Source organism: Streptomyces sp. NPDC054887 (genome assembly GCF_053610585.1).
Genome location: NZ_JBSGYQ010000003.1, coordinates 115,344 through 196,445, shown reverse-complemented (window position 1 = coordinate 196,445; position 81,102 = coordinate 115,344). Strand labels below are relative to the sequence as shown.

The 81,102-nt window shown below is 71.6% G+C and carries 69 protein-coding genes, 5 tRNA genes and 1 pseudogene; 23 read left to right on the top strand and 52 right to left on the bottom strand.

Features of this window, described 5'->3' with window-relative positions:
* Positions 1 to 81 precede the first annotated feature (81 nt).
* From ffh to nsdA, 5 genes are all read right to left on the bottom strand, one after another.
* A complete protein-coding gene (gene ffh, locus ACWGH0_RS03280) occupies positions 82 to 1,632 on the bottom strand; it encodes a signal recognition particle protein (protein WP_453402392.1) in 1,551 nt (516 codons plus the stop codon).
* An 89-nt stretch (positions 1,633 to 1,721) separates the two neighbouring features.
* Positions 1,722 to 4,202 (bottom strand): [protein-PII] uridylyltransferase, encoded by a 2,481-nt coding sequence (locus ACWGH0_RS03275; RefSeq protein ID WP_453402391.1) that lies wholly within the window; start codon positions 4,200 to 4,202, stop codon positions 1,722 to 1,724.
* A gap of 32 nt (positions 4,203 to 4,234) precedes the next feature.
* Positions 4,235 to 4,573 carry a P-II family nitrogen regulator gene (locus tag ACWGH0_RS03270; protein WP_453402390.1) on the bottom strand — a complete coding sequence of 113 codons (339 nt, stop codon included), beginning with the start codon at positions 4,571 to 4,573 and terminating at the stop codon, positions 4,235 to 4,237.
* Positions 4,570 to 5,934, bottom strand: coding sequence for an ammonium transporter (locus ACWGH0_RS03265; protein ID WP_453402389.1), 1,365 nt, complete (start codon positions 5,932 to 5,934; stop codon positions 4,570 to 4,572). The genes ACWGH0_RS03270 and ACWGH0_RS03265 overlap by 4 nt, the downstream gene beginning before the upstream one ends.
* A 341-nt stretch (positions 5,935 to 6,275) precedes the next feature.
* The gene (gene nsdA, locus ACWGH0_RS03260) at positions 6,276 to 7,751 is read right to left on the bottom strand and encodes a transcriptional repressor NsdA (RefSeq protein ID WP_453402388.1); all 1,476 of its coding nucleotides are present in this window, start codon (positions 7,749 to 7,751) and stop codon (positions 6,276 to 6,278) included.
* A gap of 426 nt (positions 7,752 to 8,177) precedes the next feature.
* On the opposite strand from nsdA, the gene ACWGH0_RS03255 reads away from it, so the two are divergent.
* The gene (locus ACWGH0_RS03255; protein WP_453402387.1) at positions 8,178 to 8,849 is read left to right on the top strand and encodes a bifunctional DNA primase/polymerase; all 672 of its coding nucleotides are present in this window, start codon (positions 8,178 to 8,180) and stop codon (positions 8,847 to 8,849) included.
* Between the two features lie 76 nt (positions 8,850 to 8,925).
* Here the strand turns inward: ACWGH0_RS03255 and ftsY are convergent, their stop codons facing one another.
* Positions 8,926 to 10,149 carry a signal recognition particle-docking protein FtsY gene (ftsY, locus tag ACWGH0_RS03250; protein WP_453402386.1) on the bottom strand — a complete coding sequence of 408 codons (1,224 nt, stop codon included), beginning with the start codon at positions 10,147 to 10,149 and terminating at the stop codon, positions 8,926 to 8,928.
* A gap of 154 nt (positions 10,150 to 10,303) precedes the next feature.
* Here ftsY and ACWGH0_RS03245 point away from each other — a divergent pair, with 154 nt between their 5' ends.
* Complete coding sequence (locus ACWGH0_RS03245) at positions 10,304 to 11,764, top strand: cytosine permease (protein WP_453402385.1); 1,461 nt, start codon at positions 10,304 to 10,306, stop codon at positions 11,762 to 11,764.
* A gap of 69 nt (positions 11,765 to 11,833) precedes the next feature.
* The gene (locus ACWGH0_RS03240; RefSeq protein WP_453402384.1) at positions 11,834 to 12,814 is read left to right on the top strand and encodes an LLM class flavin-dependent oxidoreductase; all 981 of its coding nucleotides are present in this window, start codon (positions 11,834 to 11,836) and stop codon (positions 12,812 to 12,814) included.
* 40 nt (positions 12,815 to 12,854) lie between these two features.
* Here ACWGH0_RS03240 and ACWGH0_RS03235 read toward each other — a convergent pair whose 3' ends face one another.
* The 4 genes from ACWGH0_RS03235 to ACWGH0_RS03220 all read right to left on the bottom strand — a co-directional run bounded on the left by ACWGH0_RS03235 (position 12,855) and on the right by ACWGH0_RS03220 (position 19,351).
* Complete coding sequence (locus tag ACWGH0_RS03235) at positions 12,855 to 14,273, bottom strand: sugar porter family MFS transporter (RefSeq protein WP_453402383.1); 1,419 nt, start codon at positions 14,271 to 14,273, stop codon at positions 12,855 to 12,857.
* A 205-nt stretch (positions 14,274 to 14,478) separates the two neighbouring features.
* Positions 14,479 to 18,279, bottom strand: a complete 3,801-nt coding sequence (locus tag ACWGH0_RS03230) for an AAA family ATPase (RefSeq protein WP_453402382.1) — start codon at positions 18,277 to 18,279, stop codon at positions 14,479 to 14,481.
* 202 nt (positions 18,280 to 18,481) lie between these two features.
* Positions 18,482 to 18,697, bottom strand: coding sequence for a hypothetical protein (locus ACWGH0_RS03225; RefSeq protein ID WP_028814575.1), 216 nt, complete (start codon positions 18,695 to 18,697; stop codon positions 18,482 to 18,484).
* Between the two features lie 372 nt (positions 18,698 to 19,069).
* Positions 19,070 to 19,351 carry an acylphosphatase gene (locus ACWGH0_RS03220; RefSeq protein WP_453402381.1) on the bottom strand — a complete coding sequence of 94 codons (282 nt, stop codon included), beginning with the start codon at positions 19,349 to 19,351 and terminating at the stop codon, positions 19,070 to 19,072.
* Positions 19,352 to 19,495: 144 nt separating this feature from the next.
* Here ACWGH0_RS03220 and ACWGH0_RS03215 point away from each other — a divergent pair, with 144 nt between their 5' ends.
* Positions 19,496 to 20,428 carry a CAP domain-containing protein gene (locus tag ACWGH0_RS03215; RefSeq protein WP_453402380.1) on the top strand — a complete coding sequence of 311 codons (933 nt, stop codon included), beginning with the start codon at positions 19,496 to 19,498 and terminating at the stop codon, positions 20,426 to 20,428.
* A gap of 111 nt (positions 20,429 to 20,539) precedes the next feature.
* On the opposite strand, the gene ACWGH0_RS03210 is transcribed toward ACWGH0_RS03215, so the two are convergent.
* Positions 20,540 to 20,809, bottom strand: a complete 270-nt coding sequence (locus tag ACWGH0_RS03210) for a hypothetical protein (RefSeq protein WP_453402379.1) — start codon at positions 20,807 to 20,809, stop codon at positions 20,540 to 20,542.
* Between the two features lie 132 nt (positions 20,810 to 20,941).
* Between ACWGH0_RS03210 and ACWGH0_RS03205 the strand changes: the two genes are divergently transcribed.
* The gene (locus ACWGH0_RS03205) at positions 20,942 to 21,343 is read left to right on the top strand and encodes a winged helix-turn-helix transcriptional regulator (RefSeq protein ID WP_453402378.1); all 402 of its coding nucleotides are present in this window, start codon (positions 20,942 to 20,944) and stop codon (positions 21,341 to 21,343) included.
* Here ACWGH0_RS03205 and mutM read toward each other — a convergent pair.
* The 9 genes from mutM to ACWGH0_RS03160 form a co-directional block, all read right to left on the bottom strand.
* Positions 21,316 to 22,200 (bottom strand): bifunctional DNA-formamidopyrimidine glycosylase/DNA-(apurinic or apyrimidinic site) lyase, encoded by an 885-nt coding sequence (gene mutM / locus ACWGH0_RS03200; RefSeq protein WP_453402377.1) that lies wholly within the window; start codon positions 22,198 to 22,200, stop codon positions 21,316 to 21,318. The two genes, ACWGH0_RS03205 and mutM, sit on opposite strands and share 28 nt — an antisense overlap.
* A gap of 69 nt (positions 22,201 to 22,269) precedes the next feature.
* On the bottom strand, positions 22,270 to 23,094 hold the full coding sequence (gene rnc / locus ACWGH0_RS03195) for a ribonuclease III (RefSeq protein ID WP_453402376.1): 825 nt from the start codon (positions 23,092 to 23,094) through the stop codon (positions 22,270 to 22,272).
* Between the two features lie 19 nt (positions 23,095 to 23,113).
* Positions 23,114 to 23,287: a 50S ribosomal protein L32 gene (gene rpmF / locus ACWGH0_RS03190; RefSeq protein ID WP_003965982.1), complete on the bottom strand. Its 174-nt coding sequence runs from the start codon at positions 23,285 to 23,287 to the stop codon at positions 23,114 to 23,116.
* A gap of 2 nt (positions 23,288 to 23,289) precedes the next feature.
* The gene (locus ACWGH0_RS03185; RefSeq protein WP_453402400.1) at positions 23,290 to 23,931 is read right to left on the bottom strand and encodes a YceD family protein; all 642 of its coding nucleotides are present in this window, start codon (positions 23,929 to 23,931) and stop codon (positions 23,290 to 23,292) included.
* Positions 23,932 to 24,069: 138 nt separating this feature from the next.
* The gene (locus ACWGH0_RS03180; protein WP_453402375.1) at positions 24,070 to 25,137 is read right to left on the bottom strand and encodes an ATP synthase F0 subunit B; all 1,068 of its coding nucleotides are present in this window, start codon (positions 25,135 to 25,137) and stop codon (positions 24,070 to 24,072) included.
* A 97-nt stretch (positions 25,138 to 25,234) separates the two neighbouring features.
* The gene (gene coaD / locus ACWGH0_RS03175) at positions 25,235 to 25,714 is read right to left on the bottom strand and encodes a pantetheine-phosphate adenylyltransferase (protein WP_453402374.1); all 480 of its coding nucleotides are present in this window, start codon (positions 25,712 to 25,714) and stop codon (positions 25,235 to 25,237) included.
* Positions 25,715 to 25,740: 26 nt separating this feature from the next.
* Positions 25,741 to 26,325, bottom strand: a complete 585-nt coding sequence (gene rsmD / locus ACWGH0_RS03170) for a 16S rRNA (guanine(966)-N(2))-methyltransferase RsmD (protein ID WP_453402373.1) — start codon at positions 26,323 to 26,325, stop codon at positions 25,741 to 25,743.
* Positions 26,326 to 26,387: 62 nt separating this feature from the next.
* Entirely contained in the window at positions 26,388 to 28,592 is a 2,205-nt protein-coding gene (recG, locus tag ACWGH0_RS03165) for an ATP-dependent DNA helicase RecG (RefSeq protein ID WP_453402372.1), read from the bottom strand.
* A gap of 90 nt (positions 28,593 to 28,682) precedes the next feature.
* Entirely contained in the window at positions 28,683 to 30,323 is a 1,641-nt protein-coding gene (locus ACWGH0_RS03160) for a DAK2 domain-containing protein (RefSeq protein WP_453402371.1), read from the bottom strand.
* Positions 30,324 to 30,579: 256 nt separating this feature from the next.
* Between ACWGH0_RS03160 and rpmB the strand changes: the two genes are divergently transcribed.
* Complete coding sequence (gene rpmB / locus ACWGH0_RS03155) at positions 30,580 to 30,765, top strand: 50S ribosomal protein L28 (protein WP_003957616.1); 186 nt, start codon at positions 30,580 to 30,582, stop codon at positions 30,763 to 30,765.
* A gap of 159 nt (positions 30,766 to 30,924) precedes the next feature.
* Here the strand turns inward: rpmB and thiD are convergent, their stop codons facing one another.
* The gene (gene thiD / locus ACWGH0_RS03150; protein ID WP_453402370.1) at positions 30,925 to 31,728 is read right to left on the bottom strand and encodes a bifunctional hydroxymethylpyrimidine kinase/phosphomethylpyrimidine kinase; all 804 of its coding nucleotides are present in this window, start codon (positions 31,726 to 31,728) and stop codon (positions 30,925 to 30,927) included.
* Positions 31,729 to 31,765: 37 nt separating this feature from the next.
* The gene (locus ACWGH0_RS03145) at positions 31,766 to 32,737 is read right to left on the bottom strand and encodes a thiamine-phosphate kinase (protein ID WP_138893995.1); all 972 of its coding nucleotides are present in this window, start codon (positions 32,735 to 32,737) and stop codon (positions 31,766 to 31,768) included.
* A gap of 205 nt (positions 32,738 to 32,942) precedes the next feature.
* Between ACWGH0_RS03145 and ACWGH0_RS03140 the strand changes: the two genes are divergently transcribed.
* Entirely contained in the window at positions 32,943 to 33,176 is a 234-nt protein-coding gene (locus ACWGH0_RS03140; RefSeq protein WP_069926747.1) for an Lrp/AsnC family transcriptional regulator, read from the top strand.
* Between the two features lie 20 nt (positions 33,177 to 33,196).
* Positions 33,197 to 33,688, top strand: coding sequence for a DUF3515 domain-containing protein (locus tag ACWGH0_RS03135; protein ID WP_453402369.1), 492 nt, complete (start codon positions 33,197 to 33,199; stop codon positions 33,686 to 33,688).
* Positions 33,689 to 33,728: 40 nt separating this feature from the next.
* On the opposite strand, the gene ACWGH0_RS03130 is transcribed toward ACWGH0_RS03135, so the two are convergent.
* The 3 genes from ACWGH0_RS03130 to ACWGH0_RS03120 form a co-directional block, all read right to left on the bottom strand.
* Positions 33,729 to 34,886, bottom strand: a complete 1,158-nt coding sequence (locus ACWGH0_RS03130) for a D-alanine--D-alanine ligase family protein (protein ID WP_453402368.1) — start codon at positions 34,884 to 34,886, stop codon at positions 33,729 to 33,731.
* Between the two features lie 127 nt (positions 34,887 to 35,013).
* Positions 35,014 to 36,027, bottom strand: coding sequence for an NAD(P)H-dependent glycerol-3-phosphate dehydrogenase (locus ACWGH0_RS03125; RefSeq protein ID WP_453402367.1), 1,014 nt, complete (start codon positions 36,025 to 36,027; stop codon positions 35,014 to 35,016).
* On the bottom strand, positions 36,024 to 36,776 hold the full coding sequence (locus tag ACWGH0_RS03120) for a lysophospholipid acyltransferase family protein (RefSeq protein ID WP_453402366.1): 753 nt from the start codon (positions 36,774 to 36,776) through the stop codon (positions 36,024 to 36,026). The genes ACWGH0_RS03125 and ACWGH0_RS03120 overlap by 4 nt, the downstream gene beginning before the upstream one ends.
* Positions 36,777 to 36,923: 147 nt before the next feature.
* On the opposite strand from ACWGH0_RS03120, the pseudogene cofC reads away from it, so the two are divergent.
* Positions 36,924 to 37,601 (top strand): annotated as a pseudogene (gene cofC / locus ACWGH0_RS03115) (2-phospho-L-lactate guanylyltransferase); the annotation flags it as partial.
* A gap of 548 nt (positions 37,602 to 38,149) precedes the next feature.
* Here cofC and ACWGH0_RS03110 read toward each other — a convergent pair.
* The 4 genes from ACWGH0_RS03110 to leuC form a co-directional block, all read right to left on the bottom strand.
* A complete protein-coding gene (locus ACWGH0_RS03110; protein ID WP_453402365.1) occupies positions 38,150 to 38,842 on the bottom strand; it encodes an HU family DNA-binding protein in 693 nt (230 codons plus the stop codon).
* 143 nt (positions 38,843 to 38,985) lie between these two features.
* On the bottom strand, positions 38,986 to 39,213 hold the full coding sequence (locus ACWGH0_RS03105; protein WP_453402364.1) for an SCO5555 family protein: 228 nt from the start codon (positions 39,211 to 39,213) through the stop codon (positions 38,986 to 38,988).
* A 192-nt stretch (positions 39,214 to 39,405) separates the two neighbouring features.
* Entirely contained in the window at positions 39,406 to 39,999 is a 594-nt protein-coding gene (leuD, locus tag ACWGH0_RS03100) for a 3-isopropylmalate dehydratase small subunit (protein WP_453402399.1), read from the bottom strand.
* 11 nt (positions 40,000 to 40,010) lie between these two features.
* Complete coding sequence (gene leuC, locus ACWGH0_RS03095; protein WP_453402363.1) at positions 40,011 to 41,435, bottom strand: 3-isopropylmalate dehydratase large subunit; 1,425 nt, start codon at positions 41,433 to 41,435, stop codon at positions 40,011 to 40,013.
* A 174-nt stretch (positions 41,436 to 41,609) separates the two neighbouring features.
* Here leuC and ndgR point away from each other — a divergent pair, with 174 nt between their 5' ends.
* Positions 41,610 to 42,329: an IclR family transcriptional regulator NdgR gene (gene ndgR / locus ACWGH0_RS03090; RefSeq protein WP_028813744.1), complete on the top strand. Its 720-nt coding sequence runs from the start codon at positions 41,610 to 41,612 to the stop codon at positions 42,327 to 42,329.
* Between the two features lie 197 nt (positions 42,330 to 42,526).
* Here the strand turns inward: ndgR and ACWGH0_RS03085 are convergent.
* The 9 genes from ACWGH0_RS03085 to ACWGH0_RS03045 form a co-directional block, all read right to left on the bottom strand.
* Positions 42,527 to 42,599, bottom strand: a tRNA-Glu gene (locus ACWGH0_RS03085).
* Between the two features lie 21 nt (positions 42,600 to 42,620).
* A tRNA-Gln gene (locus tag ACWGH0_RS03080) sits at positions 42,621 to 42,692 on the bottom strand.
* A 31-nt stretch (positions 42,693 to 42,723) separates the two neighbouring features.
* Positions 42,724 to 42,796, bottom strand: a tRNA-Glu gene (locus tag ACWGH0_RS03075).
* 63 nt (positions 42,797 to 42,859) lie between these two features.
* A tRNA-Glu gene (locus ACWGH0_RS03070) sits at positions 42,860 to 42,932 on the bottom strand.
* Between the two features lie 38 nt (positions 42,933 to 42,970).
* Positions 42,971 to 43,042, bottom strand: a tRNA-Gln gene (locus tag ACWGH0_RS03065).
* A gap of 87 nt (positions 43,043 to 43,129) precedes the next feature.
* A complete protein-coding gene (locus ACWGH0_RS03060; protein ID WP_453402362.1) occupies positions 43,130 to 43,852 on the bottom strand; it encodes an HAD family hydrolase in 723 nt (240 codons plus the stop codon).
* Between the two features lie 65 nt (positions 43,853 to 43,917).
* Entirely contained in the window at positions 43,918 to 45,393 is a 1,476-nt protein-coding gene (gene gltX / locus ACWGH0_RS03055) for a glutamate--tRNA ligase (protein ID WP_453402361.1), read from the bottom strand.
* A complete protein-coding gene (locus ACWGH0_RS03050; protein ID WP_453402360.1) occupies positions 45,386 to 46,174 on the bottom strand; it encodes a fumarylacetoacetate hydrolase family protein in 789 nt (262 codons plus the stop codon). Before ACWGH0_RS03050 ends, gltX begins: the two co-directional genes overlap by 8 nt.
* A gap of 97 nt (positions 46,175 to 46,271) precedes the next feature.
* Positions 46,272 to 46,451 carry a hypothetical protein gene (locus ACWGH0_RS03045; protein WP_453402359.1) on the bottom strand — a complete coding sequence of 60 codons (180 nt, stop codon included), beginning with the start codon at positions 46,449 to 46,451 and terminating at the stop codon, positions 46,272 to 46,274.
* Positions 46,452 to 47,024: 573 nt separating this feature from the next.
* Here ACWGH0_RS03045 and ACWGH0_RS03040 point away from each other — a divergent pair.
* The 8 genes from ACWGH0_RS03040 (at position 47,025) to ACWGH0_RS03005 (ending at position 57,484) form a co-directional block, all read left to right on the top strand.
* The gene (locus ACWGH0_RS03040) at positions 47,025 to 50,813 is read left to right on the top strand and encodes a nitrate- and nitrite sensing domain-containing protein (protein WP_453402358.1); all 3,789 of its coding nucleotides are present in this window, start codon (positions 47,025 to 47,027) and stop codon (positions 50,811 to 50,813) included.
* Between the two features lie 9 nt (positions 50,814 to 50,822).
* Positions 50,823 to 51,236, top strand: coding sequence for a roadblock/LC7 domain-containing protein (locus ACWGH0_RS03035; protein ID WP_037649408.1), 414 nt, complete (start codon positions 50,823 to 50,825; stop codon positions 51,234 to 51,236).
* Positions 51,237 to 51,349: 113 nt separating this feature from the next.
* The gene (locus ACWGH0_RS03030; protein WP_453402357.1) at positions 51,350 to 51,757 is read left to right on the top strand and encodes a DUF742 domain-containing protein; all 408 of its coding nucleotides are present in this window, start codon (positions 51,350 to 51,352) and stop codon (positions 51,755 to 51,757) included.
* Positions 51,738 to 52,319 (top strand): GTP-binding protein, encoded by a 582-nt coding sequence (locus tag ACWGH0_RS03025; protein ID WP_453402356.1) that lies wholly within the window; start codon positions 51,738 to 51,740, stop codon positions 52,317 to 52,319. The genes ACWGH0_RS03030 and ACWGH0_RS03025 overlap by 20 nt, the downstream gene beginning before the upstream one ends.
* A gap of 339 nt (positions 52,320 to 52,658) precedes the next feature.
* Positions 52,659 to 55,847, top strand: a complete 3,189-nt coding sequence (locus tag ACWGH0_RS03020) for a nitrate- and nitrite sensing domain-containing protein (protein ID WP_453402355.1) — start codon at positions 52,659 to 52,661, stop codon at positions 55,845 to 55,847.
* Between the two features lie 10 nt (positions 55,848 to 55,857).
* Positions 55,858 to 56,271: a roadblock/LC7 domain-containing protein gene (locus ACWGH0_RS03015; RefSeq protein ID WP_037649449.1), complete on the top strand. Its 414-nt coding sequence runs from the start codon at positions 55,858 to 55,860 to the stop codon at positions 56,269 to 56,271.
* 96 nt (positions 56,272 to 56,367) lie between these two features.
* Positions 56,368 to 56,922: a DUF742 domain-containing protein gene (locus ACWGH0_RS03010; RefSeq protein ID WP_453402354.1), complete on the top strand. Its 555-nt coding sequence runs from the start codon at positions 56,368 to 56,370 to the stop codon at positions 56,920 to 56,922.
* A complete protein-coding gene (locus ACWGH0_RS03005; RefSeq protein WP_028813754.1) occupies positions 56,903 to 57,484 on the top strand; it encodes a GTP-binding protein in 582 nt (193 codons plus the stop codon). Before ACWGH0_RS03010 ends, ACWGH0_RS03005 begins: the two co-directional genes overlap by 20 nt.
* Before the next feature lie 170 nt (positions 57,485 to 57,654).
* On the opposite strand, the gene ACWGH0_RS03000 is transcribed toward ACWGH0_RS03005, so the two are convergent.
* From ACWGH0_RS03000 to ACWGH0_RS02990, 3 genes are all read right to left on the bottom strand, one after another.
* Positions 57,655 to 57,849, bottom strand: coding sequence for an acyl-CoA carboxylase subunit epsilon (locus ACWGH0_RS03000; protein ID WP_453402353.1), 195 nt, complete (start codon positions 57,847 to 57,849; stop codon positions 57,655 to 57,657).
* A 24-nt stretch (positions 57,850 to 57,873) separates the two neighbouring features.
* Positions 57,874 to 59,457, bottom strand: coding sequence for an acyl-CoA carboxylase subunit beta (locus ACWGH0_RS02995; RefSeq protein ID WP_453402352.1), 1,584 nt, complete (start codon positions 59,455 to 59,457; stop codon positions 57,874 to 57,876).
* 164 nt (positions 59,458 to 59,621) lie between these two features.
* Entirely contained in the window at positions 59,622 to 61,985 is a 2,364-nt protein-coding gene (locus ACWGH0_RS02990) for a polysaccharide lyase 8 family protein (protein WP_453402351.1), read from the bottom strand.
* 235 nt (positions 61,986 to 62,220) lie between these two features.
* On the opposite strand from ACWGH0_RS02990, the gene ACWGH0_RS02985 reads away from it, so the two are divergent.
* On the top strand, positions 62,221 to 62,832 hold the full coding sequence (locus ACWGH0_RS02985; protein ID WP_453402350.1) for a YceI family protein: 612 nt from the start codon (positions 62,221 to 62,223) through the stop codon (positions 62,830 to 62,832).
* Positions 62,833 to 63,115: 283 nt separating this feature from the next.
* Here ACWGH0_RS02985 and ACWGH0_RS02980 read toward each other — a convergent pair whose 3' ends face one another.
* The 6 genes from ACWGH0_RS02980 to ureA all read right to left on the bottom strand — a co-directional run bounded on the left by ACWGH0_RS02980 (position 63,116) and on the right by ureA (position 70,568).
* Positions 63,116 to 64,441 (bottom strand): hypothetical protein, encoded by a 1,326-nt coding sequence (locus ACWGH0_RS02980; protein WP_453402349.1) that lies wholly within the window; start codon positions 64,439 to 64,441, stop codon positions 63,116 to 63,118.
* A gap of 114 nt (positions 64,442 to 64,555) precedes the next feature.
* On the bottom strand, positions 64,556 to 66,157 hold the full coding sequence (gene cimA / locus ACWGH0_RS02975) for a citramalate synthase (RefSeq protein WP_453402348.1): 1,602 nt from the start codon (positions 66,155 to 66,157) through the stop codon (positions 64,556 to 64,558).
* Positions 66,158 to 66,465: 308 nt separating this feature from the next.
* Entirely contained in the window at positions 66,466 to 67,098 is a 633-nt protein-coding gene (locus ACWGH0_RS02970; protein WP_453402347.1) for a TetR/AcrR family transcriptional regulator, read from the bottom strand.
* 34 nt (positions 67,099 to 67,132) lie between these two features.
* Positions 67,133 to 68,164: an agmatine deiminase family protein gene (locus ACWGH0_RS02965; RefSeq protein ID WP_453402346.1), complete on the bottom strand. Its 1,032-nt coding sequence runs from the start codon at positions 68,162 to 68,164 to the stop codon at positions 67,133 to 67,135.
* Between the two features lie 17 nt (positions 68,165 to 68,181).
* Positions 68,182 to 69,870: an urease subunit alpha gene (locus ACWGH0_RS02960; RefSeq protein ID WP_453402345.1), complete on the bottom strand. Its 1,689-nt coding sequence runs from the start codon at positions 69,868 to 69,870 to the stop codon at positions 68,182 to 68,184.
* Positions 69,867 to 70,568 carry an urease subunit gamma gene (ureA, locus tag ACWGH0_RS02955; RefSeq protein WP_453402344.1) on the bottom strand — a complete coding sequence of 234 codons (702 nt, stop codon included), beginning with the start codon at positions 70,566 to 70,568 and terminating at the stop codon, positions 69,867 to 69,869. Before ureA ends, ACWGH0_RS02960 begins: the two co-directional genes overlap by 4 nt.
* A gap of 140 nt (positions 70,569 to 70,708) precedes the next feature.
* Here ureA and ACWGH0_RS02950 point away from each other — a divergent pair, with 140 nt between their 5' ends.
* Together ACWGH0_RS02950 and ACWGH0_RS02945 are read left to right on the top strand one after the other, a co-directional pair.
* Positions 70,709 to 72,157: a cytosine permease gene (locus tag ACWGH0_RS02950; RefSeq protein ID WP_453402343.1), complete on the top strand. Its 1,449-nt coding sequence runs from the start codon at positions 70,709 to 70,711 to the stop codon at positions 72,155 to 72,157.
* Positions 72,158 to 72,242: 85 nt separating this feature from the next.
* Positions 72,243 to 73,496, top strand: coding sequence for an amidase (locus ACWGH0_RS02945; RefSeq protein ID WP_453402342.1), 1,254 nt, complete (start codon positions 72,243 to 72,245; stop codon positions 73,494 to 73,496).
* A gap of 109 nt (positions 73,497 to 73,605) precedes the next feature.
* Here the strand turns inward: ACWGH0_RS02945 and ACWGH0_RS02940 are convergent, their stop codons facing one another.
* Both ACWGH0_RS02940 and ACWGH0_RS02935 read right to left on the bottom strand, forming a co-directional pair.
* Complete coding sequence (locus tag ACWGH0_RS02940) at positions 73,606 to 74,694, bottom strand: branched-chain amino acid aminotransferase (protein WP_453402341.1); 1,089 nt, start codon at positions 74,692 to 74,694, stop codon at positions 73,606 to 73,608.
* Between the two features lie 223 nt (positions 74,695 to 74,917).
* A complete protein-coding gene (locus tag ACWGH0_RS02935) occupies positions 74,918 to 75,961 on the bottom strand; it encodes a 3-isopropylmalate dehydrogenase (RefSeq protein WP_453402340.1) in 1,044 nt (347 codons plus the stop codon).
* Between the two features lie 127 nt (positions 75,962 to 76,088).
* Here ACWGH0_RS02935 and ACWGH0_RS02930 point away from each other — a divergent pair, with 127 nt between their 5' ends.
* Entirely contained in the window at positions 76,089 to 77,669 is a 1,581-nt protein-coding gene (locus tag ACWGH0_RS02930; protein WP_453402339.1) for a purple acid phosphatase family protein, read from the top strand.
* Between the two features lie 27 nt (positions 77,670 to 77,696).
* Here ACWGH0_RS02930 and ACWGH0_RS02925 read toward each other — a convergent pair whose 3' ends face one another.
* From ACWGH0_RS02925 to ACWGH0_RS02915, 3 genes are all read right to left on the bottom strand, one after another.
* The gene (locus tag ACWGH0_RS02925; protein ID WP_453402338.1) at positions 77,697 to 77,822 is read right to left on the bottom strand and encodes a hypothetical protein; all 126 of its coding nucleotides are present in this window, start codon (positions 77,820 to 77,822) and stop codon (positions 77,697 to 77,699) included.
* Positions 77,823 to 78,062: 240 nt separating this feature from the next.
* Complete coding sequence (locus ACWGH0_RS02920; RefSeq protein WP_453402337.1) at positions 78,063 to 79,256, bottom strand: GDSL-type esterase/lipase family protein; 1,194 nt, start codon at positions 79,254 to 79,256, stop codon at positions 78,063 to 78,065.
* 250 nt (positions 79,257 to 79,506) lie between these two features.
* Positions 79,507 to 80,040, bottom strand: a complete 534-nt coding sequence (locus ACWGH0_RS02915) for a GNAT family N-acetyltransferase (protein WP_453402336.1) — start codon at positions 80,038 to 80,040, stop codon at positions 79,507 to 79,509.
* Positions 80,041 to 80,201: 161 nt separating this feature from the next.
* On the opposite strand from ACWGH0_RS02915, the gene ACWGH0_RS02910 reads away from it, so the two are divergent.
* Complete coding sequence (locus ACWGH0_RS02910) at positions 80,202 to 81,041, top strand: DUF1206 domain-containing protein (RefSeq protein ID WP_453402335.1); 840 nt, start codon at positions 80,202 to 80,204, stop codon at positions 81,039 to 81,041.
* The last annotated feature ends 61 nt before the right edge of the window (positions 81,042 to 81,102 follow it).

The window sequence follows — 81,102 nt, the reverse complement described above, 5'->3', positions numbered from 1 at the left end:
CTCCGGCAAGGAGGGGCGCCCGCGGCGCTGTGTGCGTACGACCGGGTGTGCCGGTCCGCCGAGTCCTGGAGACGGCGGGTGTCAGCCCATGAACTTCTTGAACTCGTCGGGCAGTTCGAAGTCCTTGGCGCCCTGACCGGCCGGCAGTCCCAGCGCGCCGCCGGCCTGCGCGGCCTGCTCGCGGCGCTCGGCCGCTGCCTGCTCCTCGAGCTTGCGCTTCATCGGGTTGCCGCTCTTGCGCTTGCCCTTGGCCTGCTTCTGCTGCTTCTTCTGGCGGCCGGGGCCGCCGCCCATGCCCGGGATCCCCGGCATGCCGGGCATGCCGCCGCCCTGCGCCATCTTCGACATCATCTTGCGGGCCTCGAAGAACCGCTCCACGAGGTTCTTCACCGCGCTGACCTCGACGCCCGAGCCCTTGGCCACGCGCGCGCGGCGCGAGCCGTTGATGATCGTCGGGTCCTGGCGCTCGGCGGGGGTCATCGACTTGATGATCGCGGCCGTGCGGTCCACGTCGCGCTCGTCGATGTTGGCGATCTGCTCCTTGATCTGCCCCATGCCGGGCATCATGCCGAGCAGCTTGGAGATGGAGCCCATCTTGCGGACCTGTTCCATCTGGGCCAGGAAGTCGTCGAGCGTGAACTCCTTGGGGCCCTTCGCCAGCTTGGCCGCCATCGCTTCGGCCTCTTGCTGGCTGAAGGTCTGCTCGGCCTTCTCGATCAGCGACAGCATGTCGCCCATGCCGAGGATGCGCGACGCCATGCGGTCCGGGTGGAACGCGTCGAAGTCGTCCAGCTTCTCGCCGTTGGAGGCGAACATGATCTGGCGGCCGGTGACCTGCGCGATCGACAGGGCGGCGCCACCGCGGGCGTCGCCGTCGAGCTTGGAGAGCACCACGCCGTCGAACCCGACGCCGTCGCGGAACGCCTCGGCGGTGTTGACCGCGTCCTGACCGATCATCGCGTCGACGACGAACAGGACCTCGTCGGGGCTGACGGCGTCGCGGATGTCCGCGGCCTGCCGCATCAGCTCCTGGTCGATGCCGAGGCGGCCGGCGGTGTCGACGATGACGATGTCGTGCAGCTTGTTCTTCGCGTACTCGACCGAGTCCTTGGCGACCTTGACCGGGTCGCCGACGCCGTTGCCCGGCTCGGGCGCGTACACCGCGACACCCGCGCGCTCGGCGACGACGCTGAGCTGGTTGACGGCGTTGGGGCGCTGGAGGTCGCAGGCGACGAGGATCGGGGAGTGGCCCTGGCCCTTGAGCCACAGGCCGAGCTTTCCGGCGAGGGTCGTCTTACCGGCGCCCTGGAGGCCGGCGAGCATGATGACGGTGGGCGGGTTCTTGGCGAACCGCAGCCGGCGGGTCTCGCCGCCGAGGATGCCGATGAGCTCCTCGTTGACGATCTTGATGACCTGCTGGGCGGGGTTCAGCGCCTGCGAGACCTCGGCCCCGGCGGCGCGTTCCTTGATCTGCTTGATGAACGCCCGGACGACGGGCAGCGCGACATCCGCTTCGAGCAGCGCGATACGGATCTCACGTGCCGTGGCGTCGATGTCTGCCTCGGAAAGGCGGCCCTTGCCCCGGAGGTTCTTGAATGTCGCTGCGAGGCGGTCGGAAAGAGTATCGAACACGGCGGTCGCGAATCCTCGGGTCAGGGGGCGGGTGGACACAGATGCCCCCAGGGTATCTGCCCGTCCGCGGTGGGGGCCGCCCCCTTCCCCTACCGCAGCGCGGCCTCAAGCGCCGTCGCCACCTCGGCCGCCTCGGTGTCCGGCAGCGGGGCGCCGTCGGTCCCTGTGACGTAGAACGCGTCGACCGCGTTCGCCCCCAGGGTCGAGACGTGCGCGCTGCGCACCCGTACCTTCGCCGCCTCCAGCGCGTGACCGATGCGGTGCAGCAGCCCGGGGGCGTCCTGGGCGCGCACCTCGATCACCGTCGCGAGGCGGGAGCCGGCGGGGGCGACCGTGACGCGGGGCGGCGGGGCCTGGGCGCCCCGGCGGCGCGGGTTGCGCTCGTACGCCCGCTCCCGCTCCGCAAGGCGGGCGGGGATGTCCAGCGAGCCGTCCAGGGCGCGTACGAGGTCCGCCCGCAGCCGGGCGGCCTGCGGAAGCGCCCCGTACTCGGCCGCCACCCGCCAGTCGAGCAGCAGGACGCCGCCGACCTCCGCCGGGCCGTCGCCGGCCACCTGGCCGGGCAGTTCGGCGGCCCGCAGTTCGGCCGTGCGTACGGTCAGCCGGTGCATGGCCAGTACGCCGGCCACGGCGGGCAGGACACCGGACTGGTCCGGTACGGCGATCAGCAGTTCGACGCCCAGGGGCTCCGGCTCCTCCCCCGCCTCCTCCCCGTGCGCCTCCGGCTGGGCGCGCAGCGACAGGACCGGCCCGCCGGTGCGGTACGCCTCGATGGCCAGGCGTTCCTGCTCGGCGCTGGGGGCGGCGGGTTCCGGGGCGGCCGGTTCGGCGCCCGCGAGGACGGCGGCGACGCGCCCGACGAGGTCGGTGACGAGCGAGGCGCGCCAGGTGGACCAGGCGGCGGGCCCGGTGGCCAGGGCGTCCGCCTCGGTGAGGGCGTGCAGGAGTTCCAGGGTGCCGGTCGATCCGACGGCGTCGGCGACCGCGCTGACGGTCGCCGGGTCGTCGAGGTCGCGCCGGGTCGCGGTCTCGACGAGCAGGAGGTGGTGGCGTACGAGCGTGGCGATCACGGCCACGTCCGCGCGGTCGAAGCCGATGCGGGTGGCGACGTCGCGGGCGATGATCTCGCCGGCCACCGAGTGGTCGCCGGGCCAGCCCTTGCCGAAGTCGTGCAGCAGGGCGGCGGTCAGCAGCAGATCGGGGCGGTGCACGCGGCGGGTGAGCGCGGAGGCCCGGACGGCCGTCTCGACCAGGTGCCGGTCGACGGTCCAGGTGTGGACGGGGTTGCGCTGGGGGCGGCAGCGGACCCGCTCCCAGTCGGGCAGCAGCCGCGTGATGAGTCCCTCCGCCTCCAGCGCCTCCCACACGGCGACGGTCGCCTCGCCCGCGCCGAGCAGGGTGACGAGTTCCTCGCGCGCCTCGGCGGGCCACGGCACCGGCAGCGGGCGCGCCACGGCGGCCAGGCGGCGTACGGCGTGCAGCGAGACCGGCAGCCCCGACTGGGCCGCCGCGGCGGCGGCGCGCAGCGGGAGCACCGCGTCGCGCTCGGGCCGCGCGGTGCGGGCGAGGACCACCTCGCCGTCCTGTTCGACGACGCCCTCCGCGAGCGGGGTGCGTTCGGGCGCGGTCTTGCCGCCGAGCATGGCGCGCAGCCTGGGCCGCACGGACCGGGCGCGCAGGACGCGGTTGACCTCGCGCCAGGTGACGTCACCGGCGTACGTGATGGTGCGCGCCGCCTCGTACACCTCACGCAGCAGCGTGTCGGCGTCGAGCAGCCCGAGCGCCTCGGCCACCTGGTCCTGCTCCTGGAGGGCGAGGCGGTCGGTGGCGCGCCCGGTGGTCAGGTGCAGTGCGTCGCGTACGTCGAGGAGCCGGCGCCGCGCCGCGTCGAGACCCTCGCGCGGGGCGTCGGCCAGCCAGGAGGCGGCGACGGCGCGCAGCACGGTGGCGTCGCGCAGGCCGCCGCGCGCCTCCTTCAGGTCGGGTTCGAGGAGGTACTGGAGTTCGCCCTGCCGCGCTGCCCGGTCCTGGCACAACTCGTGGAGTTCGGGCAGCCGCTTGGGCGCGAGGTTGCGCCAGTCGGCCAGTACGGCGGTCCGCAGCCCGGCGGTGACTCCGAGGTCGCCCGCGATGTGCCGGGCGTCGAGGAGGCCGAGGTGGACCTTGAGGTCCTCGCCGGCGGTCTTGCGCGCCTCGGCGGGGGTGCGCACGGAATGGTCGAGCGCCAGGCCCAGGTCCCACACCGGGTACCAGACCCGGTCGGCCAGGGCGGCGATCGCGCCGCTGTCGGCGCGGCCGTCGTGCAGGAGCAGCAGGTCGAGGTCGCTGCGCGGCGACAGTTCGCCGCGGCCGTAGCCGCCGACGGCGACGAGCGCCGCGCCGCGCACCCCCGCTTCGCGGGCCGCGGTGCTGAACAGCGCCTCCAGCCAGTCGTCGGTCAGCCGCGCGAGGCCGGCGCGGCGCGACGGCCCGGACCGCGACTCCTCCTGGAGGAGTCGCAGCCGGGCCGCCGCGTAGCCGCTGGGTCCCGAGTCGTCGGACGGTTCGGTGGTCACTCTTGCGCTCGTCACCCAGCAGCTCCCGTTTTCGCCGTGCGGTCAGGTCAGAGGGCGTCCGGGCCGCGTTCGCCGGTCCGGACCCGGACCGCCGTCTCGACCGGCACGCTCCACACCTTGCCGTCGCCGATCTTGCCGGTGCGGGCGGCCTTCACCACCACCTCGATGAGCTGTTCGGCGTCACTGTCCTCGACCAGCACCTCGATCCGGATCTTCGGTACGAGATCGACCGTGTACTCGGCGCCCCGGTAGACCTCGGTGTGGCCGCGCTGGCGGCCGTATCCGCTGGCCTCGGTGACGGTGAGTCCCTGGACTCCGAAGCCCTGGAGGGCCTCCTTGATCTCGTCGAGCCGGTGCGGCTTGACGACCGCGGTGATGAGCTTCATGCGTCCACCTTCTTGTTCTGCGTCGCGGCGCCGGCCCTGTCGGTGGGGCCGGGGGCGGGTGCGGCCGTGCGGGAGGCCGAACCGCCGCCCGCTCCGCTGAAGTCGTACGCGGTCTCGGCGTGCTCGACCTGGTCGATGCCGGAGACCTCGTCGTCCTCGGGGACCCGCATGCCCATCACCTTGTCGATGACGAAGGCGAGGAGTGCGGAGACCACCAGAGAGTAGGCCAGTACCGCGAAGACGCCCACGGCCTGCTTGCCGAGCTGGTCGAACCCGCCGCCGTAGAGGAGGCCCTTGGCGTCGGACTGCACGCCGCCGGTGGCGAAGAGACCGACGAGGAGGGAGCCGACGACACCGCCGACGAGGTGGACACCGATGACGTCCAGCGAGTCGTCGTAACCCAGCTTGTACTTCAGGCCGACGGCCATGGCGCACAGCAGACCGGCGATCGCGCCGACGGCGATCGCGCCGAGCGGGCTGACCGCGCCGCCCGCCGGGGTGATGGCCACGAGTCCCGCGACGGCGCCGGACGCGGCGCCCAGGGTGGTGAACGAGCCGTGCCGGATCTTCTCGTACGCCAGCCAGGCGAGCATGGCGGCGGCGGTGGCCACCTGGGTGTTGAGGAACATCACGGCGCCGACGCCGTCGTCGTTGCCCAGCCAGGAGCCGGCGTTGAACCCGAACCAGCCGAACCACAGGAGCCCGGCGCCCAGCATCACCAGGGGCAGGCTGTGCGGGCGCATCGGGTCCTTCTTGAAGCCGACGCGCTTGCCGATGACCAGGATGACGCCCAGCGCGGCGGCGCCGGCGTTGATGTGGACGGCGGTGCCGCCCGCGAAGTCGATGACGCCCATCTCGAAGAGCCAGCCGCCGGAGCCCCACACCCAGTGCGCGACCGGGAAGTAGACGACGGTGACCCAGAGGGTGACGAACAGCGTCCAGGCGGTGAACTTCACGCGGTCGGCCAGGGCGCCGCTGATCAGGGCGGGGGTCAGGATGGCGAACATCAGCTGGAAGACGGCGAACACGTACACCGGGATGGTGTAGCCGTCCCAGAGTTCGGTGACTCCGATGTCGCCCAGTCCGACGTACTCGGACGACCAGCCGATGACCGAGCCGACGTCGGAGCCGAAGGCGAGGCTGAAGCCGTACAGCACCCAGAGGATGGTGACGATCCCGAGGCTGATGAAGCTCATCATCAGCATGTTGAGGGTGGACTTGACGCGGACCATGCCTCCGTAGAAGAAGGCCAGGCCCGGCGTCATCAGCATCACCAGGGCGGAACAGATGAGCATGAAGCCGGTATTGGCGGCAGACAGTTCGATCTTGTCTGCGGCAAGCGTCGTGATGCCTGGAGGCATCGGCGTCTCCTCGTCGTCGGTGCGGCCCGTGCGGGGGCGGAGCCTGTTGGCCTGTTCGGCAGCAAAGGGGTGCGCCGCTATAGGCCACGAGGTTGACGCAGCACGGTTTCGGCCAGTGCCGCTCGATGTTTCGCACCCATGACGAAGAGGTCGTGCGTGTTACGTGCGGGTGAACCGCGGGACTGGGCGCCGGACGGCCGTTATCGTGTCGCAATCATCGGTCGCGACGGGCACAAGACCGGCCGCGACGGCCACCCGGTTGACCTGGCGCGGGGGAGCCGAGTCGGGCTTCACGGGGTGGCTGTCGCGGCCGGCGTCTGTGGTGGCCGCCCGAAGGGCCCTCAGACCGCTTCCGCGGCTTCGGGCAGCTGGGCGGCGAGCTGGTCGGTGAGGTCGACGACCTGGGCGACGTCGCCGAAGTCCCTGGCGGCGGTGTCGACCGTCTTGCGCAGCCGCGTGTTGACGCGCTCCGAGCGGACCCGCCGGGCGACGCCCAGGGCCTTCTCGGCCAGTACGACGGACTGCTCGGGCTCGCGCTTGAGCAGGTGCACGGTGGCCATGCCGATGAGGTTCAGTGCGTACGAACGCTGGTGCTCCTCGTCCTTGCCGAAGAGCTCGACGGCGCGCTCCATGACGGGCTCGGAGAGCGAGGCGTACGTGGGGCTGCGGCCGGCCACGTAGGCCAGGTCGCGGTACGAGTGGGCGTTCTCGCCGTTGAGCTCGGCCTCGGAGAAGAAGCGGATCCAGTCGGGCTCGGGCTCGCCGTCGAGACCGGCGTCGGAGAAGGTGTCCTCGGCCATCCGCACGGCCCGCTTGCACTTGCTGGGCTGCCCGATGTTGGCGTAGGCCCGGGCCTCCATCGCATACAGCATCGCCTGGGTGCGGGGCGTGGCGCAGTCGCGGCTGCCGTACTGGGCGAGGTGGATGAGCTCCAGCGCGTCGTCGGGACGGCCGAGGTGGATCATCTGGCGGCTCATGCTGGACAGGACGTACGAGCCGAAGGGCTTGTCGCCCGCCTCCTTCGCGGCGTGCAGCGCGAGGACGAAGTACTTCTGCGCGGTGGGCTGGAGGCCCACGTCGTAACTCATCCAGCCGGCCAGCTCGGCCAGCTCGGCGGCGCACTTGAAGAGCCGCTTGGAGGTGGCCTCGGGCTGCGGTTCCTGGAGCAGGTCCGTCACTTCGTGCAGCTGTCCGACGACCGCCTTGCGCCGCAGCCCGCCGCCGCACTGGGCGTCCCACTGGCGGAACATCACGGTCGTCGACTCCAGCAGGTCGAGCTCGGGCCTGGACAGCCGCGACGGCCGCCGGGACGATCCGGCCGGCTCGGGGCGGCGGGGCTCCCCGGCGGGCGAGGGGACGAGCCAGCGCTGCATGGGTTCGATGAGGGCGGGTCCCGCGGCGAGGGCGAGGGAGGTGCCGAGGAAGCCCCGGCGGGCGAGCATGAGGTCGCTGCGCGAGAACTCGCTGAGCAGGGCGACCGTCTGCGGGCCCGCCCAGGGCAGGTCGACGCCGGACACCGAGGGTGACTGGTGGGCGGTGCGCAGCCCGAGGTCCTCGACGGCGACGACGCTGCCGAAGCGCTCGGAGAACAGCTCGGACAGGATGCGCGGGATCGGCTCGCGGGGCTGTTCGCCGTCCAGCCAGCGGCGGACCCGCGAGGTGTCCGTGCTGATGTGGTGCGCGCCCATCTGGCGGGCCCTGCGGTTCACCTGACGCGCGAGCTCGCCCTTGGACCAGCCGCTGCGCACGAACCACGAGCCCAGCTGCTCGTTCGGGCGCTTCCCAGCGTTCGTACCGCCTGCGCCACTGCCGCCCACTGGAACGCCCCCATCCCGCCGAAGTCTCTTTGCCCGAACCCCTGACAGAATGCCGTGAGTTGCGGCCTGTTGTCCCCGGGATGCAGCCCTCGAACAGGAAACCGGCTTGCCTCCGGCATACCCACACGCGCGGTTATTCCGGGGTTCGTGTACCGAAAGTAATCCTACGATCACCCCTCCGGCCATGGCGATTCCACAATCGCCACCATTCGCCACCCCAACGAATGAACTCCCCTGCCGCCAGGCGCGATTCACTTGACATACGCCGATGGGGAGTCGGTGGAGCGGTGTGCGCCGGGGCGCTCGGTCCTGCCCGCACCACCTCCTACGACACTGTGCGCCGTGCGGACCACCTCGACGGCAGCGGAGCGTAACGACTTGACTCCAGGTCGTAACCACCGGCGCACCGGACCCGTTGGAGGGGGCATGGGCTTCACGATCGGCCGCGAGACACGGTCCGGCGCACGGCGCCGCGGCCGCATGCCGGACTGCACGACGGTGGCCGAGTACACCGGCCTCTGGGGCTGGGCGGTCGTGCCCGGCGCCAGAGCGGCCTCCGGCGGCGCGGCGGGTTCCGGAGCGCGGGCCTGCTCGTGCGGCGACACGTCCTGCCGGGCGCCCGGCGCCCATCCGCTGGACTTCGCGTCCGAGGTGCCGGCCGGCGCCACCCTCGACGAGGTCGCCGGAGCCTGGTCCGACTTCCCCGGCGCGGCGGTGCTGCTCCCCGTGGGCCGTACGTTCGACGTCATCGAGGTCGCCGAGGCCGCGGGGCGCCGGGCGCTCGTACGGCTGGAGCGGATGGGACTGCCGCTGGGCCCGGTGGCCGGGACGCCGGACGGCCGGGCCCAGTTCTTCGTCGCCCCCGGGGCCGCCGCGGAGCTGCCCCACCTCCTGTACCGGATGGGCTGGGACGACGCCGACCTCGACCTGCGGGGGCGCGGTCCCGGCGACCACCTCGTCGCGCCGCCGTCCGACCTGGGCGGCCTCGGCCCGGTCCGCTGGCTCCGTCCGCCGTCCCTGGACACGGCGCAGGCCCCGCCGCCGGCCCGGCTGCTGCTGGGGACGCTGGCGTACGTGGCCCACCGCTCACCGGCGTGACGGCGCGGCCACCCGCACGAACGCCGGGCGGGCCCCCGTGGGGAGCCCGCCCGGCGTTCGCGTACGACGTGTCGGTCTAGTCGCCGATCAGGGCGTCGACGAACGCCTCCGGCTCGAACGGCGCCAGATCGTCGGGGCCCTCGCCCAGGCCGATCAGCTTCACCGGTACGCCCAGCTCGCGCTGCACGGCGATGACGATGCCGCCCTTCGCGGTGCCGTCCAGCTTCGTCAGCACGATGCCGGTGATGTCCACGACCTCCGCGAACACCCGCGCCTGCACCAGACCGTTCTGCCCGGTCGTCGCGTCCAGGACGAGCAGCACCTCGTCGAGGGGGCCGTGCTTCTCCACGACGCGCTTGACCTTGCCCAGCTCGTCCATGAGCCCGGCCTTGGTGTGCAGCCGGCCGGCCGTGTCGATGAGCACGACGTCCGCGCCCTCGGCGATACCTTCCTTCACCGCGTCGAAGGCGACCGACGCGGGGTCGCCGCCCTCGGGGCCGCGCACGGTACGCGCGCCGACCCGGTCGCCCCAGGTCTGGAGCTGGTCGGTGGCCGCCGCGCGGAACGTGTCCGCCGCGCCCAGGACCACGCTGCGGCCGTCGGCCACCAGTACGCGGGCGAGCTTGCCGGTGGTGGTGGTCTTTCCGGTGCCGTTGACGCCGACGACCATGACGACGCCGGGGATGTCGGCGGCGCTCTCGGTCTTCACCGCGCGGTCCATGCCGGTGCCGAGCAGGTTCAGCAGCTCCTCGCGGAGCAGGCCGCGCAGCTCCTGGGGCGTACGCGTGCCGAGCACCCGTACCCGCTCCCGCAGGCGCTCGACCAGTTCCTGGGTGGGGGCCACGCCGACGTCCGCGGTGAGCAGGGTGTCCTCGATCTCCTCCCAGGTGTCCTCGTCGAGGTGCTCGCGGGAGAGCAGGGTCAGCAGGCCCTTGCCGAGGGTGTTCTGCGAGCGGGCGAGCCGGGCGCGCAGCCGCACCAGGCGGCCGGCGGTGGGCTCGGGGACCTCGATCTCGGGCGCGACGGGCTCGGCGACGACCGGGTCCTCGAGGGCGACGGGCTCCTCGACGGCGGTCGACGCGTCGGGGAGGTCCACCTCCTCGATGGTCCGGCGCGCCTCGTCGCGCGGTGGCGCCGCGTCCTCGCCGACGTGCGGTTCGGCGGGCGGGGCGGTGATGGTCGGCGTGGTCGGCGGCGCCTGCGGCGGCAGCTGCTTCTTCTTGCGGCTGCTGACCACGAGCCCGCTGATGGCGCCGATCGCGACCAGGGCGATGACTACAGCAAGGATGAGGATTTCCATAACTCACCCAGTATCAGCCACGCCCGTGTTCCAGCGGCTTCCTCGGACGATCGCACGACGGCCCGGGAGAGGATTTGGACCTTTTGGGGGGACCGTACGCCGGTGTGACCGTAAGATGCTGTTCGTTCCCCCCACCCCCGCACGGAGTTCCACCATGCCTGAAACGTCCGCCCCCGAGTCCGAGGGCGCGATAGAGACCCGCGGCCTCGAGCCCGTTCCCGACGACGAGCGCTCGGGCCGCGTCCGTGAACTGTTCCCGACCTGGGTCGCCGCCAACATCAGCGTGCTCCTGCTCACCATGGGCGCCGGCCTGGTGGTCTTCAACCGCCTGAACATCTGGCAGGTCCTGGTCGTCGCGGTGGCCGCGCCCGTCGTCTCGTACGGGCTCACCGGTCTGATCTCGATCGCGGGCAAGCGCGGCGGGTCGCCCGGCATGGCGCTCTCCCGGGCGGTGTTCGGCCAGCGGGGCAATCTCTTCCCCGGCTCGCTGATCTGGGTGGCGCGCTGGGGCTGGGAGACGATCAACGCGGTGACCGGCGCCTATGCCGTGCTGACCGTGCTCGACCTGCTCTTCGGCATCAAGAGCAACACCCCTCTGATCGTCGTGACGCTGCTGCTCTTCGTCGGCTGCACGTTCCTCGTCTCGGGACTCGGCATCAACGCGCTGCGCCGGTGCAGCACCTGGTCGACGTACCTCTTCGGCGCCTTCAGCGTGCTCGTGCTGATCTACCTGATCGCCGGCACCGACTGGTCCGCCGTGTTCGCCAAGCCGGCCGGCTCCACCGCGATGATGATCGCGGGCATCGGCACGATCGCGGCCGGCGGCATCAGCTGGGTGCCCTCGGGGCCCGACTTCACCCGCTACCTGCCGCGTACCGCCTCGGGCGGGGGCATGGTCGCCGCCACCGTCGGCGGCGCGGGCGTCGTCGTCCTGCCGATGGTGCTCATGGGCGCGGTGATGGCCGTCAGCACGCCGGACCTGGCGTCGGCCAAGGACCCGGTGTCCTTCATCGGTGAACTGCTGCCGAGCTGGATCGCCGTTCCGTACCTGCTGATCGCCCTCATCGGCATGCTGCTCATCAACTCGATGTCGATGTACTCGGCCGGTTTCACCGCGCAGACGCTGGGCATCAACGTGCCGCGTGCCTGGGCGGTGAGTGTGAACGCGGTCATCAGCCTGGTCTTCGGTTTCCTGCTGATGGTCGTCGCGACGAGCTTCTTCGGCTCGTTCATCTCCTTCCTCACCCTGCTGGCCGTGGCGTTCTCGGCGTGGATCGGCGTCTTCGGGGTGGACATGCTGAGCCGGCGCACGTACGACGGCGAGGCGCTGATGGACACCACCCGCACCAGCGGCTACTGGTACCGCGGCGGTTTCGCCTGGCAGGCCATGACGGCGTGGGGGGTGGCGCTGGTGAGCGGTCTGCTCTTCACGAAGGTGGACTGGTTCACCGGGCCGCTGGCCGGTTCCTGGATCGGGCGCAACGGTCTGGGCTGGGCGGCGACCGTCGTCGTGGCCGGGCTGCTGTACGCGGCGCTGCCGAGGACGAAGGCCCCGGAGCCGGACACGGACGGGCAGCGGGCCGTCCGCGAGCCCGCCGGAAGCCTGTCCATCTGACGTCACGTCAACTAACGTCCCCCTTCGCCACACCGGCATCCGGCATCCGGCGGAGGGGGACGTTTCGTCATGGTCTTCACAGTGGTCCGCTTCAACCTCGTCGATCCGGACGCGACCCCCGCCGGCCACGCGGCCCGTTACCGCGCGGCGCTGGAGATGGCGGCGTACGCGGACGACCGCGGCGTCGACACGGTGCAGACCGAGGAGCACCACGGCACCGCGAACGGGTGGCTCCCCTCCCCGCTCGTCCTCGCCGGCGCGGTACTGGGCGCGACCCGGCGCATCGCGGTCACCGTCTCGGCGGTCGTCGGTCCCCTGTACGAGCCGTTGCGGCTGGCGGAGGACATCGCCGTACTCGACCTGATCGGCCGGGGGCGGCTGGTCACGGTGGCGGGCATCGGCTACCGGCCGGAGGAGTACGAGCAGCTCGGCGTCGAGTGGGAGCGGCGCGGCGCCCTCCAGGACGAGGTGCTGGAAACGCTGCTCCTGGCGTGGACCGGGGAGCCCTTTCCGTACCGCGGGCGGACCGTGCGCGTCACGCCGCGGCCGTACACCCAGCCGCATCCGACGCTGCTGGTCGGCGGATCGTCGCGGGCGGCGGCCCGGCGTGCGGCCCGGTTCGGGCTGCCGTTCTTCCCCAGCGCGCACCTGCCGGAGCTGGAGGCGTACTACCACGCGCAGCGGGCGGAGTTCGGAACCGAGGCAGGGCCGGGCTTCTGCATGATGCCGTCGGCCGGGACGGCGCTGCTGCACGTCTCGCGGGACCCTGACCGCACGTGGGCGCGGTACGGCGAGCACTTCCTGCACGAGGCGCAGACGTACGCCTCGTGGCAGTCGAAGGACATCAGGTCGGCCGTGCGTTCGCGGGCGACCACCGTCGAGGAGCTGCGCGGCGAGGGGGTCTACCGCGTCGTGACGCCGGACGAGTGCGCCGGGCTCGCGGCGGACAGTCTCGTCCTGCATCCGCTGTGCGGCGGGATGCCGGTCGACGAGGGCTGGCGCAGCCTCCAGCTGTTCTGTGAAGACGTACTGCCCCGGCTCAACGGGTGAGCCGGGGCAGTGCCGTGTTCGAGGAGAGGGGCAGCGGGGATTAGCCCATCTCCTCCAACGCCTTGCCCTTGGTCTCCTTCACGAACTTGAGCACGAAGGGGATCGAGAGCACGGCGAAGAATGTGTAGATCATGTACGTCCCCGAGAGGTTCCACTCGGAGAGGCTCGGGAAGCTCGCGGTGATCGCCCAGTTGGCGATCCACTGCGCGGAGGCGGCGACGCCGAGCGCGGCGGCGCGGAGCCGGTTGGGGAACATCTCGCCGAGGAAGACCCAGACCACGACACCCCACGAGAGGGCGAAGAAGAGGACGAACACGTGGGCGGCGATCAGAGCGACGATGCCCTGGGTGTGCGGCAGCTTGCCGTCGACCAGGTCGGCGGAGAAGGCCCACGCCTCGAAGGCCAGGGCGAGCGCCATGCCGGTCGAGCCGATGAGCGCGAGCGGCCTGCGGCCGATCCGGTCGACGAAGATCATGGCGATCACGGTGCCGATGATGTTGATGATCGACGTGGTGAACGAGTAGAAGAACGAGTCGCTCGGGTTGATGCCGACCGACTGCCACAGCGTCGCGGAGTAGTAGAAGGCGACGTTGATGCCGACGAGCTGCTGGAAGACCGAGAGGCCGATGCCGACCCAGACGATGGGCAGGAAACCGAAGCGGCTGCCGAGCAGGTCCTTGAACGTGGACTTGTGCTCGCTGCGCATCGCGTTCTCGATCTCGGTGACGCGCAGGTCGAGGTCGACGTTCTTGCCTTCGACGTCGGCCAGGATCGCCTTCGCCCTGTCCACCTTGCCCACGGAGATCAGGAAGCGCGGGGACTCCGGGATGGCGAAGGACAGCAGGCCGTACAGCACCGCCGGGACCACCATGACGCCGAGCATGACCTGCCATGCCTCGATGCCGAGCAGTTCGCCGCGCTGGTCGCCGTCGGCGAGGTTGAGGATGCCCCAGTTGACAAGCTGGGAGACCGCGATGCCGATGACGATCGCCGCCTGCTGGAAGGAGCCGAGGCGTCCGCGGTACGCCGGCGGGGCGACCTCGGCGATGTAGGCGGGGCCGATGACGGAGGCCATGCCGATGGCGATGCCGCCGAGCACCCGCCAGAAGGCGAGGTCCCACAGGGCGAAGGGGAGCGCGGAGCCGACGGCGCTGATCGTGAACAGCGCGGCCGCGATCTGCATGACGCGGATACGGCCGATGCGGTCGGCGAGGCGGCCCGCGGTGGCGGCGCCGATGGCGCAGCCGATCAGGGCGATGGCGATGACCTGGGCCAGGGTCGCGGACCCCACGTCGTACTTGCCCCGGATGCCCTCGACGGCGCCGTTGATGACGGAACTGTCGTAGCCGAAGAGGAAGCCGCCCATCGCGGCTGCCGCCGTGATGAAGATGACGTGGCCGAGGTGGTCCGGGTGAGCCGCTCGGGCTCCGGACGCCGGTGGTTGCGCTGTGCTGGTCACATCAACTCCTGGTGCCTGGCCGCGTCGCCTGGCGTGGGGGGCAAGCACTTCAAGTGGGGCACAACATCGCGCCGCGCACCACTTGAAGGTAAAAACGACGTTGCCGAGACTATGCCTTCAGGTTTCGAAGTCAAGAGGTGGGGAACGTGAATTTTGTGGATGCAGCGTGTCGACTTGCGTTCAAGGCTTGAAGAGATGAGCCCGATCAGCGCAGACGCTGGCTGATGACCTTGGAGACGCCGTCCCCCTGCATGGAGACGCCGTACAGCGCGTCGGCGACCTCCATCGTCCGCTTCTGGTGAGTGATCACGATCAGCTGCGAGCTCTCCTGGAGCTCCTCCATGATCCGGATGAGCCGCTGGAGGTTGGTGTCGTCCAGCGCGGCCTCGACCTCGTCCATCACGTAGAACGGGCTCGGCCTGGCCTTGAAGATCGAGACCAGCATGGCCACCGCGGTGAGCGAGCGTTCGCCGCCGGACAGCAGGGACAGCCGCTTGACCTTCTTGCCCGGCGGCCGGGCCTCGACGTCCACCCCTGTGGTGAGCAGGTTGTCGGGATCCGTGAGGATCAGGCGCCCCTCGCCGCCCGGGAAGAGCCGTGAGAAGACGCCCTCGAACTCCCTCGCCGTGTCCCGGAACGCCTCGCTGAAGACCTGTTCCACACGCTCGTCGACCTCTTTGATCACCTGCATCAGGTCGGCGCGCGTCTTCTTCAGGTCTTCAAGCTGCTCGGAGAGGAACTTGTGCCGCTCCTCCAGCGCCGCGAACTCCTCGAGGGCCAGCGGATTCACCTTCCCGAGCTGCTGGTACGCCCGTTCGGCCGCCCGCAGCCGCTTCTCCTGCTCGGCTCGTACGAAGGGCCGCGGCTGGTTGCGGGGGTCCTGCGGATCGTCCGGGACGTCCTCCCCCTCGGCGGGCGGAGACGGCGGTACGGGCTGGTGGGGACCGTACTCCGCCACGAGTCCGGCCGGTTCTACGCCGAGCTCCTCCAGCGCCCTGGTCTCCAGCTGCTCGATGCGCAACCGCTTCTCGGCCCCGAGCACCTCGCCGCGGTGCACCGAGTCGGTCAGCTTGTCGAGTTCCGCCTTGAGGTCGCGGCCCCGGCCGCGCTCGGCCGCCAGTTCCCGCTCGCGGCCGGCCCTGTCCGCCTCGGCGGCGGCCCGCTCCTGGTCGGCCCGTACGAGCGAGACCTCGACGTGCGCCAGCAGACCGCGCGCACCGGACGCGACGGCGGCGGCCACCCGCGCCTCTTCGCGCAACCGGGCGCGCCGCTGCTCGGCGCGCGCGCGTGCCTCGCGCTCCGCGCGCGCCCCCCGGTCGAGGGCGTCGGCGCGCCCGGCGAGGCCCTTCACCCGCTCCTCGTGCGTGCGGACCTGGAGCCGGGCCTCCATCTCGGTCTGCCGGGCGTTGGCACCGTCGGCGGCGAGCCGGTCCCGCACCGAGGTGTCCGGCTCCTCCTCCAGGGGCGCCTCTTCCGCCACCAGCAGGCGCTCGGCGAGTTCCTCGGCCTCCTGGGCGGCCCGTTCCAGGGCTTCCTGGGCGCGGGCGGCCGCCGCGGCCGACCGTTCCGCCTCGCCCGCGGCGCCTCGGGCCTGGCCGGCGAGCCGCCCGAGCTGCTGGGCGACGCCGGACTTCTCCCGGTCGGCGGCGCGGCGGCGCTGCGCCAGCTCCTCGACGAGCGCGGCGCAGGCGTCGCGCCGCTCCCCCGCCCGGTGCTGCGCCGCCGCCAGCTCCTCGCACCGTACGGCCAGCTCCTCCAGCTCGGCGGCGGCCTCGTCCACGGAGGCCCGTACCTCCAGCAGGCTCGGCGCGCCCGCCGAACCACCGTGCGCGTAGTACGCCCCCAGGACGTCGCCCTCGGCGGTCACCGCGGTCAGGTGGGGGTGGGCCGTGACCAGGTCCTCGGCGTCCTCCAGCGTCCCGACGACGACCATGTCCCGGACGAGCCGCCGTACGGCCGGCATGAGCGCGGCGGGGCCGCGCACCAGTTCGGCGACCGGCGCCGGGGAGCCGCCGGCCGGCCGGGGCGCGGCCACGGCGACGGCCGCCCGGCCTGCCCCGGCTCCCCCGGCGACCGCTGCGGCGACGTCGCTCACGCCGGCAGCCGCCTCACCGCTCGGACCCGGCGCGCCACGTACGTCGGCTCCCTCGCTCCCGGGCACGCCCGCCTGCCCGGGGACCGCCCCGGGGCGCGCGGCGCCGGCCGCGTCCTCCGGTGACGCCCGCCCCGGCAACTCGGCCACGGGCACGCCGGGACCGGCCTCGGCGCCCGCGTCCGCGTCGTCACCGGGCCCGCTCAGCAGCAGCACCGCCCGGCCCGCGTCCTGTTTGCGCAGGAGGCGGATCGCCTCGGCCGCCGTGGCCGGGTCCCGTACCGCGATCGCGTCGGCCGCCGCGCCCAGCGCCGCCGCGACCGGCACCTCGAAGCCCGGGGCGACCGACAGGAGGTCCGCCGCCGGGCCGAGCAGCCCGGCCAGTGCGGGCCGTGCGGCGAGGAGCGCGCCCGTGCCGTCCTTGCGGCGCAGGCCCAGGGCCAGTGCGTCGTGCCGGGCGGAGGTCGCCGCCCGGCGGCGCTCGGCGGAGGTGACCGCCTCCCGGGCCGCCGTGAGCCCGGCCTCCGCCCCGGCCAGCTCCCGCCGGGCGGCTTCGTACTGGTCGGCGAGGTCGGATTCGCCCGCGTCCAGCCCGTCCACCTCGGCCTTGAGCTGCTCGTACTCCTCCTGTGCGGCTGCGGCGCGCTCCTGGGCGTCCCGGTGGGCGGCGGCCAGCCTGTCGATCTCCGCCTGCGCCGAACCCGCACGGCTGCGCGCCGCGTTGACCTGGCCGCTGAGCCGGGCGAGGCCCTCGCGCCGGTCGGCGATCGCGCGGGCCGCGTCCCTGAGCCTGCGCTCCTCCTCGGCGAGTTCGCGCTCCAGCTCGGCCCGGTGCCCGGAGGTGTCCTCCAGCGCCCGCCGCGCCGCCTCCAGCGCGGCTACGAGTTCCGCCTCCTGCTCCCGGACCCGTGCGGCCTCGCGTTCCATGTCCTCGGGGTCGCGCCCGCGCCGCTCCTCCTCCTGGGGGGCCGTCGCGCTCTTGACCCGGGCGTCGGCCAGCGACACCGTGCCGCGCACCCGTTCCGCCAGCTGCGACAGCTCGTACCACGTCTCCTGCGCCCGCTGGAGTCGCGGAGCGAGGCGGCGTACCGCGTCCTCCAGCTCCGCCTCCCGCGCGAGTGCCGCCCGGAGCTGGGCCTGGGCGGCGTCCTTGCGCTCCTTGAGCGCGGCCTCGTCGGCGATCTCCGCGCGCAGCGCCTCGCGCAGCCCGACCAGGTCGTCGGCGAGCAGGCGCAGCCGGGAGTCGCGCAGGTCGGCCTGGATGACGGCGGCCCGCCGCGCGACCGCCGCCTGCCGCCCGAGCGGCTTCAGCTGGCGTCGCAGTTCGCCGGTCAGGTCCTGTATGCGCGAGAGGTTCGCCTGCATCGCGTCGAGTTTCCGCAGCGCCTTCTCTTTGCGCTTGCGGTGCTTGAGCACGCCGGCGGCCTCCTCGATGAACGCTCTGCGTCCCATCGGATCGGCGTGCAGCACCGAGTCGAGCTGTCCCTGCCCGACGATGACGTGCATCTCGCGCCCGATGCCGGAGTCGGAGAGCAGTTCCTGGATGTCGAGCAGCCGGCAGGTGTCGCCGTTGATCTGGTATTCGCTGCCGCCGTTGCGGAACATGATCCGCGTAATGGTGACTTCGGCGTATTCGATGGGCAGCGCGCCGTCGGAGTTGTCGATGGTCAGGGAGACCTCGGCCCGGCCGAGCGGCGGCCGCCCGGTGGTCCCTGCGAAGATCACGTCTTCCATCTTGCCGCCGCGCAGGGACTTCGCCCCCTGCTCTCCCATCACCCACGACAGGGCGTCCACGACGTTGGACTTCCCCGAGCCGTTGGGGCCGACGACGCAGGTGATGCCCGGTTCGAATCGCAGCGTCGTGGCCGACGCGAAGGATTTGAAACCGCGGAGAGTCATGGCCTTGAGATGCACCGCCGCACTCTACCTTTCACCACCGGTTTCACCCATGAAGGTGCAGGGCACATCAGACGGTAAGGGAAGAGGTGTACACAGGGGCGGGAAAAAAGAAGGGACGCCGAAGCGTCCCTTGCAATGTCGTGCTGTTAGATCTTGAGCAGATCTCAAGCGGCTGATACGGACAGCCTGACGGGCTCGGATTCTCCTACGAGCCGTGTCAGGTGAGCGCAGGCTCCGCCTGGGGTACGTCGATGTCGATGCTGTCGAGCAGCGAATCTCCGCGGTGGTGAGCGGCGGCGCTCAGCGCGTCGTTCTCGGACTGAATCCGGTTGAGCTCGGACTCAAGATCCTGGACGCGCTGCTGAAGCCGTCGCATCTCGGCGAGGAGTCGCGGGTCGGAGCCGCCGACGTAACCGAGAAGCGCCTTTGCCATGATGGATGGTCCTCCACACTGAGTGACCGACCGAAGCGGTGGTGGGTCGTGAGGGAATCGCACCCGCGGTGCTTGTCATCTCTGTTGTTCTCAATGCCAAACAGCTAAGGTGCGCGGGGCTTCCAGAGTCTCACCAAAAAGTTTGACGGTCAACACGATCACGCCCCGTATCGCGGGGCAGCCCGGGGGCGCGCAGCCGCGTCATGCGCGGTGCCGCCTCATCTGCGGGGCCCTGGGGGCGTAGAGATCATCCGTACTCCGGCAGCTTTCCACGACAACTGTTTCTTGGCAACCACCAGGTCATTTCCGTCCCAGGCGCTTGCCACGGGCATGCGTGGAACGCGCCGGAGGCGCCCCCCGCACCGGAATTGATCAACGCATCGCGAAGCCGGTATAACCACCGCGCGGTGTGCCCCAGATCTCGGTCACACCGTCCACCCGCCCGGGAGTGTCGGCGGAGCGCAGCCAGTCCAGCAGACGGTGGCAATTCTCACGCGGGCCCTCGGCCACGACCTGCACCCGGCCGTCCTCCAGATTCAGCGCGAAGCCGTCGAGGCCGCCGATCTCCAAAGCGTTTGCCCTGGTGAACCAGCGGAAGCCCACTCCCTGTACTCGGCCGCGCACCCAGGCGGTGAGCCGTACATCTTCGTTCATGCCTGCACGCTAACGGGCCAATTGCACACGAGGCACTTCGCCCCCACGCGTCATGGCGTACAGTCCCGACGAAATAAAGCCTCACCCATTCGAGTGAGACGCATCGACGGACCACGTCGAGCAGGCACCAGGAAGGCACAGCAGATGGGACGCCATCGTCGCTCCGCCGCCGGACCCGTAGCAGCAGACCACGCGGACGCACCGGCAGGCCGGTACCAGACGGGTACGCGCCGCAGGAAGAAGCGGGCGGCGCCCGTGCGCACGGGGCTGCTCGGCGTCTCCGCCGCCGTGGCCCTGGGCGCCGTGGCCGTCACCTCCGGCGTACTTCCCGGCGGGGAGAACTTCTCGATCAGCGGCGGCTCGGGCGACCGGGTCAGCGCCGAGGGCGCGGCCGGCCTGGAGACGCAGGGCGGCAGCTCCGCGCGGCCCACGGACCGGGCGACGACCCCGGCCGCCCAGGACACCGACCGGGCCCACGCGCCGTCGAAGACCCCGTCGGCCAAGCCGTCCGAGCCCTCGAAGTCCGCGCCCAAGCCCTCCGCCGAGCCGTCCACGAAGCCGCCCCGGCGGGAGAGCGCCGACGACCGGCGCACCGAGAAGCCGGAGCCCCCGAAGACCACGCCGCCGCGGCGGGTCGTGCCCACCCCGTCCGTGAAGGTCCCCGAGACCGGCGGTGGGGACGACGCCGGCTCCGGCACCGCGACCGCCGCCGAGGCGGCCGTACTGAAGCTCGTCAACCAGGAGCGCGCGACGGCCGGCTGCTCCCCGGTACGGGCCGACAGGGCGCTCGGCGCGCTGGCCCAGGACTTCAGCGAGGACATGGCGACCCGCGGCTTCTTCGACCACACCGACCCCGACGGGGCGACCCCCTGGGACCGCGCCGAGAAGGCGGGCATCGACGGTCTCGGCGGCGAGAACATCGCACGCGGCCAGGCCGACGCCGAGGCCGTGATGGACGCCTGGATGAACAGCGCGGGCCACCGGGCGAACATACTGAACTGCGAATTCAAGACCCTGGGAGTAGGCGTGCACACGGCGCCGGGCGGCCCCTGGTGGACGCAGAACTTCGGTTTCTGAGTACACAGGTCGACACCGGCCCGACAGCGACAAGGCACAGCTCGGGCCGGGGCCGGCGCAGTCGAGTGCCGAAGCGATGAAGGCGCCGTCCGGGGCGGGGGCCGCGGCAGTTCAGGTGTGCGGCGCTCGCGTGTGCCGGTGACGGTGACGACGCGCGGTGAGTACGCAGGCGAGTACGCCGAGGCCCCAGGCGATCAGGAGAGCACCCCACAGCGGCATGGTCACCTCCGGGATGAGGAGGCGGATCCTGACGCTCGCGCGGTTCTCGAAGACGAAGACCAGCGTGACCGCGGTGATCAGGACGAACGGCATGAAGCGGCGGACACGGGGGCGGGAGAAGAACGGTGTGTGCGGCTTCTTGTCGGCGGTGGTCTGAGCCATGAGACGCCTCCCCATCACGTTGCCCTCGTTGTCGAGTCTCCTCTTCCGGCGTGTCGCCCGCGACCGAGGGGGCCGCACCCGGGCCACCCGAGCGCTTTCTCGCAGTTAGTGCTCCGGCGATATGCTGGCCGCATGGACGACACGGCGCAGGAGACCCGGGACGAGCCGGAGTTCGACGTGTTCTCCCGGGGCTGCCCCTCGCGCGGCACCCTGGAGGCCGTGACCGGGCGGTGGGGCGGTCTGACGCTGGGCGCGCTGCGCGCGAGCGGCACGCTGCGCTTCAGCGAGCTGCGCCGCCGGGTGGACGGCGTGAGCGAGAAGATGCTGTCCCAGACGCTGCACGCGCTGGAGCGCGACGGGCTCGTCAGCAGGCACGCCCAGCCGACCAATCCCCCGCGCGTCGACTACGAGCTGACGCCGCTGGGCCAGGAGGTCGCCGGACGGCTGCTGGCCCTGATCGAGCTGGTGGAGGGGCGCATGCCGCAGGTGCTGAGCGCGCGGGCCCGTTACGACGAGACGCGCGGCGGACGCTGACAGCGGGGGCAGAAGTAACTGGAGCGGTTCATCCAGGGCCGCCTGCGCATCGCGGTGCCGCAGCGCCGGCAGGGCTCGTCCTCGCGCCCGTACGCGTCCAGGGACCGCTCGAAGTAGCCGGACTCGCCGTTCACGTTGACGTACAGGCTGTCGAAGCTGGTGCCGCCGACGGCCAGCGCGGCGCTCATCACGTCCCGCGCGTGGCCGAGGAGCTCGGCCGCCCGGGGGCGCGTGAGGGTCGCGGTGGGGCGCTCGTAGTGCAACCGCGCGCGCCACAGCGCCTCGTCCGCGTAGATGTTGCCGACGCCGCTGATCAGTGACTGGTCGAGCAGCGCGCGCTTGACCGTCGTACGGCGCAGGCGCAGGGCGGCGAAGAAGGCGTCGTCGTCGAAGGCCGGGTCCAGCGGGTCGCGCGCGATGTGCGCGATGACGTCGGGGAGTCCGTCCGGCGCGTTGTCGTGCAGCGAGAGCCCGCCGAAGGTGCGCTGGTCGACGAAGCGCAGCTCCGTGCCGGGGCCGCCCGGGGCGAAGTCGTGGCCGGAGTCCGTGAAGCGGACGCGGATGCGCAGGTGCTTCTCGTCGGGGGCGGTTACGGGCCGTACGAGGAGCTGACCGCTCATCCCGAGGTGGCCGAGGACGGAGGCGGCGGTGTCTTCGAGCGGCAGCCACAGGTACTTGCCCCTGCGGCGCGCGGCCCCGATGCGGTGCCCCTGGAGACGGGCGGCGAAGTCCTCGCCGCCGGCGAGGTGACGGCGTACGGCCCGGGGGTGCAGGACCTGCACCTCGGCGACGGTACGGCCGGTGACCCAGCGCTCCAATCCGCGTCGTACGACTTCGACTTCGGGGAGTTCGGGCACGTCAGCAGCATACCTCTGTGCCCCCTGCCGGATTCCGGCAGGGGGCACAGAGGACGGTGCTCGGGCGGGTCAGGCGCCGGCCTGGGCCGACTCCGTGGCCTCGTCGGCCGTGGCCGTCACGGGGGTCGCCTCGGCGACGGCCGGGGCCGCCGCCGCGCGTGCGTCCGCGTCCGCGCGAATCGCGCGCCACGCGGACTCCGCCGCCTGCTGTTCCGCTTCCTTCTTGCTGCGGCCGGTGCCGGTGCCGTACGAGACACCACCGACGCGGGCAGCAGCAGTGAAGGTCTTCTCGTGGTCCGGTCCGGTCTCCGATACGAGGTACTCGGGAACGCCGAGGCCCTCGCTCGCGGTGAGCTCCTGGAGACTGGTCTTCCAGTCCAGGCCCGCACCGAGGCTCGAAGACTTCTCGATCAGCGGATCGAAGAGCCGGTGCACCAGTTCCGATGCGGCTCCGAGACCCTGGTCGAGATAGACCGCGCCGATCACCGCTTCGAGGGTGTCGGCGAGGATGGATGCCTTGTCCCTGCCACCCGTGCCCTCTTCGCCCCGGCCGAGCCGGATGAAGGAGCCGAGTTCGAGGCCGCGGCCCACCTCCGCGAGTGCACGAGAGTTGACCACCGCGGCCCGCAGTTTGGCCAGCTGGCCTTCCGGCAGATCGGGGTGGGTCCGGTACAGCGTGTCCGTGACCACCAGGCCGAGCACGGAGTCCCCGAGGAACTCCAGACGCTCGTTGGTGGGCAGGCCGCCGTTCTCGTACGCGTACGAACGGTGGGTCAGCGCGCGCACCAGAAGGGCGGACTCGAGCTGATACCCGAGCCGCCCTTCCAGAAGCGTGTGGGACGAGGCCGTGTTCTCCGCCGGCTTCTTGGCGTTGTCCGCCTTGGCGTCAGACATCGTGCCTCTCACCAGCCGCTCAGACCTCGAGGACCTGGCGCTTGTTGTACGTGCCGCAGCTCGGGCACGCGATGTGCTGGAGCTTCGGCTCCTGGCAACGCTCACACGAAACCAGGGTGGGGACCGCAGCCTTCCACTGCGACCGGCGGTGGCGCGTGTTGCTGCGCGACATCTTCCGCTTCGGAACAGCCACGGCTACTTCTCCTGCTTCTCGTCGACGCCCGACTCGGCGGCGTCGCCAATGTTGTCCTTCTCGCCGTCCTGGTTGGTCCCGGCGAGTCCTTGCAGTGCCGCCCATCGAATGTCGACGGCGTCATGGTTGTGATCGGGATTCTCGTCCAGCCTGATCCCGCACTGCGGGCACAGGCCGGGGCAGTCCTCCCGGCACACCGGCTGCATCGGCAGTGCGAGCACCACCGCATCACGCAGCACGGGCTCGAGGTCGAAAAGACCGTCCTCGAGGTAGAGCCTGTCCTCGTCGTCCTCGTCGTCGTCGGCCGGTTCCGCTTTGGAGCGGCCCCGGTCATCGGCGGCAGGGTACGAGAACATCTCCTGGAAGTCCGCTGCAACGTCCAGCTCCAGCGGCTCCAGACACCTTACGCACTCCCCCTCGGCCGTCGCACGGGCGGTGCCTGTGACGAGCACCCCTTCCATGACGGATTCGAGGCGGAGCCTGAGTTCCACCGGTGCGCCCTGGGGCACTCCGATGACCCCGTCGAGACCGAGGTCCTTGGGGGCGCCCACCGAGCGGGTCAGCCGCTGGAGCGCACCGGGACGCCGGCCCAGCTCGTGTGTGTCGAACACGAGGGGGTTGCGGTGGTCGAGGTGGGCGTTCAGGGGACTTCCTGCTTTCGGATCGTGTGGTGGGCCGCCGTGTCGCCGTCGCGGAACGCGAAGCGGGCAGCCGTGATCGCGGGCATACGCGCGACCGAAGAGCCAGGATACTTGACGCTTCGCTCAGGGCCCAATCGGCGGCTAGCGCCCCTGTTCGTACTCCCGCAGCCGGTCGAGATCGATCATGCCGGTGTCGAACAGGCTGGTCTCGTCGAGCCCGCCCTGCTGCTGCGGCACGTGCCCGCCCGGCTGCGGCTGCCCGCCGTAGCCCTGGCTCTGGCCCTGGTCGTAGCCCTGCTGCTGGTACGCGTAGGGGTCCTGCTGGTAGGCGTACGGATCGGGCTGCTGGGCGGCGTACGGGTCCTGGGGCTGCTGGTACGCGTAGGGGTCCTGCTGCTGCGTCGGCTGCTGGTAGGCGTACGGGTCGTACGGCTGCTGCGCGGGGATCTGCGGGGGCTGCGGCTGCTCGGGCGCCGGCGCGGCCGCGTGCGGCTCGGCCAGGTCGGCGAGGAAGTCCGCGTCGCTGGTGTGCTGCCGGCCCGCCTCGTCCTGGGCCAGCATGTGCGCGCCGAGCTCGTCCGTCGCCACCCGTCCGTGCAGCTTCTGCCGGCCGCGGCCGACCGCTTCGAGGGTCTTGGAGAGCACGGCCTCGAAGGCGCCGAGCTTGGTGTCGACGTACTCGTCCGCGCGCTGCCTGAGGGTCTCCGGGTCGTGGCTGCGCTCCGGGGCCTCCTCGTCGGCGTACCCCTGGTCGTCGAGCCCGGGGCCCCGGCCCAGCAGCTTCTCGCGGCCGCGGTCGACGGAGCCGAGGGTCTTGGTGAGGACGACCTCGAAGTTCGCCAGCTTGGAGTCGACGTACTCGTCGGCCTCGGCGCGGATCTCCTCCGCGTCGCGGCGGGCCTCGGCGAGGATGCGGTCGGCCTCCTCCTGGGAACGGCGGGCGACCTCCGTGCCGGAGATGAGGGAAGCGCGCTCGGCGTGGGCCGACTCGATGATCCGCTCGGCCTCCTGGCGGGCCTGCTCGGCCATCTGCTGGTGGCCGCCGATGAGCTCCTGGGCCTGCGCGAGGGAGCCGGGCAGGGCCTGGCGCACCTCGTCGAGCATCGAGAGCAGATCGGCGCGGTTGACCACGCACGAGGCCGACATGGGCATGGACCGGGCGCTGCCGACCGCCTCGACGATCTCGTCGAGCTTCTTCTGCACGTCCACCGTGTGCTCGCCACCTGTTCTTCCGGCTGGAGACGGACGGGACGACTGTACGGGCAGTGGGCCCCGGTCCGACACCTGGTGACGCTCCGTCAGGTCGTCACTTCTTCGACAGGCGCTCGGTGAGCGCGCCGAGCACCCTCGGGGGGACCAGGTGGGAGACGTCGCCGCCCCAGGCCGCGACCTCCTTGACCAGGCTGGAGGAGAGGAAGCTGTAGGTGGGGTTGGTGGGGACGAACAGGGTCTCGACGCCCGAGAGGCCGTTGTTCATCTGGGCCATCTGGAGCTCGTAGTCGAAGTCGCTGACCGCGCGCAGGCCCTTCACGATGGCCGGGATGTCGCGCTGCTTGCAGAAGTCGACGAGGAGGCCGTGGAAGGCCTCGACCTGGACGTTGCCGAATTCGGCGGTGATCTCGCGGATCAGGTCGATCCGCTCCTCCACGGTGAACAGCCCCTGCTTCGACTGGTTGATCATCACCGCGACGTGTACGACGTCGTACAGCTTGGAGGCGCGGGCAATGATGTCGAGATGTCCATTGGTGATCGGGTCGAATGACCCGGGACAGACTGCGCGGCGCATCGGTGGTCCCTCGCTCTCCGGTCCGGTCATCGTGCGTCTTCGCACGTAGAGGCGGCGCGACCGTACCAAAGCGTGCCCTCGCCGTAGCGACGGGCCCGCAGGGGTTCGAATCCCGTGGGCCAGTTGAACGCTCCACCTCTTGTGCTGCGCTCCACGGTGGCGACGGCGTCGCCCGCTAGCCAGCCCTGAGTGCGGAGTGTGAGGAGGATCTCCCGAAGATCGTCGTCGGTGACGGCGTACGGCGGGTCGAGGAACACCACGTCGTACGGCGTCTCGGGCGCCGGACCTGTCACGATCTGCTCCGCTTTGCCCGACCGGACTTCGGCGCCCGGCAGGCCGAGCGTGCGGACGTTGTCCCGGACCGTGCGCGCGGCCCGGCTGTCGGCCTCGACCAGCAGGGCGTGGGCGGCTCCGCGCGACAGCGCCTCCAGTCCCACGGCGCCGGAGCCGGCGTACAGGTCGGCCACGCGGATGCCCTCCAGCGTGCCGAGCAGCGACTGCCAGGTGGAGAACAGGCCCTCGCGCGCGCGGTCGGATGTGGGGCGGGTGCCGTTGCCCGGCGGGACGGCCAGGCGGCGTCCGCCGGCCGTGCCGGCGATCACGCGGGTCATGGGTGTCGGTTCCTAGGGTCGTGGGGCCGGGACGGGGGTGCGCTGATGCTGCTCCCCCATTGTCAGCCCTTGTCGAGGTACTGCTCCCTCTCCTTGTCGAGGAGGGCGTCGAGGGCCGTGCGCAGCTCGGGGAGCCGTTCGAGTTCGGGGTCGGCGGCGACCACGGCGGCGGCCTCCTCGCGGGCCGCCACGATGACCTCCTCGTCGTCGATGACGGCGAGCATCCGCAGGGAGGACCGGACGCCGGACTGGGCCTGGCCCAGCACGTCGCCCTCGCGGCGCTGTTCGAGGTCGATGCGGGAGAGCTCGAAGCCGTCGAGGGTCGCGGCGACGGCGGCCAGCCGGGCCCGGGCCGGGCTCGCCTCGTGCATCTCGCTGACCAGCAGGCACAGGCCGGGGGCGGAGCCCCGGCCCACCCGGCCGCGCAGCTGGTGCAGCTGCGACACGCCGAAGCGGTCGGCGTCCATGATCACCATGGCGGTGGCGTTGGGGACGTTCACGCCGACCTCGATGACGGTGGTGGCCACGAGGACGTCGACCTCGCCCGCGGAGAAGCGGCGCATCACGTCGTCCTTGTCGTCCGGCTGCATCCGGCCGTGCAGAACCTCCACGCGCAGCCCGCGGAGAGGGCCGGCGGCGATCTGTCCGGCGATCTCCAGGACGGCGAGCGGCGGCCGCTTCTCGGGGTCGTCCTCGGCCGCCGCGGCCTTCTTCCCGGCCCGCTTCCCGTCGTCCTCGCCGTCACCGATGCGGGGGCAGACGACGTACGCCTGGTGGCCGTTCTCCACTTCCTCGCGCACGCGCTCCCAGGCGCGGGCGAGGAAGTGCGGCTTGTCCTTGGCGGGGACGACGTGGGTGGCGATGGGTGAACGGCCGGCCGGGAGCTGGTCGAGGACGGAGGTCTCCAGGTCGCCGAAGACGGTCATCGCGACGGTGCGCGGGATGGGCGTGGCCGTCATGACGAGCAGGTGCGGCGGCTGGGCGCCCTTGGAGCGCAGGGCGTCGCGCTGCTCGACGCCGAAGCGGTGCTGCTCGTCGACGACGACGAGGCCGAGGTCGTGGAACTTCACCTTGTCCTCGATCAGCGCGTGGGTGCCGATGACGACGCCGGCCTCCCCGGTGACCAGGTCCAGCAGGGCCTGGCGGCGGGCGGGCATGCCCATGGAGCCGGTGAGGAGCACGACCTTGGTGCCCTGCTCGGCGCCGCCGAGCAGCCCGCCCTCGGCCAGCTCGCCCATCATCTCGGTGATCGACCGGTGGTGCTGCTGGGCGAGGACCTCGGTGGGCGCGAGCATCGCGGCCTGGCCGCCCGCGTCGACGACGGCGAGCATCGCGCGCAGCGCGACCATGGTCTTCCCGCTGCCCACTTCGCCCTGGAGCAGGCGGTGCATGGGGTGCTCGGTGGCCAGGTCGTCGAAGATCTCCTTCGAGACGCGCTGCTGGCCGTCGGTGAGGGTGAAGGGCAGCTTCGCGTCGAACGCGTCGAGCAGGCCGCCGGGGACGGGCCTGCGGGCGACGGCCGGGAGTTGGGTGTCGGCGAACCTGCGGCGGGCCAGCGCGACTTGGAGGACGAACGCCTCGTCCCACTTCAGCCGGTCCCTGGCCTCGGCGATGTCCGCCTTGGTGCGCGGCCGGTGCACCTTGCGGAACGCGTCGGGCAGGTCGGTGAGCCCGCGCCCCTCGCGCAGGGCGGGCGGCAGCGGGTCCGCGATCTCCTGCCAGCCGGTGGCCTCCATGGAGGCCAGGACCACGTCGACCGTCTTGGCGATCTTCCAGCTCTCCATCTGGGCGCAGGCGGGGTACAGCGGGATCAGCTGGTTCGCCCAGGCTTCGACGGCGTCCGCGCCGCTGTCCTGGCCGAGCATCTCGTAGGCCGGGTGGGAGAGCTGGCGGATGTTGCGGAACATGCCGACCTTGCCGGAGAACATGCCCCGGCGGCCGGGCAGCAGTTCCTTCTGGTGGTGGTAGATCGACTTGCCGAAGAACACCAGCTGGAGCCGTCCGCTGCCGTCGGTGAGGGTGACCTCGAGGCGCTGGCCCTTGCCGTTGTTGAACCGCAGAACCCGGGCGTCGGCGACCTGCGCCACGACGGTGGCGTGCTCGTCGAGCGGCAGGTCGGCGAGCTGGGTCAGCTCGCCGCGTTCGGCGTACCGCCGGGGGTAGTGGTGCAGCAGGTCACCGACCGTGTGCAGGTCGAGGTGCTCGGCCATCACCTTCGCGGTGGTGCCGCCGAGCGTCTTCTTGAGTGGTTCGTCGAGCGCGGGCACGGATCCATTGCACACCACGCCACTGACAACGGGCGACGTTCCCCCGCATGGACGCCGTCCCGGCGCGGCGGGGGGGCGCGGCGGAACGCGCTATTCGACGCCGATGAGCAGGGGGGACGACTGGCGGCCCCCGTCGTACGTCACGGTGTCCACCGCGAGGTGCGACTCGCGCACGTACGTCTCCAGGCTCTCCGCGAGGCCGGCCGGCGCCTCCTCGCCGAGGACGAGCGTCACCATCTCGCCGCCGGCCGCCAGCATCCGGTCCAGGACCGTGCGGGCCGCCGCCCGCAGGTCGGAGTCGATGACGGCCACGTCACCGTCGATCAGGCCGAGCACGTCACCCGCCTGGCAGATGCCGGCCGTCGTCCACGACTGCCGTTCGGCGACGGTGAGTTCGCCGTAGCGGGTGGCACCGGCCGCCGAGGTCATCGCCACGACGTCCTCGTCGAAGCGCCGCTCCGGTTCGTGGACGGCCAGGGCCGCGATGCCCTGGACCGCCGCCCGGGTCGGGATGAGGGCGACCCGCACGCCCTCGGTACGTACCTGCTCGGCGGCGGCCGCCGCCGTGTGCCGCAGGTCGGCGTCGTTCGGCAGCAGGACGACCTCCCGGGCGTGCGCGCGCCGGATCGCCTCCGCCAGCTCGCCGCTCGCGGGCGGCTCCCCGGGGCGCGCGAGCACGGTCGTCGCGCCGGCCTCCTCGCAGAGGCCCGCGAGCCCCTCGCCGGGCACCACGGCGACGACCGCCCGCTGGGCCCGCTGCCGGGGCGGGGCGCCCCGGTCGGCGGCGAAGTGCGTGATGCGGATGCGGTACGGGCGGCCGGCCTCCACTCCGGCCTCCACCGCCGCGCCCGCGTCGTCCACGTGCACGTGGACGTTCCACAGGCCGTCGCCGCCGACGACCACCAGCGAGTCCCCCAGCCCGTCGAGCCGGGCCCGCAGCCGGGCCACCGCCTCGTCGTCGGCCTCCAGCAGGTAGATGACCTCGAACGCCGGGCCGCCCTCCCCCGCGGTGTCCGCCCATTCCGCGTCCGCGGGGCAGTCGTCGCCCACGGGCAGCGGCGCCGGCGCCTGACGCCCGCGTACGGCGACGGCCTCTCCCGAGACGGCCTCCACCAGCGCGCCGAGGACGGCGACCAGGCCCCGGCCGCCCGCGTCGACCACGCCCGCGCGGCCGAGGACCGCGAGCTGGTGCGGGGTCGCGTCCAGCGCCGTGCGCGCCCCTTCGTAGGCCGCGCGCACGACCTCGGTGGTGTCCCCCGCTGTGCGCCCGGCGGCCTCGGCCGCCGCCGTGGCGACGGTGAGGACGGTGCCCTCGACGGGGTGCGCGACCGCCTGGTACGCGGATTCGGCCGCGGCCCGCAGGGCCTGGCGCAGGGCCTCGGCGTCCGCCGCCCGACCGGAGAGCACCTGCGCCATGCCGCGCAGCAGCTGGGCCAGGATGGTTCCGGAGTTGCCCCGGGCGCCGATGAGCGCGCCGTGCGCCATGGCCCGTACCGCGTCCGAGAGGGCGGGGGCGGAGGCGTCGGCGCCGGTGACCGTCTCGTGGGCGGTGAAGACCGCCTCGACGGCCTGGACGGCGGATTCCACGGTCAGGTAGAGATTCGTGCCGGTGTCCCCGTCCGCGACCGGATAGACGTTGATCGCGTCGATCTCCTCGCGGGCTCTGCCGAGGGCCTCCAGGGCCAGCGAGCACCAGGTGCGTACCGCGACGGCGTCGAGGGTCTGCGGCACCTGGCGTCCTCCTTGAGAGCGGGTTGCACCGCAGGGTAGTCGCGCGGTGCGCCGCCCGGGTGGCGGGGGCGGGCGCGGGGGGACGGGGCGGGAAGCCTCCGCGACCGTGGTAGTTTCGTTCTACGGGAGCAGGCGATGTATGCTGCTCCGGTTGCCCGATGAGAATCGGGCCATTCCCCCGGCTACGCCACTCGATTCTTCGATCCCGGCATGCCGGGATCCACTGTAAGTGCATCTGAAGTCTTTGGAGTGACCCGTGGCTGCCAACTGCGACGTCTGCGGCAAGGGGCCGGGCTTCGGCAACAACATTTCGCACTCGCACCGCCGTACGTCCCGTCGCTGGAATCCCAACATCCAGCGCGTGCGTGCAGTGGTCGGTCGGACGCCGAAGCGGCTCAACGTCTGCACCTCGTGCATCAAGGCCGGCAAGGTCTCGCGCTGACGTATGCGAAGCGCGGCCACCTAGCTGGTTGCTTGAGAACCGGTCCACCCTCGTGGTGGGCCGGTTCTTTTTTGTGCCCGCGCGCGTGGAGTGCCCGCGCGTGCTATCGCCGGCGCCCGTGGGGTGCCCGCGCGGCCCCCGGGAGGGCCGCGACCGGCGTCACACCGCGGGGCTGTTCCTGAGCCGCCAGCCGTGGTCGACCGGCCCGATGCCGGCCCCGAGCGCGAACCCGGCGGCGATCGCCTCGGTCACGTACTCCTTGGCGGCGGACACGGCCTGCGGCACGTCGAGGCCCTTGGCGAGCCCGGAGGCGATCGCGGACGCCAGTGTGCAGCCGGTCCCGTGCGTGTGCCGGTTGTCGTGACGGGGGGCCCTGAGCCAGTGCTCCTCGGACCCGTCCGTGAGGAGGTCCACGGCGTCGCCGGGCAGGTGGCCGCCCTTGACGAGGACCCAGCGCGGGCCGAATTCGAGGAGCGCGCCGGCCGCCCGCCGCAGTCCGGCCTCGGACTCCACCCGTACGCCGGTGAGCTGGGCCACCTCGTCGAGGTTCGGGGTGGCGACGGTCGCCGTGGGCAGGAGCTTCGTCCGCACGGAGTCCAGGGCGGACGTGGCGAGCAGCGGATCGCCGTGCTTGGAGACGCCGACCGGGTCCACGACCACCGGGGCGTCGGTGCCGGCGAGGAGGTCGGCGACCGTCTCGACGAGTCCGGCCGAGGAGAGCATCCCGGTCTTCACGGCCTGTACGCCGATGTCGTCGACGACGCTGCGGTACTGGGCGCGTACGGCCTCCACCGGCAGGTCCCAGGCGCCCTGCACACCGAGGGAGTTCTGCGCCGTCACCGCGGTGAGCACGCTCATGCCGTGCACGCCCAGCGCCAGCATCGTCTTGAGGTCGGCCTGGATGCCGGCACCGCCGCCGGAGTCCGATCCGGCGACGGTGAGAACGCAGGGAAGTATTCGCATACGGGCGAATCTAGTACGCCCGGCGGCCGGAGCGGGCCTACGGACCGGTCTCGATGTCGCCGAAGTGGTCCCAGCCGCCCTTGCTGGTCCACGGCGCCCCGTCGACCGTCACCTGGGGCAGCGCCGACGGGTTGAGGACCTCGCCGATGATCTTCCAGCGGGCGGGCAGTTTCGTGTCCGGCGGGAACGTCGCCACGATCGCGTGGTCCTCTCCCCCGGTCAGCACCCACTGGAGGGGGTCCACGCCGACCGCCTGCCCGATGTCCGACATCTGCGTGGGGATGTCGATCAGCCCGGACCGCAGGTCGATGCGCACCTTGCTGGCCTCGGCGATGTGCCCGAGGTCGGCGACCAGCCCGTCGCTGACATCCGTCATGGCGGTCGCGCCGAGCCCGGCCGCGGCGGGGCCCGCGTGGTACGGCGGTTCGGGTCGCCGGTGCGCCTCGACGAAGGCGCGCGGGGAGCGGAAACCGCGCGAGAGGACGGCCAGGCCCGCCGCCGACCAGCCCAGCCAGCCGGTGACGGCGACGACGTCGCCGGGCCGCGCCCCCGAGCGCGTCACCGGCTCGTGGTTGCGCAGGTCGCCGAGCGCGGTGATCGCCACGGTGATGGTCTCGCCGCGTACGACGTCACCGCCGACGACGGCGGCGCCCGCCACCGCGCACTCGTCCCTGATGCCGTCCATCAGCTCGGTCGGCCAGCTCACCGGGAGTTCGGCCGGGACGACGAGGCCGAGGAGCAGCGCGGTCGGCACCGCCCCCATGGCGGCGATGTCGGCGAGGTTCTGGGCCGCCGCCTTGCGGCCCACGTCGTACGCCGTCGACCAGTCGCGCCGGAAGTGACGTCCTTCGAGCAGGATGTCCGTACTCGCCACGACCCGCCGGTCGGGTGCGGCCACGACGGCGGCGTCGTCGCCGGGCCCCAGCCGAACCGCCGGGGTGGAGGTGAGCCGGGAGGTGAGCTCTCGGATGAGCCCGAACTCCCCCAGTTCGCCCACAGTGCCCTTCATGGATGTGCCCCTTCTGCCCCAGTGCGCTTGCGGTCGCGAGCCATCACTGCTGTAGGTACCGTCAACACATACGTCAACTTCTGGTCTCCGTACGCCACGCTCCGTGCGCCGACGGCCGCGCAGGTCTCCCCGCTGCCCGCGACGACGCGATACGGTGGCGTCTCTTTATCTCCCACATGATCCTCGTGGCCGCCCTGGAGGTTCCGTGGTACAGGCGTACATCCTCATTCAGACCGAGGTGGGCAAGGCGTCGTCCGTCGCCGAGACCATCGGCAAGATTCCGGGAGTGATCCAGGCCGAGGACGTGACCGGACCCTATGACGTGATCGTCCGCGCCCAGGCCGACACGGTCGACGATCTCGGCCGCCTGGTGGTCGCCAAGGTCCAGCAGGTGGACGGCATCACCCGCACTCTGACCTGCCCGGTCGTGCACATCTAGCCCCCGTCTACTCTTGGCCGGTGACTTCCTCTTCACGTCGGCTTTCGTCGTACGCGCCGGTCCCGGTGCTCTCGTGCGCCGCCCTGCTCCTCGCTGTCGCCGGCTGCTCCCTCACGGACGACGCCGTGGCGGTCGCGGTTCCCGCCCCGTCCTCGGAAGAGGCCGGGGTGTGCCGGGCGCTGCACCGCGAGCTGCCGGAGACCGTCGACGGTCTTGAGCGGCGCACCGCCGACCCGGAGTCGGACCTCACCGCCGTGTGGGGAGATCCGGCGATCGTACTGCGCTGCGGCGTCCCGCGACCCGAGAAGATGAGCGACGCGGCGTCGCAGGGGGTGGAGGCGGACGGCGTCAACTGGTTGCTGGAGCGCCAGGAGGACGGCAGTCCGCGGTTCACCACGACGTATCGCGACGCCTATGTCGAGGTGACCCTGCCCGCGAAGTACGCCCACGACGTGACGCCGTTGGCGGCCTTCGCGGCGCCGGTGAAGAAGACGGTGCCGGACAGCCTGTAGCGCCCGGCTCCGGGCGGTGCGGGCTGTCCGGCGCGTGGTGCTAGCGCAGGCCCGTCGGGCGGCGCAGTGCGGCCTGGATCAGCAGGTCGACGAGGGCCGGGTAGGACACCCCGGTCTCCTGCCACATCCGCGGGTACATGGAGATCGGCGTGAAGCCCGGCATGGTGTTGATCTCGTTGATCACGAACTCCCCGCTGTCGAGCAGGAAGAAGTCCGCGCGCACCAGGCCCTCGCAGGCCGCCGCGTCGAACGCCTCGACCGCGAGCCGCCGCACCTCGGCGGTCTGCTCCTCGGTCAGGGGGGCGGGCACGAGGCCGGCCGCCGAGTCGATGTACTTGGCCTCGAAGTCGTAGAAGTCGTGGGAGGTGACCGGCGGGATCTCGGCCGGCACGCTCGCGCGCGGCCCGTCCTCGAACTCCAGCACGCCGCACTCGATCTCGCGGCCGCGCAGCAGCGACTCGACGAGGATCTTGGGGTCGTGCCGCCGGGCCTCCTCGACCGCCTCGTCGAGGCCGGAGAGGTCGTCGACCTTGGTGATGCCCATCGAGGAGCCGCCGCGGGCGGGCTTCACGAAGAGCGGCCAGCCGTGCTCGCCGGCGAAGTCGACGATCTTCTTGCGCGCGGCGGCGGGGTCGGTCTCCCACTCACGGGGGCGGACGACCTCGTACGGGCCGACGGGCAGCCCGAAGGAGACGAACACCCGCTTCATGTACTCCTTGTCCTGGCCGACGGCCGAGGAGAGCACGCCGGAGCCGACGTACGGGACGCCGGACAGCTCCAGCAGGCCCTGGAGGGTGCCGTCCTCGCCGTACGGGCCGTGCAGCACGGGGAAGACGACGTCGACCTCGCCCAGCGCCTTGGGCACCGAGCCCGGCTCGCTGTAGACGACTTCGCGGTTGCCCGGGTCGACGGAGAGCACCACGCCGCCCTCGGCCGATTCGGCGAGGTCCTCGACGTTCGGCAGGGTCCGGTCGGCGATGGCCATCCGGTCGGGCTCGTCGGCGGTCAGCGCCCAGCGGCCGTCCGTCGTGATGCCGATGGGCAGTACGTCGTACTTCTCGCGGTCGATGGACCGCAGTACGGCGCCGGCCGTGACGACCGAGATGGCGTGCTCGGAGCTGCGGCCGCCGAAGACGACGGCCACCCGCGGCTTGCGGGGCTCCTGCGCGGGGCTCTGGGGGAGGTTCTCGCTGCTCATATCGCGTTGAGAGTACCGTGCACATCCGCCGCCGGGGAGTGCGGGCGCGGGCGCGGCGTGCTGCCCGGCCCCCGCGGCCGCCGCGCCTCGCACCCCGGGGCAGGGGTGCGGGAGGCGCGGAGCGGGATCAGCGGCGCTCGGGCTTGGCGCTGCGCGACATGAGCTCCTTGAGGGCGACGATCGGCGGCTTCCCGTGGTGGACGATGTCGACGACCGTGTCCGTGATCGGCATGTCGACGCCGTGCCGGCGGGCCAGATCGGCCACCGACTCGCAGGATTTGACGCCCTCGGCGGTCTGCCGGGTGACCGCGATGGTCTCTTCGAGCGTCATCCCGCGGCCCAGGTTGGTGCCGAAGGTGTGGTTGCGCGAGAGGGGCGACGAGCAGGTGGCGACCAGGTCGCCGAGGCCCGCGAGGCCCGCGAAGGTGAGCGGGTCGGCGCCCATCGCCAGGCCGAGGCGCGTGGTTTCGGCGAGGCCGCGGGTGATGAGGGAGCCCTTGGCGTTGTCACCGAGGCCCATGCCGTCCGCGATGCCGACGGCGAGGCCGATGACGTTCTTGACGGCGCCGCCCAGCTCGCAGCCGACGACGTCGGTGTTGGTGTACGGGCGGAAGTACGGGGTGTGGCAGACCGACTGGAGCCTCATGGCCACCGACTCGTCGCTGCAGGCGACGACCGCGGCGGCGGGCATCCGGGCGACGATCTCCTTGGCGAGGTTGGGGCCGGTGACCACGGCGACCCGTTCGGCGGGCACCTTGGCGACCTCCTCGACGACCTCGCTCATCCTCTTGGCGGTGCCGAGTTCGACTCCCTTCATGAGGGAGACGAGGACGGTGTCGGCGGGCAGCAGCGGCGCCCAGGCGGCCAGGTTGGCGCGCAGCGTCTGGGAGGGGACGGCGAGGACCGTGAAGTCGGCGTCCTCGGCGGCCTCGGCGGCGTCGGTGGTGGCCCGCAGCGAGGCGGGCAGTTCGACGCCGGGGAAATAGTCGGGGTTCGTACGGCCGTTGTTGATGGCGTCGGCGACTTCGGCGCGGCGGCCCCAGAGGGTCACGTCGCAGCCCGCGTCGGCCAGCACCATGCCGAAGGCCGTGCCCCAGGAGCCTGTTCCGAATACGGCCGCCTTGACCGGCTGGCGTGTCACTTCGCGTTCTCTCCCTCGGCCTTGCGCCGCTGCTGCGCGCGGGCCATGCGGTGGTCGTACGGCTGGGCGGGTGCGGGCTCGCCGCGCAGGTCGGCGAGCTGCTCCGTGATGGCGGACATGATGGCCTCGGTCGCCTCGCGCAGCACGTCGGGCGTCGGTTCCTTGTCGTAGAACCGGTTCAGGTCGACCGGCGGGCCCGCCTGCACCTGAAGCGTCTTGCGCGGGAACAGCCGGAGCTTGTTCTCCTTGGCGTACGGCGGCATCGCCAAGTTGGCGCCCCACTGGGCGACCGGGATGACGGGGGCCTTCGTCATGAGGGCCACCCGCGCCGCTCCGGTCTTGCCGGCCATGGGCCACATGTCGGGGTCGCGGGTGAGCGTGCCCTCGGGGTAGAAGGCGACGCATTCGCCGCGCTCGATGGCGGACACGGCGGCGCGGAAGGCGTCGAGCGCGTTGGTGGTCTCGCGGTAGACGGGGATCTGGCCCGTGCCGCGCAGCATCATCCCGACGAACGGGGTCTTGAAGAGTCCGGCCTTGGCCAGCAGGCGCGGAACACGTCCCGTGTTGTACTGGAAGTGCCCGTAGGAGAGCGGGTCGAGGTACGAGTTGTGATTGACCGCGGTGATGAATCCGCCCTCGGCCGGAATGTGCTCCATTCCGCGCCAGTCCCGCTTGAACAGAACCACCAGCGGCGGTTTAGCGATGACCGCTGCCAGGCGGTACCAGAAGCCGATTCTGCGGCGGGACACTCGGACACCTTCCTCTAGGACCGGGCTGCTTGTGCACATGTGCCTGGTCAGCCGCACAAGTGTCGCGCCAGGTCCCCTGTCTGTCGAGAACACCGTACGCCCCGGCACGGCCCCCGGAGCCCCTGCCCGCCGTACGAGCAGGCCACAATGGGCCCCCACGCGCACGGGACGGAGGGCTGGCCGCTGAACACGCTCGGGAACGCTCCCTGGTCGCTGGTGGTGCCCCTCAAGCCCCTGTTGCTGGCCAAGAGCAGGCTCGCCCCCTCGGCGGGCGACGCGTTGCGCCGCAGGCTGGCGCTGGCCTTCGCCGAGGACACCGTGGCCGCCGCGCTGGCCTGTGCGGCCGTGCGGGATGTGGTGGTCGTCACGGACGACGGCCCGGCGGGCGCGGCCCTGGCCGCCCTGGGCGCGCGCATCGCGCCGGACACCCCGGCCGCCGGTCTCAACGCCGCGCTGGCGCACGGGGCGCGCACCGTGCGCGCGGTGCGGCCCGGCGCTCCCGTCGCGGCGCTGAATGCGGATCTTCCCGCGCTGCGGCCGGCGGAATTGCGGCAGGTGCTCGATTACGCGGCCGAATTTCCGCGCGCATTTCTGGCGGATGCCACCGGAATCGGTACGACGCTGCTTTCCGCGGCGCCGGGGGTGGAATTGGCGCCGTTCTTCGGCGGCCCTTCGCGCGCCCGGCATTCGGCCGCCGGAGCCCGGGAAATACCGCTCGACGGGGTCGATTCCGTACGCCGGGACGTGGACACCGGGGACGATCTGCGGGCGGCGCTGGCGCTCGGCGTGGGCCCGCGCACGGCCCGGCTGAGCGCGGCGGTCGCCGGCAGATACGCTGCGGTCATGCAGGCGACCGCGTACACGTACGACTCCGAGACCCGCAGCGGCAGTGTGCTGCTCGACGACGGCACCCCGGTGGACTTCGACGCCACGGCGTTCGACGCGGGCGGCCTGCGGCTGCTGCGCCCCGGGCAGCGGGTGCGCATCGAGGGCGAGGGCGAGGGCGCGGACCTGCGCATCACGCTGGTGACGCTGCAGACCTTCTGAGGGCCGGGCGGGGCTTTTCGCGGGCGGGTGCTCGGGGCGCCGGCCAGGCCCGGCCACGCCCAGCTCACGGTGGCACCAGGGAGGCGGGCCAACGGCGGGCCACGGCTCTGGCGGCCGAAGACACCGGCGCGGCTCAGGGCGTGCCGCGTACAACGCCGGTCACGGCTCAGGGCGTGCCCGGAACACCGGGCTCACGGGTGTGCCGAAAACACCGGCCGAGGGCCGGGGTCGTGCCGTAAGCGCCGGTCAGGGGCGTTCGCGGGCACACCGCGGGCCGGGCTCCCCGGAGGGAGCCCGGCCCGGCGCGTGACTCCTTGCTGCCGCTCCTACTTCCCGGCGGCGGTCTTCTTCGCGGTGGTCTTGCGGGCCGTGGCCTTCTTGGCCGGCGCCTTCTTCGCGGTGGCCTTCTTGGCCGGCGCGGTCGTCTTCGCGGCGGTCTTCTTGGCGGCGGGCGTGGCCTTCTTCGCGCCGACCGTCTTCTTGGCCGCCGCCGTCGTCTTCTTGGCGGTCGCGGTGGTCTTCTTCGCGGCGCCCGTGGCCTTCTTGGCCGGGGTCGCCTTCTTCGCGGCCGTGGCGGTGGTCTTCTTGGCGGGAGTCGCCTTCTTCGCCGGGGTCGTCTTCTTGGCCGCGGCGCGCTTGGTGGCGGCCTTCTTGGCCGCTGCCTTGGCAATGGTGGGGGGCGGGCCGGAAAGGCTGCCCTTGGGCGCCTTCTTGACGGCGACCTCGCCACCCTTGGGGAGCTTCTTCGAGCCGCTGACCAGGTCCTTGAAGCCCTGACCGGCGCGGAAGCGCGGAACCGAGGTCTTCTTGACCCGTACCCGCTCGCCCGTCTGCGGGTTGCGGGCGTAACGGGCGGGACGCTCAACCTTCTCGAACGATCCGAAGCCGGTGACCGACACGCGGTCGCCTGCGACCGTTGCACGGACGATCGCGTCGAGTACCGCGTCGACCGCGTCCGCGGCCTGCTGACGGCCGCCGACCTTGTCTGCAATCGCTTCTACGAGCTGCGCCTTGTTCACGTCTTCCCCTTCGGAGACATTGCCAGAACGAATGTGTTCAAGCTTTTTCGCACGTTAGGCAGATATATACCGCAAATCAAACACGAAACGGGCTAATCACCCTAGTGCCGCAACGAAGTAGACCGGCGGGAGTTCCACAGGTCTCAGTCGCCTTCGGGGATTCGACCCTCGTCGAGGTCCTTCATCAACCTGTCCAGGCGCCTTGCCGCATCGGCGAGATCGTGTTTCGCCGCGGCCGTTATGACCAGCAGCTTCCGGCTCAGCGCCATCCGTACGCCCTCCGGGACTTGCAGTGTGCGCACCCTTGTGTGTGCTTCTTTCAAGCGACCCGCGACCGCCCCGTAGAGCTCGAGTTGGCTGTCGCGTTCCATGCACCGATTGTGCCATCTGGGGCGAGTTGTCGCCTCCGGCGGGGGCAACTAACGGCATCCGGACGTCCTAAAGGAGCCCTGGACAGCTGCGGCACGATCGTCATGTCCCTCGCGTACCACCGGAGTTGGGGCCCAAACATGACGGTGCCCCCCACCGCGGGCGGCAGGGGGCAACGGAGTGAAGGAAGAGCGTCAGAGCTGCACAGTACTGGGCTTGTGCGAGGGCCTTGAAGCCTCGTAGGCGGCGATCGACGGCTCGTTCTGGAGGGTGATGCTGATGTCGTCGAGACCGTTCAGCAGGCGCCAGCGAGCGTTTTCGTCAAGCTCAAAATCAGCCGTAATGCTTCCTGCGCGGACTTGACGGTCCTCGAGGTCCACGGTGATCTCCGCCGCGGGGTCCTCCTCGACCAGGTCCCAGAGCGCGTCCACGGTCTTCTGGTCCAGTACGACGGTCAGCAGGCCGTTCTTGAGCGAGTTGCCCCGGAAGATGTCCGCGAACCGCGAGGAGATCACGGCTTTGAAGCCGTAGTTCTGGAGGGCCCAGACGGCGTGCTCGCGCGAGGAGCCGGTACCGAAGTCCGGTCCGGCGACCAGCACCGTGGCGCCTTCGCGCTCGGGGCGGTTGAGCACGAACTCCGGGTCCTTGCGCCAGGCCTCGAAGAGCCCGTCCTCGAACCCGTCGCGCGTGACCTTCTTCAGCCAGTGGGCGGGGATGATCTGGTCGGTGTCGACGTTGCTGCGGCGCAGCGGGACGGCCCGGCCGGTGTGTGCGGTGAAAGCTTCCATGGCCATGGTGATCAGGCCTCCACGAGCGTCGGGACGTCGGACAGGTCCGCGGGCGCGGCCAGGTGGCCCAGCACGGCGGTGGCGGCGGCGACCTGCGGCGACACCAGGTGGGTACGGCCGCCCTTGCCCTGCCTGCCCTCGAAGTTGCGGTTGGAGGTGGACGCGGAGCGCTCACCGGGCGCCAGCTGGTCCGGGTTCATGCCCAGGCACATCGAGCAGCCGGCGTGCCGCCATTCGGCCCCGGCGGCGGTGAACACCTTGTCCAGACCCTCCTCGATGGCCTGGAGCGCCACCCGGACGGAACCGGGGACGATCAGCATCCGTACGCCGTCGGCGACTTTGCGGCCGTCCATCAGGGCGGCGGCGGCCCGCAGGTCCTCGATGCGGCCGTTGGTGCACGAACCTACGAAGACCGTGTCGACCTTGATCTCGCGCAGCGGCTGCCCGGCGGTCAACCCCATGTACTCCAGGGCCTTTTCGGCGGCGAAGCGCTCCGAAGCGTCCTCGTACGAAGCAGGGTCGGGGACGCTGGCCGACAGCGGCGAGCCCTGGCCCGGGTTGGTGCCCCAGGTGACGAACGGCGCGAGTCCGGCGGCGTCGATGACGACCTCGGCGTCGAAGACGGCGTCGTCGTCGGAGCGCAACGTCTTCCAGTAGGCGACCGCAGCGTCCCAGTCCTCGCCCTCGGGGGCGTGCGCGCGGCCTTCCAGGTAGTCGAACGTGGTCTGGTCGGGGGCGATCATGCCCGCCCGCGCGCCGGCCTCGATCGACATGTTGCAGATGGTCATCCGGGCCTCCATCGAGAGCTTCTCGATGGCGGAACCGCGGTATTCGAGGACGTAGCCCTGACCGCCGCCGGTGCCGATCTTCGCGATGATCGCCAGGATCAGGTCCTTGGCGGTGACGTCGGCGGGCAGTTCGCCCTCGACGGTGATCGCCATGGTCTTCGGCGGGGCCATGGGCAGCGTCTGGGTGGCCAGCACGTGCTCGACCTGGGAGGTGCCGATGCCGAAGGCCAGCGCGCCGAAGGCGCCGTGCGTGGAGGTGTGGCTGTCGCCGCAGACCACGGTGGTGCCGGGCTGGGTCAGGCCCAGCTGCGGTCCCACCACGTGGACGACGCCCTGCTCGACGTCGCCGAGCGGGTGCAGACGTACGCCGAACTCCGCGCAGTTCTTGCGCAGCGTCTCCAGCTGCACGCGGGAGACCGGGTCCGCGATCGGCTTGTCGATGTCGAGCGTCGGGGTGTTGTGATCCTCGGTGGCGATGGTGAGGTCGAGCCGCCGCACCTGGCGGCCGCTCTTGCGGAGGCCGTCGAAGGCCTGCGGGCTGGTCACCTCGTGCAGCAGGTGCAGATCGATGAAGAGGAGGTCCGGCTCGCCCTCGGCGCGCCTGACGACATGGTCGTCCCAGACCTTCTCCGCAAGTGTCCTACCCATCGCTTTCCCTTCGACCGGCGTCTTCACCGGCCCATCTAGAGATCGGATCGCCCCCGCCGAGACCCCCGTACGGGGCGGTGGCTGCTGAGCCGTTGTGCGGCCTCATCTACAGATTCGCAAGTTCGGGAGAAAATTGAACTTGCGTTTCACAGAGTGAGACGCGAGTATCGACGCATGGACAACTCTAGCGGCGTCGGCGTTCTCGACAAGGCAGCTCTGGTACTGAGCGCACTGGAGTCCGGTCCGGCCACCCTCGCCGGGCTGGTCGCGGCGACAGGGCTCGCACGACCCACGGCACATCGCCTTGCCGTGGCACTGGAACACCACCGGATGGTGGCGAGGGACATGCAGGGCCGGTTCATCCTCGGCCCGCGGCTGTCGGAACTGTCCGCCGCGGCGGGCGAGGACCGGCTGCTGGCCACGGCGGGACCGGTGCTCACGCACCTGCGCGACGTGACCGGCGAGAGCGCGCAGCTCTACCGCCGGCAGGGCGACATGCGGATCTGCGTCGCGGCGGCGGAGCGGCTGTCCGGACTGCGGGACACCGTCCCGGTGGGCTCGACGCTCACCATGAAGGCCGGCTCGTCCGCCCAGATCCTGATGGCCTGGGAGGAGCCGGAGCGCCTGCACCGCGGCCTCCAGGGCGCCCGCTTCACGGCGACGGCGCTGTCCGGCGTACGCCGCCGGGGCTGGGCCCAGTCGATCGGCGAGCGGGAGCCGGGCGTGGCGTCGGTGTCGGCGCCGGTGCGCGGCCCGTCCAATCGCGTGGTCGCGGCCGTCTCGGTATCCGGACCGATCGAGCGGCTGACCCGGCACCCGGGCCGTATGCACGCCCAGGCGGTCATCGACTCGGCGGCCCGCCTGTCGGAGGCGCTCCGCCGCTCGGGCGGCTGAACCAGAAAACCGCACCGCTCAGGGGCCCCGGCACGCCGCCAGGGCCCCTGCGGGCGTCCCCGGCGCGCCTCGGGGCAACTGCGCCACGCCCACCAGCGGTTCCGCGTGCCGCGCGGCACGGGAGCCGTCCCACCGGCCGCCGTACGCGCACACGAAGAAGGCCCCCCGCATGACGCGGGAGGCCTTCTTCCGTGACGTACCCCCGACCGGATTCGAACCGGCGCTACCGCCTTGAGAGGGCGGCGTGCTAGGCCGCTACACAACGGGGGCCTTGCAGATGTGCTCTGCGAGCTGGGCTACCAGGACTCGAACCTAGACTAAGGGAACCAGAAACCCTCGTGCTGCCAATTACACCATAGCCCAAAATGGTTTAGACCAATGCGGCTTCAACCCGTACCCCCGACCGGATTCGAACCGGCGCTACCGCCTTGAGAGGGCGGCGTGCTAGGCCGCTACACAACGGGGGCCCTAGCGATCCTCGCGTCGTCGCATCCGGGAGCGACCCGGAGGAAACGGAAAGAAAGGATCTGTACCCCCGACCGGATTCGAACCGGCGCTACCGCCTTGAGAGGGCGGCGTGCTAGGCCGCTACACAACGGGGGCCTTGCAGACACTGCTTGTACTTCAACAGCTCCTGCGAGCTGGGCTACCAGGACTCGAACCTAGACTAAGGGAACCAGAAACCCTCGTGCTGCCAATTACACCATAGCCCACCAAAACTCAACCCCCTGATGGGGGTTTGTTTGGTTCGCGCTTCCCGGCCGGACCTTTCGGCCCTCTCGGGCGGCGCAGAAAGAACATTACCCGAAGGTGGACGGCGCTCCAAAACGGGTATCGCCCCGCAACAGCCCTGGTAGCTGCTCGAGGCCGGTGATCCGGACGAGCTCCGGACGTCCGCCCAGTCCGCCCCGGTCGAGCCAGATGCCGACCAGTCCGGCGTCGACGGCGCCCCGGGCGTCGATGTCGGGCTGGTCACCGACGTACGCCACCTCGTGCGGCGGCAGGGCGAGCGCCTCGCAGGCGGCGTGGAACGCCTCGGCGGCGGGCTTGGAGAAACCCAGCTCGGCGGCGCACAGCAGCACCTCGAAGCGGTCACGCACCCCGAGGATCCGCAGCTTGCGGTCCTGATTGCGCACGCTGGAGTTGGACAGCACGGCGTGGCGGTAGTCCGCCGCCAGGACGTCCAGGACCGGCACCGTGTCCGGGAAGAGCTTCCAGGCGGCCTCGTAGTGGGCGACGTACCGCTGGAACCACGCGTCCGCCGCGTCGTCGGCGAGCCGCGGCCTGCCGAGGAAGGAGCGCACGCGGTCCCGGCGCTGCTCCTCGAAGCCGGCCTGCCCGGCGGCGAACCGGTCCCAGTGCAGGGTGGTGGCCTCGCGCCAGCGGCCGAGGGCCCGCTCGACGGACTCGGATCCGTCGAGCAGCCCCTCGGCCGCGAGGTGGGCGCGCATGCCCGCCGTGTCGGCGGTCGCGTAGTCGAAGATCGTGTCGTCGATGTCCCAGACCACGGCGCGGACAGTCATGCCTCCGACGGTACGCGAAGGGCCCGGCAGCCGGGTCGGCTTCCGGGCCCTCGGGGGCGTACGGGTTACGCGGTGAGCTTGGCCAGGGCCGCGTCGACGCGGGCCAGGGTCTTCTCCTTGCCCAGGATCTCCAGGGACTCGAAGAGCGGCAGGCCGACCGTGCGGCCGGTGACCGCCACACGGACCGGGGCCTGGGCCTTGCCGAGCTTGAGGCCGTGCTCCTCGCCGGCGGCCAGGACGGCCTCCTTGAGCGACTCGGGGCTGCTCCAGTCGGCCGCTTCGAGCTTGGCGCGGGCGGTGGTGAGCAGCGGTACGGGCTCGCCCTTCATGGCCTTCGCCCAGGACGCCTCGTCCTCGACCGGCTCGTCGAGGAACAGGAAGTCGACGTTGGCCGTGATGTCGGACAGGACCGTCACGCGGGTCTGGGCGTGCGGGGCGATCCGCTCGAAGGCCGCGCGGTCGAAGGACTCCGGCTTCCAGTTCGCGTACGGCGCCTTCAGCCACGGCTCGCAGGCCGCGGTGAACTCCTCGACCGTGAGCATGCGCAGGTGCTCCGCGTTGATGTGCTCGCACTTCTTCAGGTCGAAGCGGGCCGGGTTGGCGTTGACGTCCTTGACGTCGAACGCCGCGACCATCTCCTCGATCGTGAAGATGTCGCGGTCCTCGGCGATCGACCAGCCGAGGAGGGACAGGTAGTTCAGCAGGCCGGCCGGGAGGAAGCCGCGCTCGCGGTACAGGTTGAGGGACGCCTCGGGGTCGCGCTTGGAGAGCTTCTTGTTGCCCTCGCCCATGACGTACGGCAGGTGCCCGAACTGCGGGATCTCCTCGGCGACGCCCAGCTCGATCAGCGCCTTGTAGAGCGCGATCTGGCGCGGGGTGGAGGACAGCAGGTCCTCGCCGCGCAGGACATGCGTGATCTTCATCAGCGCGTCGTCGACGGGGTTGACGAGCGTGTAGAGCGGGGCGCCGTTGGCGCGGACGATGCCGTAGTCCGGCACGTTGTCCGGGTTGAACGTCAGCTCGCCGCGGACCAGGTCCGTGAAGGTGATCGGCTCGTCGGGCATCCGGAAGCGGACGATGGCCTCGCGGCCCTCGGCCTTGTAGCGCGCGATGCGGTCGTCGCCGAGGTTGCGGCAGGTGCCGTCGTAGCCCGAGGGCTTGCCGGCGGCACGGGCGGCGTCGCGGCGGACTTCCAGCTCCAGGGCGGTGCAGAAGCACTCGTACGCGTAGCCGCCGGCCATCAGCTTCTGGGCGACGTCCTTGTAGACGTCCATCCGCTGCGACTGGCGGTAGGGGGCGTGCGGGCCGCCGACCTCGGGGCCCTCGTCCCAGTCGAGGCCCAGCCAGCGCAGCGAGTCGAGCAGCTGCTCGTACGACTCCTCGGAGTCGCGGGCCGCGTCGGTGTCCTCGATGCGGAAGACCATCGTGCCGCCGTTGTGCCGGGCGAAGGCCCAGTTGAACAGGGCGGTGCGGACCAGGCCCACGTGGGGGTTGCCGGTCGGCGAGGGACAGAAACGTACACGTACGGGTGCGCTAGCCACGCTTGATCACCTTGTTGGTGAGAGTGCCGATGCCTTCGATGGTGACGGCGACTTCGTCGCCGACGTTCAGGGGTCCGACTCCGGCCGGGGTCCCCGTGAGGATGACGTCGCCCGGGAGCAGCGTCATGGCCTCGGAGATGTGCACGATCAGGTCCTCGACGGAGCGGATCATGTCGCTCGTACGCCCCAGCTGGCGCTGCTGCCCGTTGACCGTGCACTGGACGGCCAGGTCGGCGGGGTCGAGGTCGGTCTCCACCCAGGGGCCCAGCGGGCACGAGGTGTCGAAGCCCTTGGCCCTCGCCCACTGCTTCTCGCGCTGCTGGACGTCGCGTGCGGTGACGTCGTTGGCGCAGGTGTAGCCGAAGATGACGTCCTTGGCGCGCTCGCGCGGGACCTCGCGGCACATGCGGCCGATGACCACGGCGAGTTCCGCCTCGTGGTGCAGCTCGCTGGAGAACGAGGGGTACGCGATGTCGTCGCCGGGACCGGTCACCGACGTGGACGGCTTGAAGAAGGTGAGGGGGAGGTCGGGGACCTCGTGGCCCAGTTCCGCCGCGTGCTCGGCGTAGTTGCGGCCGACGGCCACGACCTTGCTGGGGAGCACGGGCGGCAGGAGGCGGACCTTGTTCAGCGGGACCTTGACGCCGGAGAGCTCGAAGTCGGCGTACGGGATGCCCTTGATGATGTCGAGGACGAGACCGTCGGGTCCGCGTTCGCCGGCGGCCGCGTCAACCGCGCCGAAGGCCACATTGCCGTCGATGGAGAACCTGGCGATACGCACGGGATGCTGCCGCCCCTTACTTGCTGGCTGGCTGGAGACTGACGCCCCAGGCTAACGCGGCCGGGGCGTCCCACCTCCCGTGTCACCGCCGCGCCGGCTACGCGGCGGGGGCCTCCATGAGGATGGTGCGGCGCGGGTTGGCCGTCTCCGAGGGGAGGTCGACGGGGTGCTCGGGCCGCTCCGGCTCACGCAGTTCCGCGGCGTCCGCGAGATGCACCAGGGTGGTGCGGCGGGGGTTGGCGGTGCTGCGGAACATCGACGCGGTCGTGGTCTTCATCTGCTGTTCATGCCTTGTCGGTACGGGCGCCGGTCGGGCGCGGTGATTGTCGGTTTCGCCATCCCTGTAAAGCGTCAGGCTAAACATCCGCATCCCCGGCGAAGATGTGAAGCAGTCGGGAAAGACGTGTGAGTTTCCTCACGGGATGGTGGGCAAATCGGGCGTTTCGGGCAGCGCGCAGGGGTAGGAGAAACGGACATTGCGCCACTGAAGCAACCATTCCGCTCCTGATCATCAGGACTGGGACACCCCCTACCCCTAAGCGACTCGCTCACCTTTGCCCCTTTTCAGCCCGAACACTTTCTACACCAGGTGACTCGTCACTCACACGGCGTCACTGGGCCCGCGGCCCGGGCCGCGGGCCTTGTTGGAGATCCGGCACTGTGCTGGAATTCCCCGGACCGCCGCGAGATTCCAGCCGGCGCGCAGGGCGCAACGCAGCGCCGAGTGGCGGCGGGAAGGGGAGAGGCGCCGGTCACTCACGACCACCCATGGGGCCGCTCGGTGCCCCACGACTCGACACCGTTCCGCCGTTCGCGCGGGGGAACGCCTGGTCCAGAGGTTGCGACGCTAGTGCAGGGACGTTTCAAGAGGGATGGCAGCGCTGCGGCGGAGCAGGAGCCGCGCGGGACCGACCGCGGATCCTCGCCCCAGCACGCCCAGAATCACGCACCGGCCGTGGCCGGCGGCGGCGATCGTGCCGCGCGGACCGGGACCAAGGGCGGCGGTGAACAGGCGGCTCCCGCGCACGCCAAGGAACCCGGCGCCACGGGGTCGCGAATAGCCCTGCGCAACTGGCGCATCAGCACGCGTCTGGTCTCCCTGCTGGCCCTTCCGGTGGTCGCGGCGACCACCCTCGGCGGGCTGCGCATCAACGAGTCCATGAACGACATGGAGCAGCTGGAGCACATGCAGCTGCTGACCGACATGACCAAGCAGGCGACCGAGCTCGCCGACGCGCTCCAGGCGGAGCGCGACCGGTCGGCCGGTCCGCTCGCCAACGGCACCAGCCCTGCGGACTTCAAGGTCAAGGGCCCCCGTGAGAAGACGGACCGGGCCAAGCAGGCGTTCATCGCGGGGACCATGCAGGTCCAGCCGAACGGTGACGAGAGCCTCCAGAGCATCCGCAACAGCCTTCAGCAGATCGCGTCGCGTCTGAACTCGATCCGCCAGATCCGCGAGGGCGCGTACCAGAAGAAGACGACCAACTCCCAGACGGTCAACAACTACAGCCAGCTGATCACCTCGCTGCTGAGCCTCTCCCAGGACATGGCCCAGGCCACGTCCAACCCGGAGATGATCAAGCGGACGCGCGCCCTGACGGCGTTCTCCTCCGCCAAGGAGTACGCGTCCATCCAGCGCGCGATCATCGCCGCCTCCCTGCCGGCGAACAACCGCGAGTCCGGCAACCTCACGGAGAACGACCGGCTGTACGCCAAGTCCGCGCAGGACAGCGAGATCGCCGCGCTCAAGCAGTTCGACCAGGTCTACGTCGGCGACAACGAGGAACTGACCGCGTCGCTGGAGAGCGGCAACGACGCCACGATCGAGGCCGCCAACAAGTACGCGGACCGCGTCCTCCAGACGCCGGGCCGGCTCAAGAGCGAGCAGGAACGCTCGTACATGGACTGGACGGACGCCGACTCCGTCAAGATCCAGGCGATGAAGCGCATCGAGGCCACGCTGCTCAACGACATGGAGCAGAAGGCCCGTGAGCTGCGCAACGAGTCGCAGCAGGACGCCATCCTCAACGGTGCGCTGATCCTGCTCGTCCTCGGCGTCTCGCTGGTCGGCGCGTTCGTCGTCGCCCGCTCCATGATCCGCTCGCTGCGCCGCCTCCAGGACACCGCGACCCGCGTCGCCCAGGACCGCCTCCCCGAGCTCGTCAAGCAGCTCTCCGAGGCCGACCCGCAGGACGTCGACACGTCCGTGGAGTCCGTCGGCGTGCACTCGCGCGACGAGATCGGCCAGGTGGCCGCGGCCTTCGACGACGTGCACCGCGAGGCGGTCCGTCTGGCCGCCGAGCAGGCGCTGCTGCGAGGCAACGTCAACGCGATGTTCACCAACCTGTCGCGCCGTTCGCAGGGCCTCATCCAGCGTCAGCTCTCGCTCATCTCCGAACTGGAGTCGCGCGAGGCCGACCCGGACCAGCTGTCCTCGCTGTTCAAGCTCGACCACCTCGCGACCCGCATGCGCCGTAACGGCGAGAACCTGCTCGTCCTCGCCGGTGAGGAGCCGGGCCGCCGCTGGACCCGGCCCGTGCCGCTCGTCGACGTGCTCCGCGCCGCCGCGTCGGAGGTGGAGCAGTACGAGCGCATCGAGCTGTCCTCGGTGCCCGGCACCGAGGTCGCCGGCCGCGTCGTCAACGACCTCGTGCACCTGCTCGCCGAGCTGCTGGAGAACGCGACCTCGTTCTCCTCCCCGCAGACCAAGGTCAAGGTCACCGGTCACGCGCTGCCCGACGGCCGGGTGCTGGTCGAGATCCACGACACCGGCATCGGCCTCTCCCCCGAGGACCTCGCGGCGATCAACGAGCGCCTCGCCTCGCCGCCCACCGTGGACGTCTCGGTCTCGCGCCGCATGGGTCTGTTCGTGGTCGGCCGCCTGTCCCTGCGACACGGCATCCGCATCCAGCTCCGTCCCTCCGACTCCGGTGGCACGACCGCGCTCGTCATGCTGCCCGTCGACGTCGCGCAGGGCGGCAAGAAGGCGCCGGCGAAGACCGGCGCCGCCGCTCAGCCGCAGGTGCCTTCCGGTCCCGGCGCGCGGATGCCTGCCGGTCCCGGCGCGGTCGGCGGCGGCAGCGCTCCGGCGGGGCGGCTTCCGGCCGGCCCCGGCGGCGCCCGCGGGCAGGTCGCGGGCTCCGGCTCGCGCGCCGCGCTCCCCGGACGCGACGGCGGAACCGGCCAGGGGCAGCCCGGCTCCGGCCAGGGCGGCGGTCTCGCGGGAGCCTTCGGCGGCTCCCGGCAGGCCGGTAACCGCGAGCGTCCCGACGCACGCCCCAACGCCTTCCAGAAGAACGGCCCGGCCCAGGGCGACCAGGGCCGCCCGCAGCAGCCGCAGCAGCAGCCCGGGCGGGGCGGCAACCGCGCCGAGCTGCCCGGCGGCAACCCGGCCCAGCAGCGTCCGGCGCGTCCGCAGGCGGCCAGCTGGGGCACCGACCAGCCGCGCGGCCACGAGGAGGCGGACCTCGCCTCCCGGCAGGGTCCGGGTGCCACTTCGGAGTTCGAGCGCCCGAACTTCGACACGGCGACCGGGCCGGCCGCGCCGGACTCCACCGGCGTGTTCGAGCGTTCCGACGTGCGCGGCCCGGTGGGCCCCGGCACTCCCGGCCAGTACGAGCACCCCGGTCAGCGGGGTGCGCAGGACGCGGGCCAGTTCTCCCGTCCGGCGGGCAACGCCCCGCGCGGCAACGCCCCCCACGGCGATGTCCCGCAGGGCGGCGCGGGCCAGTACCAGCGGCCCGAGCTGCCCGGCTCCACGGACCCCGCGTCCACCGCGCAGCTCCCCCGGGCGGACTTCAATGCCCCGCGCCAGGCCGACCCGGCCGGCGCGTACGGCGGGCCGGTCCAGCCGCAGGGCACGGGGCAGGGCCAGGGCAGGCGCCCGGGCCGTCCCCAGAACGCGCCGTACGAGAACGGCCAGAACCAGGGCGGCCAGCAGACCGGCCAGTACCAGACGGGCCAGTACCAGGGCGGCCAGAACCAGGGCGGTCCCCAGGCCCTTCCGCCGGCGCCGCGCAGGCACGGCCGCGACAACGCCGGTCTGCCCGGCGGCGCGCCGCGGCAGCCCGCCGCGAGCCTGCCTCCGCAGCCGCAGCAGCACGAGCTGCCGGCGGCCGGTCCCGGGGACGGCCGTACGCCGCTCTTCGACACGCTGGAGTCGAACTGGTTCCAGCAGCAGCAGGGCGAGCAGCAGCCGCCCGCGCCCCAGCAGCAGTCCGGGCGGGCCGCGCAGTCCTCTGCCGCGCCCTCCGCCGTCCCTCCGATGCCGCAGCGCGCCCAGGCGCGTGACACGGGTGCCGCGAGCAGCACCACCAACGGTACGAACGCCACCAACGGCGCCGCCTGGCGCACCTCGCCGAACGACGAACTCGTAAAGCAGGCCGAGCGGGTCAAGAAGCCCGCAGCCGGCGGTGTCACGACCTCGGGTCTGCCGCGTCGCGTCCCGCGCGCCAATTTGGTGCCGGGCACCGCGCAGCAGCAGAACCACCAGACCGGTCCGCAGGTCTCGCGCGCGCCTGACGACGTGCGCGGACGGCTGACCAATCTTCGTCGGGGTATCCAGCAGGGTCGGCAGGCCGGCAGCGGCTCGTCGACCGGGAGTTTCAACATTGACCCCACTCACCAGCAGGAGCGTTAGTTGAGTCCGATGAGCCAGGCGGCGCAGAATCTGAACTGGTTGATCACCAACTTCGTGGACAACACCCCAGGGGTGTCCCACACGGTGGTGGTCTCCGCCGATGGACTCCTTCTGGCGATGTCCGAAGGCTTCCCGCGTGACCGCGCCGACCAGCTGGCGGCCGTCGCCTCCGGACTGACTTCGCTGACCGCGGGGGCGTCCCGGATCTTCGAGGGCGGGGCTGTGACCCAGACCGTCGTCGAGATGGAGCGCGGTTTCCTCTTCCTCATGTCCGTGTCCGACGGCTCCTCCCTCGCCGTGCTCGCGCACCCCGACTGCGACATCGGCCTCGTCGGCTACGAAATGGCGCTGCTGGTCGACCGGGCCGGCAGCGTTCTGACCCCGGACCTCCGTGCGGAGCTCCAGGGGAGCCTTCTCCACTAGGCAGCGCACCCCAGGTATTGCCGAGAACAGACCCAAGGCCGCGCACAGCCCCCCACCCCGGCCCCGTCAGACGGCAGGCCCATCCCCTGTCGTCATGCCCGGAGGATCGATCCATGACCCCGCCCCCCGCCTCTCATGATCCGTACGGAGCGCCCTTCGACGCGTCGTACGATCACGAAGGCGACCAGCCGCTGGTACGCCCGTACGCGATGACCGGCGGCCGGACCCGGCCGCGCTACCAGCTCGCCATCGAGGCGCTGGTCAGCACCACCGCCGACCCCGCGCACCTCTCCTCGCTGCTGCCCGAGCACCAGCGGATCTGCCACCTGTGCCGTGAGGTCAAGTCGGTGGCCGAGGTCTCGGCGCTGCTGCAGATGCCGCTCGGTGTCGCGCGGATCCTCGTCGCCGACCTGGCGGAGGCCGGCATGGTGGCGATCCACCAGCCGGGCAACGGAGAGGCCGGCGGTACGCCGGACGTCACGCTGCTGGAAAGGGTGCTCAGTGGACTTCGCAAGCTCTAGCAGCGGAACGGCCCGCTCCACCACGTCCGCCAAGATCGTGGTGGCGGGCGGCTTCGGCGTCGGCAAGACGACGTTCGTGGGCGCGGTCTCCGAGATCGACCCGCTGCGCACCGAGGCCGTGATGACCAGCGCGAGCGCGGGCATCGACGACCTCACGCACACCGGCGGCAAGTCGACGACGACCGTCGCCATGGACTTCGGCCGCATCACGCTGGACCAGGACCTGATCCTCTACCTCTTCGGTACGCCGGGCCAGGACCGCTTCTGGTTCATGTGGGACGACCTGGTGCGCGGCGCCATCGGCGCGATCGTGCTGGTGGACACCCGCCGTCTCGCCGACTGCTTCCCCGCGGTCGACTACTTCGAGAACAGCGGGCTGCCGTTCGTCATCGCCCTCAACGGCTTCGAGGGGCACCAGCCGTACACCCCCGACGAGGTGCGCGAGGCGCTCCAGATCGGTCCCGGCACCCCCATCATCACCACGGACGCCCGTCACCGGGCGGACGCCAAGAGCGGCCTGATCACGCTGGTCGAGCACGCACTCATGGCCCGTCTCAAGTAGTCCGGGGCATACGGCAGTTGTCGTAGCCCCACAGGGGCGGACTGTGTCCTTTGACACTCTCCGCCCCTGTGTTCATAACGTTTCGAAAGAGAATTGCGCGACGGCCGCCACCGCACGCGACCGTGCGGTGCCGCTGCGCTCACATCAGCCCCGCCATTTGGCGGGGCTCGTTCTTTTTATCCGTTTTATCTGAGGCTTACAACACTCGGAATGGCCGGTTCCCCCTGTTTGGAACGCAGCCGCTCCCCGTGCTGGAATTCGTCGAACTCCCGAGTAGTACGGCCCTGAACGAGAAAAACGGCACAACGTAGGTGCCGACGCCGAGAGGTTGTTGGTCGAGTGAGGCGTAGCAGCAAGACGAGCTCCGCACAGCAGCAGGCGCGGGGCAACTTCACCCCGCCGCCGCGCACAGCGACGTCGCCCGCGACCTCGCCCGCCGCCGCCCCCAGGAGCAGCGGTGGCGGTGGGGGCAGCAGCAGCAAGCTTTCGCCGCGCAACTGGCGCGTGCCCACCAGGCTGAACGCGATCCTGCTCATACCCGTGCTGGTCGGCCTCGTCATGGGCGGCTTCCAGGTCAAGGGCTCGATCGACACCTGGCGCGAGGCCCAGGACGCCGAGAAGACTGCCGTTCTCGTCCGCGCCGCCTCGGAGTACGGACAGGCGCTGCTCAACGAGCGCGACCTGACCGCCCAGCCGCTCCTCGAAGGCAAGCGCAAGAGCTCCGAGGTCACCGACGCGTACGCCGAGACCGACGCGGCGGCGAAGAAGTTCCACGACGCCACCGGGGACATCCCGGACAAGCAGGGCCTCGAACGCCGTCTCGGCCTCTTCGCCGCGGAGGAGCCGAAGCTCGCCGCGCTGCGCAAGGCCGCGTACAGCGAGGCCCTCGACCCGGTGAAGACCGAGGAGGGCTACGTCGGCATCCAGCACTCCCTGATGGAGCTGTCGAACGAGCTCGGCCTCGGCACCGGCAACATCACCGCCTACGGCCGTACGGTCTACGCCGTGCAGCTCGCCAAGGCCGCCGCGTCGCTCCAGCGTTCCATCGGCACGCACCTCCTGGTCCGCCCGAGCGCCGACCCGGAGAAGCTGGCGAAGCAGACGGTCGCGTTCAACTCGTACAACTACCTGGAGCAGATCGCCCTCGGCGAGTACGTCTCCGGCGGTACGCAGGAGGACACCGACAAGCTCAAGCGCATCATGAAGGGCAAGGCGGAGGACGGCGCCAAGAAGCTCGCCGCCGCCAAGCAGCAGGCCCAGCAGGCCGGCGTCCCCTTCAAGGCGCCGCCGAGCAAGGGCGGCTCGATCCTGGACGGCATGGCCGAGGCGATCGGCCAGGGCAAGCCCTCGGGCCTCAAGGCGCAGGGCGTCACGCCCGAGGTGTGGATGGCCGCGTCCACGGCGAAGTTCGACGGTTACACCGAGATCGAGAACGACCTCGTCGACAAGGCGGTGGACGAGGCGGCGACCATCTCCTCGGACGCCAAGACCGACGCCATCGTCAACGGTCTGATCGTCGTCATCGCCCTGCTGGCCTCGGTCATCCTGGCCGGTCTCATGGCGCGCCAGATGAGCAACGCGATGAGCCGGCTGCGGACCGCGGCCTTCGGCATCGCCGAGCAGCGCCTGCCGATGCTGGTCGACCAGCTCTCCCGTACGGAGCCGGGCCGCGTCGACACCCGTGTCGAGCCGATCCCGATCACGTCCCACGACGAGATCGGCGAGGTCGCCCGCGCCTTCGACCAGGTGCACCGCGAGGCCGTCCGGCTCGCCGCCGAGCAGGCGATGCTCCGGGGCAACGTCAACGCGATCTTCACCAACCTCTCGCGCCGCAACCAGTCCCTCATCGAGGGCCAGCTGACGCTGATCACCGACCTCGAGAACAACGAGGCCGACCCGGACCAGCTGGAGAACCTCTTCAAGCTGGACCACCTCGCGACCCGTATGCGCCGCAACGGCGAGAATCTCCTCGTCCTCGCCGGCGAGGAGCCCGGCCGCCGCTGGAACCAGCCGGTTCCGCTGGTCGACGTGCTGCGCGCCGCCTCGTCCGAGGTGGAGAGCTACGAGCGCATCGAGCTGAGCGGCGTCCCGGAGTCGGAGATCCACGGCCAGGCAGTGACCGACCTCGTGCACCTGCTGGCCGAGCTGCTGGAGAACGCCACCACGTTCTCGTCGCCGCAGACCAAGGTGCGCGTCACCGCGACCCGGCTGCCCGACGGCCGCGTCATGATCGAGATCCACGACAAGGGCATCGGCCTCACCGCCGAGGACTTCGCGGACATCAACCACAAGCTGGCGAACCCGCCGACCGTGGACGCCGCCGTCTCGCAGCGCATGGGCCTGTTCGTGGTCGGCCGTCTGGCGGACCGCCACAGCATCCGCGTCCAGCTGCGCCCGTCGGGCGAGCAGGCCGGTACGACGTCGCTCGTCATGCTCCCGGACGCCATCACCCACGGTGGCGGCGGCGAGGCGCTCCCGCACGACGACTTCACGGTCTCCTCGATCATCCCCGAGCAGCAGGTGTACGAGAGCGCTCCGCTGCGCACCGCGGCCGAGCTGGGCTTCGACGACTCGCGCTACGGCAACGAGGGCGAGGACGCGCAGCTGGACCCGGTGGGCCGCTCGCTGATCCGTGAGGAGCGGCGCGCGCAGCTGGAGGCCCAGGCCACCGGCGACCGTCCGCTGTTCCGTGACGAGATGCAGCAGACGCCGTACGACGACCAGCAGCAGTACGACGACCAGCAGGCGTACGAGGACCCGCAGCAGCAGTACGCGCAGCCGCAGCAGCCGGCGTACGACCAGGGCGGGTACGACGACTACCCGGCGTACCAGACGTATCCGGACGCCGAGTACCAGGACCCGACGGCACCGCAGGCGACGTACGAAGACTCGTACGATTCCGCCTCCCACCAGGGCAACTGGCCGGATCAGGTCTCCTACCAGGGAGCGTACGAACCGGAGTTCGGGTCGGAAACGGAATCTGGTCCCGGCGCTCCCGCGAACGACCGCGAGCGCGTAGGCTTCGACCGTCCGGGTTCCTCCCCGGCCCCCGGCCACGAGATGACCGGCGCCGGCCTCCCGCGGCGTGGCGGCCAGCAGCACTGGCAGCCCGGAGCGGAGTCCGTCGGTCAGGACCGTACGCAGCAGCCGGTCGTCGCCCAGCAGCCGCAGCACGACGCGTCGCAGCAGGACGGGGACGGGCAGGGCGGCACCGGTACCGATGAGTGGCGTTCGTCGAACGACGAGCGCTGGCAGCGGGCGGAGAAGCTCCGTGAGCCCAAGGCAGGCGGAGTCACCTCCTCCGGTCTTCCCCGGCGGGTGCCCAAGGCCAATCTGGTCGAGGGGACCGCGGAGCAGACCCCGCAGGGCGGCCCACAGGTCTCCCGCGCTCCCGAGGACGTCCGGGGCAGGTTGAGCAACCTGCGCCGGGGTGTCCAGCAGGGTCGCAATGCGGGAACGGACACGAACACGGCGGCCACCTACGATCAGAACGGTGGCCATGGCAACACCTACAACCAGGAGCGTTAGTGTGAGCCCGATGAGCCAGGCGGCGCAGAATCTGAACTGGTTGATCACCAACTTCGTGGACAACACCCCCGGGGTGTCCCACACGGTGGTGGTCTCCGCGGACGGACTCCTGCTGGCGATGTCCGAAGGCTTCCCCCGGGACCGCGCCGACCAGCTGGCAGCGGTGGCCTCCGGACTCACCTCGCTGACGGCGGGTGCGTCCCGGATCTTCGAGGGCGGCGCGGTCAACCAGACCGTGGTGGAGATGGAGCGCGGCTTCCTCTTCCTGATGTCGATCTCGGACGGCTCCTCGCTGGCCGTACTCGCCCACCCCGAGGCCGACATCGGTCTCGTGGGGTACGAGATGGCTCTCCTGGTGGACCGGGCCGGCAGTGTCCTCACTCCGGACCTGCGCGCCGAGCTGCAAGGAAGTCTTCTCAACTAGCAGACAAAGAGTGCGCTTTGGTGTCCACGGGCTTTAATGTTCGGGAACGTGGCACCTCAGCAAGCAATAGGGCGCCCGGCAGTCGGAGGAGGAAACGTGGCAACACCCCCGGACGGTTCTTCGGCCAACTGGCCTTACGGCCAGGGTCAGAATCAGGGTGACACCTCGCAGAACAGGTTCAACTTCCCCTCCGCGCCGAGCCGGCCGCAGCAGTACGAGCAGCAGCCTCCGCACCAGCGGCAGCCTCAGCAGCGCGCCCAGCCGGCGCAGTCGCGGCGGGCCCCGGCGCCCCCCGCCTCCCAGGCGAACCACAATCCGCTGGTCCGGCCCTACGCCATGACCGGCGGACGCACCAGGCCGCGTTACCAGCTCGCCATCGAGGCTCTGGTCAGCACCACGGCGGACCCGTCGCGCCTGCAAGGGCAGTTGCCCGAGCACCAGCGGATCTGCCACCTGTGCCGGGAGATCAAGTCGGTCGCCGAGATCTCGGCACTTCTCACCATCCCCCTCGGGGTGGCCCGGATCCTCGTCGCCGACCTGGCAGAGGCCGGACTTGTAGCCATTCACCAGCCCGGCGGCGACGAGTCCGCCGGTGGCCAGCCAGACGTGACACTGCTCGAAAGGGTGCTCAGTGGACTTCGCAAGCTCTAGCAGCGGAGCAGCCCGCTCCACAACCTCCGCGAAGATCGTGGTGGCGGGCGGTTTCGGCGTGGGCAAGACCACGTTCGTCGGAGCCGTCTCGGAGATCAACCCGCTGCGCACCGAGGCCGTCATGACGTCCGCTTCGGCGGGCATCGACGACCTCACCCACACCGGCGACAAGACCACCACCACGGTGGCCATGGACTTCGGCCGTATCACCCTGGACCAGGACCTGATCCTGTACCTCTTCGGTACGCCCGGTCAGGACCGCTTCTGGTTCATGTGGGACGACCTGGTCCGGGGTGCCATCGGCGCCGTCGTCCTGGTCGACACGCGGAGGCTCGCCGACTGCTTCCCCGCCGTCGACTACTTCGAGAACAGCGGGCTGCCGTTCGTCATCGCCCTCAACGGCTTCGACGGACACCAGCCGTACAACCCGGACGAGGTGCGCGAGGCCCTCCAGATCGGCCCCGACACCCCGATCCTCACCACCGACGCCCGCCACCGCGCGGACGCCAAGAGCGCGCTGATCACTCTGGTCGAGCACGCCCTGATGGCGCGGCTGCGGTAGGCGTACGGAGCGTGCGTACGAGAAAGGCCCCCGCCACTCGCAGGAGTGGACGGGGGCCTTCGTCGTAAGCGTCGTCGTACGCGTCGTCGTACGGAAAAGGCCCCGCCACTCGAAGAGTGGGGGGCCTTCGTCGTGCGCGTCGGCGTACGCGCCCGGGTGGGCGGTGCGGCTCAGCCCTGCCAGCTGTGCGGGGCGCGGAAGCCCGGGGTGCGCTCCAGGCGGCGCCAGCCGGCCGTGGAGCGGCCGTGGTGGGCCGGGACCCCGTCGGAGCGGTTCGCGGCGCGGGCCATCAGAATCGCGGTGATGGCGGCCAGCTCCTCGGGCTCGGCGTGGCCCTTCTCGACGCGCAGCAGGGATTCGTTCACTGGGTTCTCCTCTTCGTCGCAGGGTTACTGCGGGGGGTTGCCGTGCTTGCGCGACGGCAGGTCGGCGTGCTTGCTGCGGAGCATGGCGAGGGAGGCGATCAGCACCTCGCGCGTCTCGGCCGGGTCGATGACGTCGTCGACGAGGCCGCGCTCCGCGGCGTAGTAGGGGTGCATCAGCTCGGCCTTGTACTCCTTGACCATGCGCGCGCGCATGGCCTCGGGGTCCTCGGCGTCGGCGATCTGCCTGCGGAAGATGACGTTGGCCGCGCCCTCGGCGCCCATCACGGCGATCTCGTTGGTGGGCCAGGCGTAGGTGAGGTCGGCGCCGATGGACTGGGAGTCCATGACGATGTACGCACCTCCGTATGCCTTGCGCAGGATCAGCGAGATCCGGGGAACGGTGGCGTTGCAGTAGGCGTACAGCAGCTTGGCGCCGTGCCGGATGATCCCACCGTGCTCCTGGTCGACGCCGGGCAGGAAGCCGGGGACGTCCAACAGGGTGACGATCGGGATGTTGAACGCGTCGCACATCTGGACGAAGCGCGCGGCCTTCTCGCTGGCCTCGATGTCGAGGACGCCGGCCAGGGACTGCGGCTGGTTGGCGACGATGCCGACGACCTGGCCGCCGAGGCGGGCCAGCGTGCAGATGATGTTGGTGGCCCAGCGCTCGTGGATCTCCAGGAAGTCGCCGTCGTCGACGAGCTCCTCGATGACCTTGCGCATGTCGTAGGGGCGGTTGCCGTCGGCGGGGACGAGGTCGAGGAGTACGTCCGAGCGGCGGTCCGCCGGGTCCTCGGAGTCGACCGTCGGCGGGTTCTCGCGGTTGTTGGACGGCAGCATCGAGATGAGGTAGCGGACCTCGGCGATGCAGGTCTCCTCGTCGTCGTACGCGAAGTGCGCGACGCCCGAGGTCTCGGCGTGCACGTCGGCGCCGCCGAGGCCGTTCTGGGTGATCTCCTCGCCGGTCACGGCGCGCACGACGTCCGGGCCCGTGATGAACATCTGCGAGGTCTCACGGACCATGAAGACGAAGTCGGTGAGGGCCGGGCTGTACGCCGCGCCGCCCGCGCAGGGGCCGAGCATCACCGAGATCTGCGGGATGACGCCCGAGGCGCGGGTGTTGCGCTGGAAGATGCCGCCGTAGCCGGCGAGCGCCGAGACGCCCTCCTGGATACGGGCGCCGGCGCCGTCGTTGAGGGAGACCAGCGGAGCGCCGGCCGAGATGGCCATGTCCATGATCTTGTGGATCTTGGTGGCGTGGGCCTCGCCCAGCGCGCCGCCGAAGATGCGGAAGTCGTGGGCGTAGACGAAGACCGTGCGGCCCTCCACCGTGCCCCAGCCGGTGATGACACCGTCGGTGTACGGCTTCTTGGCCTCCAGGCCGAAACCGGTCGCCCGGTGCCGGCGCAACTGCTCGACCTCCTTGAACGTGCCCGGGTCGAGCAGCAGCTCGATGCGCTCACGGGCGGTCAGCTTGCCCTTGGCGTGCTGCGCTTCGGTCGCCCGGTCACTGGGGCCGCGGCGGGCCTGCTCGCGCAGGGCGAGCAGTTCGGCCACCCGGCCACGGGCGTCGGTGGGCTCGCTCGGCGTCTGGTCCAAAACGGTCATGTACTGACCCTACGAAGGAGTACAAGAAAAACAGGCCGTCGACTCTTCACAGTCTCCGGCCCGTTCTCCTGTCACCACTGGACAGAACCATCCCGCCATGCAGCCTAAGCACCAGCTCAGGGCGGCCTGTCGTTGTGGGGGTTCGACAAGCGCAGGGGGGACGGTCAGCTGAGAGCCACCTCACAGCGGTGGCTCGCACCGGCCGTTCCGGGCGCGACGCGGAGCCTCAGCGTACGGCCGGTGGACAGCACCTCGACGGAGGGGTCCGCGGAAACGACGCGCACGTTCCGGCGTTCCCAGACGACCTCCAGCGGCCGCCCGGTGCGCGGCGGCTCGCTGACGGCGAGGGTCGCGGTGCGGCGCCTCCTCCGTACGAGGACGCTGGCCGGGGCCGTCACCGTCAGACGTTCCACCGTGCCCGGCTGCCAGAAGTTGGCCGCCGTGACGCCGAGGGAGCGGATCGCGACGGCTTGGACGGCGCGGGTGTTGGCCGGCGTCCGCAACCAGCCGGTGTCGGCCGCGCGGGCGGCCACGGTGCGGCGCGAGGCGCCCGGCATGAGGAGGTAGGCGTAGCCGGCGTCGACCGGGTCGGTGCCGTGGTCGAGCCAGAGCGTCTGGTAGCGGCGGGTGCGGCGCTCGGTGGTGCTGTTCGTGTTGATGTCGCTCCAGGAACCGGTGCGGTCCTCGCGCAGGGTGCGCAGGGCCGCGGCACCGGCTCCGGGGAACACCCAGCCGCCGTGCCCTTCGAGGTGCGCCCACCGGGGCGCGGCGCCGTCCTCGTCGAGGCTGAGGCGGTTCGTACCGCCCTCCCCCAGCATGCGGTTGTCGACGACGGTCTCGGCGGGCACGCCGTCGGTGGAGGTGATGCCGGCGCCGAGGCAGACGATCGCGTCGGCCAGGCAGAACCAGGACGTGCGGGCTTCGAGGGTGGAGGCGAGGCCCTTGAGGTGCTGGCCGACGGCGGCGAACTCACCGTCGGTGGCGCCGCCGACCCACCGGACGGCGGGCCTGGGGGCGCCCCACTCGCCGCCCGCCCGGTCGGGCAGCGGCTTGGTGGACACGGTGGTCCCGGGCAGCCTGCGGAAGTCGACGGTGGGCCAGAACCAGTCCGTGTACTGGTCGTTGTGGCGCTCCCCCGGCCACCAGTAGAGCATTCCGGCGCCGGTGTGCCAGCCCCGCGGGTTCTCGCCGTTGCCGCACTCGTAGTACGCGATGCGCTCCGAGGCCATCGCGATGCCGGCCGCCCAGCCGGGACGCCGGTGCACGGCCCGGTCCATGGAGGCGAAGAGCTTGTGCGCGACGGGTTCGGGGGCGGCGGCCACCGGTGAGGCGGCGACCGCGTGCAGCCGCGCGAGGTCGGCGACGCCGAACTGCGGCGCGGTGAGCAGGGGCGTCGTACGGTCGCGCTCGATCCAGCCCTTGACGAGGGCGGTCCAGCGCCGCCGTTCCGCCTCCGAGGCGGCGGCGGCGAGCAGCGTGACGGCGGCGGCGAGTCCCTGGCCGTGGAAGTGGTCGCTGCGCATGACCCGGCGGTCGTCGCTCCTGAGGTAACCGCGGCTGATGGCACGGCCGTTGACGCTGTCCATCATCAGGCCGTTGTAGACCAGGGGCGCGTAGGCGTTCTCGACGGAGTCGAGGACGATCTGGCGGTTGGGGTCGGTGACCGCCCAGGTGGAGCCCGCGAGGAGGGTGAACAGCCGGCCGAGACCATCGAGCAGGACCTGGCCGTACGTACCGGAGTAGGCGACCCAGGTGTGCTGGACGAAGGAGCCGTCGGCGTACAGGCCGTCGCCCTGGCTGACGTACGGGAAGACGGGCGACAGGGCGTCCCGGGCGAGGGCGATCTTCGCCGGGCTGCGGCCGACGACGCCGCGCAGGGCGACGGAGCGGCAGAGGTCGACGCGGTTGGCGCCGGTGCTCGTGCCGGAGTAGTCCTTCAGCGCGCTGTCGGGGACGAAGTGGTCGACGGCGGCGCAGGCGGCCCGGCGCCGGCTGTCGGTGAGTTCGTCGTGGAGGGCGGCGACGATGTCCATGAGCAGGCGGGGGCTGCCGATCTGCCACTCCCACCAGTTGCCGTAGCGGGTGGTCGAGGGGTTGTAGACGCGGGCGCAGACGTGGTCGAGGCCGCGGAGGACGCCGTCGAGGAGGGACGCGTCGCCGGTGAGGCCCGTACCGGGCTGGAGGTACGCCTGGGTCATGGTCCACAGCCGGCTGTAGCTCTGCGTCACGCCGGCGGGCGGGTCGAAGGGGTGGCCGGGCCACAGGGACGTGTCGGCGGGGGCCATGGTGGCGCGGAAGTCCGCGGCGAGGCGGCCGGTCTCCTTCAGGCGCGAGGCGTACGGCTCGGCGGCGGCGTCGAAGCCGGTGCCCAGGGAGAGGTCCACCCAGCGCAGGCGCAGGGTGTCGAACTCGTCGTCGTCGGCGGCGGCCGCGGCGTGGGCGGGGCCGGGGAGGCCGAGCGCGCCGACGGAAGCGGCGGCCGCCCCGGTGAGGAAGGCGCGGCGGGAGCGGGGCGATGCGGGCGGCACGTGGAACCTCCGGAATGGGTGGTTCAGACCTGTGCCACGCTGGTCTAGCACGAGCAGCGCGCGCCTTCAATGCCCTTCGCCGGACCGGAGGGCAAGCGCTTGCCCCACCGTCGGCTCCACCACGTACGACGGGCATGAAAATGTCACCCGGACCCGATGGTTGAAAGTTGAACGGAATGGGTCTACAGTCGTTCTCGTTGAAGGCTCAACCAATGCCACGAAGGAGTTCGTCATCATGGGTCTCTTCACCCGCAGCGCCGCCACCACCCCCGCCGCCCCGGCCGCCGTCGACCCGGCCCTGGCCGCCCTGACCGGCGAGTACGCCATCGACCCGGCGCACAGCAGCATCGGCTTCACCGCCCGTCACGCCATGGTCACCAACGTCCGCGGGGCGTTCCCGGAGTACTCGGGCTCCCTGCGGCTCGACGGCACGGACCCGGCCGCCTCCACCGCCTCGATCGACATCAAGATGGCCTCGATCGACACCGGCAGCGCCGACCGGGACGGCCACCTCCGCAGCGCCGACTTCTTCGACGCGGAGCAGTTCCCGCTGATGACCTTCCGCTCGACCTCCGCCGAGGCGCTGGGCGGCAGCGACTACCGGATCACCGGCGACCTGACCATCAAGGACGTCACGCGGCCGATCTCCATCGACCTGGAGTTCAACGGCTCCGCCACGGACCCCTTCGGCAACGAGCGCGTCGGCTTCGAGGGCAGGGCCGAACTCCTGCGCTCCGCCTGGGGCCTCACCTGGAACGCGGCCCTGGAGACCGGCGGCGTACTGGTCAGCGACAAGATCAAGCTGACGTTCGACATCTCCGCCGTCAAGAACGCCGCGACCTCTTGACTTGCTGGAAAACGGGAGGAAAATCCCTAATACACCGGAAAACCGGAGCGAGCCGCACGGTCGGCGGAGACGTTCGTCGACTTGCGTGACGACCCACTCGCAGGTTCTGGCCAGGCCCCCGGCAGATCCGCTCGGGTCTGTAGCCCCCAGCGACGGCTGGGACTCACGGAATCGGGACGGACTACCGGGGACTGCTTGTGTCCGGGGCCGGTCGCGGGGCCGGTCGGGTCCGGACGGCCTCCTCCCCCGGGTCGGGTCCGGTGCCGGGGACGCCCCGGCGGGCTCAGAAGCCTCCGCCGCCGAAGTCGCCGCCGCCGAAGCCTCCGCCGAAGTCGCCTCCGCCGCCGAAGTCACCGGAGTTGAAGTCGCCGCCCGAGAAGTCGCCGCCCTCGTAACCGCCGGCGCCCGAGTCGGCGTAGGCGGGGGTGGAGAGCATCGAGCCGAGCATCGTGCCCATCAGCAGGCCGGGCAGGATGCCGCCGCCGTAGTAGCCGCCGATCCACGGGGCGTACGCCGGTCCCGCCTCCCAGTACGGACGGCGGCCGTCGGCCGTCTCGACCGTGCGGGACATCGGGTCCTGCCCCTCGGACAGCCGGGTGGCGTCCGCCGCGCAGACCGGCACCCGGCGCGTGTGACCCCCGGCCGGAGCCCAGTCCACGTCCGCCGTGGAGGGCCCGTGGCGCGGGTCGAAGAAGCACGGCGGCCGGCGTTGCGGCAGCGGGGCGCCCTCGCGGCACGCCGCGAGCACGGCGAGCGAGAAGCGGCCGTCCTCCAGCGCCTCGGTCACCTCGCGGACGTCGTCGGCCCGGGTCGCCCTCGCCATGGCCGACTTCGCCTTCTCGTACGCGTCCAGGGCCCGCTCGTAGTCGGCCCGCATCGCGTCGTCGGCGCCCGGCTCACCGGGGTGGAAGTCGAGGCGGTCCAGGGTCTCGCCGAACGCGGTGATGTCCTCGTCCACGACCACCCGCACCTTCTCCAGCGCGGCCCGCTCCTGCTCGGCACGGCGCCGGCGGTTGCGCTTGGCCACCAGGAACACGCCGCCGACACCGGCGACGAGCAGCAGGCCGAACGTGACCAGGCCGACCACGGAGGACGGGCCGGTCCCGGCCGCGCCGTTCCAGGTGCCCGGCGCGTCGCCCCGGGCCTGTTCGAGCGCGTCGTCGACGAAGGTGTTCAGCTGGGTGACGGCGTCGCTGCCGCCCGCCGGCTTCACCGAGGCGGTGAGGTTGGCGACCGCCTGGCGCGACATCACGGCCGGGTCGGCGCCCGCGCTGAAGCCGTCGCCGAGCCGGACGGCGTACACACCGGTGATCCCGGTCTTGGTCCGCAGGTCGGCGAGGAGTCCGTCCTGCGGGAACTGCGCGCCCTGCGGCAGCACGGCGACGAAGACGGGCTTGTCCGCGTCGAGGATCTTCTCCTCCAGCGCGTCCGCCTCGCGCGGCGGAAGCTGGCCGGCGGCGCGCGGATCGACGTAGACCGGCCCCTGGCGCAGCGCGTCCGCCGCCGCGTCGAGCCCCGTGGCGGCCTGCGCGCCGGGCGCCACGGCGAGTACGGCGGCCGCCACGGAGAGCAGCAGCCCTGACAGGGTGGAGAACAGTCGTGCCCTCATACCTAAAAGCTACCCGAATGGGTGCAATTTAGGACAGACGCATGCGTGCCTGAGCGCACGGCGGACCGGTGGGCGCCCCTCGCGGGACGCCACGGGCCGCCCGTGCGCCGGCCCCTACTCCGCGGGGTCGACGCCCGCCTTCAGCAGGCCGTACGTGTACGCGTCCTCCAGCGCCTGCCAGGAGGCCGCGATCACGTTCTCCCCCACGCCGACCGTGGACCAGTCCCCCGCGCCGTCGCCGGTGGTGATCAGCACGCGGGTGGTGGACTCGGTGCCGTGGGTGCCCTCCAGGATGCGGACCTTGTAGTCGATCAGCTCCAGCTTGGCGAGCTGCGGGTAGATCCGCTCCAGGCCGACGCGCAGCGCGCGGTCCAGGGCGTTGACCGGGCCGTTGCCCTCCGCCGTGGCGACGATCCGCTCGCCCTTGGCCCACAGCTTCACCGTGGCCTCGTTGGCGTGGGTGCCGTCGGGGCGGTCCTCGACGATGGCCCGCCAGGACTCCGTGCGGAAGAAGCTGAGGGCGCGCCCCTCGGCCTCCTCGCGCAGGAGCAGCTCGAAGGAGGCGTCGGCCGCCTCGTACGTGTAGCCCTTGAGCTCGCGCTCCTTGACGCGGGCGACGACGCGGCCGACGAGCTCGCGGTCGTCGCCGAGGTCGACGCCGAGTTCCTTGCCCTTGAGCTCGATGGAGGCGCGGCCGGCCATGTCGGAGACGAGCATCCGGATGTGGTTGCCGACGAGACCGGGGTCGATGTGCTGGTAGAGGTCCGGGTCGACCTTGATCGCGGAGGCGTGCAGGCCGGCCTTGTGCGCGAAGGCGGAGACGCCGACGTACGGCTGGTGCGTGGAGGGCGTCAGGTTGACGACCTCCGCGATGGCGTGCGAGATGCGGGTCATCTCGGCGAGCGCGCCCGGGGGGAGCACCTGCTTGCCGTACTTCAGCTCGAGGGCGGCGACCACCGGGAAGAGGTTGGCGTTGCCGACGCGCTCGCCGTAGCCGTTGGCGGTGCACTGGACGTGGGTGGCGCCCGCGTCGACGGCGGCGAGGGTGTTGGCGACCGCGCAGCCCGTGTCGTCCTGCGCGTGGATGCCCAGGCGCGCGCCGGTGTCCGCGAGGACGGTGGCGACGACGGCCTGGATCTGGGCGGGCAGCATGCCGCCGTTGGTGTCGCAGAGGATGACGACGTCGGCTCCGGCCTCCGAGGCCGCCCGTACGACCGACTTCGCGTACTCGGGGTTGGCGCGGTAGCCGTCGAAGAAGTGCTCGCAGTCGACGAAGACGCGGCGGCCCTGGGCGCGGAGGTGGGAGACGGTGTCGCGGACCATCTCGACGTTCTCGTCGAGCGTCGTGCGCAGGGCGAGTTCCACGTGGCGGTCGTGGGACTTGGCGACCAGGGTGACGACCGGGGCGCCGGAGTCCAGGAGGGCGGCGACCTGCGGGTCGTCCTCGGCCCTCGCACCGGGGCGGCGGGTGGCGCCGAAGGCCACGAGCTGCGCGTTCTTGAAGGTGATGTCGGCCTTCGCGCGGGCGAAGAACTCGGTGTCGCGCGGGTTCGCGCCGGGCCAGCCGCCCTCGATGAAGCCCACGCCGAAGTCGTCCAGGTGCCGGGCGATGGTCAGCTTGTCGGCGACCGTCAGGTTGATGCCCTCGCGCTGGGCGCCGTCGCGCAGCGTGGTGTCGAAGACGTGAAAGCTGTCGTCGGGGCCTGAAGTGGTCATGGCTGTCTGGACTCCTGTCGAGTGGAAGGACTGGCTCCACTTGCCCCCATCATCGCGCGCGCCTCGTCCCGGCCGTGATGGGGCCGGGAAACGAAAAAACCTCTCGCGGGTGCGAGAGGTCTGCGCGCGGGTCTGGGGCACGGTGGCCGCGCCGTACGTGGTCGTACGGGAGCGGTCACTGGGGACCGGCGCGCCTGTTGCCCATAATCACGGCGAACGAGAACACGAGGGCAGTCTGGCACGTCTGCCCCGGCGTGGTATCCCCGTCTCATCATGCGGGCGCCCCCGTCCGTGTCCCCGCGCTCCGCTCAGTGCAGCGTCTCGTCGAGGAACTCACCGATCTGGGCCAGCACCTGGGAGCGTTCCGAGCCGGGCAGGCCCATCGCCACGTGCGTGCTGAACCCGTCCAGCAGCGCCCGTATCCGGGTCGCGAAGCGGTCGGCGTCGACCACCGTGCGCAGTTCGGCGCGCGAGGCGCCCTCGACGAGGAGCGCGACCAGGTCGCGGTGCCAGGACAGTTCGATGTCCAGGAGCCGGGCCCTGGCCTCCTCGTCGACGGCGTGCGAACGGTTCCACAGTTCGAGCCACAGCGCCCAGTGCGGATCGCGGGGCCCCGACGGCACGTACAGGTCGACGTACGCGTCGAGGCGCTCGCGGACCGGGACCTGACGGGCGAGCGCGGCCCTGCGGTCCATGCCGAGCTGCTCCTCGCTCCATTCGAGCGTCTGGAGGAGCAGCTCGTCCTTGCTGCGGAAGTAGTAGAGCAGGTGGCCGCTGCTCATTCCGACCTCACGACCGAGTCCGGCCATGGTCAGCCGCTCCAGACCGTGCTCGGCGATGCTCGCCATGGCGGCGGCGAGCATCGTCTCGCGCGGCGGCGCGGAGTTGCGACGGCGGGACGGCGGCTTGGCGGCCCCGGAATCGGCACCGGACCGGGTCATGAGGCGTTCACATTCACTCGTATGTTTTACCCGATCAGCCCCGTGCCGCGGGCTGCTGCTGGGTGATGCAGTGGATGCCGCCGCCGCCCGCGAAGATCTCGCGGGCGTCGACGAGCGTGACCGTACGGTCGGGGAAGAGGCCGCGGAAGATCTCGGCCGCCTCCTCGTCGCGCGGGTCGTCGAAGGCGCACAGGACGACGCCGCCGTTGCAGAGGTAGTGGTTGATGTACGAGTAGTCCACCCAGTCGCCGTCGACCTTCACCCTGGTGGGGGCGGGCACCTCGACGACCTCGAGCGGGCGGCCCTTGGCGTCCGTCTGCGCGCGCAGCAGCTCGACGTTCGCCTTGCACGGCTCGTGGTCGGGGTGCGACGGGTCCGGCTGGGTGTGGACCAGGACGACACCGGGCGCGGCGAACGCGGCGACGATGTCGACGTGGCCGAGGGTGCCGTAGCCGTGCGGCGGGTAGTCGGTGGTCAGGCCGCGCGGCAGCCAGATCGCCTTGGTCGTGCCGAGCTTGGCGTGGATCTCCGCCTCGACCTGCTCGCGCGTCCACCCGGGGTTGCGCTCGGGGCCGAGCTGGACGGTCTCGGTGAGCAGGACCGTGCCTTCGCCGTCGACGTGGATGCCGCCGCCCTCGTTGACGAGCGGGGAGCTGAGGGTGGGCACCCCCGTGAGATCGGCGACCACGGCGGCGATCTTCGAGTCGTGCTCCCAGGTCGCCCAGTCCTGGGCTCCCCAGCCGTTGAACACCCAGTCCACTGCGGCCAGTTCACCGGTCTCGTCGTCCTTGACGAAGGTCGGGCCGATGTCGCGCATCCAGGCGTCGTCGAGCTCCCGCTCCACCAGTTCGATGTCCGGGCCGAGCAGCTCGCGGGCGCCGTCCGACTGGCCGGGGCCGCAGACCACGGTGACCGGCTCGTAGGCGCGTACGGCGCGGGCGACGCCCGCCCACGCGGCGCGGGAGGCGGCGAGCTCCTGCTCGTCGGAGAAGGTGACGTTGGGGCCGGGCCAGGCCATCCAGGTGCGCTCGTGCGGGGCCCATTCGGCGGGCATGCGGTACGTCATGGGGGGTCCTTACCGGGTCAGAGGAAGTAGAGACGGTTGAGGGAGACCGAGTCGGCGGGTTCGGAGCGGAGCGGGTCGCCGTCGAGCGTGACGAGCCCGCTGTGTCCGTCCACCCCCACCTGCCCGATACGGGAGTTCAGGCGCAGGTCGGCGGGGCCGATGCCGCGCGTGCCGCGTACGGCGACGCGGCGCCGGCGCGTCGGCATGAGGTCGTTGCCCCGGTCGAGCGCGGCCCGGGCGACGAAGGCCACCGAGATGTCGGCGGGCGTCGCGCCGTACGCCCCGAAGAGCGGGCCGAGGACGAGCGGCTCGCAGGTGTCGGTCGCCGCGTTGGGGTCGCCCGTGACGCCGTACGCCGGGAAGCCCGACTTCAGGACCATCTGCGGCTTCGCGCCGAAGTACTGGGGCCGCCACAGCACGATGTCGGCCATCTTGCCGACCTCGATCGACCCGATCTCGTGGGCGAGGCCGTGCGCGATGGCCGGGTTGATGGTCAGCTTGGCCATGTAGCGCAGGACGCGGGCGTTGTCGTCGTCCGGGCCGTCGCCCTCCATGGGACCCAGCTCGGCCTTCATCTTGCCGGCCATCTGGAACGTACGGCGCACGGTCTCGCCCGCGCGCCCCATCCCCTGCGCGTCCGACGAGGTGATGCCGATCGCGCCCAGGTCGTGCAGCACGTCCTCGGCGCCCATCGTCCCGGCGCGGATCCGGTCGCGGGCCATGGCCGCGTCGCCGGGCAGGTCGGTCTTCAGGTCGTGGACGGAGACGATCATCCCGTAGTGCTCGGCGACCGCGTCCCGCCCGAAGGGGAGGGTGGGGTTGGTGGACGAGCCGATGACGTTGCGCACGCCCGCCATCTTCAGGACGTTGGGGACGTGCCCGCCGCCGCAGCCCTCGATGTGGAAGGCGTGGATCGTACGGCCTTCGAGCACGGACAGCGTGTCCTCGACGGACAGGCACTCGTTCAGGCCGTCGCTGTGCAGGGCGACCTGTACGTCGTGCTCCTCGGCGACGCGCAGCGCGGTGTCCAGGGCGCGGGTGTGCGCGCCCATGTCCTCGTGCACCTTGAAGCCGGACGCGCCGCCCTCCGCGAGCGCCTCGACGAGCGGCGCGCCGTCGGAGGAGGACCCGCGCGCGAGGAAGCCGATGTTGACGGGCCAGGCGTCGAAGGCGCCGAAGGCGTGGCGCAGGGCCCAGGGCGAGTTGACGCCGACGCCCCAGACCGGGCCGAACTCCTGGCCGATGATCGTCGTTACGCCGGAGGCGAGCGACGCCTCCATGATGCGCGGCGACAGCAGGTGGACGTGCGTGTCGACGGAGCCCGCCGTGGCGATGAGGCCCTCGCCGGAGACGATCGAGGTACCGGTGCCCACGACGACGTCCACGCCGTCGAGGGTGTCCGGGTTGCCGGCCCGTCCGACGGCGTGGATGCGGCCTTCCCTGATGCCGATCGACACCTTGCGGATGCCCTGCGCCACGTCGATGACCAGCACGTTGCTGATGACGACGTCGCAGGTCTCGCGTACGGCGGCGGCCTTGAGGTGCAGCCCGTCGCGGGCGGTCTTGCCGAAGCCGGCCAGGAACTCGTCGCCCGGCTTCTGCGCGTCGGACTCGACGCGCACGGTCAGCCCGGAGTCGCCCAGCCTGACCCGGTCCCCCGCGCGGGGGCCGTGCACGGCGGCGTACTCGTGCGGATCGATGCTCATGCCTCAGCTCCTCCTTCGGCCCGCGCTCCCAGGTAGCCGCAGGCCACGGCCCTGCGCAGGGCCTCTTCCTTCGCGCCGGGCGCGTCCAGCGGGCCGTCGACCAGGCCCGCGAAACCGATCGCGACCCGGTCGCCGCCGATCGGGACCAGGCCGATCTCGGCCTCGCCGCCCGCGTCGAAGCGGACGGACGACCCGGCCGGTACGCACAGCCGCATGCCGTACGCCGCCGAGCGGTCGAAGTCGAGGCGGGGGTTCGCCTCGAAGAAGTGGAAGTGGGAGGTGACGCTCACCGGGACGCTCGCCGTGTTGCGCACGGTCAGCCGCACCGACGGCTCGGGTTCCGCGTCCGCCGGGCCGGGCAGCACCGCGCCGGGGGCGTCGTCGCCCAGGGTGGCGCCGCCGATCGGGGACGACACGACGGCGAGCCGTGAGCCGTCGTCGAACACGGCCTCCACATGCACCTCGGTCACCACATCGGCCACACCCGGCAGCACGTCGTCGGGGCCGAGCACGGAGCGGGCCGCCTCGATCGCCTCGGCGAGCCGCCGCCCGTCGCGGGCCGCCTCGCAGACCGTGTCCGCGATGAGCGCGGTCGCCTCCGGCACGTTGAGCCGCAGCCCGCGCGCCCGGCGCGCACGCGCCAGTTCGGCGGCTCCGAACAGCAGCAGCCGGTCGCGTTCCGTCGGGGTCAGTCGCACGCCGCCACACCTCCCAAAGTTTTGAACTTCACTCTAACCACGAGATTAATGCGCGGGAAACATTGACGCGCCACCTTGAGGCAAGTCACATTGAACAGCACTCAAAACTTTGTTGTCCGGCGGACCGGGAGGACCCAGCCATGCCGATAGAACAGCGCGGAGTCGACACGATCCCCGAAGAGGAACGCACCAGCGGGCCGCGCGACCTCGTCTCCATCCTTCTCGGCTCGAACCTCTGCCTCGGCGTCATCGTCTTCGGATGGCTGCCGCCCTCCTTCGGCCTGGGCCTGTGGCCCTCCGTGACGTCGATCGTCGTCGGCACCCTGGCCGGCATCGCGGTCACGGCACCGCTCGCCCTCATCTCCCTTCGCACGGCCACCAACCTCTCCACCTCCAGCGGAGCCCAGTTCGGCGTACGCGGCCGGCTCGTCGGGTCGGTCGTCGGCCTGCTGCTCTCGCTCGGTTATACGGCGCTCACGCTCTGGATCGGCGGCGACGTGATGGTCGGGACCCTCTCCCGGCTCACCGGCCTGCCGGACGGCGGGGCCTCGCGCGCCCTCATGTACGGCGTGCTCGCGGCCGCCACGGTCGTGGCGGCGGTGTACGGCTACAAGCTGCTGCTGCGGCTCAGCAAGGTGCTGTCGGTCGGCATGGTCGTCCTGCTGCTGGCCGGCGTCTACGCGTACGCGGGGGACTTCACCACCGCCGCGCCCCCGGACACCCCGTACCTGCTCGGCTCGTTCTGGCCGACCTGGCTGCTCGCGGCCGTCGCCGCCGGACTGAGCGGCCCGGTCGCCTTCATCACGCTGCTCGGCGACTACACGCGCTACGTCTCGCCGCGCCGCCACAGCTCCCGCTCGGTGCTCCGGGCGACCTGTCTGGGTCTGCTGCTCGGCCTGCTCGTGCCGCAGCTGTTCGGTACGTACACCGCCCTCGCCGCCCGCGCGGGCCTCGACTACGCCGGACCGCTGGTCGAGGCGGCGCCCGTCTGGTACCTGGTGCCGCTGCTCCTGGCGGCCTCGGCCGGCTCCGTCGGCAACGCCGGCCTGATGCTGTACTCGATGGGCCTGGACCTGGACGCGATCGTGCCGCGGGCGACCCGCACCCGGGCGACCGTGATCGCCGCCGCCGTCGCCACCGCCTTCGTGTTCGTCGGCTCCTTCGCCTGGTCGGTGCAGTCCGCGATGACGTCGTTCGTGCTGCTCCTGACGGCCGTCGGTACGCCCTGGGCCGTCATCTCCCTGATCGGGTACGTGCGCTGCGGCGGGGAGTACGACGCGGACGCCCTCCAGGTCTTCAACCGCCGTGCCAAGGGCGGCGTCTACTGGTACCGCTCGGGCTGGAACGTCCAGGCCACCGTGTCCTGGGCGCTGGGCGCGGCGGTCGGCCTCGCCGCGGTCTCCACGACGGTGTACGAAGGCCCGCTGCTGGCCCTGACCGGCGGCGTCGACTGCAGCTTCGTCCTCTCCGGCCTGGTCGGCGGCGTGGCGTACGCGGCCCTGACGGCGGGCTCCCGCCCGGCGGTACCCGCCGCGACGGACCCGGCGCCCGGAACCCCGGCCGAGCCGGAGACCCCCGCACCCGCCTAGGGCGGCCGTACGCATGAGGCCGGGAGCGGGAGCGGGGCGCCCGGTCCGCTCCCGGCGCCGGCCTCGCGCGCCTAACCTGCTGCGCATGGACAGCCACGGGCGCGACGCCGCCACCCTGACGGGCCGGATCGACCGACTGGACGCGCGCATCGGCGCGTTCGTACCCGAGCCGGACCGGGAGGGGAGGCTGGCGGCGGAGGCGTCGGCCGCCGCTGCCCGATGGCCCCACGCCGCCGCACGGCCGCCGCTGTACGGGGTCCCGGTCGGCGTCAAGGACATCGTGCACGCCGCGGGGCTGGACACGCGGGCCGGTTCCGCGCTGCCGGCCGAAGCGCTCGCGGGCGAAGAGGCCACAGTCGTACGCCGGTTGAAGGACGCCGGGGCCCTGGTCGCGGGCAAGACGGTGACCGCCGAGTTCGCCGTCCTGGCCCCCGGGCCGACCCGCAATCCGCATGACCCCGAGCACACGCCGGGCGGTTCCAGCAGCGGTTCGGCGGCGGCCGTCGCCGCGGGTGCGGTGCCGCTGGCGATAGGCACCCAGACGGTGGGCTCGATGATCCGCCCGGCCGCCTACTGCGGGGTGACCGGCTTCAAGCCGACGTACGGACGCATCCCCATGGACGGTGTGATCGCCAACGCCCCGTCCTTCGACACGCTGGGCGTGTACGCCGCCGACGTCGCCGGGGTCGCCCTGGCCGCCGCGGCGGTGTGCGACGACTGGCGGCCGGTCGCCCCGGGCGACGGCCTGCCGGTGCTCGGCATCCCGGCGGGACCCTACCTGCGGTGCGCCGGCGCCGAGGCGCTCGACGCGTTCGACGCGCACGTCGGCCTGCTGCGCGCGGCGGGTTTCGACGTCCGCCGGGTGCCCGTCATGGACGACTTCGAGCGGATCCGCGCCCAGCTGTTCACGATGAACCGCTACGAGGTCGCCCGGACCCACGCCGGGTGGTTCGCGGAATACGGCGCCCTGTACCGCCCCGAGACGGTGAGGGCCATCCGCGAGGGGCAGGCGGTCACGGCGCAGGAGTACGGGCGGGCGGTGCGGGAGCGCGAGGCCTTCCGGGACCGCATCGCGTCGGCGGCGAGCGCTCACGGCGTCGACCTGTGGGTCACCCCGGCCGCGACCGGCCCGGCGCCGCGCGGCCTCGCCACCACCGGCAGCTCGGTCATGTGCCTGCCCTGGAGCCACGCGGGGCTGCCGTCACTGTGCGTACGAACGCGCCGTACGGGCCGCCTGCCGATGGGCCTGCAACTGGTCGGCGGCCGGGGCGCGGACGAGCGGCTGCTGGCGTGGGCACCGGCGCTGGAGGCAGCGGTGGCGGAACCGGTCCTGGGGTGACCTGCTGGTCCGCCGGCCTTCACCGGATCCGGCCCGTCCGGCACGCTGACGCACGAGGCCGCGCCCGGCGAAGGTGCCGGGCGCGGCCCCGTGTGCGTGGCGGACGGGATCAGCCCAGTTCGTGGGTCCAGCCGTGGACGTCTTCGGCGGTGCCGGTCTGGATGGCGAGGAGCCGCTTGCGCAGCTCCATCGTGACCTTGCCCGGCTGCCCGTCGCCCTGGACCCACTCGGCGCCCTCGGACTTCACCGAACCGACGGGGGTGATCACCGCGGCGGTGCCGCAGGCGAAGACCTCGGTGAGCGTGCCGTTCTCCGTGTCGCGCCGCCACGCCTCCGTGGAGATCCGGCCCTCCTCCGCCTCGTAACCGAGGTCGCGGGCGAGCTGGAGCAGCGAGTCACGCGTGATGCCGGCGAGGAGGGAGCCGGTGAGGGCCGGGGTGACGATCTTGTCGCCGTACACGAAGTACAGGTTCATGCCGCCCATCTCCTCGACCCACTTGTGCTCCAGCGCGTCGAGCCAGACCACCTGGTCGCAGCCCTTCTCCGCCGCCTCGGCGAAGGCGAGCAGCGAGGCCGCGTAGTTGCCGCCGGTCTTGGCGAAGCCCATGCCGCCGGGGACGGCGCGCACGTAGTTCTCCGACAGCCAGACCGAGACCGGCTGCACGCCGCCGGGGAAGTACGCGCCGGCGGGCGACGCGATGACGATGAAGAGGTACTCGTTGGCCGGCCGCACGCCGAGCCCGACCTCGTTGGCGATCATGAACGGGCGCAGGTAGAGGGACTCCTCGCCACCGTGCGGCGGAACCCACGCCTTGTCCTGCTGGACCAGCGCGTCGCACGCCGCGATGAAGGTCTCGACCGGCAGCTCGGGCATCGCCAGCCGGCGCGCCGAGGTCTGGAAGCGCCTGGCGTTGGCGTCGGGGCGGAAGGTGGCCACCGAGCCGTCGGGGCGGCGGTACGCCTTCAGGCCCTCGAAGATCTCCTGCGCGTAGTGCAGGGTCATGTTGGCCGGGTCGATGGACAGCGGCGCGTACGGCACGAGCTGCGCGTCGTGCCAGCCACGGCCCTCGGTCCACCTGATCGTCACCATGTGGTCGGTGAAGTGGCGGCCGAATCCGGGGTTGGCCAGGATCGCCTCGCGCTCCGCGTCGGACAGCGGGTGCGAGGAGGGCTTGAGCTCGATCGTGGGCGTCGTCATGAGTGCGTGTCCTTCACCGTTTGTGTGTGGTGGACCGCGCTCACGCCTAGTAGGACGTCCGAGCTTCCCCTCATACCGCGGCCCCACGTTCGATTATCGCCCGTGGGAGCGCGTGCATGAAACGGCGTGTGATGCGGCCCGTGGTTGATGGTCCCACCCGGCCGCGGCAAAGCACAGCCGCCGGGTGTCTGCGACCCGGCGGCTGTGGGAGGAGTCCGTCGGGTCAGCCCGCTACGCGTACCGCGAGCGCGTCGCCGATCTCGTCCGTCGTACGGACCGTGCTGCCGTCGCGCTCCGCGAGGTCGGCGGAGACGGCCGCCTCGATGCGCCCGGCCTCGGTCTCGAAGCCGAGGTGGCGCAGGAGGAGGGCGACGGAGAGGATCGTGGCCGTCGGGTCGGCCTTGCCCTGACCCGCGATGTCGGGCGCGGAGCCGTGCACGGGCTCGAACATCGACGGGAAGGCGCCCGTCGGGTTGATGTTGCCGGAGGCCGCCAGGCCGATGCCGCCGGTCACGGCCGCGGCGAGGTCGGTGAGGATGTCGCCGAAGAGGTTGTCGGTGACGATGACGTCGAAGCGCTCCGGCTGCGTGACGAAGAAGATCGTCGCGGCGTCGACGTGCAGGTAGTCGGTGGTGACCTCGGGGTACTCCTGGCCGACCTTGTCGAAGATGTTCTTCCACATGTGGCCGGCGTACACGAGGACGTTGTTCTTGTGGACCAGCGTCAGCTTCTTGCGCGGGCGGGCGTTGGCGCGCTCGTACGCGTCACGGACGACGCGCTCGACGCCGTACGCCGTGTTGAGGCTGACCTCGGTCGCGACCTCGTGCTCCGTGCCGGTGCGGATGGAGCCGCCGTTGCCGGTGTACGGGCCTTCGGTGCCCTCGCGCACGACGACGAAGTCGATGTCGGGACGGCCGGCCAGCGGCGTGGCGGTGTTGGGGAACAGCTTCGACGGGCGCAGGTTGATGTAGTGGTCGAAGGCGAACCGCAGCTTGAGCAGCAGCCCGCGCTCCAGGACGCCGGACGGCACGGACGGGTCGCCGATCGCGCCGAGCAGGATGGCGTCGTGCTGCTTGAGGGAGTCGAGCTCCGCGTCCGGGAGGGTCTCTCCGGTGCGGTGCCAGCGCTGCGCGCCGAGGTCGTACTCCTTGGTCTGCAGCTTCACATCCTGCGGGAGGACGGCGTTGAGGACCTTGAGCCCCTGGGCCACGACCTCCTGGCCGATGCCGTCACCGGGGACCACTGCGAGATTGATGCTGCGAGACATGTCGGCACCCTACTCCCGCGTCCCAGCCTCTGACACCGGGCGTCCGCCATTCGGACGCACCTTCCCGACAGCTTCTGTTCACCCGCAGTACTGGCCGGAGTTGGCGGTTACTGGGAAGTTCGTTTCCATGGCCGACACCCCCCGCACCGGTATCCCCGAGCAGATCGCGCGCGGCATGAGCATGCCGGAGCAGCACGCGTACCTGCGGACGAGACTCTCCCGCCGACGGGTCATCGCCTCGTCCGCCGCCACCGTGGGCGGCGCCGCCCTGCTCGGCGGCGCGCAGCCGGCGTACTCCGCCGCAGCCCCCACCCTGCTTCCTGCCTCGGCCGCCGCACGCGTCGACGGGTCGCTCGTCGCGCCGTTCGGCCGCCATCTCGCCTTCGGCGCCGACCCGAAGACGCAGATGCGGATCTCGTGGCAGGTCCCCTTCGCGGTCAGGCGCCCGTTCGTACGCGTGGGTCTGCGGCCGTGGGAGCTGAGCCGGAAGATCGAGGCCGAGGTCCGCGCCCTGCACACGCCGTCGCTGTCCCGCAAGCTCCCCGCGGTCGACCAGTTCTACCTGCACGTGGGGCTGGACGGGCTGAAGCCGGGGACGACGTACTACTACGGGGTGGGGCACGACGGGTTCGACCCGGCCGACGCCTCGCACCCGGCGGGCCTTTCGTCGATCGGCTCGTTCCGCACCGCGCCCGCGCGACCGGAGAGCTTCGTCTTCACGGCCTTCGGCGACCAGGGCGTCAGCTACGACGCGCTCGCCAACGACCAGTTGATCCTCGGCCAGAACCCGTCGTTCCACCTGCACGCCGGCGACATCTGCTACGCGGACAGCAGCGGGCGCGGCCGGGAGTCGGACACCTACGACGCGCGCGTGTGGGACCAGTTCCTCGCGCAGACGGAGAGCGTGGCCTCCCGGGTGCCGTGGATGGTGACCACCGGCAACCACGACATGGAGGCCTGGTACTCCCCCAACGGCTACGGCGGCCAGTCCGCCCGCTGGTCGCTGCCGGACAACGGGCCCGACGCGGCGAACGCCCCCGGCGTCTACTCCTTCACGTACGGCAACGTCGGCGTCGTGGCGCTGGACGCGAACGACGTGTCGTACGAGATACCCGCCAACCGGGGCTACAGCGACGGGGCGCAGACCGCCTGGCTCGACAAGCGGCTCGGCGAGCTGCGGCGCCACGACGACATCGACTTCGTCGTCGTCTTCTTCCACCACTGCGCGTACTCGACGTCGACGCACGGCTCCGACGGCGGCGTCCGCGACGCGTGGCTGGCGCTCTTCACCAGGCACCAGGTCGACCTGGTGATCAACGGGCACAACCACGTGTACGAGCGGACCGACGCCATCCGGGGCGGCGAGGTCGGCAAGCCCGTACCGGTCGGCGCCTCGACCGACCCGACGCGGGACGGGATCGTGTACGTCACCGCCGGCGGTGCGGGCAAGGACCTGTACGGGTTCGGGCCGGGCGTGAAGGACAGCTACGAGGGCAACGTCCACGACCACGACCACATCGTCAGCTTCCACTGGACGAAGGCGCGGCTGCCCGACCCGGACACCGTCGAGTGGTCGCGGGTCCGCTACACCGGTTTCTCGTTCCTCGCCGTGGAGGCCGAGACCGGCGCCCGGCCGAGGCTGAAGGTCTCCGCGCTCGCCGAATCGGGCGAGCGCGTCGACCACTTCGAGATCCGGCGCGGCCGTTAGCCGGGCGCGGCGGGCGCCGCCGGCGGCTCAGTGGCCGGTGGCGCCGCCGTTGTCGCGGCGGTCCAGCGCCCGCTGGAGGGCGGCGGCCGCCTGCTCGCGGTCGGTGTCGTTGGAACGGGGGGTGTGGCGGACGCGGCGGGCGGTCTCGGCCATGGTGATCGACTCCTTGAGATCAGAATGATTTCAGGGCGCCGGAAGGGGCGGGGAGCAGGTGCCGCAGGGGTTACCTGCATGGGGCACGGGCTCGCGACCGCCGTTCGCTGATGGAGCGAGACGTTCGGCTCCCACCAAGCTAAGCGAGGCCGGAGCGCCTGTCTCCACAATTACTCGGACTTCCTACTATCTGAGACGCGATCATGGCCGCGCCCCCCGGGAGGCGCGGCCGTCACGTGGTCAGGAGGCCGTGAGGTACATCCTCGAAGCGTCCGCCCCCGCCGTGTTGCGGCAGGTGTAGGAGCTGCCCGTCGCCGCGTGGATCAGGGCCAGACAGCGGCCCTGGGCGAGCTGGCCGTAGTGGTTGGGGTGCATGGACTCCTGCACCGGCCCCTGCGTGGAGTCGCTGTCGATCCAGCGCGCCCACTCGCTGGCGGCGGCGGACGCCGGCTGGGAGGCGCTCACCAGCCTGCTCTGCCTGGCGCACACCTCACGCCCCTGGAGCAGGTCGCGCAGGTCCAGGAACTGCGCGCCCTTGGCGGCGGCCACACCCTTGAGACGGTTCGCGATCTGCGGCACGAGCGAGTCGCGCGCCCAGTCGGAGTCCTTGTTCCAGAACGGGCATCCCCCGGTGGAGACCCGGCTCCAGCCGCTCTCCGCGTAGCGGTTCTCGGCGGCCCTGGGGATAGGCGAGGGGTACGACTGGAGGACGATCCGGTAGGCCGAAGCGGCGTATCCCTGGGCGGACATCACCGCGCGGATCTCGTCGACGGCCTTGCCCACGCCGGCCATCGCCCGGTCGATCTTCGAGTCCACGACGGCCTGCTGGTCGTCGTGGCAGTAGGAGTACCAGACCATGTAGTCCGCGGCGCAGGTGGTGATGATGTCGGCGAAGCCGAGGTCGTTGCCGCCGACCGACAGCGCGACGACCTTCACGTCGTTCGCCGCGGCGATGCCCGCGAGCTGGTCGGCCTGCGGGGCCTCGCCCTTGTACGGGACTCCGCCGTTCGCGGCGCGGAAGACGTTCTGGGTGGTGGCCCCCGAGCAGGCGATGTTGATCAGCGCCTGGGTGGTGCCGGTGGCGCTGCGCACCTCGGCCGAGTCGGACCGGTGGCAGCCGTTCGCGGCCGTCGGACCGTACACGAGGGCCGGGTCGTAGCCGCTGCCCGTCCACGCGCGGTCGGTGCCGTCGCGGCTGCCGCTGTTGGTGAGGCTGTTGCCGCGCCAGCGGCCCGCCTCGCCCGAGATGTAGCTGTCGCCCATCGAGACGATCGCGGTCGGGCCGGCGCCGGGGCTCGCGGCCGAGGGAGCGGCCCCGGCCGTCAGTACGGCGCCGAACGCCAGGGGGAGGGCGAGCGCGGCAGCGGCGAGGCGCCGGGCGCGGTGACGGCCGCGGGTGGGTCTGGGCGTATTCGTGGAGCGGAATCCGGACACGGCGGAACTCCTGCGCTAAGCCGCTAGGGCGTATCAGTGAGGGAAGCCGCCGGCCGGTGGCATGCGGAAATCTGGCACGCCGCTGTTTGTTACCGCTAGGTACGTGCACGTTTCTTTTGCGTCACGGGGTGCCGGACGCGTACGTCGCCGGTGCCGGGCCGGGTACGTCAGGGGGGTGACGGGCACGTACGTCACCGGGTACCGGGCAGGCCCCCGCGCCGGCACGGCCCGCGCCCCCGAGGGCGTGCGCTCAGAGGAGGTCGCCGCCCCGCCAGTCGAACAGCAGGGTCTCGGCCGCGTCGGGGAGCCCGGTCACGGCCCGCAGGTACGTCGAGCCCTCCTCGTCCGGCAGCGGCACGGCGCCGTCCGGACCCAGCGCCGCGATCCGCCCCGGCCACACCGTCCACCCGCGTGCGGCGTAGAGCGCCGCCCCGTCGTCGGACGCCGACAGCGCGCCGAGCACGTACGCGCGGTCGATCACCCGCTCCAGCGCCTCCATCACCCGGTTCCCCAGCCCCTGCCTGCGGCGGTCCGCCCGTACGGCCACCCCTTCGACGTACCCCACGCGCAGCGACCTGCCGCCGTGCAGGACGCGGCGCTGCACGACGCTGCCGTGGGCGGCGAGGCCGCGCTCGTCGCGGACGACGGCGTGCACGCCGCCGACGGTGTGGTCCCAGTCGTCCTCGTCGAACTCGCCGTCGAAGGCGGCGTCCAGGAGGGCGCGGATCTCGTCGAGCGCGGCGGGTTCGAGGTCGGCGGTGTGGGCGGTGCGCACAGCATTCATGCGGGCACTCTCGCAGGGCCGCCGCCCAAGAGGGCGGGGCGGCGGCCGGAATCGGTCAGTCCACGTGCGCGCCGTCAGGGCCGCGCCGGCCCCGCCCGGCGCGGCCCGCAGGTTTCCGCGCCCGCTTCGGGGCACATGGACTGCGACGAAGGAGGCGAGACATGGGAGCTTGGGCACTGACCCGCCGCGGCAGGATCACCGCGCGCAGGGCTTCGGACAGTTCGGCCATGGAGGCGGCCGCGCGCTGGGGATTCGTGGCGCGCGGGGTGCTCTACCTGCTGGTCGGCGTGCTGGCCCTGCGCATCGCGCTGGGCGACGGCGAGCGGGAGGCGGACCGGGGCGGCGCGCTGGCGGAGGTGGCGGCGCAGCCGCTGGGCTCGCTCCTGCTGTGGGCGCTGGGCATCGCCCTGGTGGGCATGGCGCTGTGGCGGCTGTCGGAAGCCTGCTTCGGCGCGGCCGGTTCCGACGGCCACAAGGCCCGCAAGCGCCTGATGTCCCTGGCCCGCGGCCTGTTCTACGGCTTCGTGGCGTACAGCGTGCTGTCGTTCGCGGCGGGCGAGGGCGGCAGCGGCAGCGGATCGAGCGACCAGCAGTCGGAGGACGTGACGGCCCGCGCCCTCGAACTCCCGGCCGGGCAGTGGCTCGTGGGGATCGGCGGCCTGGCCATCGCGGTCACCGGCGTGTGGATCGCGGGCCGGGCGGCCCTGCGCAAGTACCACAAGCACCTGAAGGCACAGGCGCTGCGGGGCCGCACCCGGCGGGCCGTCGACACCACCGGCGTGGCCGGCGGCATCGCGCGTGGCGCGGTCTTCGCCGTGCTCGGCTGCTTCGCGGTCAAGGCGGCCGTCGACTACGAGCCCGACAGGGCCAAGGGCATCGACGACACCCTGCGCTCCTTCTCCGACACCCCGGCGGGCCCGTGGCTGCTGGCGCTCATAGCCGTCGGCCTGGCCATGTTCGGCCTGTTCTCCTTCGCCATGGCCCGCTGGCGCAAGATCTGAGGCCCGCTCACGGGACCGCCCCCGTCCGGCGTGGGGGCCGGGACGGGGGCGGGGTTCGCGT

What these genes read in the sequence shown, in the direction of transcription:
- ACWGH0_RS03270 (WP_453402390.1), bottom strand. Translation starts at nt 4,573, where the DNA reads ATGAAGCTCATCACCGCGGTCGTCAAGCCGCACCGGCTCGACGAGATC.
- ACWGH0_RS03265 (WP_453402389.1), bottom strand. Translation starts at nt 5,934, where the DNA reads ATGCCTCCAGGCATCACGACGCTTGCCGCAGACAAGATCGAACTGTCT.
- ACWGH0_RS03255 (WP_453402387.1), top strand. Translation starts at nt 8,178, where the DNA reads ATGGGCTTCACGATCGGCCGCGAGACACGGTCCGGCGCACGGCGCCGC.
- ftsY (WP_453402386.1), bottom strand. Translation starts at nt 10,149, where the DNA reads ATGGAAATCCTCATCCTTGCTGTAGTCATCGCCCTGGTCGCGATCGGC.
- ACWGH0_RS03245 (WP_453402385.1), top strand. Translation starts at nt 10,304, where the DNA reads ATGCCTGAAACGTCCGCCCCCGAGTCCGAGGGCGCGATAGAGACCCGC.
- ACWGH0_RS03240 (WP_453402384.1), top strand. Translation starts at nt 11,834, where the DNA reads ATGGTCTTCACAGTGGTCCGCTTCAACCTCGTCGATCCGGACGCGACC.
- ACWGH0_RS03225 (WP_028814575.1), bottom strand. Translation starts at nt 18,697, where the DNA reads ATGGCAAAGGCGCTTCTCGGTTACGTCGGCGGCTCCGACCCGCGACTC.
- ACWGH0_RS03220 (WP_453402381.1), bottom strand. Translation starts at nt 19,351, where the DNA reads ATGAACGAAGATGTACGGCTCACCGCCTGGGTGCGCGGCCGAGTACAG.
- ACWGH0_RS03215 (WP_453402380.1), top strand. Translation starts at nt 19,496, where the DNA reads ATGGGACGCCATCGTCGCTCCGCCGCCGGACCCGTAGCAGCAGACCAC.
- ACWGH0_RS03210 (WP_453402379.1), bottom strand. Translation starts at nt 20,809, where the DNA reads ATGGCTCAGACCACCGCCGACAAGAAGCCGCACACACCGTTCTTCTCC.
- ACWGH0_RS03205 (WP_453402378.1), top strand. Translation starts at nt 20,942, where the DNA reads ATGGACGACACGGCGCAGGAGACCCGGGACGAGCCGGAGTTCGACGTG.
- rnc (WP_453402376.1), bottom strand. Translation starts at nt 23,094, where the DNA reads ATGTCTGACGCCAAGGCGGACAACGCCAAGAAGCCGGCGGAGAACACG.
- coaD (WP_453402374.1), bottom strand. Translation starts at nt 25,714, where the DNA reads ATGCGCCGCGCAGTCTGTCCCGGGTCATTCGACCCGATCACCAATGGA.
- rsmD (WP_453402373.1), bottom strand. Translation starts at nt 26,325, where the DNA reads ATGACCCGCGTGATCGCCGGCACGGCCGGCGGACGCCGCCTGGCCGTC.
- thiD (WP_453402370.1), bottom strand. Translation starts at nt 31,728, where the DNA reads ATGCGAATACTTCCCTGCGTTCTCACCGTCGCCGGATCGGACTCCGGC.
- ACWGH0_RS03145 (WP_138893995.1), bottom strand. Translation starts at nt 32,737, where the DNA reads ATGAAGGGCACTGTGGGCGAACTGGGGGAGTTCGGGCTCATCCGAGAG.
- ACWGH0_RS03130 (WP_453402368.1), bottom strand. Translation starts at nt 34,886, where the DNA reads ATGAGCAGCGAGAACCTCCCCCAGAGCCCCGCGCAGGAGCCCCGCAAG.
- ACWGH0_RS03105 (WP_453402364.1), bottom strand. Translation starts at nt 39,213, where the DNA reads ATGGAACGCGACAGCCAACTCGAGCTCTACGGGGCGGTCGCGGGTCGC.
- leuD (WP_453402399.1), bottom strand. Translation starts at nt 39,999, where the DNA reads ATGGAAGCTTTCACCGCACACACCGGCCGGGCCGTCCCGCTGCGCCGC.
- leuC (WP_453402363.1), bottom strand. Translation starts at nt 41,435, where the DNA reads ATGGGTAGGACACTTGCGGAGAAGGTCTGGGACGACCATGTCGTCAGG.
- ndgR (WP_028813744.1), top strand. Translation starts at nt 41,610, where the DNA reads ATGGACAACTCTAGCGGCGTCGGCGTTCTCGACAAGGCAGCTCTGGTA.
- ACWGH0_RS03060 (WP_453402362.1), bottom strand. Translation starts at nt 43,852, where the DNA reads ATGACTGTCCGCGCCGTGGTCTGGGACATCGACGACACGATCTTCGAC.
- ACWGH0_RS03045 (WP_453402359.1), bottom strand. Translation starts at nt 46,451, where the DNA reads ATGAAGACCACGACCGCGTCGATGTTCCGCAGCACCGCCAACCCCCGC.
- ACWGH0_RS03035 (WP_037649408.1), top strand. Translation starts at nt 50,823, where the DNA reads ATGAGCCAGGCGGCGCAGAATCTGAACTGGTTGATCACCAACTTCGTG.
- ACWGH0_RS03030 (WP_453402357.1), top strand. Translation starts at nt 51,350, where the DNA reads ATGACCCCGCCCCCCGCCTCTCATGATCCGTACGGAGCGCCCTTCGAC.
- ACWGH0_RS03015 (WP_037649449.1), top strand. Translation starts at nt 55,858, where the DNA reads ATGAGCCAGGCGGCGCAGAATCTGAACTGGTTGATCACCAACTTCGTG.
- ACWGH0_RS02995 (WP_453402352.1), bottom strand. Translation starts at nt 59,457, where the DNA reads ATGACCGTTTTGGACCAGACGCCGAGCGAGCCCACCGACGCCCGTGGC.
- ACWGH0_RS02985 (WP_453402350.1), top strand. Translation starts at nt 62,221, where the DNA reads ATGGGTCTCTTCACCCGCAGCGCCGCCACCACCCCCGCCGCCCCGGCC.
- ACWGH0_RS02980 (WP_453402349.1), bottom strand. Translation starts at nt 64,441, where the DNA reads ATGAGGGCACGACTGTTCTCCACCCTGTCAGGGCTGCTGCTCTCCGTG.
- cimA (WP_453402348.1), bottom strand. Translation starts at nt 66,157, where the DNA reads ATGACCACTTCAGGCCCCGACGACAGCTTTCACGTCTTCGACACCACG.
- ACWGH0_RS02970 (WP_453402347.1), bottom strand. Translation starts at nt 67,098, where the DNA reads ATGACCCGGTCCGGTGCCGATTCCGGGGCCGCCAAGCCGCCGTCCCGC.
- ACWGH0_RS02965 (WP_453402346.1), bottom strand. Translation starts at nt 68,164, where the DNA reads ATGACGTACCGCATGCCCGCCGAATGGGCCCCGCACGAGCGCACCTGG.
- ACWGH0_RS02960 (WP_453402345.1), bottom strand. Translation starts at nt 69,870, where the DNA reads ATGAGCATCGATCCGCACGAGTACGCCGCCGTGCACGGCCCCCGCGCG.
- ACWGH0_RS02950 (WP_453402343.1), top strand. Translation starts at nt 70,709, where the DNA reads ATGCCGATAGAACAGCGCGGAGTCGACACGATCCCCGAAGAGGAACGC.
- ACWGH0_RS02945 (WP_453402342.1), top strand. Translation starts at nt 72,243, where the DNA reads ATGGACAGCCACGGGCGCGACGCCGCCACCCTGACGGGCCGGATCGAC.
- ACWGH0_RS02940 (WP_453402341.1), bottom strand. Translation starts at nt 74,694, where the DNA reads ATGACGACGCCCACGATCGAGCTCAAGCCCTCCTCGCACCCGCTGTCC.
- ACWGH0_RS02935 (WP_453402340.1), bottom strand. Translation starts at nt 75,961, where the DNA reads ATGTCTCGCAGCATCAATCTCGCAGTGGTCCCCGGTGACGGCATCGGC.
- ACWGH0_RS02930 (WP_453402339.1), top strand. Translation starts at nt 76,089, where the DNA reads ATGGCCGACACCCCCCGCACCGGTATCCCCGAGCAGATCGCGCGCGGC.
- ACWGH0_RS02925 (WP_453402338.1), bottom strand. Translation starts at nt 77,822, where the DNA reads ATGGCCGAGACCGCCCGCCGCGTCCGCCACACCCCCCGTTCCAACGAC.
- ACWGH0_RS02915 (WP_453402336.1), bottom strand. Translation starts at nt 80,040, where the DNA reads ATGAATGCTGTGCGCACCGCCCACACCGCCGACCTCGAACCCGCCGCG.
- ACWGH0_RS02910 (WP_453402335.1), top strand. Translation starts at nt 80,202, where the DNA reads ATGGGAGCTTGGGCACTGACCCGCCGCGGCAGGATCACCGCGCGCAGG.